Below are 115,343 nucleotides of genomic sequence, written 5' to 3' on the forward strand. Positions count from 1 at the left end.
ATAATTTTCGCCAGAGCCGATGGCTAGCACGCGCACATTGGAGTTCAGCGAGTGCTCGCCGCCATCGAGCATCAAGTCTTGGCCCAGTACAGCTTGTGCGCGTCCTTGACATGGCGGGGCTTTTCCGCTCAGCCCATCGAGTAAAAAACCATTTCCATACGGCTTATTCCCAAAAAAAACGCCAGGCGGGTTGCCCCGGCTGGCGCCTGACGCTGTGCGTGGCTGACGTATCAGGACACGCGCACCACCATCAACCCGGCGCGCAAGCCCACCCGCACATCCGGGTTCGGGAACACCACCAGCTCTTGCGCATGCTGCACCGTATAGACGTGCTCGCCATCGCTGGCGATCACGGCGTGCTGCGGCAAGGAAGTGAAATTTTGCGTGCTGCGATCAAAAGCCATGCGGAACTCATCACTGTGCTTGATAATTTCCTGTGCCACCTTGAACACGTGCGCTTGCGCCTTGATGGGCTGTGCCGGCAGACCGCGCAGCAAGCCGTCCAGCGCCCGCGACGCCTGGTCGAACTGGCTCAAATCGTTCTGCCCCAAAGTGCCCACACGGCCCAGCTCCACCGTGCTGGCAGCCGCACCGAAATGCTCGGCCGAATAATAACTATACGTGCCGGCCGATTGCGGGTTCATGATGATGGCGCCGATGGCCGCCTGCCCCAGCCAGTCGACCAGTTTCGCCTTGGCGTCGTCGGGCGCCAGGTCGGGCACGATGGCAAACGTGGGGTACACGGAAGGCCGGATGGCCGTGTGCAAATCCAGATGCCAGCGTACGGGACCGGCTGCGCTAAAAAACGCTGCCGTGGCGGCGATCATTTCATCGGCGCGCGCGCTTTCCGCAGCTTGCGCCAAGCTCCCCCGCACGGGGCGAAACATGCGATTCAGGTCGGCGTCGATGAAACGCTTGCCAGCCCGGATCGCATCGACATTGCCCACGCAAACGAGCAAGTCAACGGCCAACTGGGACGCATCGCGCGACAGCGCGTCGAGCAAATGCGCCAGCACTTCGATCGGCCCCGTTTCATCGCCATGCACACCGACGGAAATGGCCACACTGGCGCGGCCCGCGCCAGGCTTGAGCACTTGCAGCATGCCCGGCGCCGGCAAGGCCACCGTGAAGCCGGCATGGGCGAACAGCTGCGCCACAGCGCTGAAATCGGCTGACGCCAGCGCCTGCACCGCAGGCGGCAAGCCGCCTGCACCCGACACTGCCTGTATGACTGCTTGCGTCATTAGAGCGCCGCTTTCGCCGTGATTTTATTTACGGCCTCGGAGAGCGTCCAAACGTCCAGTATGGCTTGCTCCAGTTCCGTCGCCGCCACGTAGGCCGAAAGGCCCAACGCGCCCGACACCGCATCGACCGCCTGGCCGGCATTGCCTTGCTCGGCACGCGCCAGCACCTGCGTCAGCAAACGCTGTTGCGTGCGGCGCAGGGCTTGCTGCGCGTAGTTGCGCAACTGTTCCTGCGACTTGCCTTGCGCGGCCAGCTTCAGGCCACGCTCCAGCGTATCGATGCCTGCCTGGCTGCGCAAGGCCAGGCCCACTTGCAGGAACGCTGCCAGGTCCATCGAGGCAGGACGCGGCACCGACAAGGCCGGGAACAGGAAGCCGGCGACGACTTCCAGCGCTTCGACCGCATCCCAGGCCTGCACGAAGGCAGGTTTCAGGCCAGGCACCAGCGCGGCCTCGGACTTGATGCCAACGCCTTGCAGCAGCTCGCGCTTCGATTCCGCACCAAACAAACACGTGAGTTCGACCAGGCCGGCGCCACGCAATTGCTCGGCCGGCACGGACAGCACGCCAGCGATCATGGTTTGCTGCAGCACGCGTGTTTGCGCATCGACCTTGATCGAAACCTCACGCGGGACCGTAAGCGCATCGGCATCGAGCGCATCAAACACGGGCGCCAGGTTCAGCGCCACCCAGGCCTGAGCCCAGGCCAGGATCACGCTCGACTCGTCCACGCCGTGCTCCGCCGCCAGGTTGCGTATCATCAGCGGGCCGCAGCGGTTGATCACTTCATTGGCCAGCACGGTGGCCAGGATGGCGTTGGCCAGCGGATGATCAAGCGCCGAACGCGTTTCCACCAGCAAGGATGGGAAGTAAGGTTTCAGGACTGGCTCGGCCCATGTTTCGTCCGTCAACGGCAGGCTTGAGAGGATGCGCTTGAAGCGGTTCTTGACGTTGGCGATCACCACCGCAAGTTCCGGCGTGGTCAGGCCGCGACCGTCGGCCTTGCGACGTGCCAGTTCGGCTACCGACGGCAATTGTTCAAGTTCGCGCGACAGGGCGCCCTCTTCTTCCAGACTGGCGATCAGGGCGGCATAGCCATCCTGCACACCGCTCTCGCCTTGCGCCTGCAACTCGCGCACCAGCAAATGCGTCTGCTGCGTGTTGTCGCGCAAGACCAGACGCTCGACGTCGTCCGTCATCGCATACAGCTCGCGATTACGTTCTTCTTCTGTCAGCTTGCCGGCATTGACTTCCACGTCCAGCCAGATTTTCACGTTCACTTCATGGTCAGAGCAATCCACACCGGCCGAATTGTCGATCGCATCGGTAAAGATACGTCCACCAGCGAGCGCGAACTCGATGCGGCCAGCCTGCGTCGCACCCAGGTTGCCGCCTTCGGCGACGACCTTCACGCGCAACTCATTGCCGTTGACGCGGATAAGGTCGTTCGCACGGTCCTTCACCTGGGCATGCGTCTCGCTGGAAGCCTTGATGTAGGTACCGATGCCGCCGTTGTAGAACAGGTCCACCGGCGATTTCAGGATGCGATGCATCAATTCTTCCGGCGCCAACGCGGTTTCCGCGATATCGAGCACAGCACGGATCTGCGGCGACAGTTCGATCATGCGTGCGGAGCGCGGATACACGCCACCGCCATTCGATATCAAGTCTTTGTTGTAGTCGTCCCACGAGGAGCGCGGCAAGGCGAACAGGCGAGCGCGTTCGTCGAACGAGACGCCGACGTCCGGTGTCGGATCGAGGAAGATGTGGCGGTGGTCGAACGCGGCCACGAGTTTCAGCTGACGCGACAGCAGCACGCCATTGCCGAACACGTCTCCCGACATGTCACCCACGCCGACCATGGTGATCGGGGTGGTATTCAGATCGTGGTCCATTTCATAGAAGTGGCGCTTCACGGCTTCGAATGCACCCTTGGCGGTGATGCCCAGCTTCTTGTGATCGTAGCCATTCGAGCCGCCCGAGGCGAACGCGTCGCCCAGCCAGAAACCGCGCTGCACGGCGATGCCGTTGGCGATGTCGGAGAAGGTAGCCGTGCCCTTGTCGGCAGCCACTACCAGGTATGGATCGGCATCGTCAAAACACACGGTGTCGACTGGCGGCACGATATTGCCCAACGAACGGTTGTCCGTCACTTCCAGCAGGCTGGAAATGAACAGGCGGTACACGGCTTCGCCCTCGGCCGCGATGGTTTCACGCACCGCATCCTTCGGCATCATCTTGCAGACAAAACCGCCCTTTGCACCGGCCGGCACGATGACGGCATTCTTCACCATCTGGGCTTTGACCAGGCCCAGGACTTCGGTGCGGTAGTCTTCCATGCGGTCGGACCAGCGCAAGCCGCCACGGGCAACCGGGCCGCCGCGCAGGTGCACGCCTTCAAAACGGCGCGAGAAGACGAAAATCTCGCGATACGGACGCGGTTCCGGTACCAGCGCCAGGCTGCTGGTATCGAACTTGAAGATGATCTTGTCGCCAGCTTGATTGTTCTGGAAATAGCTGGTGCGCAGCGTGGCGGCCATCAGGTTGGCCAGCGCGCCGAGGATTTCCTCCGTGTCTGCGTGATTCACCGATGGCAAGCCAGCCTTGATGGTGGCAATCGCCTCCAGGGCGGCGGCGTGCTGCGCATCAGACAGCGACGGATCGAAGCGCTGCAGGAAGGCATCGACCAGTGCCTTCACATGGGCCGGCTGCTTGCGCAGGCTTTCGGCAATATAGCGCACCGAGAAGCGGCTGCCCGTCTGGCGCCAGTAGCTGGTATAGGCGCGCACCAACTGCACTTCGCGCGTCGACAGGCCACCTTCGATGACCAGGCCATTGAGGCGACCATCTTCCGCTTCATCGTTGAACAGTGCGGCAAACAATTCCTGCGCCACGGCGACAACGGATGGCTGCGCCAATTTCGCTGCGCTGTCGGCGTCGACCGTCAGGCTGGTAACGAAATAGCGCGTGCCATCGAGCGGCGAAATCGAAAAGGCCTGCTCGCGGTCGATCGCCACGCCGGCGTTATGCAATGCCGGCAGGATGGCCGACAGCGGCGGCACCTTGTTGGCCGAATACAGGCGGATGGTGGTAACGGCGCCCGTCTCGATGCGCACGGCCACGTGCGATGGATCGGTGTTGCGCAAGATGGTGTCGAGGTCACGGAAGGCGACGGCCGGCGCGGTAGCGGCGACATAGTCGAGCGGCAGGGTAGCGCAGAGTTTGCGCAGGCTGGTGCGCAAGGTCACGTCGGGCACGGCATCGGCCACGGCGGCAAAGCCGTTATGCCAGCCATCGAGCACGCTAAGGAGCGGCTGTTCGATGTCCATTTCCAGGTCCAGCGGGTAACGTGCAGCGTGGGCGATCAGGTAAACGCGCGCCAGCGGACCGTCAGCGACCAGGGTTTGCGTGCTCACATGCGTGGCGCCGGAACTCGCTTGCAGGGCTTTTGCCAGGCTCGATGCCACGCTGGCGCTGTAGCGCTCGCGCGGCAGGTACACCAGCACGTTCAGGTGGCGTGCATACACGTCGCGGCGCGCGAAGACTTTGGTGCGCGGCTGCTTGTACAGCGAAACGACGGCACCGCATACTTGCGCCAGCCAGTCGAGCTCTGCTTCCAGTGCTTCGGTGCGCGGCAAGGACTCAAGGATTTCGCGGAATTTTTCGGCGCGGAAGCCTTGCTGGCGCACGCCGGCCAGACTCAGTACCTTGGCCACGCGGCCGCGCGCAAACGGCAGTGCCGCCAGCGGGGTGGAATTACCGGCGCGGGTAAACAGGCCGACGAAGCAATGTTCGCCCAGGATGGCGCCTTGCGCATCCATGTCGCGCACGCCGATGAAGTCCAGCTGCTGGTCGCGGTGCAGGGTGCCCGCCACGTCGGCCTTGACGATGGAGAGCGCCGATTCGCGCTTGGCCAAGGTGTCGAAGTCGCCCGGAATATTCGCCAGGCAGGTGCCGTAGACGGGGTGCGCCGTATCTTGCAGTACGCCGACACGGCTAGGAATGTCGCGTTCGAGTTCACGCACGCCCGGCTTGACGCGGTAATAGGCGTAGCCGAACACTTCAAAACCACCGCTGCGGGCCCACTCCAGGAAGGCGGCGACTTCCGCGCCTTCTTCGCCATGCTGGGCAGCGGCAGTGGCACCGGTAGCCAGACGCTCGCTCATGGCGGCGGCGTCGCGACGCACAACAAAGGCGTCATGCGCGACCATTTCCAATGCGCCGACCAGTGCGGCCAGCGCTTCCGGCGCCAGTTCTTCGTCGAGCAGCACCAGCACATACGATTCGAGCGGGTCGCCCGGCTGGCGCACCGCTGCCACGCTGCCGTCAGCGGCGCGGCGCACCGGCAGCACGGTATTCATCACGCCGCGCACAGCCAGGTGCTGGCGGCGCATGGCCATGACGATGGAGTCGACCAGGTAAGGCATGTCTTCGTTCAGGATCAGCAAGGCGCTCGCCATGCCGCCACGGCCATCCGCATAACGCAGGGTAGCGATTTGGCAGCCGCTGCCGCTGCGCTTCGCCGCTTGCGTAAAACCATCGACCAGCACTGGTGCCAGGCTGTCGGGCGCGATATCGGCCAGGTCTTCGGCGTCGAGCGAGTCCAGCCATGCCTGTACCAGTTGTACGACAGGTGCTGCCGCCTCTTTCGCACTGCCAGCGGCGTTAATCAGCTGCAGCGTTTGTGTGCGCAAATCTTGTGGCGTGTGATTCATCTTGCATCTCCATTACGGTAATGTGAATGTCCAACGCTGTCGTTCGGGCTCGTGGCTGCGCGGCAGCGGTGTCAAGGGACGGGGCGCGCCCGTCCAATTCTGTGTTGCGGATAGTTTGTCTCGAATTTTTTCTGTGTTTTTCTATCGCCTACAAGTCGTACAACCCAGGTAAGTTGAGGATGATCGTCAATTCTTCAAGCGCCGCATGCACTTCCAGCGCCAGCTGCGGGTCAGCCAAGTCGCTCGGCTCCAGATGGTCGCGGTAGTGCTTCTCCACCCATTGCACCAGCCGATGGTACAGCGCTTCCGTCATGATCACTCCCTGATGCATGGCGCGCGCTTCGATCTCCGTCAGGGCGACACGCAAACGCAGACAGGCTGGCCCGCCACCGTTGCGCATGCTCTGGCGCAGATCGAAATGAATCAGCTCATCGACCGGGCCACCGCTGACCACCAGGTCTTCCAGGTAGCGCGACACAGCGCGGTTTTCCTGGCATTCCTGCGGAATCACCAACGCCATCTTGCCATCCTCTTTCGTCAGCAACTGGCTGTTGAACAGATAGCTGCTGACGGCGTCCGCAATCGGTACCTGTCCCGTGCCCACGCGCAGCGCCTGCAAATCGGCCCCCGTGGCGGCGACGGCACGGCGCAACTGCGACAGGCTCTCCTCTTCATCGACAAACGCCTGCTCGTGATAGAACAGCACATTACCATTGCCGACGGCGATGACGTCGTTATGGAACACACCCTGGTCGATCACGTCTGGATTTTGCTGCACGTAGACGGTGCTCTTGGCATCAAGGCCATGCAGGCGCGCCACGGCTTGTGACGCTTCCAGGGTTTGGCGCGCCGGATAGCGTTTCGGCGACGGTGCGGAAGAGTCGAACTCCATCCGACCATACACGAACAACTCAACCGACGGCGCGCCGTGGCTGGCGCCCAATCGCGTGTGGTTGGCCGCGCCCTCATCGCCAAAGGCGGGCGTCGATGGCAGCGCTTCATGCACGGCGAAGTGCTTGTCGTCGCTGAAAATGGCGCGCAGGCTGCGTGCGGACTGCGCATGCTCAAAGGCGCGATGCAGCTTGTTATTCAAATTGGCGGCCGTGAAATGCACGCGGCCGTCCTGGGTGTCCGCCGACGGGCTGACCGTGGCGGCATTTGCCGTCCACATGGGTGAGGCGGAATACGCGCAAGCCAGGATGACGGGCGACTCCTTGTAAGCGCGCGCCAGCACTTCAGCGTCCGTGCCAGTGAAACCGATGGAGCGCAGCAGGCGGAAATTGGGCCGATCCTGTGGCGGCAACAAGGCTTGCGCAAAGCCGCGCGCGGCCAGCGCCCGCATTTTGGCCAGGCCTTGCAAGGCCGCCTGCTTCGGATTCGAAGCGCTTTTCACATTGCTGAACGAGGCTACGTTGCCAAACGAGAGTCCGGCATAGTTATGCGATGGGCCAACCAGGCCGTCAAAATTGTATTCACGCGTGCTGTGCATGGCTAATCCTTAAAAGTTCAGGCCGGGCGACAGTTTGGCCGGCATTTCGAGTGTGCTGTTTTCGATCGAGGCGACAGGATAGGCGCAGTAATCGGCCGCGTAATAGGCGCTCGGACGGTGATTGCCCGACTTGCCTACGCCGCCGAACGGCGCCGTGCTGGCCGCGCCCGTGGTGGGACGGTTCCAGTTGATGATGCCGGCGCGCGCGCGTGCCTGGAAGCTTTGCCACAGGGCAGGATCGTCGGACAGCAAGGCCGCAGCCAAACCAAATTCGGTGGCGTTGGCAACCTTCAGGGCCGCGTCGAAATCGGCCACGCGGATCACCTGCAGCAGTGGACCGAACCATTCTTCGTCGGCAATGCCAACAGCGTTGCTGACATCGACGATGCCGGCCGTCACAAAGCCCGCTTCGGGGTTCAACTGGCGCATCTGCAGCAGGCTGGTGCCGCCCTTGGCCAGCATATCGGCTTGCGCCTGCACCAGGCGAGTGGCCACGGCGCTCGACACCACAGGGCCCATGAAGGGCTGCGGCTGGGCGTCGGATGCGCCGATGCCCAGCTTGGCCGCCACTTCCACCAGGCGCGCGACAAAAGCAGCACCGGCAGCATTGTCTTGCACCACCAGGCGGCGCGCGCAGGTGCAGCGCTGGCCGGCCGAGACAAAGGCGGAAAAGATCGCGTGGTGCACGGCGGCGTCGACATCCTTCACATCCCACACCACCAGGGCATTGTTGCCGCCCATTTCCAGCGCCAGCATCTTGCCCGGCTGGCCGCCAAACTGGCGGTGCAGGCTGATGCCGGTCTGGCACGAACCGGTGAACAGCACGCCATCGAGGTGCGCATTGGCACCCAGGGCCACGCCCGTGTCGCGTCCGCCATTGACGAGGTTAAGCACGCCGTTCGGCAAGCCGGCCTGCTGCCACAGCTGCACGGTTTTGATGGCCGTGCGCGGCGCGTATTCGCTGGGTTTGAAAACGATGGTGTTACCGGCAATCAGGGCTGGCACGATGTGGCCGTTGGGCAGGTGGCCGGGGAAGTTATACGGGCCGAACACGCCGAACACGCCATGCGGGCGGTGCCGCAGTACGGCGTCGCCGTCGGCGATCTTGCTTTGCGTGATGCCTGTGCGCGCGTTGTACGATTGCACCGAGATATCGATCTTGTTGGCCATGGTGGCCACTTCCGTGCGCGACTCCCACAAGGGCTTGCCCACTTCTTCCGAGATCAGCAGCGCCAGCGCTTCGGCATGCTCCTTCAACAGTTCGCGAAAGCGCACGCAGATGGCGATGCGTTCATCGACGGGGGTAGCGGCCCATGCCTCAAAGGCGGCGCGAGCGGCCTGGCAAGCTTGCTCGACTTCGCTCGGCGTCGCTTCCAGGCTGGCCCAGGTCTGCTTGCCATTCGATGGATCGATGGTCAACAGTTCCCTGCCGGTGCCAGGCAGCCAGGCGCCATGGATGAAGTTCGATGCTGCGATAGATGAATTAGACACGTTAAGGCTGGACGATTTAGACATGGGGATGCTTCCTCGGGTTGAGTGATAAGGTGCGCACGGTGTCGCCGTTATGGCAACGCAGCAGGTGCAATTCATCGTCATCGAGCGCAATCTTGCCGCTGTGCGGATTGACGTTGGCGACGATCATGCGGAAATCTTTCAGGTCGGTGTTCGACACCATATAAGGCTCAGCTTGCGCCAGCTCGCAGCTATCTGCGGCGGTTGCAGGCTCAGCGTCGAGCACGGCCGACATGCTGTCACGCATGGCGCGCAGCTCGGAGACGCGCGCCTGCAGCACGGGACCGGCATCGAAAATATCGACATAGCCTTCGAAGTGCAAGCCTTCCTGTTCCAGCAGGCGGCGCGCGGGCGCCGTGCTCAGATGCACCTTGCCGATCACTTCCTGCGCCTCATCGGGCAGGTAGGCCACGTACATGGGCTGGCGCGGCATCAGCTCGGCGATGAACGATTTCTTGCCCAGGCTGGTCAAATCGTCGACGTGATGGAAATCCATCTTGAAGAAGTGGCGACCGAGTCCCTCGTAGAACGGCGAGCTGCCGTCTGGCGCCTGGTAGCCGCGCATTTCGGCGATCAGCTTTTCCGTGAACAGGTGCGGGAACTGCGCGATAAAAAGAAAGCGGCTTTTCGACAGCAGTTTGCCGTTGTTGCCACTGCGGTAATCAGGGTGCAAAAACAGCGAACACAGTTCCGTGCTGCCCGTCAGGTCATTCGACAGGTACAGCGTTTCCATGCGCGTAAACACGTCGAGCTCTGCGCTCGAATGCACGAGGGTGCCGATGCGGTAGTTATAGAACGGCTCTTCCAGTCCCACGGCTCCCTTGATGGCGCACACGCCGGCCAGGCGGCCCGTGTCGGTATCCTCCATGACAAACATGTAGTCGCGTTTTTCGGGCGGGATGGTTTCGGCGAACGAGGCACAGGCAATGGCCAGGCGGTCGCCCAGCATTTTCATGTCCGGCTTGAGGGTGGTCATGCCTGTGCCGACCTGACTGGCCAAGCCGTAAAGGGCGTCCAGGTCAGAAGCGTTAATGGCGCGTACTACTAGCATAGTGTTCTCTCGGTTAGATGCGCACGCAGATGACGCTGTCGCCTTCGGCCACGGCCAGCGTTTCAAGCAACTCGGCCGGCAAGCCGACGCTGTCCTGCCCTTCGAGCGCATCACAGGTGAAGGTAACGGCGCGGAAGTTGCGCTCCGCGCCCGAAGCGACCGCGTAATGCACTTTCAGGCCGGTGCGGCTCGGCGTAACGCCGGCGGTGACACGGCGTGTGAGCGAGCCCGTAAACGAGCGCAGCGCATTCTTGTGCGCCTGCAAAATGGGGCCACCGTCGAAGATATCGATGTAGTCGTCCGCTTCGAAACCTTCTTCCGTCAGCAAATTGAAAGTCAGTTCGCCGCTCGGGTGAATCTGGCCCATGGCCGCCTGCGCGTCGCCTGGCAAGAGCGGCACATACACCGGGTAATGCGGCATCAGTTCGACGATCAGGGTGCGATTGCGCGCACCGCCGATGACTTTTTCTGCATCGAGAAAATCCATCTGGAAGAACTTGCGGCCCAGCGCATCCCAGAATGGCGACTGGCCGTTGGCGTCAGTGATGCCGGCCAGCGGCACGAAGAAACGGTCGCCGAAACGGTGCGGCGCCAGTACGGCGAACAACAGCCGCGCGCGCGACAGCAAGGCCGCTTCCAGGCCGGCCTGCTCTATATTGTGCACGTAGAAGCCGGACAACTGCGAATATGCCGTCAACTCCGAGCAAAGCGTCAGCGCATGCACGCTGTGGCTGATATTTAAGTCACGCGAGACTTGCTGGATGACGTCGTTGCGAAAGGAAAAATACGTCCCGTTCGAGCCGGCCGAGGCAAAGATGGCGGCCGTGCCGTAGATGCTCTTATCGAGCAGGGATTCAAGCACGAAGAGATACGACTCTTCGCTGGGGATGTCGACATGGGCGGCAAACGAGGCGATGGAGCGCTCGACGGAGGCGGCGATTTTTTCGCGCGTCTTCGGCAGGGTATGGACACCCGGCATGGTGACTGCGGCCAGCGCCTCGAGGGCGGCAATATCCGCAATTTCTACCGGACGGACAACATACATGGGTACTCCTTCAATCCAGACAATACCAGGGTAGATCCAAGCCGGCCCGCAGCAAAGCGGCAGGCCGGGGATAGTGGGCGGTAAGACTAGCCTCAGGCTTGCAGCAGGCTGTCGACGGCGGCGCGCAGCATGCGGCCAGCTTCGGCAATCTGCTCGTCCGAGACGATCAGGGCCGGCGCCAGGCGCAGCACGTCCATGCCGGCGATCAGCACCATCAAGCCTTGTGCTTCGGCCGCTTTCTGGATGTCTTTCGCGCGGCCTTTGTAGGCATCGCTAACTACCAGGCCCAGCAGCAAACCGCTGCCGCGCACTATAGAGAATACTTGCGGATAATCCGTCATCAAGCCTTGCAGCATGGCGATGGTGTTGACGCTCGCTTCCTTGACGCGCGCCAGGAAGGCTGGCGTATTGATGGTCTCGAGCACGCTCAAGGCAACGCTGGCAGCCAGCGGATTGCCGCCGTAAGTGGTGCCATGGGTGCCTACGGCCAGGGTTTTCGCCAATTCATTAGTCGTCAGCATGGCGCCGATCGGATAGCCGTTGCCCAAGGCCTTGGCCGACGTCAGAATGTCCGGCGTGACGCCATAGCCCATGTAGGCGAACAACGCGCCGGTACGGCCCATGCCGCACTGGACTTCGTCGAAAATAAGCAGGGCGCCGGTCTTGTCGCACAGGGCGCGCAGTTCCTTGAGGAACTCCGGATTACCCGGCACCACGCCGCCTTCGCCTTGTACCGGCTCGACGATCACAGCGCACACGTCATCGCCGATGGCGGCACGCGCCGCTTCGATATCGTTGAAGGCGATATGGTCGATCGATGGCGGCAACGGCTCGAAGCCTTCCGTGTACTTGGCCTGGCCGCCGACGGACACCGTAAACAAGGTGCGGCCGTGGAAAGAGCTGAAGCACGAAATGATGCGCGACTTATGCGCGCCAAACTTGGTGTGGGCGTACCTGCGCGCCAGTTTCAGGGCCGCTTCGTTAGCTTCCGCGCCCGAGTTGCAAAAGAAGGCGCGGTCGGCGAAAGTCGCTTCCGTCAGGGCCAGTGCCAGGCGCATCACCGGTTCATTGGTATAGCCATTGCCCAAATGCCACAAATTATTGATTTGCTTGGTCAGCACGTCGACCAGTACCGGATGACAGTGGCCCAGGCTGTTGACGGCGATGCCCGAGGTGAAATCGAGGTAATGCTTGCCCGACTGGTCCCACAGGTCCAGTCCCGCACCGCGCACGGGCACCATGGCTGCAGGGGCATAAGTAGGAACGAGAACCTGGTCAAAGGTTTCCCGTGTGACTGGACGAGCCGTTACGGTCGAATCAAGCTTGGCATTCATAGCATTTCCCCATCAATATGTTAGGTACTCCGCAGCTACGACAGCTACGTGTGTACTGCATTATAAAAAGCGGGATGCTAAAACTCTTTTGAATCTGCGACAAGGATTTTCACAATTCATCACAGCTGCCTTTACGCTAGCTGAGCTGGCCAGGCTGGCTAGGCTGGCGGCATAAGCTTTCTTTGCCGCTCTTCGCGCGGGGTATGGCCAAACAGGGTGCCAAACGCCGTGGAAAAGTGCGAACCGGAGGAAAAGCCGCACATCAGGCCAACTTGCACGATGGAATAATGCGTATCGAGCAATAACTGCCGTGAACGCTGCAGGCGCAGCTCCAGGTAGTAGCGCGACGGCAGGCTGCCCAGGTATTGTTTGAACAGCCGTTCCAGCTGGCGCCGCGACAATCCCGCCAGGCTGGCGATGTCGTCGGTCGACAGCGGCTCTTCAATATTGGCTTCCATCAAGGTGACGGCTTCGGACAGCTTTGGCTGCAACAGGCCAAAGCGCGCCTGCAAGGCCACGCGCTGGCGTTCTTCCTTGCCGCGCACCTTGTCCACGCACAACGCTTCCTTGACGAGCGCCTGCACATCGGCGCCAAACACGGTCTCGATCAGGGTCAGCGAAAAATCGATGCTGGCGGCGCCGCCGCAGCAAGTGAGGTGGGGGCCATCGATATCGAACAGATGCGGCGTCAGGATGGCCCGCTCGGCCTTGGCTTCCGCATCGGCGTACAGGGCCCATGGCAAGGCGATGCGCACGCCATCCATGACGCCCGCGTCGGCCAGCCACAGCACGGCCGCGCCCACGCCGCCCCAGAATGGCGCCGAACGGCAGCGCTCGATCACGGCACGGCACAGCTCGGCGCGCAGCGGCGCCTCCGTTTCATCGGCCACCAGCAGCGCGATATGCCAGTTGCCGCCTTGCTGGGCCACCTGCTCGGGCGTGCGCACCTCCAGTTGCAGGGCATCCGGCCCCAGCGCCCGCGCACACAGACGCAGCGGCTGCACCAGACCCGCCCAGGTAATCGACTCGGCATCGCCGGCATGGATCAGCAGCAGGCGCAGCGGTTTGTCGAGGCCGATACGGGAGAGGTTAGCGAAAGACATCGGCGGGCGGGCTAGGAGCAAGGGCTGAGTTGCATACATGATACCGGAGTTCAGCCCCATCAAGCCCCATACGCAACTGCAGGGCCTGACGCGGCGGAAAAAAGCGCGATGGAAGGATATAATCACACCCCATGGCTGAACGATATTTAAAGAGTCTCCGGCTGCTGGCCGAATGCATGCAAGGCTTCGATAAGTTTGCTAGCGACTTCGTGCGCCAGTATGGCTTGACGCATGCGCAGTTCGACATCATTGCCACGCTCGGCAACACCTGCGGCATGCCCTACAAGGAGCTGGGCCAGAAAACCCTGATTACCAAGGGCACCTTGACGGGCGTGGTGGAGCGCTTGGAGCAAAAGGGGCTGGTAGTACGCGAGCGTTGCAATAAAGATATGCGCTCCTACTCCGTGCGCTTGAGCTGCGAGGGTGAACAGGTGTTCCATGATGTGTTCCCCGAGCTGACAAAGCGCGGCCAGCACTTGTTTGACGGCTATACCGAAGACGATTTCATGCGTTTGGAAACCACCCTGGCGGAACTGAAACACGCCATTGCCAATGGCCACAATTGACAATTCACCAAGCACAGACATTCAAACAAGACAAAGGAAACTAACTTGAAAACCACACTGCTCGACGGCAAAAAAACCGCGCATTTCGATAAACACATCATCGGCAATCTGCTGCTCAACGCCAGCACGCCGGAACTGGTACGCCAGGAAAAACTGATCATCGGCGTGCGCAACGAAGATGGCGAAATCTACCGCCTGATCGGCGCCACCAAGCACAACAGCTTCATGAACGCCGTCGAGGAATTGTTCGACCTGGGACTGACGGATGAGCTGGAAGACAGCGACGAGCTCGTTGAAGGCTGCGATGCGATCTTCAGCGAAGCTGACTGATAACGCTGCCTAGCATCAAAAAAAAGCCTGCCGCTGACACAGTGGCAGGCCTTCCCCGTTGACCAGGCTTTACTTGCCTTTTACTCGCTTGTTTGCGAAAAGATCACGCTTAAAAAGTTCCGTACGGAAATATTGCGAGTATAATTTTTTCAATGAACAGACTCGACGCCTTTAAAAGCATCGCCGCACAAGCCGCTCGTGGCGAGCTGACCTTTCCCGCCAATGTGGACGCTTCGCTCAAGCTGCAACAGGCGCTGGCCGATCCCGACTGCCACATCGAGGCCGCTGCCAAGCTGGTGCAAGCGGACCCGCTGCTGGCCGCGCGCACCGTGGCCATCGCCAATTCGGCGGCATTCAACCGTTCCGGCAACGACATCACCAGTGTGCGCAATGCCGTGCAACGGCTCGGCGTGCGCACCTTGCAATCGGTGGTGGCGTCGCTGATCGTGCGCCAACTGGGCAGCACCATCACCGATCCCGTCGTGCAGGCGAAGGCCAACCAACTGTGGGAACATACGGCCCACGTGGCGGCCCTGTCGCAGGTATTGGCGCGCCGCGTCACCAGGGTAGACCCGGATACGGCCCTGTTTGCCGGCATCATGCATGAGGTGGGCGGCTTTTATCTGCTGTCGCGCGCGGCCGAATTCCCCGGCATCCTCGACGGCGAGCCGCAGGACTGGATCGAACATGGCGAACAAGCCATCGGTCATGGCGTATTGACCAAACTGAAGGTGCCGGACGCGGTGATGAGCGCCATCGGTGCGCTGTGGGAAGGCTTGCGCGCCATCCCGCCTGAATCGCTGGGCGACACGCTGCTGCTGGCCAATGACCTGGCGCCGGTGGCCTCGCCCCTCAACGAAAGCCCTGCCGCCATCGCCGTGCGGGCCGCCCGCACCACCGGCAGCATCGACTGCGTGATCGGCGCTAATGCGACCCTGTCGAGCATCATGGAAGAGTCGGACGAAGAAGTGCAGTCGCTGCTACAGGTGCTGGTGCACTAAACTGCAGGCTTCTTGATCACTGGCGGCGCTGGCGACGCTGGCGCCGGCTTGACCTCGTCCACGATCAACACATGCTTGTCCATGGCCTTGCTCGCCTGCTTTTGCTGGACAACTTGCGTGGCGACCGCCCGGGTGCTCAACAGAGGCTTTGGATGGCGAGGCATAAACATGGCGTACCTGCTGAAAGTGGGAGACGCCGCATATGTGCAGCGATGATCAATTTATCAAGCCACTTTTCAAACGCTGCACAAAAATCGCTCGAAACCAAAAAATCCGCTCCAAAGCGGAAAAAAACCCCGCTCGTAAGCGGAAAAAAAACCGCTCGTAAGCGGAAAAAAAGAACCCGCTCGTAAGCGGGTAAAGTCCAAAGCTAGGGATGTCCTGAAAGAGACAGTCCTATCTTATGCGCTGCGCTGCGCCGCTTCCGTGCGCTGGCACACTTAGCGCGCACATTTTCCTGACTCGCGCTCAATCGTGCGTCCAGAAACACCGAGGACGGCAAGACCCCATTGCAGTTGCCGCAGGTAGCGCCCCAGCAGCATGGCTGCCTGCGGATCACCACCGTCGCTATTGACGCGCAATACGTTGATCCCTGGCGTGACCAGCTGGCGCAGCTTGTCCACGTCGCCCTCGGCAATGGCACCACGCAGGGTGATGGCATCGCTAGCCACACGGCGCAACTGCGCGCCGCTGGCCAGCATACTGAGGCCTGCCATGATGGCCATCACTATCCAACGTTTCATCGCCATCGGTTAAAAAAAACGACCACCGCGGTGATCGTTTTTGAATTCGTCATGCAATCGACTGCGCTTAAACCACGGCGCCGTCGGTTTCGTCCTTTTCCTTGATCGGCTTGATCAAGTCTTCGCGCTTGACGCCCAGCCACATGGCGATCGAGGCGGCGACGAACACGGACGAGTAAATACCGAAGCAGATACCGATGGTCAGCGCCAGTGCAAAGTGGTGCAGGGTCTGGCCGCCGAAGACCAGCATCGACAGCACCATCAGCTGGGTCGAGCCGTGGGTGATGATGGTACGCGAAATGGTGCTGGTGATCGCGCTGTCGATCACTTCATGCACGGAAGCCTTGCGCTGCTTGCGGAAGTTTTCGCGGATACGGTCAAAGATCACCACCGATTCGTTGACCGAGTAACCGAGCACCGCCAGGATCGCCGCCAGCACCGTCAGCGAGAATTCCCACTCGAAGAAGGCGAAGAAGCCCAGGATGATCACCACGTCATGCAAGTTGGCGATAATGGCCGAGACCGCGTATTTCCACTCGAAACGGATGGCCAGATAGATCATCACACCGATAATCACCACCACCAGCGCGTTCAAGCCGTTCTGCGCCAGTTCCTCGCCCACTTGCGGACCAACGAATTCGACTTTCTGCAACACGACTGCCTCACTGCCAGCGGCGTCCATGCACGCGCTCTTGAGCACATGCTCACCCTTGGCCGTGACGGTGTCGATCGCCTTGCTCGTGCCTTGCTCGGCCTTGCACAGGGCGTCAAACACGCGCTGCGAGGTGTTGGCGGCGCTGACGCCCTTTTCCACCGGCAGGCGTATCATCACGTCACGCGCCGTATCGAAGCTGGTCACGCCAGGCTCTTCATAGCCCATGGCGATGAGGGTACCGCGTATGCCTTCAAGATTGGCCGCCTTCGGGTATTTCACCTCCATCAGGGTGCCGCCCTTGAATTCAACGGACAGGTGCAAGCCCTTGTGCACCAGGAAGAAGACGGCGGCAAGGAAGGTCACCGCCGAAATCACGTTGAAAATCAACGCATGGCGCATGAAGGGAATATCTTTTTTAATCCGGAAAAATTCCATGAAATCCTCTGAGTTCTATTCTGTGCGTCCGGCTGGCCATGCCACCGGACGCTATCGCTGTTGACGCTATTGGGTGAGTCTGGGCCGTGGCTTATTTGCTGATGCCCGGCACCCACACCGTGCCGATCGACAAGGTCGTCAGTTTTTTCTTGCGGCCATACCAGAGGTTGACCACGCCGCGCGAAACGAAGACGGAGGAGAACATCGAGGTCAGAATACCCAGGCAATGCACGACAGCGAAGCCGCGCACTGGACCGCTGCCGAAGGCCAGCAGCGCCAGGCCGACGATCAGGGTGGTCACGTTGGAGTCGAGAATCGTGGCCCAGGCGCGATCGAAACCGGCAGAGATCGCTGCTTGCGGCGTATTGCCGGCGCGCAGCTCTTCGCGGATACGCTCATTAATCAATACGTTGGCGTCAATCGCCATGCCCAGCGCCAGCGCGATAGCGGCGATACCTGGCAAGGTCAAGGTCATCTGTATCATCGACAGCAAGCCGACCAGCAGCAGCAGGTTGGTGGCCAGGGCCAGCACGCTGAAGGCGCCGAACAGCATGTAATAGGCGATCATGAAGACGGCGATAGCGATGAAGCCATACAAGGTCGAGTGGAAACCCTTGGCGATGTTTTCCGCGCCCAGTTGCGGTCCGATCGTGCGTTCTTCGATGACGGTCATCGGGGCCGACAAAGCGCCCGAGCGCAGCAGCAGCGCCAGTTCATTCGCGTTTTCCGCACCGCCCATGCCGGTGATCTGGAAGCGCGAACCGAGTTCTTGCTGGATGGTCGCCACCGACAGCACTTCCGGTTTGCCTTTTTCAAACAGCACGATAGCCATGCGCTTGCCCACGCGTTCGCGCGTCGCTTCGCGCATCTTGCGCCCGCCGTCGCCGTTCAAGTCGATCGACACGGCCGCCTGCTGGTTCTGGTCGAAGCTGGCCGTGGCGCTGGAAATATAGTCGCCTGTCAGGATCACGTCTTTCGCCAGCACGACAGGCACGCCCTTGCCAACCGTAAACAATTCCGAGTTGAACGGAATTGCGCTCGACAATTCCGTGCCAGGCACGATGCTTTCATCGACCAGGCGCACTTCCAGGGTGGCTGTGCGGCCGATGATGGCTTTCGCGCGGGCCACGTCCTGCACGCCAGGCAGTTGCACCACGATGCGGTCCGGACCTTGTTGCTGGATCAGCGGCTCAGCCACGCCCAGCTCATTGACGCGCTTGGACAAGGTAGAGATATTTTGTTTCACGCCTTCGTCGATGGTCGCCTTCAGGGCCGCCGGCTTGAGACTGACGTTCAGTTTCAAGTCGCTGCCTTCGCCGGCATCGGCGAATGCCAGTTCCGACATTTGGTCGGACAAGACATTTTTTGCCTTCCCGCGCGTTTCCGCATCGCGGAAGTTGATCTGCACGCTATCGCCCACGCGCTCGATGCCGGCGTGGCGGATATTTTTGTCGCGCAAGACGCTACGCGCGGCGGACTGGACGCCCTGGACTTTCTTGTTCAGTACGGCTTTCGCATCAACCTGCATCAGGAAGTGCACGCCACCACGCAAATCGAGGCCCAGGAACATGGGCAAGGCGTGCAATTTTTGCATCCACATTGGCGTATTGGCTTGCAGATTGACCGTCACGATGTAGGCCGGATCGGTGGCATCGGGATTCAGGTCTTTTTCCAGCACCAGTTTTGCCTTGAACTGGGTATCGGGATCGGCGAAGCGCGCGCGCACGGAGGCGAGGTTGCCGGCGCCATCCATGGTGACACCTTCCGACTTGACGTTTTCTTTCGTCAAAATTTGCTCGACTTGCGTCATCAGCTCGCCCGTCACTTTGACAGTCGACTTGCCGCTGGTTACTTGCAGCGCCGGTGACTCACCGAAATAATTGGGCGCCGTATAGAGTGCGCCAAGCAATAAGGCGACGACGATGATGATGTATTTCCAGGCAGGATAGCGATTCATAGTGATTCAGCGTTCAGTGTTGAGCGTCGGAGGCGTCGGAGGCGTCGCGATAGGCGGCGGGTAGCCGCCCGGTCAGTCGCTACATGCGTAGCGACGGCGAGCAATTACAGCGCCTTCAGGGTGCCTTTAGGCAACAGGGTGGTGATAGAGCTCTTTTGCACCGTGATTTCGGTGCTGGTCGCCACTTCGATGGTGACGTAGGCGTCCACTACCTTGACAACACGGCCCAGCATGCCGCCAGCGGTGACGACTTCGTCACCCTTGGCCAGCGCGTCCATCATCGCCCGTTGTTCTTTGGCACGCTTTTGCTGTGGACGTATCATCAGGAAATACATCACCACGAACATCAGTACCAGCGGCAGGAAGCTGGTCAGGTTGCCGCCGAAACCGAGAGCGTCGGCAGGGGCTTGCGCATAAGCGTTGGAAATGAAAAACACGTTGACTCCAGTTCTAATCAGTTTGAAAAAACAGCGCTGTATTCTAGCATTGACAAAAGACCATCCCGCGAATTGCAGGCATGGCAACTTCAAATGGGGCTAAAAAAGCATTATGCAATGCTTTATCGCCCCAGTCCAAGCACCAATCTCGAAAACATCAGCTCAGGGCCTCGCGGCTCTTGAACCTAAGCATTTCTTAAGTTCCGCGTGCGCGCTCGGCATGGAATTGCAGCGTGAACGCGTGGAAACGGTCTTCGTCGAGCGCCTCGCGCATCTGGCGCATCAAGTCCAGGTAGTAATGCAGGTTGTGGATGGTATTCAAACGCGCGCCGAGAATTTCCTTGGAGCGGTGCAAATGGTGCAGGTAGGCGCGCGAAAAGTTGCGGCAGGCGTAGCAGCTGCAGGTGTCGTCGAGCGGCGCCTGGTCTTCCTTATACTTGGCATTCTTGATCTTGATGTCGCCGAAACGGGTAAACAGCCAGCCGTTGCGAGCGTTACGCGTCGGCATGACGCAATCGAACATATCGATGCCGTTCGACACGCCGGCCACCAGATCTTCGGGCGTGCCCACGCCCATCAGATAATGCGGCTTGTTGGCAGGCAGGCGCGGGCCCACGTGGGCCAGCATGCGCATCATGTCTTCCTTCGGCTCGCCGACGGACAGGCCACCGATGGCGATGCCGGGGAAATCGATCTCTTCGAGCTTGGCCAGCGACTCGTCGCGCAGCATTTCGAACATGCCGCCCTGCACGATGCCGAACAGCGCGTTCGGGTTTTCACCACGGTGGAACTCGTCCTTCGAGCGCTGCGCCCAGCGCAAAGACATGCGCATGGACTTGGCCGCTTCCTCGATGGTGGCCGGGCGGCCGGCGATTTCGTATGGCGTGCACTCGTCGAACTGCATGACGATATCGGAATTCAAGACGCGCTGCACTTGCATCGACACTTCCGGCGAGAGGAACAATTTATCGCCATTGATGGGCGAATTGAAATGCACTCCCTCTTCCGTGATCTTGCGCATGGCGCCCAGCGAAAACACTTGGAAGCCGCCCGAATCGGTCAAAATCGGCTTGTTCCAGCCCATGAAACCGTGCAAGCCGCCGAATTTCTCCATGACGGTGTTACCCGGACGCAACCACAAATGGAAAGTGTTACCCAAGATGATTTGCGCATCGATCTCATTGAGTTCCAGCGGCGACATGGCTTTTACGGTGCCGTAAGTACCCACTGGCATGAAGATTGGCGTCTGCACGACGCCATGGTTGAGTTTCAAGGTGCCGCGGCGTGCCTTGGTCAGGCCGCTCGTGTCGGTCTTGAGTAGTGTAAATTCCAGCATGGTCAGTCTTTCACGGGAGTGTCAAGGTTCAGCGCAAGCGGAGCACGCGACTGCGTAGTGAGCAGCATCGCATCGCCATAGCTGAAGAATCGGTAGTTCTGCGCGATCGCATGCGCGTAAGCACTGCGGATCGGCGCATAGCCGGCAAAGGCCGACACCAGCATCAGCAGGGTCGACTTGGGCAAATGGAAATTGGTAATCAAACGCGTCACCGTCTTGAAGGCATAGCCGGGCGTGATGAACAGGGCCGTATCGGCACTGCCCGCCACCAGCTGGCCGCTTTGCGAAGCCGATTCCAGCGCCCGCAGGCTGGTCGTGCCGACGGCCACCACGTCGCGCCCGGCCCGTTGCGCGGCGCGCACGGCATCGACGGTGTCCTGCGACAGGGTGTACCACTCGGTATGCATCTTGTGTTCGGCCAGTACTTCGGTGCGCACGGGCTGGAAGGTGCCGGCGCCCACGTGCAGGGTCACATAGGCAAAGTTGACGCCCTTGGCCTTCAATTGATCGAGCAGGGCCTGATCGAAATGCAGGCCGGCCGTCGGCGCGGCGACAGCGCCGGGCACCTTGTTGAAGACAGTCTGGTAGCGCGTTTCGTCAAATTCATCCGCATCGTGCTCGATGTAGGGTGGCAGCGGCAAGCGGCCATGCGCCTCGATCAGCTCGAACACGTCGGCCTCGAAATGCAGCGTGAAGAATTCACCGGTGCGCTGGCCAACCGTCACGTCGAAGGCGTCGGCCAGGCGGATGCGGCAACCGGGCGGCGGCGACTTCGACGCGCGCACCTGGGCCAGCACGGTGCGCTCATCGAGTACGCGCTCGACCAGCGCCTCGATCTTGCCGCCGCTTTCCTTGACGCCAAAGAAGCGCGCCTTGAGTACGCGCGTATCGTTCATCACCAGCAGGTCGCCCGCGGCTAGCTGTCCGACGATGTCGGCGAACTGGCGGTCGATCAGGGCGTCGCCATCCAGATGCAACAGGCGCGAGGCGCTGCGCTCGGCCAAGGGAGTTTGCGCAATGTTTTCTTGCGGCAAATTAAAATCGAAATCGGATAGCGAATACATGCGTTTTGCTTCAAAAGTACGTCAAAAATGATTAGGAGTGCGCAATGGAACATCTGGCACTATACTGTGCGCCTATACAGGCATTACAATAATCCGCCGCAACAACGACGACTGCGGTACGCACAGGGTGTGCCGGACAACCCTCTATTTTACGCTAGCGGCATAAAAACCTGCGCTATTGGCACCAAAACCTTGCATATGCCCGATCCAAAGCCCGCTCCTCCTCCCACGGCCAAGCCCGCCGCGAAGCCGAAAGCTGCCAAAAAAGCGGTCAGCACGGAAAGCCGGCTGGCCAAACTGGGCTTGCGCACGGACATGGACCTGGTGCTGCACTTGCCGATGCGCTACGAGGACGAGACCAAGATCTACACCATCCGCGATGCCTGCCTGCGCGGCGGCGAGTCGTGGCAAGTGGAAGGTGTCGTCACCAAGTGCGAAGTCAATTTCAAGCCGCGCAAGCAGTTGCTGGTGACGATCGCCGACGAAACGGGCAACCTGCTGCTGCGCTTCATGAATTTCTACGGCAGCCAGGTCAAGCAACTGGCCGAAGGCACGCGGGTGCGCGCGCGCGCCGAACTCAAACACGGTTTTTTCGGCGCCGAGATGGTGCACCCGAACTACAAGGTGGTCAACCAGGGCGCGCCGCTGCCCACGGCGCTGACCCCCGTCTACCCGTCCGGCGAAGGCCTGTCGCAGAACGTCCTGCGGCGCGAGATCGCCGCCGCCATGCACCGCATCGACTGGCACGATACCCTGCCTGACGACTTGTTGCGCCAGATGCAGCTGTCGCCTTTCCAGGCTGCCGTGCGCCTGCTGCACTACCCGCCGCAGAACATCGATGAAAGCGCGCTGATGGACCGCTCGCACCCGGCCTGGGTGCGCATGAAATTCGATGAACTGCTGGCGCAGCAGCTGTCGCTGAAACGCGCCCAGCGCACGCGCCGCTCGAAAGGCGCCGCACAGCTACCCATCGTCGGCACCCTGTCGCATGCCTTTGGCGCAGCCCTGCCGTTCAAGCTGACGGGCGCGCAGGCCCGCGTGCTGGAAGAAATCCGCGCCGACTTGCACCAGCCGTATCCGATGCAGCGGCTGCTGCAAGGCGATGTCGGCAGCGGCAAGACGGTGGTGGCGGCGTTGTCCGCCACGCAGGCTATCGACAGCGGCTACCAGGCCGCGCTGATGGCGCCCACAGAGATTCTGGCAGAGCAGCACTTCCGCAAGATCGCCGCCTGGATGGAGCCGCTGGGCGTGAAGGTCGCCTGGCTGACGGGTAGTCTGAAGAAAAAGGAAAAGACGGCGGCGCTGGCCTTGATCGAATCGGGCGAAGCGCAACTGGTGATCGGCACGCATGCGCTGATCCAGGACAATGTGCTGTTTGCCAAACTGGGCCTGGTGATCGTCGACGAGCAGCACCGCTTCGGCGTGGGCCAGCGCCTGACCCTGCGCAACAAGGGCGACAGCGCGGCCGTGCCGCACCAGTTGATGATGTCGGCCACGCCGATCCCGCGCACCCTGGCCATGACCTACTACGCCGACCTGGAAGTGTCGGTGATCGACGAACTGCCGCCCGGACGCAGCCCCATCGTCACGCGCTCCATCGACCAGAACCGGCGCGACGAGGTCATCGCCCGCGTGTATGCGGCCGCGCTGGAAGGCCGGCAGGTGTACTGGGTCTGCCCGCTGATCGAGGAATCGGAAGCGCTGCAGCTGCAAACGGCCACCGATACCTACATGATGCTGGCCGAAGCCTTGCCCGAGCTGCAGGTAGGCCTCGTGCATGGCCGCTTGAAAGCGGCGGAAAAGCAGGAAGTGATGGATGCCTTCATCGCCGGCCATATCCATGTGCTGGTGGCCACTACCGTCATTGAGGTGGGCGTCGATGTGCCGAACGCTTCGCTGATGGTGATCGAACACGCCGAGCGTTTCGGCCTGTCGCAGCTGCACCAGCTACGCGGCCGCGTGGGGCGCGGCACGGCGGCCAGCGTGTGCCTGCTGCTGTACCAGGGCCCCTTGGGCGGCGTGGCGCGCCAGCGTTTGATGACCATGCGCGAGACGACCGATGGCTTCGAGATCGCGCGGCGCGACCTGGAAATACGCGGCCCCGGCGAATTCCTCGGTGCGCGCCAGTCCGGTCAGGCCATGCTGCGCTTTGCCGACCTGGAAACGGATCAATGGCTGGTAGATCAGGCGCGCGACGTGGCGCACGATTTGCTGCACGCCACCACGGCCGCCGCCGCGACTACCGTCGAGGCACACTTGGCACGCTGGCTGGGTGGGAAAGAAGAGTTTTTGAAAGTGTAAATCTGGTATTGCATGCTTCAGGGTGTTGTCGGATTACGCGCTGTGCGCTAATCCGACTTACCCTGAACTGACCCCGTAAAGTTGGACGGTTAAGTTTGTTAGGCGGCCAAGGGCTGGGTTCTGTATTGCACGGGACTCAGCCCTTTTAGTTTCATCTTAATACGGTCGTGATTATAGTAGTGAATGTATTTCTTGATGCCGGTTTGTAGCTCTTCGACGCTGCTGAATTTGTTCAGGTAAAAGAACTCCGATTTCAGCACTGCGAAGAAGCTCTCCATTGCCGCGTTATCGAGGCAGTTGCCCTTACGCGACATGCTTTGCACAACGTGCTTGTTCCGCAACGCCCGCTGATACGCAGGCATTCGGTATTGCCATCCCTGGTCCGAATGAAGAATGGGGTTCTCGCCCGCTTTAAGCTTCGCCAGCGCCTTCTTGAGCATGACACCCACCAGTTCGAACGCTGGCCGCCTGGCGGTCTCAAATGCAACGATTTCGCCGTTGTACAAGTCCATCACCGGAGATAGATACAGCTTCTCGCCAGAGACATTGAATTCCGTCACGTCGGTGACCCATTTCTGATTGGCGCATGGTGCATCAAATTGCCGCTTCAGAACGTTAGGGGCAGCGTGGCCTACTTCGCCTTTGTACGAACGGTATTTCTTTGGCCGCACCAGTGACTTGAGACCGAGCTTGCCCATCATGCTTTGAACGGTCTTGTGGTTGACCTTTTCGCCCAGCTGCCGAATCGCCGCTGTGACCCTCCGATAGCCGTAGCGCCCCTTATGGAAGGCAAAGATGATGCCAATCTGCTTTTTCAGTTCCTGATGCTTGTCGCAGACCTGCGCCGCCTTCTGTTGATAGTAAAAAGTGCTGCGCGCCAAGCCGGCCAGCTTGAGCAGGCCAGCCAGGGGAAAGTGCTGCCTTAGTTCAATAATTACTTGCGCTTTTTGCGTGCTGTCGCCTGCGGTAGCTGCTGTGATTGAACTAAGGCCCGCAACTTTTTTAGGTAGGCCACCTCCATGCGCAACTGATTCACCTCTGCGACCAACTCCTCGTGGGTACGCTCTGAATCATTAACGGGCAAAGATGGCTTTGTGTCTGGAGGGCTGGGCATTTTCGTGGGTCTGCCACGGCGACGTGGCATGAGGGCGTCTATACCGCCCGTATGATAGCAGCGCTCCCATACGCCCACGGCGGCATGATGCCGAATATTGAAAACTGCAGCAGTCTTGCCATAAGACAAGTCATTGGCCCACATATGTTGCAATACCGAAAGCTTGAAGTCTGCATCATAGTGGCTGAACTTCTTTCGCAAGCCGTCCTCACCATGCTGGCGAAATAGTCCCACCCACTTGCGAACCATGGAGTAAGGAACACCATGCTGGTTCGCCAAGAATTGGAAACCACTCGCGCCGGCAAGGTATTGCTTGACCACTGCCAGCTTGAACTGTTCTGCGTACTTCGACATGAAAAACCCCAATAGGTTGGTGTCCAACTTATTGGGGTCAGTTCAACCCGACTTGGCGTTTTCGTCGTCGCATAGGTCGGATTAGGCTGCAGGCCGTAATCCGACAACATTGTTAGCACTCCTCACTCCCGCCCAACACACTCAATCGCCACAGCGTCCCCGCCCCAATCCTCTGCATACAAGCCGTGCTTTACATACCGGTGAAAACTGGAACACGGCCAATCGATAACTTTGCCCACTAAACCATGTTTGACAGGGTTGTAATGGATGTAATCGACATGGTTGGCGAAGTCGCGCTCGTCGCGCAAGACATGCTCCCAATACCGTTGCTGCCAGATATTTTCAAGATCGCTATGCTTGCTGAACCACGTCTTGATCAAGCGCCAGCGCAACATGAAATCGGCATCGCCTTCAGGCAAGGTCCAGATGCAGTGCAGATGGTCAGGCAGGATGACGATAGCGTCGATAGCGAATGGCCTTTTATGGCGCACGGCGCTGAACGAGCCACGCAGCAAGTCCACGGCTGTTGCCGACGAAAAAATGGGTCGGCGATGAGCCGTCACCACCGTGAAGAAAAAGCTTCCACCTGGCTGGAATGCGCGTCGGTATCGCATGGTTTCAGGGTGATGTCGGATTACGGCCTGCGGCCTAGACGCTATCGGTATTGTTTGTTTTCGGGTGATGTCGGATTACGGCCTGCGGCCTAATCCGACCTACGCAAATACGCTGACGGCAGGTCAGGTAGGTCGGATTAGCGTAGCGTAATCCGACTTTTCGCAAACTACCTTGCGCCCGCGCAGTCTACATGCACATCCAGAAGCGGTTCGCCAGGTCGAGCATGAAGTCGGGGCGCAAATACGCCATGAAGACGATGGCCAGCAGCGCGGCGCCAGCCAGGCGCCACAGCCAGTTGCGCCAGCTGCCCATTACGCCGCCACCGCCACACGCTTGACGGCGCGCTCGTCGATAGGCAGGTTGATCAGCGCGGCCAGCAAGCCAAGGCCGATGGTAATCATCCACACGACGTGGTAACTGCCCTGGTGCTCGTACAGATAGCCGCCCAGCCACGCACCGAGAAAGCTGCCGACCTGGTGCGAGAAGAACACCATCCCGGCCAGCATCGACAGGTGCTTGACGCCGAAGATGCCGGCGATGATGCCATTCGTCAGCGGCACGGTCGACAGCCACAGCACGCCCATGCCGACGGCAAACAGGTACACCGACCACGCCGACAAGGGCGCCAGCAGGAACAGCGTGATGACCACGGCGCGCGTCACGTAGATGGCCGACAGCAGATAGCGCTTGGCGATTTTTCCACCGAGTTTGCCCGCGTAGTAAGAGCCGACGATGTTGAACAGGCCGATCAGCGCCAGCGCCGTGACGGCGATGTTCGGATTCATCAAGCCCTGATCCTTCAGGTAGGCCGGCAGGTGCACGCCGATGAAGACCAGCTGGAAGCCACAGACAAAATAACCCGCCAACAGTAGCCAGAACGAGCGGCTGGCGATGGCTTCATGGAAGGCTGCACCGATGCTTTGCTGCGCACCACTGGCGTGCGAGACGGGGGGCTCGCGCAAATAGAAGGCCATCGGAATCATCGCCAGCAGCACCAGCGCGGCCAGCACATAAAAGGCGTTTTGCCAGCCCACGGCAGAAATCAGTTGCTGCTCCACCGGCATCATCAGGAACTGGCCGAAGGAACCTGCTGCCGACGAGATGCCGAAGGCCCACGAGCGCTGCTCGGGCGGCGCGCTGCGCCCGATGATGCCGCTGATGGCACCAAAGGCCGTGCAGGCCAGCGCCAGACCGATGAAGACGCCGGAACCGGCGATAAACAGGATGGGTTGCGTCATCAGGGCCATCCACACTAGGCCCAGCATATAGCTGATGGCACCGACGATGACAACGCGCATGGTGCCGAAGCGGTCGGCCGCCATGCCGGCGAACGGACCGAAGACGCCCCACATCAGGTTTTGCATGGCCAGCGCCAGCGAATACGTTTCACGCGTCCAGCCATTGGCTTGCGAGATCGGCTGCATCCAGAAGCCCAGGCCGTGGCGCACGCCCATCGCCAGGGTCAGGACGACGCCGCTGGCGATCAGGACAGTTTTCAGGCTGGGACGCGATGAGTGCAGTGTCATACTACTCCTTAGGCCTTATCGGCGCTGTATATCAGCCCAATCTGGCCGCGTATGGTGTCAAGGTTGCGCATCAGCGCCACGCTGTCCGCGTGCGGCATGACGGGGCTCTCCAGCAAGCCGGCGCGGATGCAGCGCATCGCTTCGATCGCCTCATGCGTGTAGCCATTGCCAAGATAAGGCGCGGCGACGACGCGGTACCCGCCATCCATCGCTTCAACGATCAGATGATCTGGTTTGTAAAAACGGTTAGGCAGGCGGATGCGTCCCAGGCTGCCGGAAATGCGCATTTCTGTCGGCGTTTGCGCGCGCAGGCTGCAGGCGCAGGATGAAGTGCCGCCGTCCGCGTGACGCAATGAAAACACGACCTGCTCATCGACGCCAGTGGAGCCCATTTCAGCGAGTGCCTGAACCTGCGATACCGGGCCGAGGAAAAACGCCGCCATCGACAGCGGATAAATGCCCACGTCGAGCAGCGCACCGCCTCCCAGTTCAGGATTGAATATACGGTGCTCGGGCGGGAAGTTGGCGACAAAACCGATATCGGCCTGCACCTGCTGCAGGGCGCCGATTTCGCCACTGGCAATGATGCGCTGCGCTTCCTGCACGGCAGGCAGGAAACGGCTCCACATGGCTTCCATCAAAAACAATTTCTTGTCGCGTGCCAGGTCAACCACGGCCTGCGCTTGGCGCGCGTTCATGGTGAACGGTTTCTCGCACACGACATGCTTGCCGGCAGCCAGGCACATTAAGGCATTTTCCGCATGCAAGGTGTGCGGCGTGGCGATGTAGATCACGCCCACGTCGGGATCATCGGCCAGTGCCTGGTAAGACCCGTGGCAACGCTCGATGCCGAATTGCGCGCCGAAGGCCTGCGCCCCGGCAGCGCTGCGCGAAGCGGCTGCCAGCAGCTGCGCGCCGGGCGCATCGCGCAAGCCATGCGCCATCGCATGGGCGATCTTGCCGGTGCCGAGGATGCCCCAGCGGACGGTGTTTTCCATGCTATCGATCTCTTTCTGGGTCAGCTGCCTTGCGCTTCGGGCGGAACACCGCCGCGTCATTGTAAAAATCGTCGTCCTGGCCCTCGCACCAGCCGGGCAAGCCAAGCACGGGCAGCGGCGTGAAGTCGGCTGTCGTCAAGCCATCACTGGCCAGGTCTTGCGCCACGCGTTCGTCAAGCCAGGCGCGCCGTGCCGCGGCATCAAGCGCAAAGTAAGCGTCGCCGGCAAAAATCACGCGCGTGTGCGCCGTGATGGCCTTGCGCGGCACCACCAGTTTTTCCATCAGCGCGTGGCCGAACAGCCATACTTCGGCGTCGCCGCCGGCGCCAAACTTGTCGCGCTGCATAATGAAAGCGCTGCGCCAGTCGTGGCCGCGCAAGGCCGCTTCCAGCGCGCGTCCGGCATCGCTGTCGCGCAGTACCAGCAAGGCGCAATTTTCATCAAAGATGGTGGCGCCGTCGCGTGCCGGCCCGCGCGATTTGCCGACGCCGGACAGGGCGATCTGCGCCGCCTGCAGCGCATTCAACTGTCGCTTGATGCGCGGGAAGGTCAGCCACACGAGCGCATTGAAAAAATCGTGCAGATTATCGCGCGTGGGCACGCCGCCCGTCGCGCCGATGAACTCCTCGTAAGCCATGCCTTCGGGCAGGTCGGCTTGCGGCACGAAGCACAGCGGCAGGCCGGAGGGATTGCGCAAGTCCAGCACCCGCGCCTGCCCGTTCAGCGCGGCAATTACCGTGTCGCGTTGCAGGTCCAGCTGCCGCCGCGCCGGCAGCACCGTGGCAAACCAGGGGCGGCTCCAGTCTATCGATGGCAACATGAACGCTTAGACCATTTTCCAATTGATCTGCTCGCCCGCGTTGAGCGGAATGACGTGGCTGTCACCGAGCGGCAGCGAGTCTGGCAAAGTCCAACTTTCGCGCTTCAAGGTGATGCTGTCCGTGTTGCGCGGCACGCCGTAGAAGGCAGGGCCGTGGAAGCTGGCGAACGCTTCCAGTTTATCCAGTGCGCCGGCCCGTTCGAACGCCTCGGCATACATTTCCATCGCATGCAGGGCTGTATAGCAGCCGGCGCAGCCGCAGGCCATTTCCTTGGCGCCTTGCGCGTGCGGCGCCGAGTCGGTGCCGAGAAAGAAGCGCTCGTCGCCGCTGGCGGCGGCCGTCATCAGCGCCAAGCGATGCTCTTCGCGCTTGAGGATGGGCAAGCAGTAGTAATGCGGACGGATGCCGCCCTTGAAAATCTCGTTGCGGTTGTACAGCAAATGATGCGCCGTAATGGTGGCGGCGATCGGACCTTCCGCTTCGGCCACATACTGCGCCGCATCCTTGGTAGTGATGTGTTCGAACACCACGGACAGGGCCGGGAAGGCGCTGCGCAGCGGGCGCATTACGCGCTCGATAAAGACGGCTTCGCGGTCAAAAATGTCGATCTCCGGGTCCGTCACTTCGCCGTGTACGAGGAAGGGCATGCCCACTTCCTGCATCACTTCAAGCACCTTGTAGCAATTCTTTAAATCCGTCACGCCCAGGTCGGAATTGGTGGTGGCGCCGGCCGGATACAACTTGACGGCTTGCACGATGCCGCTATCTTGCGCGCGACGGATTTCGTCGGGCGAAGTGTTGTTCGTCAGGTACAGCACCATCAGCGGATCGAAGTTCACGCCTTCAGGCACGGCGGCCAGGATGCGCTCGCGGTAGGCGCTAGCGTCCGCCGTGGTAGTGACGGGCGGTTTCAAGTTCGGCATGACGATGGCGCGGCCAAACTGGCGCGCGCTGTGTGGCAGCACGCTGGCCATGACGGCGCCGTCGCGCAGGTGCAAATGCCAGTCGTCAGGACGGGTGATGGTGATGGAAGTCGGGGTGTGATCGAGTGTGGACATGGCGGCAGCTCTCAGGCGGTCGTTGCGGATGACACCATTTTACCAGCCGCACGAGCGTCGCGCCGGTCGTGCGGGTGCGTGCACGCTTGCGGCCGGACGACAAAACGGCCAGTGTGCACTGGCCGTTTTCACTATCAGGAGTACGCGCGAATCAGGATGCAGCCAGTTGGCCGTCAGCTTCTGCTCGCGCGCCACTAGTTAATGAATGATCTTGGCAAGGAAATCGCGCGCGCGATCCGAACGTGTGGTGTTGAAGAAGTCATCCTTGCTGCAATCCTCGATGATCTTGCCCTGGTCCATGAACACGATGCGGTTGGCGACACGCTTGGCAAAGCCCATTTCATGCGTGACGACCATCATCGTCATGCCTTCCTGCGCCAGGCCCACCATCACGTCGAGCACCTCGTTGATCATTTCAGGATCGAGCGCCGAAGTGGGCTCGTCGAACAGCATGGCGATCGGGTCCATCGACAGCGCGCGGGCGATGGCCACGCGCTGCTGCTGGCCGCCCGACAGCTGGCCCGGGAATTTATCCTGCTGCGACAGCAGGCCTACGCGGTCCAGGTATTTCAAGCCCTTGGCATTGGCTTCATCGGCGCTGCGGCCGAGCACCTTGATCTGGCCGATGGTCAGGTTTTCGCGGATCGACAAGTGCGGAAACAGCTCGAAGTTCTGGAACACCATGCCGATGCGCGCGCGCAGTTTCGACAAGTTCGTCTTCGGGTCGTTGACGGTGATGCCGTCGACGATGATCTGTCCCTGCTGTATCGGTTCAAGGCCGTTAACGGTCTTGATCAGGGTCGACTTGCCGGAGCCGGACGGACCACAAATGACCATCACGTCACCCTTGGCGACCTTGGTGCTGCAGTCGGTCAGTACCTGGAACTGGCCATACCATTTGCTGACGTTATTGAGTTCAATCATCTTGTTCTTTCTTTTTCGGTTAGCGAATGATGGCGACGCGTTTCTGCAGGCGTTTTACCAGGAACGACAAGGCATAGCACAGCACGAAATACACGACGGCGACAAACACATACATTTCCACCAGGCGGCCGTCGCGCTGCGCGATTTTCGAGGCGGCGCCGACAAAATCGGGGATCGACAACACGTACACGAGCGACACGTCCTGGAACAGCACGATGGTCTGCGTCAGCAGCACGGGGATCATGTTGCGGAAGGCTTGCGGCAGCACGATGCTGGCCATGGTCTGCCCGTAATTCATGCCCAGCGCCTGGCCGGCCCATACCTGGCCGCGGGGAATCGACTGTATGCCACTGCGCATGATCTCGCAATAGTAGGCCGCCTCGAACAGGATGAAGGTGATCAGCGCGGAAGAAAATGCGCCCACTTTCACGGGTTCGTTGGCGCCGATGACCCAGGCGGCAATGTACGGCACCAGGAAATAGAACCAGAAGATCACCAGCACCAACGGGATCGAGCGTATCAGATTGACGTAGCTCGACGCCACGCCCGAGATGAGGCGGTTGCTGGACAGGCGCATCAGCGCCAGCATTGTGCCCAGCACGATGCCGCCGACCATGGCCAGCGCCGTCAGTTTCAAGGTGAAGACCATGCCGGTCTGGAACAGGTAAACCCACGAGCGGGAGATGACATCGAAGTCGAAATTACCGAACATATCAGTGTCCTCCTGTCTTGGCGCCAGCGACGATGAAGCCGGGAATCGCGATTTTTTTCTCGATCAAGTGCATCAGCACCACCACCAGCAGATTGACGACGACGTAAATGATGGTGGCGGCCGAAAACGCCTCGAACACCTGGAAGGAAAACTCCTGGATGGCGCGCGCGCTGGCCGTCAGTTCGATCAGGCCGATGGTCAATGCCACGGAGCTGTTCTTGATGATGTTCAAAAATTCGCTGGTCAGCGGCGGCATGATGACGCGCGCGGCCATCGGCAGCAAGATGAAACGGTAGGTTTGCGGCAGGGTCAGGCCGAGCGCGGTGCCAGCCAGTTTCTGCCCGCGCGGCAGCGCTTCGATGCCGGTCGTCACCTGCACCGCTACGCGCGATGAGGTAAAGAAGCCCAGGCACACAACGGCCGTAACGAATGGCGCGTTCGGCAGCGACTTGACCCAGGCGCCCAGGTCCGGCGGCAGCAATTCCGGCATCACGAAATACCAGAGGAACATCTGCACCAGCAATGGCACATTGCGGAATAATTCAACGTAGGCATTGGCCACGCCCACCAGCCATTTGTTCGGCAAAGTGCGCACGGTGCCGATCACCAGGCCCAGGATCAAGGCCATGATCCAGGCCACGCCAGCCGTGGCCAAGGTCCATACCAGGCCGGACCACAAAGTGTCCATATACGTGCCCACGCCATCGGGGGAGATCTCCCAGAAGATGCGCCAATTCCAGTTGTAATTCATGTTCACCCTTCCCATGCAGCTAAAGCAAAGCGGCCAACCAGCCGCCGTCCCGCAAATAAAACCGGGAGGCTCGCGCCCCCCGGTTTGTTACGCACTCTTGTTACTTTTTCCGTTTGTCCGATGTCTTTTGCGCTTCGGGTACAGCCGCATACGCAGCCGGGTCGCCCGAGTCGGTCGGATTCGTGAACACGGCCTTCAATTGCGGCGGCATGGGGAAATTGAGGTTGATGTTTTTCGGTGGGATCGGCGAGGTGAACCATTTCGCATAAATGCGATTGATGTCGTCGCTCTTGTACAAGCGGGTCAGGGCATCGTCGACCACTTTCTTGAAGGCCGGGTCACCCTTGCGCAGCATGATGCCGTACGGCTCGACCGACAGCGCTTCTTTGGTGATTTCGTAGTCATTCGGGTTCTTCGAATTGGCCACTTGCGACGCCAGCAGGATGTCGTCGTTGGCTTCAGCCACCGCGCGCCCCGTTTCCAGCATCAGGAACGACTCAGGATGATCCTTGCCGACGGCGATGGTCATGCCCAGGTTCTTTTCCTTGTTCAAAATCGTCATCTGCTTGATGGTCGAGGTGCCGGCCGTGGCGACCAGGGTCTTGCCGCGCAAGTCATCCAGGGTCTTGATGTTCGAGGTTTTCTTCGACAGGATGCGGTTGCCGATGACGAACATGGTCGGCGCGAACGCCACCTGCTGCTGGCGCTCCAGGTTGTTCGTGGTCGAGCCGCATTCGAGGTCGATGGTGCCGTTGGCCATCAGCGGAATGCGGTTGGCCGACGTGACGGGGCTCATCACCACTTTCAGTTCGCTCATGCCCAACTGCTTTTGCAGGGCCGTCACGACTTTCATGCACAGGTCGATCGAATAGCCTTGGTATTGCTGCTTGTCATCGAGGTAGGAGAAGGGAACGGAGCCGTCGCGCACACCGAGGGTGACGGAACCGGACTTCTTGATCTTGGCCAAGGTACCGGTCAATTCCTGAGCCTGGACTGGCGACATGCTGCTGATGACACCGACGCTGAGCAGCGTGGCGAAGAGGTTGGTCAATTTCATAAATTCTCCTGGACGGACAAACCGGACGAAAAGCCGGACGAAACAACTGTGGTGCTAACGCCACCAAGGGGACCAATTTTATTTCATTTTCAGCACTGGACCAGCCGTTTTCTGCGATTGTCCGCAAATAGGGGCTGCGCGCGCGCCTGAATCAGCGCGCCTGTAGCATTTTTCCTACTGATTTCTTCCCTCCGATTTATTTTTCCGGCACCAAGCCCGCCAGCGCGTCATCCACTTGCGCCTCATCGTCCGTATTCGCCTGCTGGCGTTGCCACATCTGCGCGTACAAGCCCTGCAATGCCAGCAATTGCGGATGCGTGCCTCGCTCGACGATGCGACCATGGTCGAGCACCAGGATTTGCTGGGCGTCGGCCACCGTTGACAGCCGATGCGCGATCACCAGCGTAGTGCGGTTTTTCGCAATATCCTTCAATTGCGCCTGGATCGCCTGTTCGGCCTTGGAGTCGAGCGCCGACGTCGCTTCGTCGAAGATCAGAATGGCCGGGTCTTTCAACAAGGTGCGGGCAATGGCCACGCGCTGCTTTTCGCCGCCCGACAGCTTCAAGCCCCGCTCGCCCACCATGGAGTTGTAACCATCTGGCAAGCTTTCAATAAAATCATGGATAGCCGCCGCTTTTGCCGCCGCCACGATGGCGTCCTTGCTGGCGCCCGGCTTGCCGTAGGCGATGTTGTATTCGATGGTGTCGTTGAACAGCACCGTATCCTGCGGCACGATGCCGATGGCGGTGCGCAAGCTATCCTGCCTGATGCTGCGCAAATCCTGGCCATCGATGGTGATGCTGCCGCCATCGACTTCATAGAAACGGAACAGCAAGCGCGACAGGGTCGACTTGCCCGAGCCGCTATGCCCGACCACCGCCGTGGTGGTGCCGGCCGGGATCTGGAAATCCACGTCGAACAAGATTTGCCGCTTGGCTTCATAGCTGAAGTCCACATGCGCGAAGCACACGGCCGCGCCCCGCGTAACGAGCGCTTTGGCATCCAGCGTATCGGCGATTTCGCGGTTTTCGTTCAACAGGGAAAACAGCCGCTCCATGTCAGCCAGGCTTTGCTTGATTTCGCGGTAAATGACGCCCAGGAAATTGAGGGGGATGTACAGCTGGATCATGAAGGCGTTCACCAGCACCAGGTCGCCCAGGGTCATGCTGCCGTTGATCACGCCCACCGTGGCGCGCCACAGTATCAAGGTGACGGCCGTGGCAATGATCAGCGACTGGCCCGTATTGAGCAGCGACAGGGATGTTTGCGATTTCACGGCGGCCGATTCATAGCGCTGCAAGCCTTCATCGTAGCGCTTCGCCTCGTAATCTTCGTTGCCAAAATATTTTACGGTTTCATAGTTGATCAGCGAATCGATGGCCTTGGTATTGGCCTTCGAGTCCAGCTCATTCATGGTGCGGCGGAAATGCGTGCGCCAGTTCGTCACCAGCACGGTAAACGTGATGTACGACACCAGGGCCACTGTCGTGATCACGGTGAACCAGATGTCGTAATGCAAGACCAGATAGCCGAGCACCAGGGTAATTTCTACCAGCGTCGGCAAGATGTTGAACAAGGTATAGGAAATGAGCGAGCCGACACTGCGCGTGCCGCGTTCGATATCGCGCGTCATGCCGCCCGTCTGCCGGTTCAGGTGAAAGCGCAACGACAAGGCATGCAGGTGGCGGAACACTTGCAGGGCGATGGTACGCACGGCCCGCTGCGTGACCCGGGCGAACAGGAATTCGCGCAACTCCGTAAACAAGGTCGTCGACAGGCGCAGCAAGCCATACGCTACCAGCAAGCCGACGGGCAACACCAGCAGTGCTTGCGGATGCGCCGCCGTAATCGTCATGGCGTCGACGAGTTTTTTCAGGATCAGGGGCACGCCGACGTTGGCCAGCTTGGCGCCCACCAGGCATAGCAGCGCCAGCAGGACCCGCCATTTGTAGACCCATAAATACGGCAGCAAGGTCTTGATGGTGGCGAAATCGCTGTGGCTGGCGGAGGCTGGCGAGCGGGGCGGAGGGGAAGTCTGGGAGGGGCGCATGGCGAAGGTCGGCTTTTTATGGTTCAATCAGGGCAATTGTAGCCTTTCATGAGAATAAAAGATGAGTACTTCCCCCGAGCGTCCCGACAACTGCCTCGCTTCCGGCCTGCCGGCCGGAAAAATGCCAGAACTGCGCATGATGCCCGCGCCCTCCGATGCCAATGTGTATGGCGACGTGTTCGGCGGCTGGATCATGGCGCAGGTCGATATCGCCGGCTCGCTGCCGGCCACGCGGCGCGCCAACGGTCGCGTCGCGACCATCGCCGTCAATTCCTTCGTCTTCAAAAACCCCGTTTTCGTCGGCGATCTGCTGTCCTTCTACGCTGAAATCGTCAAGGTCGGCAATACCTCGATCACCGTCAATGTCGAGGTGTATGCCGAGCGCAACCGCCTGCAGGCGTGCATCGTGAAAGTCACGGAAGCCACCCTGATCTATGTGGCGACCGATTCCGACCGCAAGCCGCGCAAGGTGCCGCCGATCGAGACCTTATTGTCGTCTTGATTGTCGCCTTGCTTGTCACATTAGTTGCCGCCTTAGTTGCCACCTTAGTTGCCACCTTACTCCGACGTTTCATTTTCAGACGATATGGATAGCCAGCGCCGCATCTTCCTGCAGAGGGCTGCGCGCATCGGCGCAGTCGCTGCCGCCGGCGGCGTGCTGTCCGGCTCCAGCGCGCGTGCCGCCACGCGCCTCAACAGCACGGGCTACCCGTTTGCGCTCGGCGTCGCTTCCGGCTCTCCCCTGCCGCACGCCATCGTGCTGTGGACGCGCATTTGCTACGATCCGCTGCTAGCAGCCGCCACGCCCGCCATCGCCCTGAACGTGCGCTGGGAAGTGGCCGACGATGAAGGTTTCAGACGCGTCGCCGCCAAGGGGCAAGCCACGGCTACGCCCGCCCTCGCGCATAGCGTGCACGTGGACGTGGATGGCCTGGCGCCCGGCCGCTGGTACTGGTACCGCTTTATGTTTGGCGACGCAGTCAGTCCCGTGGGCCGCACGCGCACGGCACCCGCCGCAGATGCCCTGCCCGCATCGCTGAAACTGGCCGTGGCCTCGTGCCAGCATTGGGAATTCGGCGCCTACGCGGCGCACCGGCACATCGCCGCAGCTGCGCCCGACCTGGTGGCCTTCCTCGGTGACTACATCTATGAATGGGGACCGTACCAGCTGCAGCACCCGAGCCGTGCCATGCGCACGCACGAAAGTTTCACTCTGGACGACTACCGCGCCCGCTACGCGCAATACAAGAGCGACCCGGATTTGCAGGGCGCGCATCTGGCCGCGCCATGGATCGTCACCTGGGATGATCATGAAGTGGCCAACGATTATGGCAATGACCGCGACGAATTACTCACGCCCACCTTTTTACAGCGCCGCGCGGCCGCCTACCAGGCATTTTATGAACACATGCCGCTGCGCCTGCTGCCGCTGGGGCGACGCGGCTTTGTCGACATGCGCATCTACCAGCGCTATGACTGGGGCCGCCTGGCGCGCTTCCACGTGCTCGACGACCGCCAATACCGCGCTCATCACGCGTGCGCCAGGCCGGGCCGCGGCGGTTCCAATTCCGTCATCACGCGCAACTGTCACGACTTGCTGAAACCACAGCGCAGCATGCTGGGCGAAGAGCAGCAGCGCTGGCTGCAGGACGGTCTGGCTACCTCTCCGGCGCGCTGGAACATACTGGTCCAGCAAACGCTGATGGCGCAAGCGAGCCAGGTGCCCATCGCGCGCCCCGGCGACGAGCGCATCTGGACCGATGGCTGGGACGGTTACCCGCTGGCGCGCCAGCACCTGCTCGACGCCCTGCGCAGCAGCAAGGCCAGCAACCCACTGGTACTGTCGGGCGACGTGCACACCTTTTATGCGACCGAACTGAGGCGCAACGTCATGCGCCCCGCGAGCAACGATAATCGCGTGCTGGCCACCGAGTTTTGCGGCACGTCCATCACCTCGAGTTCCCGCCCCCAGGCGCGCACCGAGCAGTACGTGGCGATGAACCCACACATCCGCTACGGCCGCAGCGACAAGCGCGGCTACATGCTGCTGGAAATCACGCCTGAGAAAACCACGACCCTGTTCCAGGGTTTGGACAATGTGCGCGACAGCACATCGGGCATCGCCACATTGGCCAGTTTCACCGTGCAGGATGGCAAAGCGGGCCTGCAGCCGACTTAGCAGGTACTTTTCAAGGCATCGCGATAGCGCCGGCTGACGGGCACCTCGCCACCTGTGCTCAAACTGGCGCGGGCATCGCCCGATTCCAGCGGCACGATGCTCTGTACAAAATCGAGGTTGACGATGTAGCTGCGGTGCACGCGCACAAAGCGCTTGCCGTCCAGGCGGTGCTCGATGGCGGCCATGGTCGAGCGCAGCGGATAATCGTGCCCGCGCACATGCAGGTTCACGTAGTTGCCCCAGGCCTGTATCCATTCGATCTCCAGCGCGGGCAGCAAAAAATCCTTGCCCAGCTTGCGCACCAGGAAGCGCTCCGGCTGCTGCACCGGTTCCACGGGTGGCCCTTCATCGGGTTCGCCCAGCAGGGTCGCCTCGCCCTGCCAGCGCATCAGCAGCAAGCGATAGAACCCCACCGCCAGCAAGACCAGGAAGTAAGCACGTACATCTTTCATGTATTCATATGGCAGCTCGCGCCACCATACGCCGAAATCGTAGTCGCTGTCCTGGCTCCAATAAGCAATTTTGCGCAAGGCGACCATGGCCGCCACATGCACCAGGCTGTAGACGACCGACGCGGCCAGGTGCCAGCGCAAGTTTTGGCGCTGGAACACCAGGTGTAGCGGCCGGTACCGCTCCGCCAGGACAAGCACCGGCACCAGCGCCAGCAACACCAGATTGCTGCTCCATTCCCACACGGCCACTTCCCAGAAGGCCGTATCAATCCCGGCGCGCTGCAAGTCGAGCCAAGCCAGCGAGCTGTTCACGCTAGCCTGCATCAGGGTCAGCGCGATCCAAAATCCGGGCTCAGCCACGCGGCGCCAGCGTTGATAACGTTGCAACAGGTCGGTGGAAGAGACGCGCATGGCTTCGACAGGTAAATTAGTTGCACGATTGTAACGTCCTACCCCCGTCCCTGGCGATCCATTCGTCCCAGCGAGCTGTCCGCTGGTCCCATTTTGCTCGCTGGCGGTCTCGCCGATGCCTATGCTGGGACTTCCTTCACCACTCGCCCTCCGATCATGCACCACGACTCCCGCCGTCACGATATCGACGCCTTGCGCTGCCTCGTCTTCAGCCTGCTGATTCTCTATCACACTGCCCTGATGTACCTGGAAGGGTCGAGCTTTCATCTGCGCAGCAGCTATGCCACCGATGCCCTGAACATGCCGCTAGTGTTCATCAACCGCTGGCGCATGGAAATCGTCTTCCTCATTTCCGGCGTTTCCTGCGCCATGATGACGCCCACCTCGCGCGGCGCCTTCCTGGGGCGCAGGATCAAGCGCCTGCTGCTGCCGCTGCTGTTTGGCATGGCCATCATCATTCCCATTCAGCCCTATTGCGAAGGCGTCAGCCATGGTCTGGTGGAGCCCGGCTTTGGCCGCTTCCTGCTGCATTACTTTGGCGGCCACGCCTGGCCCGCCGGCGCATTCGCCGGCTGGCAATATGGTTTTACGTGGAATCATCTGTGGTACCTGGTGTACCTGCTGCTGTATATCATCGTGCTGGTGACGCTGCAGCCGCTGCTGCAGCGGATCACGCCATACTTCCGGCGCCTGCGCGGCTGGCGCCTGCTGGTCTTGCCGGCGCTACCGACGCTGGCGGCCATGGCGCTGCTGAAGATGCGCTACCCGGAAAACCACGCGCTGGTGGGCGACTGGTATGCGCACGCCATCTATTTCACGCTGTTCATGTATGGCTGGTGGCTAGGCAATGACAAGGGCTTGTGGCAGGAACTGGCGCGCTTGCGCTGGCATTCGCTGTGGCTGGCCTTGTCCGCGTTTTTTCTATATCAATATTTTGACAAGATTCACTCGGAAAATTTACTGACCTGGGCCTCGTTCGGCTCCTGGCCCATGCGTAATATGTACATGTGGCTGGCCATCTGCGCCATCCTGGGCTGGTCGCACACCCTGCTGAACCGCCCCTTCGCCTGGCTGTCATGGGCGCGCCAGGCGGTCTTTCCCTGGTACATACTGCACCAGAGTGCCATCGTGCTGCTGGCCTACTGGCTGGTGCCCTTGCAGCTTGGACCGGTGCTGGAACCGCTGCTGGTCCTGACCGGCACGGTGGCGATCTGCTGGCTGGGGACTTCGCTGCTGATCAGCAAGGTCAACTGGCTGCGGCCCTGCTTCGGCCTGCCCGCCCGACCACGGCAAGCCGTGGCGGCGGACACAAGCCTGGCGGCGAACTAAGCGGACTTTTTTTCGTCGCGCAATTGACGGCGCAAGATCTTGCCGACATTGGTCTTCGGCAATTCATCGCGGAACTCGATGTATTTTGGTTTCTTGTAGGCGGTCAATTCATGCTTGCAATGCTCGCGGATCTGTTCCACCGTCAGGTTCGGATCCTTGCGTACCACAAACACTTTCACGGCTTCGCCCGCGTTGGCGTCCGGCACGCCGATGCATGCGCATTCGAGCACGCCCGGGCACGACGAAACAACGTCTTCCACTTCATTCGGATACACGTTGAAGCCGGACACGATGATCATGTCTTTCTTGCGATCCACGATCTTCACATAACCGCGCTCGTCCATGACACCCACGTCGCCCGTCTTGAAGTAGCCGTCCGCCGTCATCGACTTGGCCGTCTCTTCCGGACGCTGCCAGTAGCCGGCCATCACTTGCGGGCCGCGTACGGCAATCTCGCCCGGCTCGCCCAGCGGCACTTGCACGCCATCGTCGTTCAAAATGGCCACTTCCGTCGACGGGAAAGGCAAGCCGATCGTGCCCGTAAATTCCGTGATATCGACACGATTGCCCGTCACCACGGGTGACGTTTCCGACATGCCATAACCTTCGATCAGTGGACAGCCCGTCAGTTTCAGCCAGCGTTCTGCCACATTGCGCTGCAAGGCCATGCCGCCGCCATTGCACACCTTGTAGCTAGAGAAGTCGAGCTTGGCAAACTCAGCATTGTTCAGCAGCGCGTTATACAAGGTATTGACGGCCGGGAAGACGACGATCTTGTGCTTGGCCAATTCCTTGACGAAGCCGGGGATGTCGCGCGGATTCGGGATCAGTACATTCAAGCCGCCCAAGCGCATGCCCATCAGGGCGCTGACCGTCAGCGAATAGATGTGATACAGGGGCAAGGCACACATGAAACCCATCGAGGTGGCGCGCATTTCAGCCGTCATCACGGGCGACATCCACGCTTCGTTTTGCAACACGTTGGCGATCACGTTACGGTGCAACAACATCGCGCCTTTCGATACGCCCGTCGTGCCACCCGTGTATTGCAGGAAGACGATATCGTCATGCCCCTGCTGCACCGGCTTCAAAGTCAGGCGCGCGCCTTCGGCCAGCATCTTGTTGAAACTGATGGCGCCTGGCAAGGAAAACGCAGGCACCATTTTCTTGATCTTGCGCACGACGAAATTGACGATGGTGCCCTTCAAGCCCCCCAGCAAATCGCCCATGCTGGCCACGATCACATGCTTGACCTCGGTGTGCGGCAGCACCTGTTCCACCGTGGTGGCGAAGTTTTCCAGCACGATGATCGCTGTGCTACCCGAATCGATCAACTGGTGCTGCAATTCACGCGGCGTGTACAGCGGGTTGACGTTCACCACCGTATAACCGGCGCGCAAAATCGCCGCCATGGCCACCGGATATTGGAGCACGTTCGGCAACATGATCGCCACGCGCGCACCGGCTTGCAAGCCTTTGCTTTGCAGCCAGGCGGCCATGTGCTGCGACATTTGATCGAGTTCGCGGTAGGTAATAAATTTATCCATGCACACGAAGGCATTGCGGTCCGCATATTTCTGGAACGACTCCTCCAGCAAATGGGTTACGGAACGGTATTGCGTGCAATCAATCTCTGCGGGAACGCTGTCCGGGTACGACTTCAACCAAATCTTGTCCATCTCGCCTCATCTTTATCTGTAAAAGAGATGCGCCTCTTGGCGCATCTCACACTGTTTATGCTGCTATCTTCGTTTCGTCACGCAGGGCGCGACGCAAAATCTTGCCGACATTGGTCTTCGGCAGTTCATCGCGGAACTCGATGTATTTCGGCCGCTTGTAGCCCGTGAATTGTTCCTTGCAATATGCGGACAGCGCTGCCTGGGTCAGGTTCGGGTCCTTGCGCACCACAAACACTTTCACGGCCTCGCCCGAATGCTCATCGGGCACGCCCACGCAAGCGCACTCAAGCACGCCCGGATGCGCCGCAATAACGGCCTCGACTTCGTTCGGATACACATTGAAGCCGGAGACGAGTATCATATCTTTCTTGCGGTCCACAATCTTCACGTAGCCACGCTCGTCCATGATGCCCACGTCGCCCGACTTGAAGTAGCCGTCAGGCGTCATGACCTTCGCCGTTTCATCGGGACGGTTCCAGTAGCCGCTCATCACTTGCGGACCACGGATGGCGATCTCGCCCGTCTGCCCCAGCGGTACTTGCTTGCCGTCATCGTCGAGAATCGCGATCTCGGTTGACGGAATCGGCAAGCCGATAGTGCCGGAAAACGCCGTACTATCGGCGCGGTTGCAGGTCGCAACGGGCGACGTTTCCGACAGGCCATAGCCTTCGATGATGGACACGCCCGTCGCTTTGAGCCACTTGTCATTCACCGCTTGCTGCACTGCCATGCCGCCGCCATTGGCGATCTTCAAGCCCGAGAAATCGAGCTTGGCAAAATCGGCGTGGTTGACCAGCGCGTTATACAGCGTATTGACCGCTGGCAACATGTTGAACTTGTACTTGCCCAGTTCCTTGATCAAGCCCGGGATATCGCGCGGATTCGGGATCAGGATATTCAGGGCGCCCACGCGCGTGCCCCACATCGCGCATGCCGTCAGCGCAAAGATATGGTACAGCGGCAAGGCACAGACAATGATCAGTGGCTCCTGGCTATTTTGATCAAGCGCCGCACCCGACCACGCTTCGCTTTGCAGCACGTTGGCGATCACATTGCGATGGCTCAAGGTAGCGCCTTTCGACACGCCCGTGGTGCCGCCCGTATATTGCAAGAAGGCGGCATCGTTGATACTGAGCTCGACCGGCGTAAGTTTCATGCGGCTGCCCAGCACCAGCGCCTGCTTGAAACGCATGGCGTTCGGCAAGGAATACGCGGGCACCATCTTCTTGACGTTGCGCACGACAAAATTGACGAGCATGCCTTTCAAGCCGCCCAGCATTTCGCCCATGCTGGCGACGATGATGTGCTTGACGGCCGTCTTGCTCAGCACTTGTTCGAGTGTGTGGGCAAAGTTTTCCAGCACGATGATGGCTTCGCTGCCCGAGTCGTTGAGCTGGTGTTCCAGTTCGCGTGGCGTGTATAGCGGATTGACGTTGACCACCGTGTAGCCAGCGCGCAGCACGGCGGCGATCGCCACCGGATACTGCAGCACGTTCGGCATCATCAGGGCGACTCTGGCGCCTTTTTTCAAGCCACGGCTTTGCAGCCAGGCACCCAGCTGGCGCGAATAGGTATCGAGTTCGGCATAGGTGAGAAATTTGTCCATGCAGACATAGGCATTGCGGTCTGCATATTTTTGAAACGCTTCTTCCAGCAAGTGCACCAGCGAACGATATTGATCTGGATCGATGTCGGCAGGGACGCCGGGAGGGTACGACTTCAGCCAAATTTTTTCCATCTTGTGCCTCTTGTCTCGAATCATCGTGGGGGAGCCGGCCCAGCTTGCCGACGCGGATCATTGCTGCGGATTCTATCGTCCTGCAGTCTATTTGAGCATTCTGACGAGCAGATGCTCTATGCTACTACTGCGATGCTATCGGGCGCAGCGCTTCCATGCAAGCGCTTTCAACAGTATTCGAGCGGCAACTTTAGGAGCTTTTTGTGCTGCATTGCAGCATAACAAATACACCATTGCAAGATCGTTCGTCCTGATGAACGAGACAATCTTTACGGGTCAGGGGCTGGACAATTGTTCTAGCGCATGCCTGCGCTCAGGCTTCTTGAATTGGGCTATTGTGTGCACTGCAGCATAAAAAGCACGAAAGTTCTTTTTTTCTTCCAGCAATTTTTTGAAGGCAGGCAAGAATTCATTGTAGGTCGACACGGAAGCCAGGTGTGCATTGCTCAATGGCTGCTCGAACCAGCGGTCGTAAGCGGCAAAACCACCCCAACGTTGCTTGAGTAATGGATACGCCTCTTGCAGCGCAGCAAACACCTGCGCCTTGTGCATGCGCTTGTCTGCATCGCTGGCGTTACTCGCATACACGGCCTCCAATTTCCTCCGGTATGTCAGTAGCAAGGTCAGGAAATCCTGGCGCCGCGCCGCGTACTGGACGTATGACGCGCGCATGGCGTCATTGCCCTCGCGTGCCAGCCAGCGCTGGACGCCCGCCTCTTCCACGGCGCTGGCAAACGACTCATTAAAGGCCGAATCGCCTGGTACGTACACCACTTGGTGCGCCAGTTCATGGAAAATCAGGCGCGCCAGTTCCGCATCGTTGTAATTAATAAAAGTCGACAGCAATGGGTCATCGAACCAGCCCAAGGTGGAATAGGCGGGCACGCCGCCCACCTGCACGTCGTAACGCTGGGCGCGCAACTCGTCGGCATACGCAAGCGCCTCTTCCTGGCTGTAATAGCCGCGATAATTCACGCAGCCGGCGATGGGAAAACACCATTGCAGCGGCTGCAGCGACAGTTCCGGCGCGGCCACCACGTTCCACAGGACAAACGGGCGCGGCAGGGCGGCGTAGTTCTTGTAACTGCCATTGTCGGGCAAGTCCAGCTCGCTGACGGCAAAGCGGCGGATCTGCTGCGCCCTGGCCAAGCGCGCTTTCAGCTTCGGCTCGGCGGCCGGATCGGCTAGCCAATCACCGATGGGGCGCGCGCCGGACCACACGGCATATTGCCCTTGCGCCGCCTGCGTGTAGTAGCGCAACTGCGTGCAGCCACCCAGCAGCAGGCATAAGGTAGCGACTAGCAAGCGGGCCGGCCAGCGCGCCAGGGCCATGGTCAGGCAACCTTTTCCACTTCGACCAGCGTATCGTAAAAGGTCGGCGCGCGGCCCATGTCCGTCAGGCGCTGGCTCGTCACCTCATTGGCGTTCTTGCCATCGCTGGCGAGTTTCTTCCACCACACGGACAAGCCCACCACCAGGCCCCGCCTTGCCTTGTCCGTGATCCTGGCCTTGGCGACAAAACTGCCGCGGTCATTGAAGATACGTGCCATGTCGCCGGCCGCCAGGCCGCGCGCGGCAGCATCGTCGGGATGCATATCGAGGTGCGGCTCGCCTTCGGCCGAGCGCAGGCTGGTGACGTTGACGAACGTGGAATTGAGGAAATTGCGCGCCGGCGGCGAAATCATGGCCAGCGGGAAACGCGCCGCCAGCGCAGGATTGCTGGCCAGCGATTCGTGCGGCGCAATATACGTCGGCAAGGGGTCGAGTCCCGCCTGCGCCATGGCGCTGGAATAAAACTCGCACTTGCCCGATGGCGTGGGGAACCCACCCTCGGCAAATGGTGCCTCAGGCATGGCCAGCTTTTGCCAGCCCGTGCGTTTCAGCGATTCCCAGTCGAAATGCACGGCGCGCGCATCCGTCGCATCGAAGGCCTTGGCCGCCAGCGCATCATCGCTTTCCTGGAAACACGGGTCATCAAAGCCCATGGCTTGGGCCAGCAGGCGGAAAATTTCCGTATTTGCCTTCGCTTCGCCCAGCGGCGCCACGGCCGCGTTGTTCGCCATCATGTACAGATGGCCGTAGGTGGAGTGCGCATCGACGTGTTCCAGCTGCGTGGTGGCGGGCAGCACGATGTCGGCGTAATCGACGGTATCGGTCTGGAAGTGTTCAAGCACGACCGTAAACAAATCTTCGCGGGCAAAGCCCTGCGCCACCTTGGAGGAATCGGGCGCTACCGCCAGGGGATTCGAGTTGTACACGATCACGGCTTCCACTTGCGGGCCGAACTCGGGCGAGCTTTCTTTCAATAAATCGTCGCCGATGGTGCTCATGTTGATGGTGCGCGGCGTGCCTTTGAGCAAATCGGGGCGCTGCAGAGCCTTGCGATTGACGGGGAAGGAACCCGAGCTCGACAGTTGCATGCCGCCGGCCGGATGGCGCCACGCACCCGTCAGGGCCGGCAGGCAGGCGATGTTGCGCACGGCCATGCCACCGCCATGCACGCGCTGCACGCCGTAATTGGTACGGATGGCGGCGCCCTCGCCAGAACGGCAGGCCTGGCCGTACAGGCGCGCAAGTTCCACTACCTCGGCCGTCGTGATGCCGCACACCTCGGCCACGCGCTCGGGCGGCCATTCCAGCGCCCGCTGTTGCAAGGCAGCGTAGCCTACGGTATAGCGTTCAATGTAGTCATGATCGAGCATATCTTCCGCTATCAAGACATGCATCAAGCCCAGCGCCAGGGCCGCATCGGTCCCCGGCAGCAAGGCGATGTGCTGATGGCACTTTTCGGCCGTCAGCGAGCGATACGGGTCGATGGCGATCAGGGTGGCGCCATTGCGCTTGGCCTCCTGCGCGCGCATCCAGAAGTGCAAGTTCGAGGCGATCGGGTTACCACCCCAGATGATGATCAATTTTGCATTCTGAAATTGCTCCAGGTCCGTGCCGATGCTGGCGCCCACCGTATAGCGGTAGCCCGTGGTGCCAGCCGAGGCGCAGATGGTGCGGTCGAGCAGGGATGCGCCGAGCTGGTTGAAAAAGCGCGACGACATCGACTCCCCCTGCACCAGGCCCATGGTGCCGCAATAGCTGTACGGCAAGATCGCCTGCGGATCGCGCGCGGCGATCGGTTTCAAGCGCGCCACGATGGCCTGCAATGCTTCGTCCCAGCTGATGCGCTCGAACTTGCCTTCCCCCTTCTTGCCCACGCGGCGCAGCGGATGCAGCAGCCGGTCCGCATGGTAGGTGCGTTCCGTGAAGCGCGACACCTTGGTGCACAGCACCCCAGCCGTGGTCGGGTGGTCAGGATCGCCCTTGACGTTTGTTGCCACGCCATCGGTCACGGTGACGAGCAAGGCGCAGGTATCAGGGCAGTCGAGCGGGCAGGCGGCGCGCACTTGGGTGGTGGTCATGGTGCAATCCAAAAACGTTGGTGGAAGGCGTTACTGTAAACCATTGCGCACACTTGCTGTTGGCGCTTTAGCAAGCTGAGCCGTCCGCTGGATTTACCCATCAAACAAGGGCTACAATGCATCATTAGCCGAGCCTGTTTTTGATCAAGCAGCTGCGGCCCGGTGCGCCACAGATGCCGCGCGCCAGCATCCACAGGAGAGTCCGATGAAATTAGTTGATCCCATCTTGGCGTTTCAATCCGAGCTGCAAAGTATCCGCCGCGATCTGCACGCGCATCCTGAACTATGCTACGAAGAACAGCGCACCTCGGACGTGGTCGCCGCCAAATTGACGCAATGGGGCATCCCCGTGGTGCGCGGCCTGGGCCGCACTGGCGTGGTCGGCATCATCCAGAATGGCAGCTCCAAGCGTGCCATCGGTCTGCGCGCCGATATGGATGCCTTGCCCATGCAAGAAATGAATACCTTCGAGCATGCCTCACGCCACCCGGGCAAGATGCACGCCTGCGGTCATGACGGTCACACGGCCATGCTGCTGGGTGCCGCCCATTACCTGGCGCAGCGCCGGCATTTCGACGGCACCGTATATCTGGTCTTCCAGCCGGCAGAAGAAGGCGGCGCCGGCGCGCGCGCAATGATTGCAGACGGCTTGTTTAGCCACTTTCCCATGGACGCCATCTACGGCATGCACAACTGGCCAGGCGCGGAAACAGGCACCCTGAGCGTGGTGGAAGGGCCGATGATGGCCTCCAGCAATGAATTCCACGTCACCGTCAAAGGCAAGGGCGCCCACGCAGCCCAACCGCACAAGGGCATCGATCCCGTGATGGTGGCGGTGCAAATCGCGCAAAGCTGGCAAACCGTCATCACGCGCAACAAGAGCCCGCTCGACACGGCTGTACTGTCAATCACGCAAATCCATGCGGGCAGCGCGACGAATGTGATCCCCGATGATGCCAGCCTGGTCGGCACCGTGCGCACCTTCACCACGCCCGTACTGGACCTCATCGAAGAGCGCATGCGCGAGATTGCCGTACACACGGCCGCCGCCTTTGGCGCGGAGGTCGATTTTCACTTCAAGCGCAACTATCCGCCACTGGTCAACCACGCCAAGGAAACGGCGTTTGCCGTCGAAGTGATGAAAAGCGTGGTGGGGGCCGACAAGGTTAATGCGAATGTCGAACCGACCATGGGCGCGGAAGATTTCGCCTTTTTCCTGCAAGAAAAGGCCGGCTGCTACATCTTCATCGGCAATGGCGATGGCGAGCACCGCGATGGCGGCCACGGCCTGGGTCCGTGCGTCTTACACAATGGCAGCTACGACTTCAACGACCATCTACTGCCCATCGGTGCCAGTTTTTGGGTCAAGCTGGCCGAAGCGAGCTTGCCCGTCGCCTGATTCAGCTCAGCTTATCCGGGCCGTCACCGAGGCGCTGGCCCGGATTCAACGCTTCCAGGGCCAGCAAGGCAGCCGCATGGTCCGCCGTCGAATACCTTTCGGCGATGGTTTCATAACGCTGCGTCACCAGTTGCGTCACCGGCAAGGTGATGCGGGCCGCTGCGGCCGCTGCAAGGATGTTGTGCATATCCTTGACCTGGCTTTTCACTTGCCCACCAGCAACAAAATTTCGCTCCAGCATGCGCTGGCCATGAACGTCCAAAATCTTGCTTTCGGCAAAACCGCCACGGATGGCTGCCCGCACGGCCGCCGCATCGGCGCCGGCCGCCTGCGCCAGCAACAGCGCTTCGGCCACGATGGTCAAGGTGGCGCCGACGATCAGCTGATTGCACAGCTTGGCAACTTGCCCGCTACCGGCCGGCCCCACCAGCGTCGGGCGCCCCATGGCCGACAGGATAGTTTCGACACGTGCATAATCGACGCTGCTGGCACCAGCCATGATGGCCAGGGTGGTAGCCTGCGCGCCGCCGACGCCGCCCGACACGGGCGCATCCATGAAGGCATGGCCTGCAGCGTGCAAACTGGCATGAAATTGCTGGGCTTCGGATTGCTTGGTGGAACTCATATCGATCCACATCGTACCAGCGGGCAAGGCCGGCAACGCCTCTTGCAACACCTGCGCCACGATGGGGCCGGCTTCCAGCATCGAGATAACCACATCCGCGTCGCTGACCGCTTCAGCAATCGAAATGACGGCTTGCGCACCCGCCGCACACAGGACTTGGGCCTTGCTGTGCGTGCGATTCCAAACTGTGACATTATATCCAGCGCATAGCAGGCACCGGACCATAGGATCACCCATCAGACCGATACCAAGAAATGCGATTTTTGTAGAGAAGGTCAATTGAAATCCTGATATCAAAAAGTGACGAAAGCAGTATGCAAAACAAGGTGCCTGTACAACAATAGCCTATCGGCCAATTTTACGATGAAAGCCTCTATGTTCTTCAAAAAGAATCTCCTCAAATCCATTGCCGCCATTGCCGCGCTGATGGCCGCCAACGCCGGCTTTGCCGCCGACGACAAACTGATTGACTCCGTTTACGGCGAATATGCCAAGGGAGTCAAAGTGCAGATGCTGCGCGCTGGCGTAACGTCGAACTGGGATAAGGCCTGGTTTGTATCGAATGGCACACAACTGAGCGGTTATTGGGATGCCAGCATTGGCGGCTGGGATGGCAAAAGCTATCGCAACGTCCCTGGGCAGCATCAAAAATTGTGGGATCTGGGCTTCACTCCGGTGTTCCGCTTCGAAAACACGAATAAGCTGGGATTTTATGCAGAAGGCGGTATTGGTGTACACATGCTGTCCAAGCTGTACAACAACGACGATAACCGCCTGTCGACCCACTTTCAGTTCGGCGACCATATCGGCGTCGGCTATGTGTTCAATAACAAATGGGAAGTCGCTGCGAAAATCCAGCATTTCTCGAATGGCGGCTACAAAAAGCCTAACAGTGGCGTTAATTACATGAACGTCAAAGTCGCGTATCACTTTTAATCGATTGGATACCTGACAAAGGCAGCGCATAGCGCTGCTTTTTTTCGTCTGCTGAATAGCTAGGCTAACATTAAAACCAACAGACGAAAAAAAACCCCACCATTGCTGGCGGGGTTTTTCTCTAGGTGCAACAGCCGGGGGCTGTTGCACCAAATAACAAGCCTGACGATAACCTACTTTCACACTGGTTGCAGCACTATCATCGGCGCAAAGTTGTTTCACGGTCCTGTTCGGGATGGGAAGGGGTGGGACCAACTTGCTATGGTCATCAGGCATAACTTGTACTGGCGCTTGTTCTCGGTAGAGCAACAAGGCCTGAATCTGGAAGAAGCAAAGATTTTTGGGTAATGAATGGTATCAACAAACTCACAACGTTGTACCGTCTTATCCTCTGTACCTGCTAAGGTTATAGGGACAAGCCGTACGGGCAATTAGTACTGGTTAGCTTAATGCATTACTGCACTTCCACACCCAGCCTATCAACGTCCTGGTCTCGAACGACCCTTCAAAGAGCTCAAGGCTCTGGGAAATCTCATCTCAAGGCAAGTTTCCCGCTTAGATGCTTTCAGCGGTTATCTCTTCCGAACTTAGCTACCCGGCAATGCCACTGGCGTGACAACCGGTACACCAGAGGTTCGTCCACTCCGGTCCTCTCGTACTAGGAGCAGCCCCCTTCAAATTTCCAACGCCCACGGCAGATAGGGACCAAACTGTCTCACGACGTTTTAAACCCAGCTCACGTACCACTTTAAATGGCGAACAGCCATACCCTTGGGACCGGCTACAGCCCCAGGATGTGATGAGCCGACATCGAGGTGCCAAACTCCCCCGTCGATATGAACTCTTGGGAGGAATCAGCCTGTTATCCCCAGAGTACCTTTTATCCGTTGAGCGATGGCCCTTCCATACAGAACCACCGGATCACTATGTCCTACTTTCGTACCTGCTCGACTTGTCAGTCTCGCAGTTAAGCACGCTTATGCCATTGCACTATCAACACGATGTCCGACCGTATCTAGCGTACCTTCGAACTCCTCCGTTACACTTTAGGAGGAGACCGCCCCAGTCAAACTGCCTACCATGCACTGTCCCCGATCCGGATAACGGACCAAGGTTAGAACCTCAAACAAACCAGGGTGGTATTTCAAGGTTGGCTCCACGAGAACTAGCGTCCCCGCTTCAAAGCCTCCCACCTATCCTACACAGATTGGTTCAAAGTCCAATGCAAAGCTACAGTAAAGGTTCATGGGGTCTTTCCGTCTAGCCGCGGGTAGATTGCATCATCACAAACATTTCAACTTCGCTGAGTCTCGGGAGGAGACAGTGTGGCCATCGTTACGCCATTCGTGCAGGTCGGAACTTACCCGACAAGGAATTTCGCTACCTTAGGACCGTTATAGTTACGGCCGCCGTTTACTGGGACTTCAATCAAGAGCTTGCACCCCATCATTTAATCTTCCAGCACCGGGCAGGCGTCACACCCTATACGTCCACTTTCGTGTTTGCAGAGTGCTGTGTTTTTATTAAACAGTCGCAGCCACCAGTTTATTGCAACCCTTTCACCCTCATGGAGTAAACCAATCAAGCTACCGGGGCGTACCTTTTCCCGAAGTTACGGTACCAATTTGCCGAGTTCCTTCTCCCGAGTTCTCTCAAGCGCCTTAGAATACTCATCTCGCCCACCTGTGTCGGTTTGCGGTACGGTCTCGTATGACTGAAGCTTAGAGGCTTTTCTTGGAACCACTTCCGATTGCTTCGTGAACAAGTTCACTCGTCTCAACCCCTTGAATTGCGCGCCCGGATTTGCCTAAGCGCCTTCTATGAGCCAAAAACCAACTATTCCAACAGTTGGACAACCTTCCGCGATCCGTCCCCCCATCGCATCATACGACGGTGCAGGAATATTAACCTGCTTCCCATCAGCTACGCATCTCTGCCTCGCCTTAGGGGCCGACTCACCCTGCTCCGATGAACGTTGAACAGGAAACCTTGGGCTTACGGCGTGGAGGCTTTTCACCCCCATTATCGCTACTCATGTCAGCATTCGCACTTCTGATACCTCCAGCATCCTTTACAAGACACCTTCGCAGGCTTACAGAACGCTCTCCTACCATATGTGCGCTCCTTTAAATACACTCGATGTTCGCAAGAGCTTTGGTCTCTACTAACTTGCTTCGCAAGTAAGTATTGCCCAGCTCTGCTCTATCAATGCGCTTAAAGGAGCGCACATATCCGCAGCTTCGGTGACTGGCTTAGCCCCGTTACATCTTCCGCGCAGGACGACTCGATCAGTGAGCTATTACGCTTTCTTTAAATGATGGCTGCTTCTAAGCCAACATCCTGACTGTTTTAGCCTTCCCACTTCGTTTTCCACTTAGCCAATCTTTGGGACCTTAGCTGGCGGTCTGGGTTGTTTCCCTCTTGACGCCGGACGTTAGCACCCGACGTCTGTCTCCCAAGCTCGCACTCATCGGTATTCGGAGTTTGCAATGGTTTGGTAAGTCGCAATGACCCCCTAGCCATAACAGTGCTCTACCCCCGATGGTGATACTTGAGGCACTACCTAAATAGTTTTCGGAGAGAACCAGCTATTTCCAAGTTTGTTTAGCCTTTCACCCCTACCCACAGCTCATCCCCTAATTTTTCAACATTAGTGGGTTCGGACCTCCAGGGCGTGTTACCGCACCTTCATCCTGGCCATGAGTAGATCACTTGGTTTCGGGTCTACACCCAGCGACTGATCGCCCTATTCGGACTCGATTTCTCTACGGCTTCCCTATGCGGTTAACCTTGCCACTGAATGTAAGTCGCTGACCCATTATACAAAAGGTACGCAGTCACGGAACAAGTCCGCTCCTACTGTTTGTATGCACACGGTTTCAGGATCTATTTCACTCCCCTTCCGGGGTTCTTTTCGCCTTTCCCTCACGGTACTGGTTCACTATCGGTCGATTACGAGTATTTAGCCTTGGAGGATGGTCCCCCCATATTCAGACAGGATGTCACGTGTCCCGCCCTACTTGTCGTACGCTTAGTATCACCAGTCTGATTTCGAATACGGGACTATCACCCGCTACGGTTCCTATTTCCAGAGGATTCTTCTATCAGTCCGACTATCACGTACAGGCTCTTCCCATTTCGCTCGCCGCTACTTTGGGAATCTCGGTTGATTTCTTTTCCTGCAGCTACTTAGATGTTTCAGTTCGCCGCGTTCGCCTTGCATACCTATGTATTCAGTATGCAATACCCTAAAAGGGTGGGTTGCCCCATTCGGAAATCTGCGGATCAAAGTGTGTTTGCTCACTCCCCGCAGCTTATCGCAAGCTACTACGTCCTTCATCGCCTGTAATCGCCAAGGCATCCACCATGTGCACTTATTCGCTTGTCCCTATAACGTTAGCCTCTCATCATTTGCATGATGAAAGAGCGCTACAGGGATAAGAAAGTACAACGTTGTTGCTTGTTTGTTGATACATACAATCATTACCCATCAAGTCGCCTCATGCATTGCTGCACGCATAGACTTGATCAATAAATAATCTTTACTTCTTCCAGATTGTTAAAGAACGAAACAGCTTTGATCGCTAAAAGATCAAACCTAAACCACAGTCTTGTTGACTGGCTTACGTTTGCACTTTCAAAGTATTGGTGGAGGATGACGGGATCGAACCGACGACCCCCTGCTTGCAAAGCAGGTGCTCTCCCAGCTGAGCTAATCCCCCGGGAATTATGTACTAATTAGCTGGTAAGGCTTGTTTTTTCTGGTAGGGCTGGTTGGACTCGAACCAACGACCCCCGCGTTATCAACACGGTGCTCTAACCAGCTGAGCTACAGCCCCAACGCGGAACTACTACGACTACTGTTTCTTCTTAATTAAACAGCCGATAAGTGTGAACATTTGATGCGTGAATCATTACTGATTCGTGCAAACTCTAGAAAGGAGGTGATCCAGCCGCACCTTCCGATACGGCTACCTTGTTACGACTTCACCCCAGTCACGAATCCTACCGTGGTAAGCGCCCTCCTTACGGTTAAGCTACCTACTTCTGGTAAAACCCGCTCCCATGGTGTGACGGGCGGTGTGTACAAGACCCGGGAACGTATTCACCGCGACATGCTGATCCGCGATTACTAGCGATTCCAACTTCATGCAGTCGAGTTGCAGACTACAATCCGGACTACGATACACTTTCTGCGATTAGCTCCCCCTCGCGGGTTGGCGGCGCTCTGTATGTACCATTGTATGACGTGTGAAGCCCTACCCATAAGGGCCATGAGGACTTGACGTCATCCCCACCTTCCTCCGGTTTGTCACCGGCAGTCTCATTAGAGTGCCCTTTCGTAGCAACTAATGACAAGGGTTGCGCTCGTTGCGGGACTTAACCCAACATCTCACGACACGAGCTGACGACAGCCATGCAGCACCTGTGTACTGGTTCTCTTTCGAGCACTCCCAAATCTCTTCAGGATTCCAGCCATGTCAAGGGTAGGTAAGGTTTTTCGCGTTGCATCGAATTAATCCACATCATCCACCGCTTGTGCGGGTCCCCGTCAATTCCTTTGAGTTTTAATCTTGCGACCGTACTCCCCAGGCGGTCTACTTCACGCGTTAGCTGCGTTACCAAGTCAATTAAGACCCGACAACTAGTAGACATCGTTTAGGGCGTGGACTACCAGGGTATCTAATCCTGTTTGCTCCCCACGCTTTCGTGCATGAGCGTCAATCTTGACCCAGGGGGCTGCCTTCGCCATCGGTGTTCCTCCACATATCTACGCATTTCACTGCTACACGTGGAATTCTACCCCCCTCTGCCAGATTCTAGCCTTGCAGTCTCCAATGCAATTCCCAGGTTGAGCCCGGGGATTTCACATCAGACTTACAAAACCGCCTGCGCACGCTTTACGCCCAGTAATTCCGATTAACGCTTGCACCCTACGTATTACCGCGGCTGCTGGCACGTAGTTAGCCGGTGCTTATTCTTCAGGTACCGTCATTAGCAAGAGATATTAGCTCTCACCGTTTCTTCCCTGACAAAAGAGCTTTACAACCCGAAGGCCTTCTTCACTCACGCGGCATTGCTGGATCAGGCTTTCGCCCATTGTCCAAAATTCCCCACTGCTGCCTCCCGTAGGAGTCTGGACCGTGTCTCAGTTCCAGTGTGGCTGGTCGTCCTCTCAGACCAGCTACTGATCGATGCCTTGGTAGGCTTTTACCCTACCAACTAGCTAATCAGATATCGGCCGCTCCACGAGCATGAGGTCTTGCGATCCCCCACTTTCATCCTTAGATCGTATGCGGTATTAGCGTAACTTTCGCTACGTTATCCCCCACTCTAGGGTACGTTCCGATATATTACTCACCCGTTCGCCACTCGCCACCAGAGCAAGCTCCGTGCTGCCGTTCGACTTGCATGTGTAAGGCATGCCGCCAGCGTTCAATCTGAGCCAGGATCAAACTCTTCAGTTTAATCTCTGTTACTTTGCCGTTTTACCGGCACCATCATTGCTGATGGGTCGCTCACTCAAAAAACTGACAGGCCACTACTTTCGTAGCGCCTATTTCATTATTTCTTGTGAACATTTGATATTTTAAGTTTTACAACGATCCGAAGATCGCTGCTGCACTTACATCAAATGCCCACACTTATCGACTGTTAATTGTTAAAGAACTGTATCCGTTACTACTTTCGCGCTATCGACAAAGCGTTGTGTTTGTCAGCTGCGAAGAAGAAGGAGTATGAAGCATTTCGCTAAATCCGTCAATCTTCTTTTTTACCCTGCTTTACTCTGCATTTACATGCGTCGTTCCGCGAGGGGGCGAATTATAGCCCTAGCCCGCTCGCCCTGCAAGGGGTATTTTTCCACTCCATAAAGGAGCCCTTATACCGCACTCGCTTGGCATGCCCATGCACTGCCCAATAAGGGGAGCAGTTATGGGACTGACAGCAACAATGGATATAGCCCAGTTCACTTTGCTTTGCTCGCGTCTGTGACCGGTGCTACATTGTGTAACACTCTCGATATTCAAAAGAGCGCCGCAGTACAGGGCCCAACGGAGGCAAGGAGATCATGTATCAACCGTCAACTACTTACCGTAGCGCGCCGTTTTCATCCATAGCGGATGGGAACGCCATGCCAGCAGGACTGGACAGGGTCCCCGTCATCATCGAAACTTCCCATCAACGCTCAGTCGCCTTTGGCTTGTCGCCCACGGCCACACCCGACTTTACGCCGGCAGGCAAATCCGATCTGTCGTTGTTGATCGAGCAAAATCGCATGCTGCACACGCACGCGTTGCCCGCGATGGAAACCCTGTACCAGCAAATCGTCAACACGCACAACATGGTGATTTTGACGGATGCCCATGGCGTGATCGTGCATTCGCTAGGCGACGATGATTTTCTGGAGAAAGCCAACCGGGTGGCCCTGCAACCCGGCGTAGCGTGGTCTGAACAAAGCCGCGGTACGAATGCCATCGGCACGGCCATCACGGAAAAAGTCCCCACCCTGGTCCATGCGGACCAGCATTATCTGGCCGCCAATCATTTCTTGACCTGCTCTGCAGCGCCGATCACCGATCACCGCGGCAAGGTCATCGGCGTGCTGGACGTGTCGAGCGACCAGCGCAGCTTTCACAAGCATACGATGGCCCTCGTGCGCATGTCGGCGCTGATGATCGAAAATCAGCTGTTTTCCGCCACCTTTGAAGATGCCATCACCGTGCACTTTCATGCCCGCCCCGAATTCATCGGTACCTTGATGGAAGGCATCGCCTCATTTACGCCGGGTGGACGGTTTTTATCCGCCAATAAGAACGGTTTGTTTCAGTTGGGCCTGTCATTTGCCGCGCTGAAATCACATACCTTCAGTTCCTTGTTCGGCTTACCCGTGTCTGCCCTGTACGACCATTACCGAACGGCCGCACCAGGTCTATTGAACCTGTGCATGCACAGCGGCGTGCGCGTCTACGGTCGCGCACAATTGCGCCTGGCCAATACTGTCTTCCAACGCGGTTTCAATATCAGCACCGAGCATGGCGATATTCGCGCCGTGCCGGCCCAGGTTCTCGCACCGGCCAGCCATGCTGCCAACGCGGCGCGCCGCCTGTCCGGCTTGCGCTACCTGCGCACGGGCGATCCGCAACTAGAGTTGGTGATCGACAAGGTCAGCAAGGTATTGGGGCGCGATATTCCCATCCTCGTCATGGGTGAAACGGGGACCGGCAAGGAATTGCTGGCACAAGCCATTCACAACGACTCGCCACGCGCCTTGGGACCGTTTATCGCTGTCAATTGCGCATCGATACCGGAAACTCTGATCGAGTCCGAGCTGTTCGGCTATGAAGACGGGGCGTTTACGGGGGCGCGCAAGAAAGGTGCTATCGGCAAGATTTTACAAGCCAATGGCGGCACTCTATTTCTCGATGAAATCGGCGATATGCCCTTTGGTTTACAGGCGCGCCTGTTGCGCGTGCTGCAAGAACGCATAGTCACGCCGCTAGGTAGCAGCAAGTCGATTACCGTGAATGTGGAACTCATTTGCGCTACGAATCATAACTTGCGAGAACGCATGGCCAAGGGCTTGTTTCGCGAAGACTTGTATTACCGCCTGAACGGCTTGGTGGTCAAACTGCCGCCGCTACGCGAGCGCACAGACCTGGACACGGTCGTAAAAAAGATACTCGCAACGGTAGCGCCCGACACGCGCTATACGCTGACACCGGACATCCTGCGCATGTTCCACCTGCATAAGTGGCCTGGCAACTTCCGCCAGTTGACCAATCTGTTGCGCACGGCCATCGTCATGGCTGGCGACGAGCATGAAATCTGTTTGCGCCACATGCCAGATGATTTCCTCGACGATATTGAGATGACGCAAGCCCATGCCGCCAGCCCAGGCGCGGATTGCATGATCGCCGCCGGCGCCAACCTGGAAGAGATGGAACAAAATGTGATCCGCAAGTCGCTCGATGCGCATGGAGGCAACGTCTCGGCCACGGCCAGGGCCCTGGGCGTATCGCGCAACACGATCTATCGCAAGCTTCCACATCTGAAATAGTTTATAGCAGATGCGGAAAGAAGTGCGACGTCTTGCGCTGCCCATACTGATGAGCATAGGTGTATCAGGTCTTGCTGTGCTCTAGCGGCTGGGCATGCAACAACGCGCACTCTTCATCGGTGAACAGGCGTGAGCGCGTCAAGAAGCGCTTGCCCGTGCCGTTATCGAGTGAAAACATGCCGCCATTGCCATCGACCACATCGATAATCAACTGGGTATGCTCCCAGTAAGCGAACTGCTCGATTCCCATGTAAAACGGTGTGCCATTCAAATGACCGAGATAGATATCGGTATCGCTGACATCGAACTCGCCCAGCGCATAGCACATGGGCGCACTGCCATCACAACAACCGCCCGACTGGAAAAACATCAATGGGCCGTGACGCTCGCGCAACTTGTCCATCATTTCAAGCGCCGCTTCGGTGGCGACTACCCGGGCAATTATTGCATTCATGGCATCCCTTTCTGCACGCCGCGCCTGGCTAAGAGCGCGGCGCGTGTGCCAGTTTAGAAGAAACCCAGGGCTTTCGGGCTATAGCTCACCAGCAAGTTCTTCGTTTGCTGGTAGTGATCGAGCATCATCTTATGGTTTTCACGTCCTATACCTGATTGCTTATAGCCACCGAATGCGGCATGGGCTGGATACAGGTGGTAGCAATTGGTCCATACGCGGCCGGCCTGGATGGCGCGTCCCATGCGGAAGGCGCGCGAACCGTCACGCGTCCACAAGCCGGCGCCCAGGCCATACAAGGTATCGTTGGCGATAGCCAGCGCTTCGGCCTCATCCTTGAAGGTGGTCACGGAGACGACAGGCCCGAAAATCTCTTCCTGGAAGATACGCATCTTGTTGTTGCCCTTGAAGACGGTCGGACGCACGTAATAACCGCCCTCCAGGTCGCCTGCCTGTGTATTGCGCTCGCCGCCAGCCAGCACTTCGGCGCCTTCCTGGCGGCCGATATCGAGGTAGGACAGGATTTTTTCCAACTGCTCCTGCGAAGCCTGGGCGCCGATCATGGTGCTGGCATCGAGCGGATTGCCCTGCTTGATGGCAGCCACGCGTTTCAATGCACGTTCGATGAATTTTTCGTAGATTGATTCCTGGATCAGCACGCGCGATGGGCAGGTACACACTTCTCCCTGATTCAGCGCAAACATGGTGAAGCCTTCCAGGCACTTATCGAAATAATCATCGTCGGCATCCATCACGTCTTCAAAGAAGATGTTCGGCGACTTGCCGCCCAGTTCCAGGGTGACGGGAATCAGGTTTTGCGCCGCGTAACCCATGATCAAACGGCCCGTGCCCGTTTCGCCCGTAAACGCGATTTTGGCGATGCGCTTGCTCGACGCCAGCGGCTTGCCCGCTTCCAGGCCAAAACCATTGATGATGTTCAACACACCAGGCGGCAGCAAGTCGCCTATCAGTTCGATCAATACCATGATAGAGGCGGGAGTTTGCTCGGCCGGCTTCAAGACGACGCAATTGCCGGCGGCCAGGGCTGGCGCCAGTTTCCACACGGCCATCAGAATCGGGAAATTCCAAGGGATGATCTGGCCCACGACACCCAGCGGCTCATGGTAATGATAAGCATAGGTCTCCGCATCGATTTGTGCGACGGAACCTTCTTGCGCGCGGATACATCCGGCGAAGTAACGGAAATGGTCGATGGCCAGCGGAATGTCGGCATTCATCGTTTCACGGATCGGCTTGCCGTTATCGATGGTTTCCGCCGTGGCGATCAGGCTCAAATTCTGTTCGATGCGATCGGCGATGCGGTTCAAGATGTTAGCGCGTTCGGCAGGCGAAGTCTTGCCCCAGGCATCTTTGGCGGCATGGGCGGCGTCCAGCGCCAGTTCCACGTCTTCCGCCGTGGAACGGGCGATCTCGCAAAATGGCAAGCCGGTGATGGGCGTAATATTGGGAAAATATTCACCTTTTACTGGTGCAATGAATTTTCCGCCTATGTAATTGTCATAACGTTGCTTGAAAGGGTTGGCGACGCCCAGTTTGCTGATGTCTGCAAAATTCATGTCATCCTCTATCGGCTTAATTAGAATGGAATTACTGAAATAAATATCAAACGTCTTGGTACAGATGGGGTGAGTACAAGAAGTCTTGTGCAAATGCCGTGCCAGCTCACCGCCGCACGCCGGTGATTCTTCCCGGGGGACTGTGCGCGCGTCTTGAACAAGGCAGGTGTATCCTGCGCCAATCCACGCCAGCCCTGCTGCGTCGCCCCTTTGTTGCTGCACAATGGAACAGGTGTACCAAACTGCAACACCTGCTCCTGTGCCACGAAGGAATCACCATGCCCCATGGCAATTTGCGCACGGCAATACGCACACGCGACTAAGCACGCTTTTATTCAGATTGGAGAACCCGCATGCAGCATCGTTTCCGCTTGAACGCCATTGCCAGCCTGTTTGTCGCTGGCAGCGCCACCCTCGCCCCCCACGTTTTCGCCGCCGAGTCCGCTGACCTGGCCGCCGGACAAGTCATGGATACGGTGGTCGTCAGCGGTAGCCGCATCGCCCGCCCCAGCAAGGAAGTGCCAGCCTCGATCGATGTAGTCGACAGCGCCCGCATCCAGGAGGGCCAAATCCGCGTCAACGCTTCGGAAGCATTGGCTGGCGTGCCGGGCCTGGTGGTGCAAAACCGCCAGAACTACGCGCAAGACTTGCAAATCTCCTCACGCGGCTTCGGCGCCCGCTCGGCCTTCGGCGTGCGCGGCATCAAACTGATCAGCGATGGCATTCCCGCCAGCATGCCCGATGGCCAGGGCCAGATCGCCACTTTCAACCTCGATACGGCCGAGCGCATCGAAGTGCTGCGCGGCCCCTTCTCTGCCATCTACGGCAACCACTCGGGTGGCGTGATCCAGCTGTTTTCCAAGGTTGGGAAAAATCCCCCGTCCGTGGAGCTGAACGTTACGGGCGGCAGCTACGGCACCAGCAAGCTGGACCTTTCGGCGCAGGGACAGGCCGACGGCATCGGCTACGTGCTGGACGGTTCGCGCTTCCGCACGCAGGGTTTCCGCGCCCACAGTGCTGCCACGCGCGAACAGGCGTTCGGCAAGATCACGCTCAAGCCGAATGTGGACAGCAAGCTGACCATCGTCGCCAACAGCCTGCACCAAGGCAATACACAAGATCCCCTGGGCGTCACCTGGGCCACGTTTGCCACAAACCCGCGCGCAGGCGAAACCGACACCACCGATACGCAAAACCCGAAGCGCACCTTTGCCGAACGCTACAACACGCGCAAGAGCATTGACCACCAGCAAATCGGCGCTACCTATGAACAGTCATTCGGCGACGACCGCCTGCATGTGACGATGTATGGCGGCAACCGCGATGTGATCCAGTACCAAGCTTTTAGTAGAGTGTTTCAGGCGCCAGCTAGTCATTCGGGCGGCGTGGTCGACTTTCAGCGCCACTTCTATGGCATCGATAGCAACTGGCTACACGTGAACCAGTTGGCCGGCGGCACGCTGAGCACTACCATCGGCATCGATTACGGCCACTCCAGCGACAAGCGCACCGGCCATGAAAATTACATGGGCAATAGCTTGGGCGTAAAAGGCAAGCTACGCCGCGACGAGCACGATGTCGTCTCCAGCCTCGCTCCGTATATTCAGGCGCAATGGCAAGGCGGGCCATGGCTGCTCAGTGCAGGTGTGCGCTACAGCAAGATGAAAGTCGCAGTCAACGACCACTTTCTCAGCAATGGCGACGACAGCGGCAAGCTCGAGTTCAGCCACACTACACCGGTGCTGGGCCTGCTGTATAAGCTGACGCCGAACGTCAACGTGTACGCCAGCGCCGCGCGGGACTTCGAAGCACCGACCCTGAACGAACTGTTTTACTCGGGCATGGGCGGCGGCTTCAATTACCAGCTAAAACCTGCCACCAGCAGCAACCTGGAAGCGGGCGTCAAGACCAGGCTCAACAACAACACGCATGTAAACGCGGCCGTATTCCAGATCAAGACCAGCGATGAACTGGTGGTCGACAACAAGAATTCAGGCAATGGTCGCACCAGCTATATCAACGCCAGCAAGACCTTGCGCCAGGGCATGGAAGTATCTCTGGACGCCAGCCTAGGATATGGCTTCACGACAAAAGTGGCGCTGACCAGCCTATACGCCGTATATGACCAGGCCTTCGGCAGCGCGCGCAAAGGCAGCCGTTTGCCAGGTGTACCCAGCGCCAACCTGTTTGCGGAACTGGCGTGGAAAGATACGCTTGATCGCTTCGGCGCGGCGCTGGAAAGCGTGGCCAGCAAGCAAGTGTACGCGGAAGACAGCAACAGCGAAAAACCGGCACCCGGCTACACGGTGTTCAACGTACGCATGAATGCCAAACAAAGCACGGGCAACTGGCACTTCAAGCAATTTGTCCGCCTGAACAATCTTTTCGACAAGACCTACGTAGCTTCCCTCATCATCGGCGACAGCAACAAGCGCTACTACGAAGCGGCACCAGGCCGTAATTGCTTGCTAGGTTTCAGCGCCCAATACAGTTTCTAAAAAAAGCCCGCGCCTCTTGCGATGCGCGGGCTTTTTATCTTGCTGCTGAATAGCTGGGGCTAACACTAAAACCAACAGACGAAAAAAAACCCCACCATTGCTGGCGGGGTTTTTCTCTAGGTGCAACAGCCGAGAGCTGTTGCACCAAATAACAAGCCTGACGATAACCTACTTTCACACTGGTTGCAGCACTATCATCGGCGCAAAGTTGTTTCACGGTCCTGTTCGGGATGGGAAGGGGTGGGACCAACTTGCTATGGTCATCAGGCATAACTTGTACTGGCGCTTGTTCTCGGTAGAGCAACAAGGCCTGAATCTGGAAGAAGCAAAGATTTTTGGGTAATGAATGGTATCAACAAACTCACAACGTTGTACCGTCTTATCCTCTGTACCTGCTAAGGTTATAGGGACAAGCCGTACGGGCAATTAGTACTGGTTAGCTTAATGCATTACTGCACTTCCACACCCAGCCTATCAACGTCCTGGTCTCGAACGACCCTTCAAAGAGCTCAAGGCTCTGGGAAATCTCATCTCAAGGCAAGTTTCCCGCTTAGATGCTTTCAGCGGTTATCTCTTCCGAACTTAGCTACCCGGCAATGCCACTGGCGTGACAACCGGTACACCAGAGGTTCGTCCACTCCGGTCCTCTCGTACTAGGAGCAGCCCCCTTCAAATTTCCAACGCCCACGGCAGATAGGGACCAAACTGTCTCACGACGTTTTAAACCCAGCTCACGTACCACTTTAAATGGCGAACAGCCATACCCTTGGGACCGGCTACAGCCCCAGGATGTGATGAGCCGACATCGAGGTGCCAAACTCCCCCGTCGATATGAACTCTTGGGAGGAATCAGCCTGTTATCCCCAGAGTACCTTTTATCCGTTGAGCGATGGCCCTTCCATACAGAACCACCGGATCACTATGTCCTACTTTCGTACCTGCTCGACTTGTCAGTCTCGCAGTTAAGCACGCTTATGCCATTGCACTATCAACACGATGTCCGACCGTATCTAGCGTACCTTCGAACTCCTCCGTTACACTTTAGGAGGAGACCGCCCCAGTCAAACTGCCTACCATGCACTGTCCCCGATCCGGATAACGGACCAAGGTTAGAACCTCAAACAAACCAGGGTGGTATTTCAAGGTTGGCTCCACGAGAACTAGCGTCCCCGCTTCAAAGCCTCCCACCTATCCTACACAGATTGGTTCAAAGTCCAATGCAAAGCTACAGTAAAGGTTCATGGGGTCTTTCCGTCTAGCCGCGGGTAGATTGCATCATCACAAACATTTCAACTTCGCTGAGTCTCGGGAGGAGACAGTGTGGCCATCGTTACGCCATTCGTGCAGGTCGGAACTTACCCGACAAGGAATTTCGCTACCTTAGGACCGTTATAGTTACGGCCGCCGTTTACTGGGACTTCAATCAAGAGCTTGCACCCCATCATTTAATCTTCCAGCACCGGGCAGGCGTCACACCCTATACGTCCACTTTCGTGTTTGCAGAGTGCTGTGTTTTTATTAAACAGTCGCAGCCACCAGTTTATTGCAACCCTTTCACCCTCATGGAGTAAACCAATCAAGCTACCGGGGCGTACCTTTTCCCGAAGTTACGGTACCAATTTGCCGAGTTCCTTCTCCCGAGTTCTCTCAAGCGCCTTAGAATACTCATCTCGCCCACCTGTGTCGGTTTGCGGTACGGTCTCGTATGACTGAAGCTTAGAGGCTTTTCTTGGAACCACTTCCGATTGCTTCGTGAACAAGTTCACTCGTCTCAACCCCTTGAATTGCGCGCCCGGATTTGCCTAAGCGCCTTCTATGAGCCAAAAACCAACTATTCCAACAGTTGGACAACCTTCCGCGATCCGTCCCCCCATCGCATCATACGACGGTGCAGGAATATTAACCTGCTTCCCATCAGCTACGCATCTCTGCCTCGCCTTAGGGGCCGACTCACCCTGCTCCGATGAACGTTGAACAGGAAACCTTGGGCTTACGGCGTGGAGGCTTTTCACCCCCATTATCGCTACTCATGTCAGCATTCGCACTTCTGATACCTCCAGCATCCTTTACAAGACACCTTCGCAGGCTTACAGAACGCTCTCCTACCATATGTGCGCTCCTTTAAATACACTCGATGTTCGCAAGAGCTTTGGTCTCTACTAACTTGCTTCGCAAGTAAGTATTGCCCAGCTCTGCTCTATCAATGCGCTTAAAGGAGCGCACATATCCGCAGCTTCGGTGACTGGCTTAGCCCCGTTACATCTTCCGCGCAGGACGACTCGATCAGTGAGCTATTACGCTTTCTTTAAATGATGGCTGCTTCTAAGCCAACATCCTGACTGTTTTAGCCTTCCCACTTCGTTTTCCACTTAGCCAATCTTTGGGACCTTAGCTGGCGGTCTGGGTTGTTTCCCTCTTGACGCCGGACGTTAGCACCCGACGTCTGTCTCCCAAGCTCGCACTCATCGGTATTCGGAGTTTGCAATGGTTTGGTAAGTCGCAATGACCCCCTAGCCATAACAGTGCTCTACCCCCGATGGTGATACTTGAGGCACTACCTAAATAGTTTTCGGAGAGAACCAGCTATTTCCAAGTTTGTTTAGCCTTTCACCCCTACCCACAGCTCATCCCCTAATTTTTCAACATTAGTGGGTTCGGACCTCCAGGGCGTGTTACCGCACCTTCATCCTGGCCATGAGTAGATCACTTGGTTTCGGGTCTACACCCAGCGACTGATCGCCCTATTCGGACTCGATTTCTCTACGGCTTCCCTATGCGGTTAACCTTGCCACTGAATGTAAGTCGCTGACCCATTATACAAAAGGTACGCAGTCACGGAACAAGTCCGCTCCTACTGTTTGTATGCACACGGTTTCAGGATCTATTTCACTCCCCTTCCGGGGTTCTTTTCGCCTTTCCCTCACGGTACTGGTTCACTATCGGTCGATTACGAGTATTTAGCCTTGGAGGATGGTCCCCCCATATTCAGACAGGATGTCACGTGTCCCGCCCTACTTGTCGTACGCTTAGTATCACCGGTCTGATTTCGAATACGGGACTATCACCCGCTACGGTTCCTATTTCCAGAGGATTCTTCTATCAGTCCGACTATCACGTACAGGCTCTTCCCATTTCGCTCGCCGCTACTTTGGGAATCTCGGTTGATTTCTTTTCCTGCAGCTACTTAGATGTTTCAGTTCGCCGCGTTCGCCTTGCATACCTATGTATTCAGTATGCAATACCCTAAAAGGGTGGGTTGCCCCATTCGGAAATCTGCGGATCAAAGTGTGTTTGCTCACTCCCCGCAGCTTATCGCAAGCTACTACGTCCTTCATCGCCTGTAATCGCCAAGGCATCCACCATGTGCACTTATTCGCTTGTCCCTATAACGTTAGCCTCTCATCATTTGCATAATGAAAGAGCGCTACAGGGATAAGAAAGTACAACGTTGTTGCTTGTTTGTTGATACATACAATCATTACCCATCGATTTGCTTTTTACAGCAAACCGATCAATAAATAATCTTTACTTCTTCCAGATTGTTAAAGAACGAAACAGCTTTGATCGCTAAAAGATCAAACCTAAACCACAGTCTTGTTGACTGGCTTACGTTTGTACTTTCGAGTAAAACTTGGTGGAGGATGACGGGATCGAACCGACGACCCCCTGCTTGCAAAGCAGGTGCTCTCCCAGCTGAGCTAATCCCCCGGGAATTATGTACTAATTAGCTGGTAAGGCTTGTTTTTTCTGGTAGGGCTGGTTGGACTCGAACCAACGACCCCCGCGTTATCAACACGGTGCTCTAACCAGCTGAGCTACAGCCCCAACGCGGTGCTACTACGACTACTGTTTCTTCTTAATTAAACAGCCGATAAGTGTGAACATTTGATGCGTGAATCATTGCTGATTCGTGCAAACTCTAGAAAGGAGGTGATCCAGCCGCACCTTCCGATACGGCTACCTTGTTACGACTTCACCCCAGTCACGAATCCTACCGTGGTAAGCGCCCTCCTTACGGTTAAGCTACCTACTTCTGGTAAAACCCGCTCCCATGGTGTGACGGGCGGTGTGTACAAGACCCGGGAACGTATTCACCGCGACATGCTGATCCGCGATTACTAGCGATTCCAACTTCATGCAGTCGAGTTGCAGACTACAATCCGGACTACGATACACTTTCTGCGATTAGCTCCCCCTCGCGGGTTGGCGGCGCTCTGTATGTACCATTGTATGACGTGTGAAGCCCTACCCATAAGGGCCATGAGGACTTGACGTCATCCCCACCTTCCTCCGGTTTGTCACCGGCAGTCTCATTAGAGTGCCCTTTCGTAGCAACTAATGACAAGGGTTGCGCTCGTTGCGGGACTTAACCCAACATCTCACGACACGAGCTGACGACAGCCATGCAGCACCTGTGTACTGGTTCTCTTTCGAGCACTCCCAAATCTCTTCAGGATTCCAGCCATGTCAAGGGTAGGTAAGGTTTTTCGCGTTGCATCGAATTAATCCACATCATCCACCGCTTGTGCGGGTCCCCGTCAATTCCTTTGAGTTTTAATCTTGCGACCGTACTCCCCAGGCGGTCTACTTCACGCGTTAGCTGCGTTACCAAGTCAATTAAGACCCGACAACTAGTAGACATCGTTTAGGGCGTGGACTACCAGGGTATCTAATCCTGTTTGCTCCCCACGCTTTCGTGCATGAGCGTCAATCTTGACCCAGGGGGCTGCCTTCGCCATCGGTGTTCCTCCACATATCTACGCATTTCACTGCTACACGTGGAATTCTACCCCCCTCTGCCAGATTCTAGCCTTGCAGTCTCCAATGCAATTCCCAGGTTGAGCCCGGGGATTTCACATCAGACTTACAAAACCGCCTGCGCACGCTTTACGCCCAGTAATTCCGATTAACGCTTGCACCCTACGTATTACCGCGGCTGCTGGCACGTAGTTAGCCGGTGCTTATTCTTCAGGTACCGTCATTAGCAAAAGATATTAGCTCTCACCGTTTCTTCCCTGACAAAAGAGCTTTACAACCCGAAGGCCTTCTTCACTCACGCGGCATTGCTGGATCAGGCTTTCGCCCATTGTCCAAAATTCCCCACTGCTGCCTCCCGTAGGAGTCTGGACCGTGTCTCAGTTCCAGTGTGGCTGGTCGTCCTCTCAGACCAGCTACTGATCGATGCCTTGGTAGGCTTTTACCCTACCAACTAGCTAATCAGATATCGGCCGCTCCACGAGCATGAGGTCTTGCGATCCCCCACTTTCATCCTTAGATCGTATGCGGTATTAGCGTAACTTTCGCTACGTTATCCCCCACTCTAGGGTACGTTCCGATATATTACTCACCCGTTCGCCACTCGCCACCAGAGCAAGCTCCGTGCTGCCGTTCGACTTGCATGTGTAAGGCATGCCGCCAGCGTTCAATCTGAGCCAGGATCAAACTCTTCAGTTTAATCTCTGTTACTTTGCCGTTTTACCGGCACCATCATTGCTGATGGGTCGCTCACTCAAAAAACTGACAGGCCACTACTTTCGTAGCGCCTATTTCATTATTTCTTGTGAACATTTGATATTTTAAGTTTTACAGCGATCCGAAGATCGCTGCTGCACTTACATCAAATGCCCACACTTATCGACTGTTAATTGTTAAAGAACGTATTCGGTACTACTTATTTACCACTCTCGCGCTACCGACAAAGCGTTGTGTTTGTCAGCTGCGAAGAAGAAAGAGTATGAAGCGTTTCGGCCATTTCGTCAACCTTCTTTTTTTACTACCCAGCCCCTGGAGGCCGTCCCTTTTGTGCCGCAAACTAGTGCGTCTCATCGGGGAGGCGAACTATAGCTAACTCCAAGCCGGGAAGCAAGCTTTATCCGGATAAATCATCGTTGCAGCGTAAAATGGCTGTTTTCCCCGAATCGCACCCGTCATGACCATCCTGCTCTCCACCTTGAACGCCCGCTACACCCACGCTTCGCTGGGCTTGCGCTATCTGCTGGCTAATATGGGGCCATTGCAGGCGCAAACGCGGCTGCAGGAATTCGTCATCGGCAGCAAGACAACGGAGCTGGTCGAACGCATCCTGACGAACAAGCCGCGCATCATCGGTTTTGGCGTATATATATGGAATGTCGAGGAGACGACGAAACTGGTGGCCATGCTCAAGCGCGTCGCGCCCGAGCTCATCATCGTGCTGGGTGGGCCAGAAGTGTCGCACGAGGCGGGCGAGCAGGAAATCGTCAAGCTGGCCGATTACCTGATCACGGGCTGGGGCGACGTCACCTTCCCCAAGCTATGCGGCGAGATCCTCAATGGCCCCAAGCCGCTGATGAAGATCCATGCTGGCGTACAAGCCCCTCTGGCGGAACTGCAACTGCCCTACTCTTTATATACGGACGACGATATACGGCACCGCACGATTTACGTGGAAGCGTCACGCGGCTGCCCGTTCAAATGCGAATTCTGTCTGTCGGCGCTGGATAAGACGGCCTGGCCCTTTGCCCTGGAGAACTTCCTGGCCGAGATGGAGTCCTTGCATGCGCGCGGTGCCCGCCTGTTTAAGTTCGTCGACCGCACCTTCAACCTGAATATCAAGACCAGCCTGAAGATCATGCAGTTCTTTCTGGACAAGATCGAGGCCAATCCGGACGACCCGATCTACGCCCACTTCGAACTGGTGCCCGACCATTTGCCCGATGCCTTAAAAGAAGGCATCAGCAAGTTCCCGCCCGGTGCGCTGCAGTTCGAAATTGGCATCCAGAGTTTTAATCCCGACGTGCAATCGCTGGTCAGCCGCAAGCAAGATAATCAAAAGGCCGCCGATAACATTCGCTGGCTTTGCGAAGAATCAAACGCCCACTTGCACGTGGACTTGATCGCCGGCTTGCCGGGCGAGGATGAAGCGAGCTTTGCGGCGGGCTTCAACAAGCTGGTCGCCTTGAAACCACATGAAATCCAGTTCGGTATATTGAAGCGGCTGCGCGGCACGCCCATCATCCGCCATACGGAAAACTTTGGCATGGTGTTCGATCCGCACCCGCCCTACACCATCCTGGCAAATACACAGCTCGATTTCATGAGCATGCAGCGCTTGGTGCGCTTCTCGCGCTACTGGGACCTGGTCGCCAATTCGGGCCGCTTCGCCAATACGGTGCAATGGATGCTCGGCGATGCACCGTTTGAAAACTTCATGGACTTTTCGAACTGGCTGTACGCCCACACGGATGCCACCCACCGCATCGCCATGGAGCGCCTGGCCAAGCTGGTAGCGCAATGGCTGCAAACGCGCGGCATGAGCGCGCTTGAGGCCCACGCCCTGGTGGCAAGCGACTATGCCGGTGGCGCGCAAGCGGCCACGCAGACCAAAACAAACGAAGTGAACACTAGCGGTGCCAAGGTGCGCCCGGACAGCGCCCTGCCACAGCGACAGGCGCGCCACCTGGCGTCCTGAGATGATGGCGATTGAACAGCGGTGGCGGTCTGCGCCATTCTCCCTTAAACTGGTGCGATGCCGACTGTACAATCGCCGAAACTGACCCTCTCCCAGACCAGCTCCCAACAGGGATCCCTTGTCACTGCCAGCGGCACTTGGCAAGTGCACGCGCTGGCGCATGACAATGCCATCAAGACCATCGACGCCCAGCTCAAGCCCTTGCAGGGCGATGCCAAGGTGCAATGGGACCTGTCGCAGATCGACAGCATTGACCATATCGGCGCCCAGCTGTTCTGGAACGCCTGGGGCAAGCAGCGCCCAGCGCAGCTGACCCTGGCGCCTTCGCTGGAAGAGTTTTTCCGGCGCATAGAAGAAACGGGCCCCCTGGAAACGCCGTCCTCGCGCGCCAACCGCCTCACGCCCGTGATGAAGCTGGGCATGACCATGCTGCTGTTTTTCGAACATTTGAAGGGTTTTATTGCCCTGGTGGGCCAGGTGACGCAAGATATCGGCCGCTTTGCGCGCCATCCCATGCGCGGACCATGGCGTGAAATTTCCGCCAATATATTCCATGCGGGCTTCCAGGCGCTGGGCATCACGGCGCTCGTGGGTTTTCTGATCGGCGTGGTGCTGTCCTATCTATCGGCACAGCAGCTGCGCGCCTTTGGCGGCGATATTTATCTGGTCAACCTGCTAGGCATGAGCGTCATCCGCGAACTGGGGCCGTTATTGGCGGCCATTCTCGTCGCTGGCCGCTCGGGTTCGTCGATCACCGCGCAACTGGGCGTCATGCGCGTCACGGAAGAGCTCGACGCCATGCTGGTGATGGGCATTTCGCACGGTTTCCGCCTGATCATGCCGAAAGTACTGGCCCTGGCCATTTCCATGCCCCTGCTTGTCATCTGGACGGATACGGCCGCGCTGATCGGCGGCATGGTAGCGGCCAAGGTGGAATTGAACTTGTCGGCGCGCTACTTCATCCAGAAGCTGCCTGATGCCGTACCGCTGGCCAACTACATGATCGGCCTGGGCAAAGGCGTTATCTTCGGCATGCTGATCGCTCTCGTCTCTTGCCACTTCGGCCTGCGCATCAAGGCCAATACGGAAAGCCTGGGGCACGGCACCACCACCGCCGTCGTCACGGCTATTACCGTGGTGATCCTGGCCGATGCCGTGTTTGCCATCGTCTTCAATGGAGTAGGATATTGATGACTCACAACGATATCGCTGGCAAGGTGCGCGAGGGCAACGAGGGCCGCTTCAACCTGCATGGCAGCGCACCCGTGGTGGAAATCACCAACTTGTGGACCAAGTTCGGCCGCACCGTCGTGCACCAGGACTTGAACCTGGAAATCGAACGGGGCGAAATCCTCTCCATCGTGGGCGGCTCCGGCACGGGCAAGACGGTACTGCTGCGCCAGATGCTGGGCCTGGAACATCCGGCGCGGGGCTGCGTCAAAGTATTTGGCGAAGATATTAACAAGGCCAGCTCGGACCAGTTGCAGCAATTGCGTAACCACTGGGGCATGCTGTTCCAGCAAGGCGCGCTGTATTCGGCCCTGACCGTGTTCGACAATGTGGCACAGCCGATGCGCGAACTGCGCGTGCTGCCTGAAGCACTCATACGCGACGCGGTGCTGTTAAAGATGAACATGGTGGGACTGGGTCCGGAGCATGCGCTGAAAATGCCGTCTGACTTGTCGGGCGGCATGATCAAGCGCGTGGCGCTGGCGCGCGCCCTGGCGCTGGAGCCAAAACTGCTGTTCCTGGACGAACCGACGGCCGGCCTGGACCCGGACTTGTCGGAAAGCTTTGTCTCTTTGATCCAGTCGCTGCACCGCGAACTGGGCTTGACGGTGGTGATGGTCACGCATGACCTCGACACCTTGTTCGCCCTGTCCACGCGTATCGCCGTGCTGGCTGAAAAACACGTGATCGCCCTCGGCCCCACGCGCGAAGTGATCGAAGTGGACCACCGCTTCATCAAGCAATTTTTCCTCGGCGACCGCGGCAAGCGCGCGCTGGCCGTCCTGGACGAAAAACAGGCGGCAGCCAAGGCCGCACAGCCAGGCGACGACGCCGGTACAGACAAGAAAGCGGAGGAGTAATGGAAAACAGATCACATGCCCTGATGACGGGATTTTTTACCCTCACCCTGCTGGTGGCCGCCGTTTTGTTCGGCGTCTGGTTCAACCGCGACCGCGTGGAACGGGTCCCGTACTTGCTGGCCACCACCCTGTCCGTACCGGGCCTCAATCCACAGGCCACCGTGCGCTACCGGGGCCTGGAAGTGGGCAAGGTCGACGGCATCGATTTCGACGCGCAAAAAGCGGGGCAAATCCTCGTGCACATCAGCGTCGCGCCCGACACGCCCATCACCAACACCACCTTTGCCACCCTGGGCTACCAGGGCGTAACGGGCATTGCCTATATCCAGCTCGACGATGAACATGTGGGCTCGACACTGCTGGGCACCAGCAAGGACAAGCCGACACTGATTCCCCTGCGTGCCGGCTTGCTCGACCAGCTGGAAAAGCGCGGCAAGCGCATCCTCGACCAGGCCGAGCAGATCACCAACAAGGTCAACAATCTGCTCAGTTCCGACAACCAGGCGGCCATGCTGGGCGCCTTCAATGAAGTGGGTAAGGCGGCCAAGGCCTTTGGCGCCATTCCGCAGCAACTGGCGCCAACCTTGACGCAATTGCCGCAACTGACGGAACAAACGCGACAAACCTTGACAGCCGTCAGTACGGCCAGCAAGAACGTATCGGACTTGACGGCCACCTGGAAAAAACTCGGTAACGACATCCAAGCGCCAGGCGGCGTGCTGGAGAAGGTGAATGGCACGGTCGAACGGGTCGGCCATTCGGTGGAAACGGTGGCCAATGGCGTATCGCTGGAAGTGCTGCCGCAGGTCATCGAACTGAGTGGCGAGGCGCGCTCCTCGATGCGCGCACTGAAAACGACCATGAGCACGCTCAATGAACAGCCGCAGAGCATCTTGTTCGGCGCCCCAGACATCCCGCCCGGCCCGGGCGAGCCCGGTTTTTCGGCGCCGGGCAAATAAGGAGAACGCACCATGCAACTTTCACGCAACGTCACCGTGCTGGCCCTGGCCGGCACTTTCCTGCTGGGCGGCTGCGCCAGCCGCGGCCCCGTTCCCACGTTTTATGATTTCGGCCCTGCCGCGCCGCAAGCAGCGGCGGCACAAGCGGCCGCACCAGGCGTGCCCGTGCTGGTCATGGCCGACGCCACCGGCCCTTCCTGGCTGGACAGCCAGCGCATGTATTACCGATTGCTGTACGCCGATGCACAGCAATCGCGTCCGTACGCCTACAACCGCTGGAACACGCCGCCGCTGCAACTATTAAGCCAGCGCCTGAAAACCCGCTTAGCGCAGAGCGGCGTGAAAGTGCTGTCGACCACGGACGCGGCCGCCGGCATGCCCCTGCTGCGCATCGACGTCGACGATTTTTCGCAAAACTTCGATACGCAAACGCGCAGCAGCGGCCACGTCTCGCTGCGCATCTCGCTGTTCCGCGGGCACCGCCTGATCAACCAGAAAACCTTCAGCCGCAGCAGCCCGGCCAACAGCGCCGATGCGCAAGGCGGCGCGCAGGCACTGGCGGCGGCCTCGGACGCCATCGCCGCCGACCTGCTGTCCTGGCTGGGCACGCTGACCATCGCGAAAGAATGACCGCTACAGAATGAGCGCATCCGCAGCCCCTGCCAGCTCGCCAGCGCCACTGCCGCCCGCACGCTCGTCGCCCGTATCGCGCGCGACCCTGCTCGCCTACGTCTTTCTGATCGTGTACGCCAGTTGGTTCCCGTTCACGGGCTGGCACAGCAATGGCTTGTCGCCGCTGACTTTCCTGGAAAACACGCACATGCCCCGCTACTGGACCGGCTTTGACGTGGGCATCAACATCGTCGGCTACGTCCCGCTGGGCGCGCTGATCGTGTATTCACTGTTTCCAAGAATGACTGGTTTCTTTGCCATCGTGATCGCCAGCCTGTGCGGCGTCCTTATTTCCGGCGGCATGGAAGCGGTACAAACCTACCTGCCCAGCCGCGTCTCATCGAATCTCGACTTTTATACCAATTCGGCTGGCTGCTTCATCGGCGCCATCGTCGGTGCCTTGACGGCGCGCAAGCTGCTCGACCATAGCCATCTGTACCGCTTGCGCCAGCGCTGGTTTGCCCAGCACGCCAGCCAGGGCCTGGTACTCGTGGCTCTGTGGCCGCTGGCGCAAATTTATCCGCAAGGCTATCTGTTCGGCCTGGGCCAGCTGCTGCCCATCCTGTCGGACTGGCTTTCCAGCCTGATGGACATGGACATCGACCTGGCGTCCTACCTGCGCCCCGATGCAATATTGACTGTAGAGCAATATTGGCTATCGGAAACCATCATCACGGCTTGCGGCATGACGGGCGCCGTGCTCACCTTGCTGTGCCTGCTACGCCGCGCCGCGCCGCGCGCCGTGCTGATGCTCAGCCTGATCGTCGCCGCATTGATCGTGCGTTCGATGGCCAGCGCGCTGCTGTTTTCGCCGGAAAACGCTTTCGTCTGGATCACGCCGGGCGCCCAGGGCGGCTTTTTGATCGGCCTGATCATGCTCGGCGGCCTGGCATTCGCACCCCACGTGGCACAGCGCCGTATTGCGGCCGCCACCTTGCTGCTGAGCCTAGTGATGGTGAATACAACGCCGATCAACCCGTATTTCATGTCTACCTTGCAAGGCTGGGTACAAGGTAAGTTTCTCAACTTCAATGGCGCGGCGCAATTCCTGGCCTTGCTATGGCCTTTCATGGCCCTGTGGTTCCTGTGCCTGCCCTCGCACCGCTTGAACCGGCAGGACGATGCGCAACGCCAGCGTCGCGAAGACCCCCTATAAGCGCTATCATGGCGCATTCATGAATCAGCAGGAGCATAGTATGAGCGACGCACCGTATTTTGAACGCCACGTTTTTTTCTGCATGAATAAACGTGAAGACGGCCGCAACAGTTGCGGCGACCATGGCGCGGAAGCGGCGCAAAAGCATTGCAAGCGCCGCATCAAGGAACTCGACATGAATGGCGCAGGCAAGATCCGCATCAACCAGGCCGGCTGCCTGGACCGCTGCGAAGAAGGCCCGCTGCTGGTCATCTATCCGGAAGCAACCTGGTACACCTATGTCGACACCAGCGATATCGATGAAATCATCGATACGCACCTGGTGGGTGGCAAGGTCGTCGAACGCCTGAAGATTTAATGCCAATTTAAGACAATGCCACCAGTATGAGCATCATGAACAGAAACTCGGAAAAATTTACCCTGGCCGGCCATGCGGGCAGCATGCAAGGTTTGCTTGATTTCCCTGCAGACACCCCGCGCGGCATCGCCCTCGTTGCCCACCCGCATCCGCTGTATGGCGGCACAATGGATAACAAGGTCACGCAAACCCTGGCGCGCGCCTTTGTCGCCCTCGGTTACGTCGTGGCGCGCATCAATTTCCGCGGTGTCGGTGCTTCCGAAGGCGTACACGACCATGGCGCGGGCGAAACGGACGACATGCAATTGCTGTACGAACACATGCGCAGCCTGTATCCAGGCTTGCCCGTGGCCTTGTCCGGTTTCTCGTTCGGCACCTTCGTGCAATCGAAACTGCAGGAACGCCTGGCCGCCGCCGGCACGCCCGTCGAGCGCCTGGCGCTGATCGGCAGTGCGGCTGGCAAGTGGGCCATGGCGGAGATTCCGGCCGACACGATTTTGATCCATGGCGAACTGGACGACACGATTCCCCTGTCTGCCGTCTTCGACTGGGCCCGTCCACAGGACATTCCCGTGATCGTGATCCCCGGCGCCGACCACTTTTTCCACCGCAAGCTCAATCACATCAAGAACCTCGTGATTGCCCTGTGGCATGGTGACAAACCCGCCATCGCAGCAGATGATCATTGAAGTGTGGGCTTACTACCGTCTCCACGGCTATAATTGATCCGTTTTTTCCACGTGGCCATGTTAATAACAACATGGCCCCCAGCCTTCATCTTTTTCGCAGACCAGCCTCCATGAAAAAACTTTTAGCGGCACTGGCCTCCAGTGTACTTTTCCTATCCGCCGCCTACGCCCAGAGCGTTCCAGCTCCGACCATCGCCGCCAAGTCCTGGTTGCTGCTCGACGCCACCAGTGGCCAGATCATTGCTTCGCAAGATCCGGGCGCGCGCATCGAGCCAGCATCGTTGACCAAGATCATGACCGCTTACCTGACCTTCGCCGCCATCCGCGAAAAGAAACTGGCGCTGGACCAAAAAGTGAATGTTTCCGTGCGCGCTTGGAAAGTCGACTCGAGCAGCTCAAAGATGTTCATCGACCCGGCCACTCCTGTGTCGATCGACGACTTGCTGCATGGCCTGATGATTCAATCGGGTAACGATGCCGCCGTGGCACTGGCTGAAGCTGTTGCCGGCGATGAAAGCACCTTCGTCGTGCTGATGAACCGCGAAGCCCAGCGCATGGGCCTGAAAAATACGCGTTTTGCCAATCCGCATGGCTTGCCTAGCCCCGATAACTATTCCACGGCGCAAGACTTGTCCGTCCTGGCCCAGCGCGTGATCGCCGACTATCCGGAATTCTACAAGATCGATTCGGTTAAAAGTTTCACGTATAACAAGATCACCCAGCCTAACCGCAACCGCCTGCTGTGGCTGGACCCGACCGTGGACGGCATGAAAACCGGTCACACGGAAGCGGCGGGCTATTGCATGATCGCTTCGGCCCGCCGTCCAGGTGGCACCGGCGAGCGCCGTCTGATCTCCGTCGTGCTGGGCACTTCGTCGGACCAGGCGCGTACGCAGGAGAGCCAGAAGCTGCTGAACTGGGGCTTCCAGAACTTCGATACGGTCAAGCTGTACTCGAAAGGCCAGGCAGTGGCCACGCCGGAAGTATGGAAAGGCTCGAAAGGCACCGTGAAAATCGGTTTTGCGCGCGATGTGCTCGTCACCGTGCCAAAAGGCATGGCTGCCAAAATGAAGCCGGTGCTGGAACGCAAGGACCCGCTGGTCGCGCCACTGGCTGAAAACGCCTCGGTCGGCAAACTGAAAATGATGGTGGACGACAAGGTTCTGCTGGAACTGCCTGTCGTAGCGTTGGAAACCATCAACCAGGCCACCATTTTTGGTCGCGCCTGGGATTCGATGCGCCTGTGGATGAAATAAGCACTGAGAAGCACTGAGCATCCCCCTAAAAAATGCCCGCAGACACTGCGGGCATTTTTTTCGTCTTGCGCCGCGTCCAATGACTTCAGCGCAGCATGCTATAGATTAGCTGGCTATAATCGTGGCAAGTCCCTCCACGCCACCATCAGAAAGCCAGCCCATGAGCCATGTGTTTCCCGCCAGCCTGCAAGCACCGCGCAGCCGTTTAAGCCACAACGGTCCCGAACTGTCGCGCATCGTCGCCGGCATGTGGCGCATCGGCGAATGGAATATGTCGGCGCAGCAGCGCCTGGCCTTCATCGAGCAATGCCTGGCGTTGGGCGTATCGAGTTTCGACCATGCCGATATCTATGGCGACTACAGCGCCGAAGGCTTGTTTGGGGAAGCGCTGGCCCTGCAGCCAGGCTTGCGCGACAAGATGGAACTGGTCAGCAAGTGCGGCATCAAGCTGCTCTCACCGCACCGTCCCGGTCATGCCATCCAGCATTACGACACGAGCGCGGCACACATCACCAGTTCCGTGGAACACACCTTGCGCCAACTGCACACGGACCGTCTGGATTTGCTGCTGATCCACCGCCCCGATCCGTTGATGGATTTCGACGCGATCGCCGCGACGTTTACCCAGCTACAACAAGCGGGCAAGGTCCTGCACTTTGGCGTGTCGAACTTTAGCCGCCACCAGTTCGAGTGCCTGCACCGACGTTTCCCGCTCGTGACGAACCAGGTAGAGTTTTCGCCGTTGCACGTGGCGCCCCTGTTCGACGAAACTTTCGACGGCCTGCAGGATGTGGGGGTGGCGCCGATGATCTGGTCGCCGCTGGCCGGTGGCCGGCTGTTCCAGGGTGGCGATGCGAATGTGGAAAACTTGCGCAATGTCATCAAGCAGATCGCCGACCAACTGCAGCGCCCGTTTGCCAGCGTGGTGTTTGCCTGGATCATGCAACTACCATGCCGCCCCCTGCCGTTGACGGGCTCGGGCCGCATCGAGGCCTTGGGCGTAGCCGTGGAAGGCACGCAATTTTCGCTCAGCCGCAGCGACTGGTTCGCCATCCTGCGCGCCGCGCGCGGGCACGAGGTGGCTTGAGATTAATCGATTTCATCAGCGTCATTAAAGACTTGCGGCAACGCAATGCCGCGCCAGCCCAGATACCAAGCCAGGTTCAGCGCCAGGGTGGCGGCGATATAGACGGCAAAGAATAGCGCAAAGAAGCTGGTCTTGAGCCACACCAGCAGCGCGATGGCCACGATGAGCAGCAGCAGCGCTGCCAGGCTTTTCTTTTGCTTGGAGCTGGGGAAGCGCAAGGTCGACACCATCAGGCTACCCACGCCCACCAGCAGCAGCATCAGCAGGTAGCTATGCAGCATGGAATCAATCGGTGCCGGCCAGGCCACTACCACGGCCGCCACGCAGGCGGCACCGGCAGTGATCGGCATGCCGACAAAATACAGGGGATCGGTACGCCCGACATTCACATTGAAGCGCGCCAGGCGCATGGCGCCGCAGGCGACAAAGAAGAAGCTGGCCATGCCGCCAAAACGCAGCAGCAGCGGGTCGTGCACCCCCATTTGCACAAAGCCATAGCAGTATAACAACACGGCTGGGGCGCAGCCGAAATTCATCACGTCGGCGATGGAATCGAGCTGCACGCCGAACTGCGAACTGGTGTTCGTCAGGCGCGCCACATAGCCGTCGAGCGCATCGAACACCCCGGCGAGCACCAGCAGCGCCGCGGCCAGGCGATAGGCATCCGCGTCGCCCACTGCGGCGTTATCGACGGAAATGACGATGCTGGCAAAACCGCAGGCTATCGACAGCAAAGTTACCAGGCTGGGCAAGGCGTATTTGGCGCGCTGCAGGCGCGACTTGGGCAATGTGTTCAAATTATGGGCAATCTAAGTAGCGGATATAAGGCAATGCAGCGGCAAAAGCTGCGCTGAGCGCATTCTACCCTGCGCATACGCAGCAATATCTGCGCACGAGCACACGACATATCTTTTCATGGATGCTCTACGCCAGATCAAAATGCCTTAGAATCGTTTCACAGAGTAGCACGCTGGTCCCCATTGCAGTCCGCTGATCCATACAGGAGTCAACTTGATTGTCTCGTCACTACCTTGTAAATACTGGCTGACCGCCCTGCTGAGCGCGGCCCTGTTGAGTGCCTGCGGCGGCGGCGATAGCGGCGGGAATACCTCGCCGAGCACAGCGACCCCGGCTGGACAGCTGCTACAGGAGCCGGGCGCTCCCGTGTCCAGCAACAATATTGCCACCGATGGCTTCAACTGGTTCAACTTCCGGCGCAGCCAGATCGGCCTGTCGCCACTGGTGCGCAATGGCTTGATCGACAGCGCGGCCCTGGGCCATTCGAATTATCTCAATATCAACAGCACGGTGGCGCACGAACAGTTACTGGACAAACCTGGCTTTACTGGCGTCAAACTGGGCAACCGCCTGGCCAAGGCCGGCTATGCCCTGGCGTCGCTGCAGGGCGAAGTCATCGCTGGCGCGAGCAACACCTCCGGCTTCTACCTGGCCGAAGAGCTGGTCACCGCCATCTATCACCGCTTCGTCATTTTCGAGCCGCTCTTCAAAGAGGGTGGCGCGGGTGCGGCCGTCAATGCCGCCGGCTACGCGTATTTCACCAGCGACCTGGCAAGCAACCGCAGCTATGGCCCCGGGCTGGCAGCCGCGCAAATCGTTACCTATCCATTTGGCGGACAGCAAAGGGTAGCCGTCAGCTTCTCCAGCGATAGCGAGGCGCCCGATCCCGTGCCGAACCAGGATGTCGTCGGCTACCCGATCAGCGTGCATGCCAACTACGGCAGCAGCGTCGACGTGACGGCGTTCAGCGTGCGCCAGCGCGGCGCCGGCACGGACCTGGCGGTGCGCCTGCTCGCCAGCGGCAGCGATGCGCACACGCCGATCTCGGCCGCAGCCATCGTTCCACTGGCGCCGCTGAGCGCGAACACCAGCTATGACGTGCGTTTCATCGGCAAGATCAATGGCGCGGACATCGCGACCAACTGGTCATTCAGCACGCGCTAGCCTGGCATCGCATGGCTGGCGGGCGCGCTGTTGAGGACGCCAGGATGTAAAATGGCGCTTCGTGCTTTACTGACATTGACAAGTTTTTGGGCTCTCTGCACACCAGGCATGCTGAAACCACACACCACTTGCGATGATGATGCCGCCTTAGCGGCATCCGACATGGTCCGTATTCTCGACGTCGAGAACGGACTAGAGCGCATCATGGGCGACCGCATCCTGTACCTGAAAATCCTGCGCCGCTTCCTGCATGACCACGGCACCACGCCGTGCCAAATCCGCGTCGAATTCGACGCCGGCAACTATGCCAGCGCGCGCCTGAAAGCGCATACCCTGAAAGGCGCCGCCGGCATGATCGGTGCGCACCACGTGCACAGCCTGTCGGCAACCCTGGAATCGGCGCTGCGTGCTCAGGCGCCCGACCTGGCCCGACAGATGCTGCAACTGGAACTGGCGCAGGATCAATTGCTCGGTGCGGTGAGCAGCATGTTGGGCACGCCGGAAGCGAGCCATACGGCGGCGCAAGACGTCGCGCCCGATCCTGCCGCGCCAGCCATCCAGCTGCTACTGGCGCGCCTTGCCAGCCATCTGCGCGAAGGCGATGGCGCGGCTATCGACATCCTGGAAAACTCAGCCAGCCTGCTGGCCGCCAGCCTGGGCGTGCAGGCGTACCAGGAGGTGGCGAGCGCTGCATATGAGTTCAACTTCGACGGTGCTCTCGCGGCGCTGCTGCGGCGCCGCTAAATAGCAAAATCAACGATGGTATTGCGCCTCTTCCGCGTAAGCCAGACCGCAACTCTTGCCGCAAAAGCGGCGCACGGCGTCGAGCGGCTTGTCGCAATACCAGCACGCGCCTTTTGGCGGCAAGCTGGCGATCAATTCCGGCATGGCGGGCAATGGCCGCGCCAGCACCCCATATTCGCCCTGCACGACGTCCGGCTGTTTGCTGTCCATGGCGCTTCCTTTCCTGGCGGCACTTTAAGGCCGCTCAGCAAGGTTATGTCAGCGCAGTTTGAGGCCCATGACATTTCTCAAAGGCGTAGATGCTAAGCTGGCTTTCGCTAGCTGCGCACCGCATCCTTAGCCTGTTCATCGATGATTTTCTGCGGCCATGGCTATCGGGCATACTTGCTCGACAAGCACTGCCATCGCCGCCGTGCCTGGGGCAAAGAGCTTGGCACGCCGGCGAGCGAGATGTTCATCGACATGACGCTTCTTCTATTTGCCGATGCAAAAGCGGCTGAAGATCACGCCCAGCAAATCGTCAGGCGAAAACTCGCCCGTGATGCTCGACAATTGCACCTGTGCCAGGCGCAATTCTTCGGCAAACAGGTCCAGCGACTGGTCATCCTGCGCCGCGTGCGCGGCAGCGATGTTCAAGTGTTTGCCAGCCGATTTGAGCGCGATCAAATGGCGTTCGCGCGCCAGGTACAGCGATTCACCCGTCTGCTGCCAGCCAGCGATGCGTAGCAGCTCGGCGCGCAGCAAGTCGATGCCGATGTGTTCATGCGCAGACAGATACACATGCGTGGCATCGGCCAAGGTGTCCACGCTGGGCTTGTGGCCGGACAAGTCAATCTTGTTCCACACGCGCACCACCGGCACGCCTTCAGGGAAAGCGGCGACGATGGTTTCATCTGCCTGCGTGGGACCATGATCTGCGTCCAGCAGGTGCAAGATGACATCGGCCTTGCCGATCTCGCCCCAGGTGCGTTCGATGCCGATGCGCTCGACGGCGTCGATGGTGTCGCCGGCGCTACGGATACCGGCCGTGTCGATGATGTTGAGCGGAATACCTTCGATCTGGATGGTTTCGCTGACCTTGTCGCGCGTGGTGCCGGCAATCGGCGTCACGATCGCCACGTCGGCGCCGGCCAGCGCGTTCAACAGCGACGACTTGCCCACGTTGGGCTGGCCGGCCAGCACGACATTGAGACCTTCACGCAGCAGCGCGCCCTGCGCCGCCTGCGCAAACACTTTATTGAGCGCTTCGATGACGGCTTTCAATTGACCGCGCGCATTCGATTTTTCCAGGAAGTCGATCTCTTCTTCCGGGAAGTCCAGGGTCGCCTCGACCAGCATGCGCAAACCCGTCACCTGCTCCACCAGCGCGTGGATAGTGTTGGAAAACGCGCCCGACAGCGATTGCGAGGCAGACTTGGCGGCCGCCTCCGTGGAAGCATCGATCAGGTCGGCCACGGCTTCGGCTTGCGCCAGATCAAGCTTGTCATTCAAAAAGGCGCGGCGCGTGAATTCGCCCGGTTCGGCCAGGCGCAAGCCGCTGTCCTTGCCCGCCTCCAGCACGCGCGCCAGCAGCAGTTGCAACACGATAGGGCCGCCATGGCCCTGCAATTCCAGCACGTCTTCGCCCGTGTACGAATGCGGGCCTTTGAAGTGGATGGCGATGCCCTGATCGATGATGCTGCCATCAGTTTCCGTAAATGGCAGATAGGTGGCATGGCGCGCTTTCAACTGCTGCGCGCCGAACAGGGCCGTCATTAAGGGAGCGAGGTTTTTGCCGGAGGCGCGTACCACGCCGATGCCGCCGCGTCCGGGGGCGGTGGCGATGGCGGCGATAGGGGAAGAGTCGAGTTTCATGGGGATATTGTAATAGCTACGGCAAGGGAAGGTGCAGCAACGTAGGTCGGCTTAGCGCGCAGCGCGTAAGCCGACGCAGCACACGCTGGCGATAGTGTCGGATTACGCGTGGCCTTGCCACGCTAAACCGACCTACAAGAATTAAAAAGCCCGCACTAGGCGGGCTTTCTGTTCGCGGGCCGGAATTACTTGGCGGCGACCGCGTATTTCTTGGTGATCACCCATTGCTGGCCGATCGACAGAACGTTGTTGACGACCCAGTAGAGTACCAAGCCCGACGGAAAGAAGAAGAACATCACCGAGAATGCCAGTGGCATGAACAGCATCATCTTCGCTTGCATCGGATCGGCCGGGGCCGGGTTCAGCTTGGTCGTGATGTACATCGAGATCGCGTACAGCACGGGCAAGATGCACCATGGGTCATGCTGGGCCAGGTCGGTGATCCAGCCCATCCATGGCGCGCCGCGAATTTCCACGGACGCGTTCAGCACCCAGTACAGGGCGATAAAGACCGGCATCTGGATCAGGATGGGCAGGCAGCCGCCCAGCGGATTGATCTTTTCGGTCTTGTACAGCTCCATCGTGGCCTGGTTCATCTTTTGCGGATCGCCTTTGAAGCGCTCGCGGATCGCCTGCATCTTCGGCGTGACCAGTTTCATCTTCGCCATGCTGCGGTAGCCGGCAGCCGACAAGGGGAAAAACGCCAGTTTGATCAAGATGGTGAAGGCGATGATGGTCCAGCCCCAGTTACCCAGCACGCTGTGAATCTGTTCCATGACCCAGAACATGGGCTTGGCGATGATGGTCAGCCAGCCGTAATCCTTGACCAGTTCCAGGCCAGGCGATACCGATTCCAGCAAATGCGCGATTTGCGGACCCGAGTACAGCTTGCTGTCCATGCTGGCCGTGGCGCCTGGCGCCAGGGTAGGCAATGGCAGCACGTTGCCGATGGCGTACAAGTTGGTGCCGACCTTCTTGGTGAAGATGTCGCGCTTGGCGTTCTCAGGCGGAACAAAGGCGGAAACGAAGAAGTGTTGCGAAATCGCGAACCAGCCGCCATTCGCCGAGGCCGGATGCAGGCCCTTCATGGCGTTGTCGTTGCCCTTCTTCTCGTCTTCCAGGGCCGATTTCTCGATTTTCTCGAACGTCAGCTTCTGGTATTTGTCTTGCGGCGTGTACAGGGTCGGACCCGTGAAGCTGCTGTTGAAGAACGAGTCGCCGACCGGCTTGTTGCCGTCATGCGTCAGTTGCAGATACAGCTGCGGCGTGACAGGCGCTGCGCCCACGTTGGCCACGTCGTGGCGCACGTCGATGACGTAGTCGCCACGTTTGAAGATGAACGTCTTGCTCAGCTTGACGCCGCCTTCGACCGCTTCCATCACCAGTTGCACCTGCTTGCCGTCACCGAGGGTGCGCACGCCAGGCTGCACGGTAAAACCGCTCGCATGGGTGGGGAATGGACCGCCGACCAGGCCCGATTGCGCCAAGTAAGTATGGTTCGCGCCTTCGTCGAACAGCACTTCGTTTTGCTTGCCGTCGTCAGGCTGGCATACCTTGAACAGGCCGAAGCAACCGCCAAACCAGCCCGGATTGCCTGCGCCTTTGAATTTCAGCAATTCCAGACGCTTGACCTGGCCACCCAGGGTGTCGATATCGACCTTGATGACGTCGGTGGTGATGGTAATCACTTCGCGCTTGAACGCGGCGGGATCGACAGCCTCACCCGGCAGGGCAGGCACGCCTGCTGCAGCCGAGGCAGCCAGGGCATCCGTCTTGGCAGGGGTCGCAGGCGCCTTGGCGGTTTGTTCCGTGTTCGCGGAGAACATCGACGGCTTGCCGTTCGAGATCATCCATTCGTTCCAGAGAATTACCAGCGAGACGGAAAACACGATCCACAGGATGGTACGTTTATTGATATCCATTAGGGTATTTGTCAGGAGTGGTTGCAACCGCAAGCGGTCGTTGAAGATTGTTTGCAATCGGCCGGCGGCACCGGGTCGACGCCCCCTTCATTCCAGGGGTGGCAACGGCACAGCCGCTTGGCAGCCAGCAGGCTGCCCTTGGCAGTACCATGCACGCGCAGCGCTTCCATCGCGTAATGCGAACAACTCGGATAGAAACGGCAATTCTGTCCCAGCATGGGGCTAATCAGCAACTGATAAGCGCGCAGCAGGAACAGCAGCAGGGTTTTCATGGCGCGGACGGTGGTGGCGCAGCAACAGAACGGGCTTGGGCGGCGATTTGCGCCGCGAACAGGCGGCTCAATTCTTCACGCAGCTCGGCTTTGAGCCGGCTCGTGGTGGCCGGACCATCCTTGCTGTTGACAGCGCGCGACAAACGCACCACGCAGTCGACCGGCGGCATCGCGCTAATGCGAAACAGCTCGCGCGTGACGCGCTTGATCGTGTTGCGGGTCGCCGCGCGCGGCGCGAAACGCTTTGCCACAACGACGCCCAGCCGCGCATGCGGCAGTTGATTATGTCGGGTGTACAGCACAAAATGCGCTGTTTTTTGCGAAGGGCGCAAACGAAAAACGGATGAAAATTCATCCGTTTTAACGATACGCCGAAAGCGCGCGAAGTCGTGTGAACCTTCGCGTTGATTGCCGACTGGAGTACAGCTAGCCACGCGATCAGCTGTCAACGACAAGCCTAGACGGCCAGACGTTTGCGGCCCTTTGCGCGACGTGCGTTGAGCACATCACGGCCACCACGGGTAGCCATACGAGCGCGGAAGCCGTGCGTACGCTTGCGACGAACGACGGAAGGTTGGTAAGTACGTTTCATGTTGGTCTCGCTAAAAACAAAAAAAATGCAAAATCGGGTCTGACGTCCCGTCAGTTTTTGGTGCCAATGACAATCGCGCACTTATGCCAAGGCACAAGCTGGCCAATCTCATCGCCCGCTGGAACGCGCACCAAATCTACTACGCGCAGCGATTTGCGGCCTCCGGTGCTCACTGTGCCTTCGCACAGTTGCGCGCCTCAGCCACAACTCATCACCGCTCGCTACGATTTGGTACTGCGTCGTTAATCCACGCTTAGTCCATATTGTCGTTCCAAATGAATAAACACGGAATACGGGCGGGGAACCCTGAATTATTCAGCATATCCCCCCCTCTTGTCAAGGATTGCCGCGATTGCCAGGAAATTTTTGCGCCAGGCTGTGTCTGCCGTCAAGGCCACGCCACAAGCCGCGCCAGCACTGCCGGCGACGGGATAACCGGGGGATAAGTCGCCTCTTATACACACGGCGCCCCACCTCGCCACAGAAAAATAAGCGTCGTGCCTGTGGATAACTTTGGCAGTCGGGAGTAGAATAGCGCGTTACGTGTGGCGAGCCCTCGCGCGACGCCGGCCTTGCAACACGGTGACCGCAGGGCAGAATCGATACGCCCTCCCACACCTTTTCACATAGACATACATGGATAATTTCTGGCAGGCCTGTTCCGCGCAGTTGGAACTGGAGCTGACACCGCAACAATTCAGTGCGTGGATCAAACCGCTTATCCCTCTCGATTACGCAGAGGGCAAGCTGCGCATTGCTGCGCCCAATCGCTTCAAGCTCGATTGGGTCAAGACCCAGTTCGCCAGCCGCATCACTGCCCTGGCCATACAGTACTTCGAAGCGCCCACGGAAGTGCAATTCGTGCTCGATCCGCGCCTGGCCCTGCCGAAGAAGCCCGTCACCGCCAGCACCCCGGCCAGCGATCCGAATGGCGGCGCGCCCAGCGCGCGCGCCGCGGAACCGCAGCCCAGCGTGCCGGAACTGAGCATTGGCGCGGCACCGCGCCGTGAACAGAGCCGCATCAACACCGACCTGACCTTCGACAGCTTCGTCACCGGCAAGGCCAACCAGTTGGCGCGCGCTGCCGCCATCCAGGTGGCGAACAATCCTGGCGTGTCGTATAACCCGCTGTTCTTCTATGGCGGCGTCGGGCTGGGCAAGACCCACTTGATCCACGCCATCGGCAACCAGGTGATGGCCGACAATCCAGGCGCGAAGATACGCTACATCCACGCAGAACAGTATGTTCGCGACGTAGTGACCGCTTACCAGCGCAAGGGTTTCGACGATTTCAAGCATTATTATCACTCGCTCGACATGCTGCTGATCGATGATATTCAATTCTTTGGCGGCAAGAGCCGCACGCAGGAAGAGTTTTTCTATGCATTCGAGGCATTGATTGCCGCAAAGAAACAGATCATCATCACCTCGGATACGTATCCGAAGGAAATCACGGGCATGGACGACCGCCTGATCTCGCGCTTCGACTCGGGCCTGACAGTGGCCATCGAACCGCCGGAACTGGAAATGCGCGTGGCGATTTTGCTGAAAAAAGCCAAGCAGGAAGGCGTGACCTTCTCCGACGACGTGGCTTTCTTTGTCGCCAAGCACTTGCGCTCGAATGTGCGCGAGCTCGAGGGCGCGCTGCGCAAAATTCTGGCGTACTCGCGTTTCCATGGCAAAGACATCACGATCGATATCGTCAAGGAAGCCCTGAAGGACTTGCTGTCGGTGCAGAACCGCCAGATTTCCGTGGAAAACATCCAGAAAACAGTGGCCGACTTCTTCAATATCAAGGTGGCCGACATGTATTCCAAGCGTCGCCCCGCGAATATCGCCCGGCCGCGCCAGATCGCCATGTACCTGGCCAAGGAATTGACACAGAAGAGCCTGCCGGAAATCGGCGAGCTATTCGGCGGCCGCGACCACACCACGGTACTGCATGCCGTGCGCAAGATCGCGCTGGACCGCACCAAGAACCCGGAATGCAACCATGAATTGCATGTGCTGGAGCAAACCTTAAAGGGCTAACAACACCTGACAAAACCTGCTGCGCGACGCGCTTTGCGGCCTGCGATGCTCACCGTGCTCAAGCACGATTGCGCTTCTTTGCCAAAAATCACTGCCGCCCGCTACGGTTTTGTTCGGCGTGAAGCACGACTGGGCAAGACTGGCTCAAAACGTGCTTTACCCTTATCATCTGGGAGGGCACCGCAGCCGGTCTGTCGGGGCTCCCCATGAAAAAATTATTAAATTAATACGTTAAACGTCGTACTGTTCAACCTATACATTGAGGATAAATATGCAATTGGTCAAAACCACCCGAGATACCCTTCTCCGGCCACTGCAGATCGTGAGCGGTATTGTCGAGCGTCGGCACACTATGCCGATTCTGGCCAATATCCTCATCCGCAAAGACGGTGAAAATGTCTCCTTCCTGTCGACCGACACCGAAGTGCAGATCACCACGCACGCACAAATCGGTTCCGGCGCGGACGTCACCGGCACCACCGTGGCCGCACGCAAGCTGCTGGACATTTTGCGCGCCCTGCCCGAATCGGGCGACGTCACGATGACCCTGCTGAACAAGCGCCTGACCGTGCAAACGGGCAAGTCGCGCTTCGCCCTGCAAACCCTGGCGGCGGAAGAGTTTCCGACCGTGCAACAGGCAGAAAGCTACAACGCGTCCGTCACCCTGCCGCAAAAAACCCTGAAGCACCTGTTCAACATGGTGCATTTCTCGATGGCGCAGCAAGACATCCGCTATTACCTGAACGGCTTGCTGCTGGTTTTGGATGGCAATCATGTCATCGCCGTGGCCACCGACGGCCACCGCCTGGCGTTTTGCCAGGTAGCCACCGAGCAGACGTTTGCGCGCCAGGAAGTGATTATCCCGCGCAAGACCATCATCGAACTGCAGCGCCTGCTGGAAGAGAACGATGAGCCGGTCCAACTGGACATCGCCGCCAACCAGGTGAAACTGACCTTTGCCGACATCGAGCTGATCTCGAAGCTGGTGGAAGGCAAGTTCCCCGACTACACGCGCGTGATTCCAAAAGGCTACAAAAACGACTTCACCATCAGCCGCGATGAACTGCTGCGCTCGCTGCAACGCGCCGCCATCATGACGAGCGACAAGTTCAAGGGCGTGCGCTGCATCATCACCCCGGGCAGCATGAAAATCAGCTCGACCAATGCCGACCAGGAAGAAGCCGTCGAAGAGCTGGAAATCGACTATGGCGGCGACGCCGTCGACATCGGCTTCAACGTCACGTATCTGCTGGACGTGCTGAACAACCTGAAGTGCGAATACGTCAACATCGCACTCGGCGACTCGAACTCGTCCGCCCTCATCTCCATCCCGGACAACGCGGACTTCAAGTACGTCGTCATGCCGATGCGGATCTAAAAACCACAGCCGTGACGTAGGTCGGATTAGCGCAGCGTAATCCGACATGCTGAATCGCCGTCTGTCGGGTTACGCCGTTCCGGCTAACCCGACCTACGGTCATCAGCGAGCAGCCCCGAATCAATCAGCAATCGTTATTTGAGAAAGCAGTCCATGTCCGAGAATCCACAAGACACCCCGATCCAGGCCAAAACGGAAGAATACGGCGCCTCCTCCATCCAGATCCTGGAAGGCCTGGAAGCCGTGCGCAAACGCCCGGGCATGTACATTGGCGACACCTCGGACGGCACCGGCTTGCACCATCTGGTATTCGAAGTGCTGGACAACTCGATCGATGAATCGCTGGCCGGCCACTGCACGGACATCCACGTCACCATCCACAGCGACAATTCGATCTCGATCACCGACAATGGCCGCGGCGTGCCGACCGGCCTGAAAATGGACGACAAGCACGATCCGAAGCGTTCGGCGGCGGAAATCGTCATGACCGAGCTGCACGCGGGCGGCAAGTTCGACCAGAACTCGTATAAAGTCTCGGGCGGCCTGCATGGCGTGGGTGTGTCTTGCGTGAATGGCCTGTCGAAATTGCTGAAATTGACCATCCGCCGCGATGGCAAAGTGCATCACATGGAATTCGTGCGCGGCGTGCCGCAAGACCGCCAGATCGTCATGGTCGGCGACATCGCCACCTCGCCGATCAAGGTCATCGGCGAAACCGACAAGCGTGGTACCGACGTGCATTTCTGGGCCGATGAAGAGATTTTCACGCACGTCGAATTCCACTACGAAATCCTGGCCAAGCGCATCCGCGAACTGTCCTTCCTGAACAATGGCGTGAAGATCAAATTATCCGACCAGCGCACGGGCAAGGAAGAAATCTTTGCCTTCGAAGGCGGTACGCGCGGTTTCGTCGAATACATCAACAAAGCCAAGTCGGTCTTGCACCCAACCATTTTCCAGGCCACGGGCGAGCGTTTGTCGGATCAGGGCACGAACATCTCGGTCGACGTGTCGATGCAGTGGAACGATGCCTACAATGAACAGGTGCTGTGCTTTACGAATAACATCCCGCAACGCGACGGCGGCACCCACCTGACCGGCTTGCGCGCAGCCATGACGCGCGTGATCAACAAATACATCGATGAACACGAGTTCGCCAAAAAGGCGAAAGTGGAAATCAGCGGCGACGACATGCGCGAAGGCCTGACCTGCGTGCTGTCCGTGAAAGTGCCGGAACCGAAATTCTCGTCGCAGACGAAAGACAAGCTGGTATCGAGCGAAGTGCGCGGCCCGGTCGAAGAGATCGTCGCCAAGACCCTCGCCGATTACCTGCAAGAAAGACCGAACGATGCCAAGATCATTTGCGGCAAGATCGTCGAAGCGGCACGCGCCCGTGAAGCGGCCCGCAAGGCCCGCGACTTGACGCGCCGCAAAGGTATCATGGATGGCCTGGGCCTGTCGGCCAAGCTGGCCGACTGCCAGGAAAAAGACCCCGCCCTGTGCGAACTGTACATCGTCGAGGGTGACTCGGCAGGTGGCTCGGCAAAACAAGGGCGCGACCGCAAGTTCCAGGCCATCTTGCCGCTGCGCGGTAAAGTACTGAACGTGGAAAAAGCCCGTTTCGAGAAAATGCTGTCGTCGGAGCAGATCACTACCCTGATCGCCACCCTCGGCACCTCGATCGGACCGGACGAATTCAACGTCGAAAAACTGCGCTACCACCGCATCATCATCATGACCGATGCGGACGTCGACGGCGCCCACATCCGTACCCTGCTGCTGACCCTGTTCTATCGCCAGATGCCGCAACTGGTCGAGCGCGGCCACATCTACATCGCGCAACCGCCGCTGTACAAGGTGAAGTCGGGCCGCGACGAGCGCTATCTGAAAGACGATGCCGAAGAAGCGAGCTATATGATGACGGTGGCGCTGAACACGGCCGTGCTGGTGCCGCGCACAGGCGCAGAAGGCATTTCGGGCGAGACGCTGACGGAACTGGTGCGCAAATTCAACCTGTCGAACAGCATCATGACGCGTCTGACGCGCGTCATCGACCGCGCCGCCCTGACGGCCATCATGACGGGCGTGCAACTGGACCTGTCGACCCTGGACCTGGCGCAAACCTCCGCCCTGGCCCTGCAGACGGCCATCAACGACAGCGCCGTGTGCGTGCATGTGCGTTCCGATGATTTGTCGGAAAAACACAAGCTGCACATCGAGCGCATGCATCACGGCAACATCAAAGTGACAGCCATCGACGCCGACTTCGTGCAAGGCCCGGACTACGCCGTGCTGAGCAGCGGCGCCGCCACCTTCGAAGGCTTGATGGGCGAAGGTGCATTCGTGCGCCGCGGCGAAGGCGAGCGCGTCAAGGAAATCGCCGTGGTCGACTTCCATCAAGCCATGCAATGGCTGCGCGACGAAGCCGAACGCACCGTCTCGAAACAGCGCTACAAAGGTCTGGGCGAGATGAACCCGGATCAGCTGTGGGAAACCACGATGGACCCGACCGTACGCCGCTTATTGAAAGTGCAGATCGAAGACGCCATTGCGGCGGACCAGATCTTCACGACGCTGATGGGCGACGACGTGGAACCACGCCGCGCCTTCATCGAAAACAATGCGCTGCGCGCGGGCAATATCGACGTTTAATTCATCGTGGCATACGTAGGGCGCCAAAGTATTTGCTACTGGCGCCACAATTCTGCGACTAAAAACCGCTAGTTTGTGCGACTGACCTATTATTTTCGCTGACGTGGGGCATGAAAATTGTGTCAAGTTAGTGAGCAACTGACGACATGAGGATGGAAAATCCTTGTGTCGGTGGTTCGATTCCGCCCCGGGCCACCAAGAATTCTTTCACGCAACGCCCACTCATGCTGAACTGACCCCAATAAGTTGGACACCAACCTATTGGGGTTTTTCATGTCGAAGTACGCAGAACAGTTCAAGCTGGCAGTGGTCAAGCAATACCTTGCCGGCGCGAGTGGTTTCCAATTCTTGGCGAACCAGCATGGTGTTCCTTACTCCATGGTTCGCAAGTGGGTGGGACTATTTCGCCAGCATGGTGAGGACGGCTTGCGAAAGAAGTTCAGCCACTATGATGCAGACTTCAAGCTTTCGGTATTGCAACATATGTGGGCCAATGACTTGTCTTATGGCAAGACTGCTGCAGTTTTCAATATTCGGCATCATGCCGCCGTGGGCGTATGGGAGCGCTGCTATCATACGGGCGGTATAGACGCCCTCATGCCACGTCGCCGTGGCAGACCCACGAAAATGCCCAGCCCTCCAGACACAAAGCCATCTTTGCCCGTTAATGATTCAGAGCGTACCCACGAGGAGTTGGTCGCAGAGGTGAATCAGTTGCGCATGGAGGTGGCCTACCTAAAAAAGTTGCGGGCCTTAGTTCAATCACAGCAGCTACCGCAGGCGACAGCACGCAAAAAGCGCAAGTAATTATTGAACTAAGGCAGCACTTTCCCCTGGCTGGCCTGCTCAAGCTGGCCGGCTTGGCGCGCAGCACTTTTTACTATCAACAGAAGGCGGCGCAGGTCTGCGACAAGCATCAGGAACTGAAAAAGCAGATTGGCATCATCTTTGCCCTCCATAAGGGGCGCTACGGCTATCGGAGGGTCACAGCGGCGATTCGGCAGCTGGGCGAAAAGGTCAACCACAAGACCGTTCAAAGCATGATGGGCAAGCTCGGTCTCAAGTCACTGGTGCGGCCAAAGAAATACCGTTCGTACAAAGGCGAAGTAGGCCACGCTGCCCCTAACGTTCTGAAGCGGCAATTTGATGCACCATGCGCCAATCAGAAATGGGTCACCGACGTGACGGAATTCAATGTCTCTGGCGAGAAGCTGTATCTATCTCCGGTGATGGACTTGTACAACGGCGAAATCGTTGCATTTGAGACCGCCAGGCGGCCAGCGTTCGAACTGGTGGGTGTCATGCTCAAGAAGGCGCTGGCGAAGCTTAAAGCGGGCGAGAACCCCATTCTTCATTCGGACCAGGGATGGCAAGGCCGAATGCCTGCGTATCAGCGGGCGTTGCGGAACAAGCACGTTGTGCAAAGCATGTCGCGTAAGGGCAACTGCCTCGATAACGCGGCAATGGAGAGCTTCTTCGCAGTGCTGAAATCGGAGTTCTTTTACCTGAACAAATTCAGCAGCGTCGAAGAGCTACAAACCGGCATCAAGAAATACATTCACTACTATAATCACGACCGTATTAAGATGAAACTAAAAGGGCTGAGTCCCGTGCAATACAGAACCCAGCCCTTGGCCGCCTAACAAACTTAACCGTCCAACTTTACGGGGTCAGTTCAGTCAGTTCAATGCTGGTTGGCGTTTTTGTTTGTGCGGCGCAAAGTCCTTGTGTCGGTCCATTTCCAGTACGGCCAGAGGAAGCGCTCACTACCCAATCCCGTCAACACCCATCTCCGAATTTTCTATTAACGACGCACGAACGCGGTAGTTGTCAACAAAGATGTCGCGTCAAGTCATGCAGCTTTTCTTAATTCCTCTGGTGGTTTCCGTTCTGGATTCAGCCAGACTTCATCGTTCAATTCCCAATCCCGCGTAGTCCCGGCCCAGCGCTCAGGATGGCGTTGTTTGGCGGCCTCGTAGACTTGCTTGCGGTATTTTAGGATCGCTCCGTCCCGACCATCATGGCGCTGCGCAGGCGTCACGAATTTCAGGCCGCTGTGCTTGTGCTGATGGTTGTACCACTGCACAAATGACAGCGTCCATTGTCGCGCCTTTTCGATACTTTCAAACGGTTTGCTCGGATAGTTTGGCCGGTATTTGCAAGTCCGGAACAGCGACTCGGCGTAGGCGTTATCGTTGCTCACACGGGGTCTGCTGAACGACGGCATGATCCCAAGCTTTTCCAGCGTCGCCAACATTGTGGAGCCTTTCATTGAGCTGCCATTATCCGAGTGGAGCACCACCTCACGCCCGGCCAGCCCCTCGGCCAAGCTGGCCTTGCGCATCAGCAGCGACGCCATTTCCGCAGACTCGGCGACGTTCACTTCGTGCGCGACGATCTTGCGGCTGTAGACGTCAAGAACCATGTACCAGTAAAGATACAAGCCTCGCACGCTGGTCGGCAGCCAAGTGATGTCCCACGCCCACAAGCGGTTCGGCTCGGTTGCGCAGTGGCTTGTGACGACCCTTGTGCTGGGCTTCTTGGCTCGGCCGCGGTGATGCTGCTGCTTCTCGTCTTTCAATATCCGGTAGACGGTCGATTCTGATGCTAGATACTCGCCCCGATCAGCCAAGGTCGGCACGATCTGGCTAGGTGGACTACTGGCAAATTCAGGGCTGTTGGCAACCTTCACAATCTGCTGGCGTTCCTCTTCGCTCAATTTGTTGGCCGGTGCCACGCGCCGACTGCCTTTGCGCCCGTCCGCCTGACTGCCATCACTGCCCTGCATCCAGCGCTGGTAGGTTCGAAGGCTGATCTCCAGCGCACCACACGCCTGCGCACGGCGACATCCGCCGTCAACAGCTTCTTCAACTAGCGTAATCACTTGCTGGCGATCTGGGGCGCAGATCAATCGTCCTCTGGCTCCCCCCAGATCGCCTGGGCTTTTTTTCTGAGAATGATCAGCGCCGCCGCCTCCGCCAGTGCCTTCTCTTTACGCTGCAAATCCTTCTTCAATTGCTTGATTTCCTTGCGGTCGCTTTTGCCTTGCGCGCGCAGTTCGCGGTGACGCTCGGCCGGCGCTTCATTGGCCTGCTGGCAGGCCTCGCGCCAATCGGCAACCTGCTCGACGAACAAGCCTTTGCTCCTGCAGTATTGAGCCAGTTCGGCCTCGTTCATGCGTGCTGTCTCCAGCACCACCCCAAATTTATCCGCCGACGACCACACCACGGCATTCTTTCCATTTCCCGGCACCGCCACTCCCTGAGATTGTAGATTTCGTCGCCAAGTATAAAGTGTCTGTTCCGAGATACCATTCTCCTTTGCCAAGGCCGATACCGGCCTGTTCTCCGGCGGCATCATTTGCCGAAGGATGGCTTCCTTGCGCTCTGCTGGATACTGATTCACTATACGTCTTTGCTCCGCCCCCGGATGGATTAAAGTGATTCAAGTGACGCGACATCTATCCTGACATAGGGGGAACGCCAGCCTTCCTGAAGAGCGGGATATGCGTGACAGCCATAGTGCAGCAACGGCCAATCTGGCCGTCCCCCAGCACGACGATATTGCCGCACGGATATTCTTGTAATAACATGATTGCTCCGTTATCCACCTACTAAGAATGATCGGTCATATGCCTACCATCGCTGGCTCTCATGTTCCTCCGCCAAAGTCGTGGGATGAATTCGAAGACATTTCTTTATCTGCTGCCAAGCTACGCTGGCAGGGAGCACATTTTTTCCGTAACGATCGTGCGGGTCAGAAGCAAGACGGAGTCGACATTTTCGGGCAGGTCAATAAGGCAACAATTGGTATCCAATGTAAAAATACCATCGGCGGAATTTCCGAAAATACGGTATTGGCTGAAATAAGGAACGCAGAGTCGTTCAGTCCTCCACTCTCGGCTTTATACATCGCTACCACATCTAGCCGCGATAGCCTGCTTCAAGAAAAGGTACGCATTCTTTCTTTAGACCGAGCCGCAACAGGCAAATTTTCAGTGGATTTGCTATTCTGGAATGATGTAGTTTTTGACCTAGCCAAAGACGAGGAGGAATTCTTCAAGCATTACCCTCAGTTCAGGCACATACAGCCAGCCGCGCCCATGCAAAGTGCTAATGGCCAACCAACTTTTAGCGCGGATGACATGGGAATAGAACGGCACCCTGCTTTGGGGGGAAGAACTATCCCGAGAACTACACTTGCACGTGTTGGCGGATGGGTCACATTTGCCGGTGTCATTGCCCTTCTGTTCACGCTGCTGCCTTCGTTTTTTGGGAGACCTTCAAACTGGACTCCTGCGGCGATGTTGCTCTTCGGGCTGGGTATGACTTTCTTCGCCATTTCTTCTGTGCTCAAGACACGTAGATTCGAGCACATACTGTTGCGTAGGTACTACCTTGAATTAAGCAATAGCGATAACCTACACATCAACCGACTTACAGCAACTTGCCCCTGGTGTTCGTCAAGAATGCAACTCCGCAATCTGGGCCCCAAAAATGGCCCTAAAGACGACATCTTTATTTGCGAGCGAAATTTCAAACAACACACCATCCTTTTAGATCGCACGATGTTACCAGCACTGGATCAGTAGAGTCATAGGCGCCTCAATGTCAGAGGGTCGCCGCCTCCAGAGGGATGTATTCACCGCACACCGGCCTTTGCCTGGCTGCCGCTTTATTTGTCATCACCCTCCATCCGAGCGGCTCTACACGCCACAATTGTCCCGCTTGCGCGTGGCGGACGTTCGTAAGCCGTCTCGTTTCTACGCGCCTACCTGTAGTGGTTCAATTGTAAGCGGCCAGCCGCCCCACCTGTACAGCGTGTTCAGCGTTGGGTAGAGTCCGGGAATGGCAACAGCGAGTCGATCTGGCTGTTGGGGCACGTCGGGAGACGTTCCAATACGCTGGCCAGCCAGCGCGCCGGGTCAAGGCCGTTGAGCTTGGCGGTGGCGAACAGGCTCTGGATCGCTGCGGCGCGGCGGCCGGCGCGCTCCGAGCCGGTGAACAGCCAGTTCTTCTTGCCGATGGCGATCGGACGAATGGCGTTCTCGACCGGATTGTTGTCGATCGGTAGCGTACCCGAGCTGGAATAGCGCTCTAGCGCCGGCCAGCGTTTGAGCGCATGTTCGACGGCCTTGGCCGTGCCGCTGCCGACGGCGACGGCACGCTGCGTCGCCAGCAGCCAGGCATGCAGTTCGACCAGCGCCGGCATCGCCAATTGCTGGCGTAGCGCCAGGCGTTGTGGCGGATCGAGTCCCGCGCCTTGTTGCTCGATCGCGTACAGCGCCGCGATGCGGCGCAGTGCTTCTTCGGCGACCGGGCTGCCGCTGGCGGCATGCACGTCGAAGAACTTGCGCCGGATATGCGCCAGGCAAGCCAGTTCGGTGGGGCCGCCAGCGAACAGGGCTTTGTAACCCGCGTAGTCGTCCACCATCAGATAGCCGCGCCAGCCCTGCAGGAAGGCGCGCGCATGGGCGCCAGCGCGGCTGGTCTGGTAGTCAAACACGATGATGGGCGGACCACCGTCATGCACGCCGGAGCGGTAAGCCCACAGGTAAGCGTGACGGGTCTTGCCGCTACCGGGGTCGAGCTGGCGCACCGGGGTTTCGTCGGCATGCAGGCAGGCCTGTTGCAGCAACAGCTCAGCCAGCCGGTCGGCCAGCGGCTGCAGGGCCACGCCGATGCGCCCGATCCACTCTGCCAGCGTCGAGCGGGCCAGCGGCACGCCCTGGCGGGCGGCGATCTGTTCGATCCGGTACAGCGGCAGATGATCCAGGTATTTGCAGGCCGCGATCCACGCCAGCAGGCCAACGGCGGCCATGCCGCCATCGATCACGGCCGGCGGAATCAACGCGGCCGTCACCGTTTGGCACGGACGGCACGCGTACTGTGGGCGAATGTGGCGATGCACGAAGAAACGCGCTGGCTCCACGTCCAGCTGTTCGCTGACGTCTTCGCCGATCTTGACCAGATCGGCACCGCATTGGCCGCACTGGCACGACTCGGGTTCATGGCGGTGCTCGATACGCGGCAATTCTGGCGGCAGCGGCTGGCGCCCGGCGCGCTTGCGACGCGGCTTGGCCGGCGCCTGGCCTTCGAGCTCCTCTTCGATGGCGGCCAGGTCCATGTCGACCGTTTCCTCGAACAGCAGGCGTTGTTCGCCGACCAGCGCCTCGCTGGCCTTGCCGAAACGCACTCGCCGGTAGTAGGCCAGTTCGTGCGTCAGTGCCGTGATCTTGAAGTCCTTCTCGGCCAGCTTGGCCTGCTGTTGCGCGAACAGCGCCTGCACCTGCGCCAGCAAGGCTGGATCGATGTCGGTGCGGGCAAGTTCGTTGAGCAGGTCCATGCCCTGTAGTTTACAGGGCGGGCGTGACGTTTACAAGTAAAACAGATGACGTCGTCACAGTCGCCACTGCGCCTGCGCTGGCGCCGACAGACGCTGCCAGTCCACCCCGGCGACCAGCCAGCGCCATTGCTCGGCGCTGATCTGCCAGCTCGCTGCGTCGGCCTGCGGCCAGATGAACTGTCCACGGTGCAGGCGGCGCAGGCACATCCACACGCCGGTGCCGTCCCAGCACACCAACTTGAGGCGGGTGCGGCGGCGGTTGGCGAACACGTAGGCCGTGCCGTCGCACGGTGGGCGCCCCAGCGCCTGCTGCACGTGCAGCGACAGGCCATCGATTCCGGTGCGCATGTCGACCGCTGCCGTTGCCAGCCAGATCGCCTCGGCGGACAGCTGCATCACAGCGCCCGCATCAGTTCGGCCAGCCAGCTGGCCGGTACATCGCGTGGCAGCGTCAATGTCCAGCCTTGCTCGCTGCGCAGGCTGAGGGGTGCTGCGGGGGCCGGCGCCGGCACAACCCGCACAGGCATCAGTGCCGGCGCCAGCGCCATTTGCCCACCTGATAGCCGCCGAGCCCAGTAACCGACCTGCCGAAACGGGATGTCGTGTTTGAGTGCGAACGCGCGCTGCGACAAGCCACTCGCTCGCCATTGCGCCAGACGTTCTTGCCAGATCTTTACTCGTTCTGAATTGACCACAATCTGCCCTCTCGAAATAACCGAAAGCGCCAGTGTGACGAGGCCGATTACAAATTCATAGGTGGGGCGGCTGGCCGCTTACGTTCAATTACCGGAATAGTCGCTAAGAGTTGGCAGCGACCGTCGAGCGGTCGTTAGAGGGGTTTGTCATCCCGCTGCTCATTGACCACTGCGACTTCGGGTTGTTTGTTTACCCACGCTCCGGCCGCTCGTCCTAGTATTAGCGCAGCACGTCGCATATACCAATAAGCCAAGTTGTTATTCAACTTCTTTTTTGGTGTGAACATGCTCGAAAAGTATAGTCTAGACCGTATCAAAATGACCCGTATGCTATTATTGCAACTCTTGGCGCGATGTTTGCTTTCACGCTAGAGGCGAAAAGCATAGGGGAGATTATTGAAGGTCGCGGACATCGGGTTGTCGCAAACTAAGCGAGAGCGGTTGGCTTTCCTGGAGTTGCAGGCCTTTTTCACGGGTGAACTCCAACGCGGTGACATAGAATCGCGCTTTGGCATCAAACCTGCGGCGGCTTCGCGCGACCTGAGCATCTACCGCGAGATCGCACCAGCCAATCTCGATTATGACCAAGTAAGTAGGCGCTATCGCCCTGCCGATGGTTTCACGCCGATATTTGAGTTCCGCTCCGAACGCGTGCTCAGTTGGCTGCAGCTGGGTTTCGGCGATGGCTTAGAGTTGGGGCTAAAACAGTCAGCTCTTTGCGAGGAACCAGGCCGGCTTCCGCGTCCAGACATGGATATCCGAGCTGCCACCACCCGAGCTTTGTTCGCCAGAAGTCCGATCCGCGTCAACTATTTGTCTCTTTCCTCTGGGCCGAAGCTCCGCGATATCGTCCCTGCCGCTTTGGCGGACAATGGCCAGCGTTGGCACGTTCGATCGTTTGACCGCGAGCGCCAGCGGTTCGGAGACTTTGTGTTGACTCGTATTACCAAGGTCCAAGAGCTAGATTGCGAACCCGAGGCGCGCGAACTTCTCAGTACCGATGAACAATGGGCGCGGATGGTGGATTTGAAAATCGTTCCTCATCCAGGCATCAAGCAGCCCAAGGCGATTGAGGCCGGCTACGCCATGACTGCCGACGTGTTGAAGATAAAGACTCGAGCGGCCCTCGCTGGCTACGTCTTGCGGCGTTGCTCCATCGACGCCAGTCCGGACCATCGGCGCGATCCAGATTCCCACCACCTTTCGCTTCGCAACACGCCAATTCTATATGGTATCGAAAGCGCGATGCTAGCGCCTGGTATTGAGCCATTGGAGCCTTCACGGGACGCGGCAATATCGAAACCCAGCCAACGATGGCCAACCATGACAAGACAGCCAACCATTCATACGGGAGTTAGCAATTGACAGAGCAAACTACGATTGCCAATGAGCCGGGCGCACCTCCATCAAGTGCGTGGGTGCGTTTCCTGCGTACTTATGGACCGACCCCGAACAATCTGACAATGTTCGACGAATATGTGGCCGGGGCCGTGGGCCGGGCCAAGGTGCAGCCTATAGCTCTCAGCACGCCGATGCTCGAACCCATGAAGGCTCATGTCGCCTCGGGCAAGCCGGGTTCCATGCTGATCGCCGGAACGGCCGGCGATGGAAAAACTTACCACTGCCGCGCGCTGTGGGCATCAATGGGCGGCGACCCGCGCGCGTGGGCCGCAAAGGGAAACATCAAGGAGCACCGCCTAGCCGATGGCCGTTTGGCTGTATTCATCAAAGACCTCAGCGAGTTCAACGGAGAAGAAAGCGATGCCCCGTTAGCCCGTCTTGAAAAGTCGGTGCTTGGTGGCGACAACACCGAGATCGTTATCTTAGCCGCCAATCACGGCCAAGTGCTAGACAGGCTTCGCGACTTAGGACGCAGACAAGAGCGCAAACATCCCTTGCGCAAACCATTGCAGGAGTTTTTTTTGCAGGCGGGCCAAGAGCCCGAGCGTCTCGCCGTGTTCGATCTAAGCCGTAGCGTGGGCCGGATGGCCTTGGAGGAAGTAGTCGCGGCGGTCGCTAAGCACGTCGAATGGGATAGCTGCGCTAGATGCTTATTGAAATCTGACGGCAAAGTCTGTCCGATCTATGAGAATCGGGAGCGCCTGCTCGGCAGGAGCGATGCCGCTCAACTGGGGCGCCGCTTGGGCGATTTGGTGGAGATTGCCAGGCTCAATGGTCAGCATTTGCCAGTCCGCGACCTACTCGCGCTATGCGCCAACATGATCTTGGGACACCGCGACGCCAAAGACGGCTTAATGTCATGCGCCGAGGTCGCAAGGATTCAAGAGCAAGGAGCGGTGGATCGCGCGAGCGTTTATGGCAATGCGTTCGGAGCGAACCTGCCCAAGCGGCGGCTTGCCGACCGGCCTGTATTTAAGGCGATGGCGTCCTTTGGCGTTGGCGACGAGACTACGAATGGTGCCGATGGCCTGCTGGTCTACGGCAAGGACGACGTAAAGCTCGCACCGACGTTCGCCCGCTTAGTCGGTAGCGATCCCGTCTACGGCGCCACGCCTAGGCTATTAAGCGCCCAGAATAAATATCTCGAAGGTGAAGAGGCCGCCCGGATTGACGGAGGAGCCGCAGGCTTCATGGAGCTACTGCAGGAGCAGCGCCGAAGGCTCTTTTTCACCTTGCCGCCCGGTGAGGAAAGCTATCCCTTCTGGGCGATGACGGTGTTCCGTTTCGCGGGTGAGTATTTAGAGATGCGCGCCGCAGTCCAAGAAAAGAAGGCGGTTGCCGAGGTTGTGCGTGGTCGACTTGTGCGCGGCCTTAATCGAGTGATGACAGGCCTGTTGATCGACAATGTCGATCGAATTTTCGTCGCTAGCTCAGGAGGCTTTACCCAATCGCGTGTCAGCGTCCTTTGCGATACCGAGGCCCCATCGCGGCGCGTCAACGGAGTGGGCATGGCTATCAAGCTCGATGCGAAGACTGGTCGGCCTTTGCTAGACGTATCGCTGGCCCAAGGCCCAGGCAATTCCGTGGCCTTCGATCTCACGCCTACACGGTTTGAGTTCCTTTCGCGCGTTGCAGAAGGCGCATTGCCGGGAAGTTTTTCCAACGAATGCTTAGAGGACATGCTGGCGTTCAAAGCCAAGTTGCTGCGCAAGGCAGAACTCATTAGAGGCAGGAGCCATCTGGACGACGATGAAGAGGTCGGCGCTGACAACGGCTCGCTGACGCTCAACTTTATCGACATTGAACAAGGTGGCCATGGGTTCTCTCGGCCTATAACCGTGAGGATTTCGGAATGAGACAGCGCGTTGACATTGATCGGGTCGACTTCGCCGTCGATGAGCATATTTGGGGCCATCGTCTCTATGATGAGCAGTTGCCGCATTTGACGGTGCTGGAATTCCTGGGCGTGCTGGGATCGAATCTTGATAGCCCGTTGATCGCCACTCCGGATGACAAGGTGCGATACCGTCCCCAGCATCAAATTCGCCTTCGTGGCCTGCTGTTCAACAATCCCTTCGTCGAGGCGATCCGCGAACGGTCCATCACTGACGAGGAGAAGTGGCGCGAGTGGGGTGTCATGTTTGCCCAAGATGCGACCAAGCATGGCGACGAGGATATGGCTTATCTACGCAAAGCATTTTCCAGCTTTGACGATTTTGCCAAGGCCATCGAATTGCTGCGGTCGTCGGCGTTTGAAGCTCGCAGCAACAAGCGTTGGAGCTCGAAGTTCGTCTTTCCCTTTGGCCCCGACGCGATGTTCGAAGATTTGCGGATCGACTCGAGTGGGGCGAGCAATGACCGTCGGTTTTTCGCGCGGACCGGCGAACTGCTCTATTTGATGCTTAGTCGCGCGACTCATGGGCCGGAGCTCGGAGCGCAACTCTCTGAGCGGCTCTTCAACCGCTCGGCCCCGATGAACCGGCTTGTCCGGGCATTGCAGGGCGAGCCGCAGTTGGCATCCAACTCGCGCGATGTGGGGTATCTACCTCATGCATCCAACCCACGCTTTGATCAACTCTGTGACGACTGGTTGGCGATTCTTGCCAAGGACATGCCGATCTACGACGCTTTGGAGCACTTGATCACCTCGGCTGGACTGAACCTACTGCTCTATTTCCTTGAACAGGCCAAGGTCCCAGCGGGCGATGCCGAGCCTGTGGAATTTGTTTGCGAAATCGTCTCCAAGGAACGAACCAAGGTTCGGGCTCTATCCGGCGACAGCTACCAACTCAACCAGGGTCTTTCGCCCAAAGCTGTCCGGGCGTCCATTGAGCAAACCCGCATGCTGTCGGAGTGGGAGGCTGCGTCCAATTCGGACTACCCCGATGCGGAGCGGGCTAGCATCATGCGCGAGCTCTTCCAGTGGCCGTCGAGCGATTCGGACGACGAGGCAGACTACACGCGCATGTCCGGAGACAAGCTTATTGAGACCCTAGTGGATATGGCGCTCTCCCGTCATGAGCAGCATGTTGGAAAAATTCACGCTTCGTGGTCAAGGGCCATTGGGCTTAGCTCGCGGCGCCTTGCCCGGCGCACGCGATACGCACCCAACGACCGACTCATCAAGACGTTGGTGGTGGCAATCGTCAATGACCGCATGCAGTTCGACGAGTTTTTATCCGAGGCCAAGAGGCGCTACGGAATCGTCATTGGCGATGCGGAAGGCTCGCGCCTTGTAGCAGATAAGAAGGTGGACCAGGAAGTGCTCAGCGAGAACCGCGCCAATCTGGAAGCGCGGCTGGTTGGGCTAGGGTTGGTGCGTCGGCTATCCGACTCATGCTCGTTCGTGGAAAACCCATTTGGATTTAAGGGAGAAGAAAATTGCTGACCGATCGGATCATTGGGCGCGTCGGCGCTGACATACTGGTGAAGCGTATTAGTGACGCTCGCCAGGCCGATGGCTCGGCGCAGGATTCGGCGGCGCTGTTCCGTCTCGACAAACTGTCGGCGTCGCAAGTCGCCTCAGTCGTTCGCGCGGTGATGGCCAACCACGATCTTACCGCGCGTGTTGACCTCATGATTCCCGAGTCCTTGGTCGAAGGGCAAGGACTGCCGCCCGAATCGCTGATTCAGCATAACGCTGGCTTTGTGCGCAACAATGCGCAAACGGACAAAGAGGCGATCCTCACCGCCAACGGCAATGAACACAACCTGGCCGATACGCTTGGCCACGTTACCGCCTTGGGCGCCAAAGAGCTGCGCGCTGACGTGTGCGCCTGGGTCGATGCAACATGCCATGTCGCAGGCATCGCGCCGGTTCCAGACGACCGTCAGGTGTTCCGCTCGGCCCTTAAAGGTTTGATCTCTGCCAGCGATCTTTCGCTGGTTCAGCTCGGCGATTTCTGCGCCCATATTACTGAGGCGATGTCTCCAGCTCGTGGCTTGCCGATTCGTGACGCCATCGGCTGGTCCTTGCCTAAGGTGGGCCTGCCAAGAGACACGTCGTTCTTCGCTAACGCGAGAACCTATGGGACTTCTGATAAACCGTGGAAGAAGGCTTTTGATAAGCTATTCACGCATCGCGCACCGCTTATGTTGCGGCTGCGGCCAAATGGCCAGCCACTTGACCAGGATGAAATGCGCCAACGTTTGGAAGACAACGCGGCCGATATTTCCGATGCTGCACGCGTGGCCTTGGAAGCATTCATTAATGCTCCGGCAGGTGACAGCCAGGTAGCCGCCGAAGTAGCAGAACTCGAATGGGAAACTGATGGCGTCTGCCATATTTTCGACAAGCCCAAGGAGAAGCTGCAGGGGTTGGCAGAGCATACGTTGAAGTTTTTCGAGCACGATTGTGAGGATGCCGAGGCCCTCGACGAAAAATGGAAACGCCACCTTGAAGATCTCAAGGCCCGCGAGAAGCGCTCCGAATGGAATGATGACGACAAGATTTTCTTCGAGCTGCACCGGCGCCACATCGAGCAGTCCCGGCAGCTCCATGCGCGCTGGGAGAAAGCTATCTTTGGCAAGGCCATCGAATGCACCGATTTTCTTGATGGCTTTATTAGCGTAGCTCACCATCTTTTAGCCGGAGCTGGCGACACGGCGGGGGAGCGATTCCTCCGCTTCACCGTTAACAAGGGACGCAAGGAGTGGCGTGAGCGCTTCAACTACGACGTGGGCTCCTACTTCTCGGCGATGTATCGCGGGTTGAACCAGCTGATGGGCTCGAAGGTGGATTGGAGGGTTGAGCGCATGGGCGCCGGTAACCTGCCTGACCCGCTCTTTGATTACGAGAAGTTCTTCGCCAGGGAGAAGGAGCTTCGGGGGACGCTCAAAGCTGTTTCATCGCTGGCCCGGAACGCAGTCCAGATCAAATTCGACGTGGCGCTCGTTCAGCGAGTGGGTGATCGCGAAACGGTCATCGACAAGACGCAACTCGTGTGGAGTTATCGCCCCGAATCCATCGGCCTGGCGATGGTGTCCGACATGCGCCGCCTGTTGGAAAAGGGCGCAGTCGGTTGCACCGAAGTTCCGCGTCGTCTGGTCAGCAAGAAGGGCGGCGTGCAGAGCGTCTCGCTGCTCGACACTGGAACGCTTGAAGCCACTTTCTCGCGCGATGCCGGCTCGCTGGTTCCGCCTGCCAATAAGCTGCGCAGTTTCAGGGCCGAAATCAAAGATCGCATCAAGGATCTTGCGGCCGAGGGGCGGTTGACCAAAGAACAGCGTGACGAGTTGCGCGCGGCTTGGGACGCATTCGAGGCTGACTACCTTTTGGCCATGAAGGATTTCGTCGATACCGGCCTGCAAGGCGAGGCTGTCATGCGCCAAGCGGAGTCGTTTGCCGCGTTGCTCAATGCGTTGATGATCCATGCCCGAGGGGATGTGTGTCGCGCGAAACTGGTGGCCGAGGTGCTCTCGATCGGCACAGCCCGCGTGTCAGGGGAACAGCCGTCGCTCATCATTCCACCTTGGCACCCGGAGCGCATGAAGGCGCTTGCGGTGAAGACCCGACGCGTGGCAGGCCTGGCGACCCATTTGCTCACCAGTGACAGCGTGTTGTTTGGGCACCGCGACATTTTCTTCCGAGAGTTTTCCGAAGAGCTATCTCATCCGTTCTATCCCGAGGTCGCGGTTTTGCAGCGTGGCAGCGAGCCGTTGCTTATGTCCGAGTGCAGCACCGTCAATGGATATAGTCTCTTTGAGCGGCCCGTCCGTGGCGACGAGGATTCGATGACGGACGTCGACCCGACGGCGGCGGCCAAGCAAGCGCGTGAACTTTTGGAGCGCTACATTGGCCTCCAGCCTCACGAGGCGGCCAATCTGAGCGTCTTGCTTTACAACGCCGATGCGGCTGAGCTTCCATTGGCCACCGTGCGCGAGCTCGCCGGCCTGCAAACGGAGGATGAATTCCAGTGCAACGTATCTGTCAGGCACAGCGATCCGGCTAAGCTGCGCCGAGTCTATGCGGAACTGGTCAACAAGGCGGGGGATGATTCTGACATGCCGGTGGTCAGCGAGACATCGGATAACTTCATTTCCAAGCTGCGCATTGCCGTCACCCCGGCCTCCGCGACGCCAGGTCAAAACGAGGGCGGCTTCAAGCCGTTCGATGTGGCGTTCTTGCATGATGTGGTGTCGCGCACAGCTGTCGAAGAGTGGCTCCCTATGGACTGGACCAATGATCGGCCTAGCTTGGAGCATGCTCCATCGCGTTGGTCATATCGTAGCGTTTCGGGTGAGAACGAGCTTAAATCGACCACTTTCCTGACCTGCCCCTGGCAGACCGCCTCGGGTTGGGCTTATGTCAGCGCTGTCGCCGCAGTGCATCGCCAGACTGACGCTCCGGTGGGGGCCCGCTATCTGCCTGCGCGTCGCATCTCTTTGCAGCATGAGGCTTTGGCCTCGACTATGAACGATGCCCACGCGTTGGCCGAGTGGGTTGCCACTTATGACGAGTTGCTTGATAAGCGGCAGTTGCAGCACAACGGCATCACGGTAGTGCGATACCGCCGAGCTTCCACGAACGGTCGCAACATGATCGTGAGCTCAACCTCCGAGTTGCGCCTGCTTGGCGTACTAATTCGTCGGCGCCTGGGCGAGCTCAGTCTTTCGCTTGGCGGCGACGAACTTGATGCAGTCGCTGCGCGGATGAAGAAGGACGCCCTATCGGTATCAGGCGACATCGTCCTGCGAGCTGCTAAGCGCGGCGTCTCCGCTGGCGAAATGCTCGGCCTGGTCCTCAGCCGCCATTTGGTCTCCGAAGAATTCGCCGCTCAAGCCGCTGTCGGCCAGTCGTTCAGCGTGTTTTTCTTGCTCGATGACTATGCCGACTGGCTCGCGCAGCGCGAAAGCCGGATCGCCGACATCCTGGCTCTATGTGTTGAGGAAGTCGATGACAAGATTCGGCTGCGCATCACAGTAGTCGAGTCCAAATATGTTAATGCTGATGGGGCTGCCGAGGCCAGACGATCATCCAAAGCGCAGCTCATGGCGACGTTGACCACGTTCCGCGCTGCATTGTTTGGCGACCCAGGTCGGCTGGACCGCGATGTGTGGCTGTCGCGCTTGGCCGACTTGTTGATCGATGCGGAGATCCCGCCGGGTCTCTCGGGACTGTTGGAACGGGCTCGGGCGAAGCTGCGCGAAGGGGACGTGGACATCGCGTTACGTGGCTACTCGCATGTATTCATGCATTCCGTGCAGGCGGAGCAGTCTCAATCGGTATCCGAGCAAATCGAGATCGACGACACCGACGACGTTCAAGCCTGGCAGGAGGTCTTTGATCGGCCGGAGTTGCGCAAGCTCGTGGAAGCCTACGCGGCCGGAGTCGGCGCCACTGATGATGCCAGGGCTTTGCTCGGGGGAGCCGAGCCGTGGAAGTCGGTCGAGTTCAAGCGGCCCGCAGCGCGCGTCGCTTGGCATGCGATGATGGAGCAGCTTGGCCAGAAAACGGATCCAGCGCAAGAAATGAAGGTCATCGTTGAGCCCCTTCAACCGGCTCAGCCAAGCCCGTCCACGGCCGCTCCCGTGGACGCGACACCCGCAACGCTACTCGCGCAAGACGAGGCGGTTGCTTCGGTTAATGCGGCGGCCTTAGTAGGGCCACATTTGTCGGCTCTGATCGTTGCCAAGCAGGCTGGGTTGGCCGTGGCGGATGATGAGCGCGAGGCATGGGCGCAGGAGACCACCAAGAAGCTCAAAACGGCCTTGAACGGCTACGGTTTGCAGGCTGCTGTATTGGGCACGCGCATGACACCCAATGGCTGCCTGGTACGCTTGGCTGGCTCGGATCGCCTAAGGGTCGAAGACGTTGAGGCGAAACGCACGCAACTGCTGACCACTCACGCCATCAGTTTGGTGACCGTGCAGCCCAAGCCTGGCGAGATTGTGGTGACAATTGCGGGTATTAAACGTCAGGCTGTGTCGCTATGGGACTTGTGGGCCAAGCGGCAGCTCAATCGGAATGTGGCCGGCATCAATACTTCATTCGTCTTGGGGCTTCAAGAGATCAATGGCTCATTGCTCTATTTAAACCTTGGCGGAGAGTTTGGCGGATTGTCGTCGCACGAGCCGCATTCTCTTGTAGCAGGAGCCACTGGCAGCGGGAAGTCGGTTCTGATCCAGGCGATTCTTCTCGACATCGCTGCGACCAATCCGAAGGAGCTCGCTCAGATTGTCCTGATCGATCCAAAAATGGGCGTCGACTATGCCGCCTTGGAAGACTTGCCGCACATGCGTGAGGCGATCATCACAACCAAAGAGCGTTCGACAGAAGTGTTAGAGGCGCTTGTCGAAGAAATGGAGAACCGATATAGGGCATTCGCTCAGGCCCGGGCGCGCGACTTGGCCACGTTTAACGCCAAAGCTGCGCCAGATGCGCGTCTGCCCATGGTTTTCCTGATCCATGACGAGTTCGCCGATTGGATGCTGGATGACGCCTATAAGGGCGCGGTGGGAGCTGCCGTGCAAAGGCTCGGTGTGAAGGCTCGCGCCGCTGGCATTCACCTAATCTTTGCGGCGCAGCGGCCTGACAAGGACGTGATGCCCATGCAGTTACGCGAGAACTTGGGCAACCGTTTAATTCTCAAGGTCGCCAGCGAGGCCACCTCTAAGATCGCGCTTGATCGGCCCGGAGCTGAATTGCTGCTGGGTAGAGGGCACATGGCTGCCAAGCTCAATGGTGAGCAAGGACTTGTATTCGCACAAGCTCCGTTTCTCTCGGACGATGACATTGTTTTGGCAGTCAGCGCCATTCGATCAGATTGCAAAAATAAATAAGCAAAAAAGGAGCTGTATGAGTCAATCTTTCACGCATAGCGCAGATAGTCTGCAAAGCTTTTTCTCGCAACCTGGGCGTGGGTTTTATATCCCCTACTATCAGCGGAATTACTCGTGGGACGAGGAAAATGCGGAGAAGCTGGTTACAGACATTTTCTCAGGTATCAAGCGGACGCTCACGAAGCCGAATAACAGTATTTTCCTCGGCACGGTAATCTTGCATGACGAGAAGAATGTGATGGTTGGGACGCACACGGACACGCCTAATCTGTTGACCAAGGTCTCCAACGTGGTCGATGGACAGCAGCGCATCACATCAATCGCAATGTTAGCTTGTGTGTTGAGTCACAATATTTCGAATTCGGTCACAAAGCTTAGATCTTTTGCGCCGTTAGCCGCTGAGTTTGGGATGCTAGCTAGCGAGCTTGACAACGAGCAGCCCGAGATTCGCGAATTTTATTCTGTTGAAATTAAGAAAAATGGAGCCCAGCCTCGCCTCAAACCTTTGATTATTCGGGCGGGGGACGTGACGTCGAATCCGGTGTCGGATCAGTGGACTCTGGCCGGCGTTGGTATGAATTTTTATCGCTCCAATACTTCCAGTTTTTTGTCTCAGTTCATTGATGGTATTCCATTGCAGAATATTCATAACGACGAGCGAGTTAGAAGTGTCCTTGAAGTTTTTCAGTCCCAGATTGAGAGTGAGGTCAATGATGCCGATTTCACACTAGCCAATGGCTTATTTATTGCCAACGGCGTAACGGATGGAAGTCTTTTGAACTTCATGGCATATCCTCCCAACCTCTTGAACATTCAAGCCCTGTCGTCCGATGCGCAATCGGCGTTTTATGGCGGCATGTTACTTTTGGCGGCCTGTTCTTTCTTGAAGAATTCTTGTCATCTCGTCGTTATTGAATGTCTGGATTTAGGGCTGGCGTTTGACATGTTCCAGTCTCTGAATGCGACGGGGACGCCACTAACAGCTTTTGAGGTCTTCAAGCCCATGATCGTCAGAGATTGGGCCGCGAACTACTCAACAGTCATCAAACCAGTAGTGGATAGAATTGAACGTGTGTTTGAGACTGAAAGCACTGCGAGTGGAAAACCCCCTATGTCAGGATAGATGTCGCGTCACTTGAATCACTTTAATCCATCCGGGGGCGGAGCAAAGACGTATAGTGAATCAGTATCCAGCAGAGCGCAAGGAAGCCATCCTTCGGCAAATGATGCCGCAGGAGAACAGGCCGGTATCGGCCTTGGCGAAGGAGAATGGTATCTCGGAACAGACACTTTATACTTGGCGACGAAATCTACAATCTCAGGGAGTGGCGGTGCCGGGAAATGGAAAGAATGCCGTGGTGTGGTCGTCGGCGGATAAATTTGGGGTGGTGCTGGAGACAGCACGCATGAACGAGGCCGAACTGGCTCAATACTGCAGGAGCAAAGGCTTGTTCGTCGAGCAGGTTGCCGATTGGCGCGAGGCCTGCCAGCAGGCCAATGAAGCGCCGGCCGAGCGTCACCGCGAACTGCGCGCGCAAGGCAAAAGCGACCGCAAGGAAATCAAGCAATTGAAGAAGGATTTGCAGCGTAAAGAGAAGGCACTGGCGGAGGCGGCGGCGCTGATCATTCTCAGAAAAAAAGCCCAGGCGATCTGGGGGGAGCCAGAGGACGATTGATCTGCGCCCCAGATCGCCAGCAAGTGATTACGCTAGTTGAAGAAGCTGTTGACGGCGGATGTCGCCGTGCGCAGGCGTGTGGTGCGCTGGAGATCAGCCTTCGAACCTACCAGCGCTGGATGCAGGGCAGTGATGGCAGTCAGGCGGACGGGCGCAAAGGCAGTCGGCGCGTGGCACCGGCCAACAAATTGAGCGAAGAGGAACGCCAGCAGATTGTGAAGGTTGCCAACAGCCCTGAATTTGCCAGTAGTCCACCTAGCCAGATCGTGCCGACCTTGGCTGATCGGGGCGAGTATCTAGCATCAGAATCGACCGTCTACCGGATATTGAAAGACGAGAAGCAGCAGCATCACCGCGGCCGAGCCAAGAAGCCCAGCACAAGGGTCGTCACAAGCCACTGCGCAACCGAGCCGAACCGCTTGTGGGCGTGGGACATCACTTGGCTGCCGACCAGCGTGCGAGGCTTGTATCTTTACTGGTACATGGTTCTTGACGTCTACAGCCGCAAGATCGTCGCGCACGAAGTGAACGTCGCCGAGTCTGCGGAAATGGCGTCGCTGCTGATGCGCAAGGCCAGCTTGGCCGAGGGGCTGGCCGGGCGTGAGGTGGTGCTCCACTCGGATAATGGCAGCTCAATGAAAGGCTCCACAATGTTGGCGACGCTGGAAAAGCTTGGGATCATGCCGTCGTTCAGCAGACCCCGTGTGAGCAACGATAACGCCTACGCCGAGTCGCTGTTCCGGACTTGCAAATACCGGCCAAACTATCCGAGCAAACCGTTTGAAAGTATCGAAAAGGCGCGACAATGGACGCTGTCATTTGTGCAGTGGTACAACCATCAGCACAAGCACAGCGGCCTGAAATTCGTGACGCCTGCGCAGCGCCATGATGGTCGGGACGGAGCGATCCTAAAATACCGCAAGCAAGTCTACGAGGCCGCCAAACAACGCCATCCTGAGCGCTGGGCCGGGACTACGCGGGATTGGGAATTGAACGATGAAGTCTGGCTGAATCCAGAACGGAAACCACCAGAGGAATTAAGAAAAGCTGCATGACTTGACGCGACATCTTTGTTGACAACTACCGAAAAGAGGAATTGACGGACAGGGTTATTGTCTCCTCTGCGCTGATCTATAACGGTGAGGTTATCAGCAAGAAATTTAGTGATGAGCGCGATTGGCTCTTCGATACCCTGCCCAAGCCGCCCAACACACTTGCCAAGGATTTCGTGGCTTGTATCGCAGATCAAGCGGAATATTGTTCGCATTTCATCCTTCCCAGGAAATCTCCGAAGAATGCTCAATCTTTTGGTTTGGTCAATTATTTGCAAGGTCTTGGACTGAATGCCCAACAAGCCGATATGTCCGCACTGTGCATTTTCTTCTTACGTGATGCGGGGCATCAATTCGCTCATAGTGTCCTAAGCGTTTTCTATGCCAAGCTCCTTCGAGCTCAAGGAAATACTGCAGCTGTTGCCTTTGCTGCGGCCGAGTTTCAATCGATGTGCAAGGCTACGGCAGCTTTCTTTACACTTTGGATGGGAGCTTTGCAAGGACGTTTCCCTGATTCAGACTATCGTCAACTGTTCCAGTCCACGACGGCAAATATGTCCGTCGCATCCGGAGCGGGAAATCAAAACGAAGCGTTTGTGAAGAATGCGTTCAGGAATGCATTAGCGGCTCACGGAATTTACGACGCTGCTAACGCCGTTGCGGCACGTCAGTTGTGGGTGGGGCAGGCCAAAGAAACAGCGTGGTATTCACGGAAATCAGTTTGCCGATTCGCTCTCTTTGTCGCTTCTCATGATGCCGCCCCAGATTTGACAGCTGGTAATGAAGGGCTTTTCACTAATGGCATGCCAAACTCGACCAACCTGCTTAACTGCCGCTCATGGCACGCTAGCGAATACGAAGTAATAGAGCACGTCGCTACGCGCGATCAGCCATCCACCATTAAATTCCCTGCGCATTTTGATGCATCCATCTATCCCGGTAACTTTTCGGTCGTTGACAAGATCGGTAACCTCACGCTGCTTTCTGTGCAGGTAAATTCGTCCGTCTATTCGGAGTGGCCCGACAAGGTCTATTATTACTGGAGCCTCACCACGCCTAGCAGCACTGCAACTGGACCATCGGGATCGGCATTGATGGCTGCGCTCGGATTGGCAAGCATTCCGCCAGGCTTGAGTGCGCTAACGGCTGCCTCCAATTATTTATCTCATCTTGCTCCTCTGGCGTATAGGGGAGAACAAGGGTTTAAATGGGGAGCTAGTTTTATCGATCGACGATCCGAACACATTTGCGGCCGAGTTTTTGATAAAATCGATCTGTGGCTGCGTTGATCCGTCATTGCGATAATATTCGTTTATGGAAAATTAGTATCAATCAAAATTTTAGTGAATACGAGACATTACGAATGTCTTCCGGGATAGGGCTTAGTGCACCTCGTTATACACAACTTTTTACCACTTTAAAATCAAAGGGTTACAGCAATTTCTTCAGCGCGTACCCCACAGTGGTGGCGCCAGAAAAATGCTATTTTTCTTAGCTTTCAGCCGTAAATTGCTCGAATTTTAGGCAATTTTTGACATGGACGGTGATTCCGAGATTTTCTTGGATACTTGTGTATAACGATATGATCTTAGAGCCGACACGGACATGGTGATAGTTATTTGTGGCAGACTACACAAGCGCCATTGCCCTCGTCGTCGCCATAGATGTCATCGATGTCCTCAAGCGTTTCAACCGGACGCAGAGGATTAATCGGGCGGTTCGCTAGATCTCTTTGCTTGCGGCGTTCGAAGTCGGTGACGATCTGGATGATGCGGGTAGGCTTCTCCAACTCGTCGAGCGGTTCGCCTTGGGTCCAAGTAAATGGCGAGCCATGTTCCAATGCGTTCTTCTCGTATTGTTTGGCCTCCTCGAAGGCATCAGGGTGGCGTTCTTTGAGCCGCACCCACTCAATTTTCTGCTGGAAGAAGCAAAAAGTGCATCCGCTACGCGAGCGCCAGTCATAATATTTCGGGACGCCGACGCCTGACGATTCTAAGATATCCATCACGCCCTTTTTATCGATCCCGCTCTCGCGGAAAGGAAGACGGACTTTCAAGTTTTCATGTTTAGACGTATAGCCTTCGCGATATTCTTCGTCGGCGCGGATCGCTACGTAACTTGTGACCGTGTCCCCTGCGGCAAGCATTGGCCTAATCCATTGTTCGAATGGCGCAAGCTTCAACTGCCTGGTGCACCAGCGCGTTTGAGCCGACGGCAGGAAATGCTTGTATTCGCGCAGCCAGAAATCGAAATCGCGACGCGGATTTAACCTGGCGATTGGCTTGCCCAGAAAACCTTCGAGGCGGCCCAGGAATTCATAGACTTCGGGCAGCTCTTTGCCGGTGTCGGTGAAGAAGTATTCGACGTCGAGCTCAGGGTGGTGCTGGCGGACGAAAACAGCCAGGGCGGCGCTGTCCTTGCCGCCAGATATTCCAAGAACATGTTTTTCAGCCATGAGACTTCTCCATTTTTGCGTCCTCTTCAAGAGTCAGGCGCATTCCAGCTTTCGCCAGCGCGGCGAGCAAAATTTCAGTACTGTGTCCACTTGCCAGCAGAGTGGTCGCTAATTTTTCAGCCATTGATTCAACCGCATCGCGATGTCGATCGGGAATGGAGAATGAGCGCGACACAGTGCGCGTTTGAGCGCCAGCGCCAATGACCACGGCGAAGGCTTCGGTAGTCGGCTTGCGACCTTTAACAGATGCAAAGGCTTCTGCTTGCCGGAATCGAAGGGCAGCTTGCGCGATATCTAAAAGAGCATGATCGATATCGCGATCGTTCCAATCACGTGGAGGTTTGTTGGCGGCCAAGCTCAAAATGCCTTCGATGCTTTCCTTGCTTCCATCATGTTTAGCAAGTCGCGCGGCAAAAGCGTCCTGACGCAGGTCTCCCGTCACGCCATTCAACACTTCCGCTCGCGCGCGTAGCCGGTCTAATTTGTCGGCAGGCGCGTCGAGAGCTTCGAGCATCGAAGTCTCAATGCACGCAAGCAAATTGTCATAAGCGTGGGCGATCTCAGCAATAGGACCGCGAAGCGCATCGACGTAGGATCGATCCCTGTTCTTCTCAAGAAGCGCGGCTAGATCAATGAATAGAACTTTGTGAGGGTCGCTGGCTTTTAGCAGCGTGTCGCGCACAGCCCGAGCGATGTCGCTGATGGTATGAGTGCGTTGACTCCATGCAGGCAAGCCGAAGACCATCCCGACAAGACCGCGCGCCGCTTCCAGA

General features: G+C 58.2%; 81 protein-coding genes, 4 tRNA genes, 6 rRNA genes and 2 pseudogenes (1 of these 93 only partly in view). 35 read left to right on the forward strand and 58 right to left on the reverse strand.

Annotated elements, in window-relative coordinates; translation table 11 throughout:
• Positions 1 to 230: 230 nt before the first annotated feature.
• The 8 genes from H4V96_RS20150 to H4V96_RS20185 form a co-directional block, all read right to left on the reverse strand.
• Positions 231 to 1,244, reverse strand: a complete 1,014-nt coding sequence (locus H4V96_RS20150; RefSeq protein ID WP_010401866.1) for a succinylglutamate desuccinylase — start codon at positions 1,242 to 1,244, stop codon at positions 231 to 233.
• Complete coding sequence (locus H4V96_RS20155) at positions 1,244 to 5,959, reverse strand: NAD-glutamate dehydrogenase domain-containing protein (RefSeq protein WP_196855680.1); 4,716 nt, start codon at positions 5,957 to 5,959, stop codon at positions 1,244 to 1,246. The genes H4V96_RS20150 and H4V96_RS20155 overlap by 1 nt, the downstream gene beginning before the upstream one ends.
• A gap of 148 nt (positions 5,960 to 6,107) precedes the next feature.
• The gene (astB, locus tag H4V96_RS20160; RefSeq protein ID WP_196855681.1) at positions 6,108 to 7,448 is read right to left on the reverse strand and encodes an N-succinylarginine dihydrolase; all 1,341 of its coding nucleotides are present in this window, start codon (positions 7,446 to 7,448) and stop codon (positions 6,108 to 6,110) included.
• 9 nt (positions 7,449 to 7,457) lie between these two features.
• The gene (gene astD / locus H4V96_RS20165) at positions 7,458 to 8,963 is read right to left on the reverse strand and encodes a succinylglutamate-semialdehyde dehydrogenase (RefSeq protein WP_010401870.1); all 1,506 of its coding nucleotides are present in this window, start codon (positions 8,961 to 8,963) and stop codon (positions 7,458 to 7,460) included.
• Positions 8,956 to 10,011: an arginine N-succinyltransferase gene (astA, locus tag H4V96_RS20170; RefSeq protein ID WP_010401871.1), complete on the reverse strand. Its 1,056-nt coding sequence runs from the start codon at positions 10,009 to 10,011 to the stop codon at positions 8,956 to 8,958. The genes astD and astA overlap by 8 nt, the downstream gene beginning before the upstream one ends.
• Positions 10,012 to 10,024: 13 nt before the next feature.
• Positions 10,025 to 11,056, reverse strand: a complete 1,032-nt coding sequence (locus H4V96_RS20175) for an arginine N-succinyltransferase (RefSeq protein ID WP_010401872.1) — start codon at positions 11,054 to 11,056, stop codon at positions 10,025 to 10,027.
• Between the two features lie 92 nt (positions 11,057 to 11,148).
• Positions 11,149 to 12,390, reverse strand: a complete 1,242-nt coding sequence (gene astC / locus H4V96_RS20180) for an acetylornithine/succinylornithine family transaminase (RefSeq protein ID WP_029496723.1) — start codon at positions 12,388 to 12,390, stop codon at positions 11,149 to 11,151.
• A 158-nt stretch (positions 12,391 to 12,548) separates the two neighbouring features.
• Positions 12,549 to 13,493, reverse strand: a complete 945-nt coding sequence (locus tag H4V96_RS20185) for a helix-turn-helix domain-containing protein (protein ID WP_010401875.1) — start codon at positions 13,491 to 13,493, stop codon at positions 12,549 to 12,551.
• Between the two features lie 131 nt (positions 13,494 to 13,624).
• On the opposite strand from H4V96_RS20185, the gene H4V96_RS20190 reads away from it, so the two are divergent.
• The 3 genes from H4V96_RS20190 to H4V96_RS20200 all read left to right on the forward strand — a co-directional run bounded on the left by H4V96_RS20190 (position 13,625) and on the right by H4V96_RS20200 (position 15,390).
• The gene (locus tag H4V96_RS20190) at positions 13,625 to 14,059 is read left to right on the forward strand and encodes a MarR family transcriptional regulator (RefSeq protein ID WP_029496724.1); all 435 of its coding nucleotides are present in this window, start codon (positions 13,625 to 13,627) and stop codon (positions 14,057 to 14,059) included.
• 45 nt (positions 14,060 to 14,104) lie between these two features.
• On the forward strand, positions 14,105 to 14,389 hold the full coding sequence (locus H4V96_RS20195; RefSeq protein WP_010401880.1) for a hypothetical protein: 285 nt from the start codon (positions 14,105 to 14,107) through the stop codon (positions 14,387 to 14,389).
• Between the two features lie 152 nt (positions 14,390 to 14,541).
• On the forward strand, positions 14,542 to 15,390 hold the full coding sequence (locus H4V96_RS20200; RefSeq protein ID WP_010401881.1) for an HDOD domain-containing protein: 849 nt from the start codon (positions 14,542 to 14,544) through the stop codon (positions 15,388 to 15,390).
• Here the strand turns inward: H4V96_RS20200 and H4V96_RS20205 are convergent.
• The 7 genes from H4V96_RS20205 to queA all read right to left on the reverse strand — a co-directional run bounded on the left by H4V96_RS20205 (position 15,387) and on the right by queA (position 22,017).
• On the reverse strand, positions 15,387 to 15,530 hold the full coding sequence (locus H4V96_RS20205; protein ID WP_280721129.1) for a hypothetical protein: 144 nt from the start codon (positions 15,528 to 15,530) through the stop codon (positions 15,387 to 15,389). The two genes, H4V96_RS20200 and H4V96_RS20205, sit on opposite strands and share 4 nt — an antisense overlap.
• Before the next feature lie 300 nt (positions 15,531 to 15,830).
• A complete protein-coding gene (locus H4V96_RS20210) occupies positions 15,831 to 16,133 on the reverse strand; it encodes a hypothetical protein (protein ID WP_196855683.1) in 303 nt (100 codons plus the stop codon).
• A gap of 67 nt (positions 16,134 to 16,200) precedes the next feature.
• Positions 16,201 to 17,223, reverse strand: coding sequence for a protein translocase subunit SecF (secF, locus tag H4V96_RS20215; protein ID WP_010401883.1), 1,023 nt, complete (start codon positions 17,221 to 17,223; stop codon positions 16,201 to 16,203).
• Positions 17,224 to 17,314: 91 nt separating this feature from the next.
• The gene (gene secD / locus H4V96_RS20220) at positions 17,315 to 19,180 is read right to left on the reverse strand and encodes a protein translocase subunit SecD (RefSeq protein WP_196855684.1); all 1,866 of its coding nucleotides are present in this window, start codon (positions 19,178 to 19,180) and stop codon (positions 17,315 to 17,317) included.
• Between the two features lie 104 nt (positions 19,181 to 19,284).
• A complete protein-coding gene (gene yajC / locus H4V96_RS20225) occupies positions 19,285 to 19,617 on the reverse strand; it encodes a preprotein translocase subunit YajC (protein ID WP_010401895.1) in 333 nt (110 codons plus the stop codon).
• Between the two features lie 196 nt (positions 19,618 to 19,813).
• Positions 19,814 to 20,953 (reverse strand): tRNA guanosine(34) transglycosylase Tgt, encoded by a 1,140-nt coding sequence (tgt, locus tag H4V96_RS20230; RefSeq protein WP_010401896.1) that lies wholly within the window; start codon positions 20,951 to 20,953, stop codon positions 19,814 to 19,816.
• A gap of 2 nt (positions 20,954 to 20,955) precedes the next feature.
• Positions 20,956 to 22,017, reverse strand: a complete 1,062-nt coding sequence (gene queA, locus H4V96_RS20235) for a tRNA preQ1(34) S-adenosylmethionine ribosyltransferase-isomerase QueA (RefSeq protein ID WP_196855685.1) — start codon at positions 22,015 to 22,017, stop codon at positions 20,956 to 20,958.
• 198 nt (positions 22,018 to 22,215) lie between these two features.
• Between queA and recG the strand changes: the two genes are divergently transcribed.
• Positions 22,216 to 24,318 carry an ATP-dependent DNA helicase RecG gene (recG, locus tag H4V96_RS20240; RefSeq protein ID WP_196855686.1) on the forward strand — a complete coding sequence of 701 codons (2,103 nt, stop codon included), beginning with the start codon at positions 22,216 to 22,218 and terminating at the stop codon, positions 24,316 to 24,318.
• A gap of 98 nt (positions 24,319 to 24,416) precedes the next feature.
• On the opposite strand, the pseudogene H4V96_RS20245 reads toward recG, so the two are convergent.
• The 12 genes and pseudogenes from H4V96_RS20245 to H4V96_RS20300 all read right to left on the reverse strand — a co-directional run bounded on the left by H4V96_RS20245 (position 24,417) and on the right by H4V96_RS20300 (position 36,298).
• A pseudogene (locus tag H4V96_RS20245) lies at positions 24,417 to 25,786 on the reverse strand (IS3 family transposase).
• A gap of 122 nt (positions 25,787 to 25,908) precedes the next feature.
• On the reverse strand, positions 25,909 to 26,400 hold the full coding sequence (locus H4V96_RS20250; protein WP_196855687.1) for a transposase: 492 nt from the start codon (positions 26,398 to 26,400) through the stop codon (positions 25,909 to 25,911).
• Between the two features lie 187 nt (positions 26,401 to 26,587).
• On the reverse strand, positions 26,588 to 26,713 hold the full coding sequence (locus tag H4V96_RS20255) for a hypothetical protein (RefSeq protein WP_261980839.1): 126 nt from the start codon (positions 26,711 to 26,713) through the stop codon (positions 26,588 to 26,590).
• Positions 26,713 to 27,927 carry an MFS transporter gene (locus H4V96_RS20260; RefSeq protein ID WP_196855688.1) on the reverse strand — a complete coding sequence of 405 codons (1,215 nt, stop codon included), beginning with the start codon at positions 27,925 to 27,927 and terminating at the stop codon, positions 26,713 to 26,715. The genes H4V96_RS20255 and H4V96_RS20260 overlap by 1 nt, the downstream gene beginning before the upstream one ends.
• Before the next feature lie 8 nt (positions 27,928 to 27,935).
• Positions 27,936 to 28,925 carry a Gfo/Idh/MocA family oxidoreductase gene (locus tag H4V96_RS20265; RefSeq protein WP_196855689.1) on the reverse strand — a complete coding sequence of 330 codons (990 nt, stop codon included), beginning with the start codon at positions 28,923 to 28,925 and terminating at the stop codon, positions 27,936 to 27,938.
• A gap of 1 nt (position 28,926) precedes the next feature.
• Positions 28,927 to 29,745 carry a DUF3025 domain-containing protein gene (locus H4V96_RS20270; RefSeq protein ID WP_196855690.1) on the reverse strand — a complete coding sequence of 273 codons (819 nt, stop codon included), beginning with the start codon at positions 29,743 to 29,745 and terminating at the stop codon, positions 28,927 to 28,929.
• 6 nt (positions 29,746 to 29,751) lie between these two features.
• Complete coding sequence (gene pyrC, locus H4V96_RS20275) at positions 29,752 to 30,804, reverse strand: dihydroorotase (protein WP_010401919.1); 1,053 nt, start codon at positions 30,802 to 30,804, stop codon at positions 29,752 to 29,754.
• 198 nt (positions 30,805 to 31,002) lie between these two features.
• The gene (locus tag H4V96_RS20280) at positions 31,003 to 31,728 is read right to left on the reverse strand and encodes an amino acid ABC transporter ATP-binding protein (RefSeq protein WP_010401921.1); all 726 of its coding nucleotides are present in this window, start codon (positions 31,726 to 31,728) and stop codon (positions 31,003 to 31,005) included.
• Positions 31,729 to 31,747: 19 nt separating this feature from the next.
• Complete coding sequence (locus tag H4V96_RS20285) at positions 31,748 to 32,440, reverse strand: ABC transporter permease subunit (RefSeq protein WP_070346077.1); 693 nt, start codon at positions 32,438 to 32,440, stop codon at positions 31,748 to 31,750.
• A gap of 1 nt (position 32,441) precedes the next feature.
• Positions 32,442 to 33,191 carry an amino acid ABC transporter permease gene (locus tag H4V96_RS20290; RefSeq protein WP_010401924.1) on the reverse strand — a complete coding sequence of 250 codons (750 nt, stop codon included), beginning with the start codon at positions 33,189 to 33,191 and terminating at the stop codon, positions 32,442 to 32,444.
• A gap of 100 nt (positions 33,192 to 33,291) precedes the next feature.
• Complete coding sequence (locus H4V96_RS20295; RefSeq protein WP_010401926.1) at positions 33,292 to 34,248, reverse strand: amino acid ABC transporter substrate-binding protein; 957 nt, start codon at positions 34,246 to 34,248, stop codon at positions 33,292 to 33,294.
• 196 nt (positions 34,249 to 34,444) lie between these two features.
• Positions 34,445 to 36,298 (reverse strand): ABC transporter ATP-binding protein/permease, encoded by a 1,854-nt coding sequence (locus H4V96_RS20300; protein ID WP_043463006.1) that lies wholly within the window; start codon positions 36,296 to 36,298, stop codon positions 34,445 to 34,447.
• Between the two features lie 61 nt (positions 36,299 to 36,359).
• Here H4V96_RS20300 and H4V96_RS20305 point away from each other — a divergent pair, with 61 nt between their 5' ends.
• On the forward strand, positions 36,360 to 36,800 hold the full coding sequence (locus H4V96_RS20305) for an acyl-CoA thioesterase (RefSeq protein WP_050855976.1): 441 nt from the start codon (positions 36,360 to 36,362) through the stop codon (positions 36,798 to 36,800).
• Positions 36,801 to 36,884: 84 nt separating this feature from the next.
• Positions 36,885 to 38,477 carry an alkaline phosphatase D family protein gene (locus tag H4V96_RS20310; protein ID WP_196855691.1) on the forward strand — a complete coding sequence of 531 codons (1,593 nt, stop codon included), beginning with the start codon at positions 36,885 to 36,887 and terminating at the stop codon, positions 38,475 to 38,477.
• On the opposite strand, the gene H4V96_RS20315 is transcribed toward H4V96_RS20310, so the two are convergent.
• On the reverse strand, positions 38,474 to 39,340 hold the full coding sequence (locus H4V96_RS20315) for a LytTR family DNA-binding domain-containing protein (RefSeq protein WP_010401934.1): 867 nt from the start codon (positions 39,338 to 39,340) through the stop codon (positions 38,474 to 38,476). The genes H4V96_RS20310 and H4V96_RS20315 overlap by 4 nt on opposite strands.
• A 156-nt stretch (positions 39,341 to 39,496) precedes the next feature.
• Between H4V96_RS20315 and H4V96_RS20320 the strand changes: the two genes are divergently transcribed.
• Positions 39,497 to 40,669 carry an acyltransferase family protein gene (locus H4V96_RS20320; RefSeq protein WP_196855692.1) on the forward strand — a complete coding sequence of 391 codons (1,173 nt, stop codon included), beginning with the start codon at positions 39,497 to 39,499 and terminating at the stop codon, positions 40,667 to 40,669.
• On the opposite strand, the gene H4V96_RS20325 is transcribed toward H4V96_RS20320, so the two are convergent.
• The 4 genes from H4V96_RS20325 to H4V96_RS20340 all read right to left on the reverse strand — a co-directional run bounded on the left by H4V96_RS20325 (position 40,666) and on the right by H4V96_RS20340 (position 47,496).
• Positions 40,666 to 42,348, reverse strand: coding sequence for a long-chain-fatty-acid--CoA ligase (locus H4V96_RS20325; protein ID WP_196855693.1), 1,683 nt, complete (start codon positions 42,346 to 42,348; stop codon positions 40,666 to 40,668). The genes H4V96_RS20320 and H4V96_RS20325 overlap by 4 nt on opposite strands.
• A gap of 55 nt (positions 42,349 to 42,403) precedes the next feature.
• Positions 42,404 to 44,086, reverse strand: a complete 1,683-nt coding sequence (locus H4V96_RS20330) for a long-chain fatty acid--CoA ligase (protein ID WP_196855694.1) — start codon at positions 44,084 to 44,086, stop codon at positions 42,404 to 42,406.
• Between the two features lie 276 nt (positions 44,087 to 44,362).
• Entirely contained in the window at positions 44,363 to 45,418 is a 1,056-nt protein-coding gene (locus H4V96_RS20335; protein ID WP_196855695.1) for an aminopeptidase, read from the reverse strand.
• A gap of 2 nt (positions 45,419 to 45,420) precedes the next feature.
• Positions 45,421 to 47,496 (reverse strand): molybdopterin oxidoreductase family protein, encoded by a 2,076-nt coding sequence (locus tag H4V96_RS20340; protein ID WP_070346074.1) that lies wholly within the window; start codon positions 47,494 to 47,496, stop codon positions 45,421 to 45,423.
• Positions 47,497 to 47,701: 205 nt separating this feature from the next.
• Between H4V96_RS20340 and H4V96_RS20345 the strand changes: the two genes are divergently transcribed.
• Positions 47,702 to 48,895 (forward strand): M20 aminoacylase family protein, encoded by a 1,194-nt coding sequence (locus tag H4V96_RS20345; protein WP_196855697.1) that lies wholly within the window; start codon positions 47,702 to 47,704, stop codon positions 48,893 to 48,895.
• Between the two features lies 1 nt (position 48,896).
• On the opposite strand, the gene H4V96_RS20350 is transcribed toward H4V96_RS20345, so the two are convergent.
• Positions 48,897 to 49,781 (reverse strand): NAD(P)-dependent oxidoreductase, encoded by an 885-nt coding sequence (locus H4V96_RS20350; protein ID WP_280721201.1) that lies wholly within the window; start codon positions 49,779 to 49,781, stop codon positions 48,897 to 48,899.
• A gap of 102 nt (positions 49,782 to 49,883) precedes the next feature.
• Here H4V96_RS20350 and H4V96_RS20355 point away from each other — a divergent pair, with 102 nt between their 5' ends.
• Positions 49,884 to 50,456 (forward strand): acyloxyacyl hydrolase, encoded by a 573-nt coding sequence (locus H4V96_RS20355; protein WP_280721130.1) that lies wholly within the window; start codon positions 49,884 to 49,886, stop codon positions 50,454 to 50,456.
• Positions 50,457 to 50,616: 160 nt separating this feature from the next.
• Here H4V96_RS20355 and rrf (H4V96_RS20360) read toward each other — a convergent pair.
• The 5 genes from rrf (H4V96_RS20360) to H4V96_RS20380 all read right to left on the reverse strand — a co-directional run bounded on the left by rrf (H4V96_RS20360) (position 50,617) and on the right by H4V96_RS20380 (position 55,924).
• Positions 50,617 to 50,729 (reverse strand): 5S ribosomal RNA (gene rrf, locus H4V96_RS20360).
• 137 nt (positions 50,730 to 50,866) lie between these two features.
• Positions 50,867 to 53,844, reverse strand: a 23S ribosomal RNA gene (locus tag H4V96_RS20365).
• Between the two features lie 258 nt (positions 53,845 to 54,102).
• Positions 54,103 to 54,178 (reverse strand) — tRNA-Ala (locus tag H4V96_RS20370).
• Between the two features lie 40 nt (positions 54,179 to 54,218).
• Positions 54,219 to 54,295: transfer RNA gene (locus tag H4V96_RS20375), tRNA-Ile, on the reverse strand.
• A 98-nt stretch (positions 54,296 to 54,393) separates the two neighbouring features.
• Positions 54,394 to 55,924 (reverse strand): 16S ribosomal RNA (locus H4V96_RS20380).
• Together the 16S, 23S and 5S rRNA genes with 2 tRNA genes alongside form the textbook arrangement of a ribosomal RNA operon.
• 665 nt (positions 55,925 to 56,589) lie before the next feature.
• Here H4V96_RS20380 and H4V96_RS20385 point away from each other — a divergent pair.
• A complete protein-coding gene (locus tag H4V96_RS20385; protein WP_196857147.1) occupies positions 56,590 to 58,515 on the forward strand; it encodes a sigma-54-dependent Fis family transcriptional regulator in 1,926 nt (641 codons plus the stop codon).
• 64 nt (positions 58,516 to 58,579) lie between these two features.
• Here the strand turns inward: H4V96_RS20385 and H4V96_RS20390 are convergent, their stop codons facing one another.
• Together H4V96_RS20390 and adh are read right to left on the reverse strand one after the other, a co-directional pair.
• Positions 58,580 to 58,969: a DUF779 domain-containing protein gene (locus H4V96_RS20390; protein ID WP_196857146.1), complete on the reverse strand. Its 390-nt coding sequence runs from the start codon at positions 58,967 to 58,969 to the stop codon at positions 58,580 to 58,582.
• Positions 58,970 to 59,022: 53 nt separating this feature from the next.
• Positions 59,023 to 60,543 carry an aldehyde dehydrogenase gene (gene adh / locus H4V96_RS20395; RefSeq protein WP_196857145.1) on the reverse strand — a complete coding sequence of 507 codons (1,521 nt, stop codon included), beginning with the start codon at positions 60,541 to 60,543 and terminating at the stop codon, positions 59,023 to 59,025.
• Between the two features lie 353 nt (positions 60,544 to 60,896).
• On the opposite strand from adh, the gene H4V96_RS20400 reads away from it, so the two are divergent.
• On the forward strand, positions 60,897 to 63,041 hold the full coding sequence (locus tag H4V96_RS20400; protein ID WP_280721131.1) for a TonB-dependent receptor: 2,145 nt from the start codon (positions 60,897 to 60,899) through the stop codon (positions 63,039 to 63,041).
• Between the two features lie 155 nt (positions 63,042 to 63,196).
• Here H4V96_RS20400 and rrf (H4V96_RS20405) read toward each other — a convergent pair.
• The 5 genes from rrf (H4V96_RS20405) to H4V96_RS20425 all read right to left on the reverse strand — a co-directional run bounded on the left by rrf (H4V96_RS20405) (position 63,197) and on the right by H4V96_RS20425 (position 68,495).
• Positions 63,197 to 63,309, reverse strand: a 5S ribosomal RNA gene (gene rrf, locus H4V96_RS20405).
• Positions 63,310 to 63,446: 137 nt separating this feature from the next.
• Positions 63,447 to 66,424 (reverse strand): 23S ribosomal RNA (locus tag H4V96_RS20410).
• A gap of 249 nt (positions 66,425 to 66,673) precedes the next feature.
• Positions 66,674 to 66,749 (reverse strand) — tRNA-Ala (locus H4V96_RS20415).
• Positions 66,750 to 66,789: 40 nt separating this feature from the next.
• A tRNA-Ile gene (locus tag H4V96_RS20420) sits at positions 66,790 to 66,866 on the reverse strand.
• Positions 66,867 to 66,964: 98 nt separating this feature from the next.
• Positions 66,965 to 68,495, reverse strand: a 16S ribosomal RNA gene (locus H4V96_RS20425).
• A 475-nt stretch (positions 68,496 to 68,970) separates the two neighbouring features.
• On the opposite strand from H4V96_RS20425, the gene H4V96_RS20430 reads away from it, so the two are divergent.
• The 10 genes from H4V96_RS20430 (at position 68,971) to H4V96_RS20475 (ending at position 78,758) form a co-directional block, all read left to right on the forward strand.
• Positions 68,971 to 70,491, forward strand: a complete 1,521-nt coding sequence (locus tag H4V96_RS20430) for a radical SAM protein (protein ID WP_196857083.1) — start codon at positions 68,971 to 68,973, stop codon at positions 70,489 to 70,491.
• A gap of 57 nt (positions 70,492 to 70,548) precedes the next feature.
• Positions 70,549 to 71,682 carry an ABC transporter permease gene (locus H4V96_RS20435; RefSeq protein ID WP_196857082.1) on the forward strand — a complete coding sequence of 378 codons (1,134 nt, stop codon included), beginning with the start codon at positions 70,549 to 70,551 and terminating at the stop codon, positions 71,680 to 71,682.
• Positions 71,682 to 72,581, forward strand: coding sequence for an ATP-binding cassette domain-containing protein (locus H4V96_RS20440; protein ID WP_196857081.1), 900 nt, complete (start codon positions 71,682 to 71,684; stop codon positions 72,579 to 72,581). The genes H4V96_RS20435 and H4V96_RS20440 overlap by 1 nt, the downstream gene beginning before the upstream one ends.
• Positions 72,581 to 73,540: an MlaD family protein gene (locus H4V96_RS20445; protein WP_196857080.1), complete on the forward strand. Its 960-nt coding sequence runs from the start codon at positions 72,581 to 72,583 to the stop codon at positions 73,538 to 73,540. Before H4V96_RS20440 ends, H4V96_RS20445 begins: the two co-directional genes overlap by 1 nt.
• A gap of 12 nt (positions 73,541 to 73,552) precedes the next feature.
• Entirely contained in the window at positions 73,553 to 74,170 is a 618-nt protein-coding gene (locus tag H4V96_RS20450) for an ABC-type transport auxiliary lipoprotein family protein (protein WP_196857079.1), read from the forward strand.
• 10 nt (positions 74,171 to 74,180) lie between these two features.
• Positions 74,181 to 75,368: a VanZ family protein gene (locus tag H4V96_RS20455; RefSeq protein WP_196857078.1), complete on the forward strand. Its 1,188-nt coding sequence runs from the start codon at positions 74,181 to 74,183 to the stop codon at positions 75,366 to 75,368.
• 40 nt (positions 75,369 to 75,408) lie between these two features.
• Entirely contained in the window at positions 75,409 to 75,726 is a 318-nt protein-coding gene (locus H4V96_RS20460; protein WP_029496727.1) for a ferredoxin, read from the forward strand.
• Between the two features lie 35 nt (positions 75,727 to 75,761).
• Entirely contained in the window at positions 75,762 to 76,415 is a 654-nt protein-coding gene (locus H4V96_RS20465) for an alpha/beta hydrolase (protein ID WP_196857077.1), read from the forward strand.
• A 110-nt stretch (positions 76,416 to 76,525) separates the two neighbouring features.
• Positions 76,526 to 77,671: a D-alanyl-D-alanine carboxypeptidase family protein gene (locus H4V96_RS20470; RefSeq protein WP_010401984.1), complete on the forward strand. Its 1,146-nt coding sequence runs from the start codon at positions 76,526 to 76,528 to the stop codon at positions 77,669 to 77,671.
• A gap of 160 nt (positions 77,672 to 77,831) precedes the next feature.
• On the forward strand, positions 77,832 to 78,758 hold the full coding sequence (locus H4V96_RS20475) for an aldo/keto reductase (RefSeq protein ID WP_196857085.1): 927 nt from the start codon (positions 77,832 to 77,834) through the stop codon (positions 78,756 to 78,758).
• Positions 78,759 to 78,760: 2 nt separating this feature from the next.
• On the opposite strand, the gene pssA is transcribed toward H4V96_RS20475, so the two are convergent.
• Positions 78,761 to 79,555 carry a CDP-diacylglycerol--serine O-phosphatidyltransferase gene (gene pssA / locus H4V96_RS20480; protein ID WP_261980836.1) on the reverse strand — a complete coding sequence of 265 codons (795 nt, stop codon included), beginning with the start codon at positions 79,553 to 79,555 and terminating at the stop codon, positions 78,761 to 78,763.
• A 214-nt stretch (positions 79,556 to 79,769) separates the two neighbouring features.
• Here pssA and H4V96_RS20485 point away from each other — a divergent pair, with 214 nt between their 5' ends.
• Positions 79,770 to 80,720: a CAP domain-containing protein gene (locus H4V96_RS20485; RefSeq protein WP_280721132.1), complete on the forward strand. Its 951-nt coding sequence runs from the start codon at positions 79,770 to 79,772 to the stop codon at positions 80,718 to 80,720.
• A 108-nt stretch (positions 80,721 to 80,828) separates the two neighbouring features.
• Complete coding sequence (locus H4V96_RS20490; RefSeq protein ID WP_196857076.1) at positions 80,829 to 81,464, forward strand: Hpt domain-containing protein; 636 nt, start codon at positions 80,829 to 80,831, stop codon at positions 81,462 to 81,464.
• A gap of 9 nt (positions 81,465 to 81,473) precedes the next feature.
• On the opposite strand, the gene H4V96_RS20495 is transcribed toward H4V96_RS20490, so the two are convergent.
• The 6 genes from H4V96_RS20495 to rpmH form a co-directional block, all read right to left on the reverse strand.
• The gene (locus tag H4V96_RS20495) at positions 81,474 to 81,674 is read right to left on the reverse strand and encodes a hypothetical protein (protein WP_010401990.1); all 201 of its coding nucleotides are present in this window, start codon (positions 81,672 to 81,674) and stop codon (positions 81,474 to 81,476) included.
• Between the two features lie 264 nt (positions 81,675 to 81,938).
• Positions 81,939 to 83,318, reverse strand: a complete 1,380-nt coding sequence (gene mnmE, locus H4V96_RS20500) for a tRNA uridine-5-carboxymethylaminomethyl(34) synthesis GTPase MnmE (protein WP_010401991.1) — start codon at positions 83,316 to 83,318, stop codon at positions 81,939 to 81,941.
• A 185-nt stretch (positions 83,319 to 83,503) separates the two neighbouring features.
• Positions 83,504 to 85,240: a membrane protein insertase YidC gene (gene yidC / locus H4V96_RS20505; RefSeq protein ID WP_196857075.1), complete on the reverse strand. Its 1,737-nt coding sequence runs from the start codon at positions 85,238 to 85,240 to the stop codon at positions 83,504 to 83,506.
• Positions 85,241 to 85,251: 11 nt separating this feature from the next.
• A complete protein-coding gene (yidD, locus tag H4V96_RS20510; protein WP_010401993.1) occupies positions 85,252 to 85,512 on the reverse strand; it encodes a membrane protein insertion efficiency factor YidD in 261 nt (86 codons plus the stop codon).
• Positions 85,509 to 85,946, reverse strand: coding sequence for a ribonuclease P protein component (gene rnpA / locus H4V96_RS20515; protein WP_085940411.1), 438 nt, complete (start codon positions 85,944 to 85,946; stop codon positions 85,509 to 85,511). Before rnpA ends, yidD begins: the two co-directional genes overlap by 4 nt.
• Positions 85,947 to 85,969: 23 nt before the next feature.
• Positions 85,970 to 86,104 carry a 50S ribosomal protein L34 gene (rpmH, locus tag H4V96_RS20520; protein WP_010401996.1) on the reverse strand — a complete coding sequence of 45 codons (135 nt, stop codon included), beginning with the start codon at positions 86,102 to 86,104 and terminating at the stop codon, positions 85,970 to 85,972.
• A 636-nt stretch (positions 86,105 to 86,740) separates the two neighbouring features.
• On the opposite strand from rpmH, the gene dnaA reads away from it, so the two are divergent.
• From dnaA to H4V96_RS20540, 4 genes and pseudogenes are all read left to right on the forward strand, one after another.
• Positions 86,741 to 88,135: a chromosomal replication initiator protein DnaA gene (gene dnaA / locus H4V96_RS20525; RefSeq protein WP_010401997.1), complete on the forward strand. Its 1,395-nt coding sequence runs from the start codon at positions 86,741 to 86,743 to the stop codon at positions 88,133 to 88,135.
• 271 nt (positions 88,136 to 88,406) lie between these two features.
• On the forward strand, positions 88,407 to 89,513 hold the full coding sequence (dnaN, locus tag H4V96_RS20530; RefSeq protein WP_010401998.1) for a DNA polymerase III subunit beta: 1,107 nt from the start codon (positions 88,407 to 88,409) through the stop codon (positions 89,511 to 89,513).
• Positions 89,514 to 89,666: 153 nt separating this feature from the next.
• Positions 89,667 to 92,165, forward strand: coding sequence for a DNA topoisomerase (ATP-hydrolyzing) subunit B (gyrB, locus tag H4V96_RS20535; protein WP_196857074.1), 2,499 nt, complete (start codon positions 89,667 to 89,669; stop codon positions 92,163 to 92,165).
• A gap of 273 nt (positions 92,166 to 92,438) precedes the next feature.
• A pseudogene (locus H4V96_RS20540) lies at positions 92,439 to 93,808 on the forward strand (IS3 family transposase).
• 209 nt (positions 93,809 to 94,017) lie between these two features.
• On the opposite strand, the gene H4V96_RS20545 reads toward H4V96_RS20540, so the two are convergent.
• Positions 94,018 to 95,525 (reverse strand): IS3 family transposase gene (locus H4V96_RS20545; RefSeq protein WP_280721166.1). Its coding sequence is split into 2 segments (ribosomal slippage): positions 94,018 to 95,108 and positions 95,108 to 95,525, totalling 1,509 coding nucleotides; the frame shifts between segments, so codons are not numbered across the junction.
• A gap of 271 nt (positions 95,526 to 95,796) precedes the next feature.
• Between H4V96_RS20545 and H4V96_RS20550 the strand changes: the two genes are divergently transcribed.
• Positions 95,797 to 96,756 (forward strand): hypothetical protein, encoded by a 960-nt coding sequence (locus H4V96_RS20550; RefSeq protein ID WP_196857120.1) that lies wholly within the window; start codon positions 95,797 to 95,799, stop codon positions 96,754 to 96,756.
• 233 nt (positions 96,757 to 96,989) lie between these two features.
• Here the strand turns inward: H4V96_RS20550 and H4V96_RS20555 are convergent, their stop codons facing one another.
• From H4V96_RS20555 to H4V96_RS20565, 3 genes are read right to left on the reverse strand one after another with little or no spacing between them, the layout of a single operon-like run.
• Positions 96,990 to 98,510 (reverse strand): IS66 family transposase, encoded by a 1,521-nt coding sequence (locus H4V96_RS20555; protein ID WP_196857119.1) that lies wholly within the window; start codon positions 98,508 to 98,510, stop codon positions 96,990 to 96,992.
• Positions 98,511 to 98,564: 54 nt separating this feature from the next.
• A complete protein-coding gene (tnpB, locus tag H4V96_RS20560; protein WP_280721202.1) occupies positions 98,565 to 98,906 on the reverse strand; it encodes an IS66 family insertion sequence element accessory protein TnpB in 342 nt (113 codons plus the stop codon).
• Entirely contained in the window at positions 98,906 to 99,058 is a 153-nt protein-coding gene (locus H4V96_RS20565; RefSeq protein WP_196857117.1) for a hypothetical protein, read from the reverse strand. Before H4V96_RS20565 ends, tnpB begins: the two co-directional genes overlap by 1 nt.
• A 543-nt stretch (positions 99,059 to 99,601) precedes the next feature.
• On the opposite strand from H4V96_RS20565, the gene H4V96_RS20570 reads away from it, so the two are divergent.
• The 7 genes from H4V96_RS20570 (at position 99,602) to H4V96_RS20600 (ending at position 113,404) form a co-directional block, all read left to right on the forward strand.
• A complete protein-coding gene (locus H4V96_RS20570; protein ID WP_280721133.1) occupies positions 99,602 to 100,570 on the forward strand; it encodes a WYL domain-containing protein in 969 nt (322 codons plus the stop codon).
• Entirely contained in the window at positions 100,567 to 102,462 is a 1,896-nt protein-coding gene (locus H4V96_RS20575; RefSeq protein WP_196857116.1) for a hypothetical protein, read from the forward strand. Before H4V96_RS20570 ends, H4V96_RS20575 begins: the two co-directional genes overlap by 4 nt.
• A complete protein-coding gene (locus H4V96_RS20580; protein ID WP_196857115.1) occupies positions 102,459 to 103,994 on the forward strand; it encodes a hypothetical protein in 1,536 nt (511 codons plus the stop codon). The genes H4V96_RS20575 and H4V96_RS20580 overlap by 4 nt, the downstream gene beginning before the upstream one ends.
• A complete protein-coding gene (locus H4V96_RS20585; RefSeq protein ID WP_280721134.1) occupies positions 103,988 to 109,387 on the forward strand; it encodes an FtsK/SpoIIIE domain-containing protein in 5,400 nt (1,799 codons plus the stop codon). The genes H4V96_RS20580 and H4V96_RS20585 overlap by 7 nt, the downstream gene beginning before the upstream one ends.
• Before the next feature lie 16 nt (positions 109,388 to 109,403).
• On the forward strand, positions 109,404 to 110,510 hold the full coding sequence (locus tag H4V96_RS20590) for a DUF262 domain-containing protein (protein ID WP_196857113.1): 1,107 nt from the start codon (positions 109,404 to 109,406) through the stop codon (positions 110,508 to 110,510).
• 100 nt (positions 110,511 to 110,610) lie between these two features.
• A protein-coding gene (locus tag H4V96_RS20595; RefSeq protein WP_280721203.1) for an IS3 family transposase occupies positions 110,611 to 112,118 on the forward strand; the annotation gives its coding sequence in 2 pieces (ribosomal slippage) (positions 110,611 to 111,028 and positions 111,028 to 112,118; 1,509 coding nt in all).
• Positions 112,119 to 112,159: 41 nt separating this feature from the next.
• Positions 112,160 to 113,404 carry a hypothetical protein gene (locus H4V96_RS20600; RefSeq protein ID WP_280721135.1) on the forward strand — a complete coding sequence of 415 codons (1,245 nt, stop codon included), beginning with the start codon at positions 112,160 to 112,162 and terminating at the stop codon, positions 113,402 to 113,404.
• Positions 113,405 to 113,730: 326 nt separating this feature from the next.
• Here H4V96_RS20600 and H4V96_RS20605 read toward each other — a convergent pair whose 3' ends face one another.
• Both H4V96_RS20605 and H4V96_RS20610 read right to left on the reverse strand, forming a co-directional pair.
• Complete coding sequence (locus H4V96_RS20605) at positions 113,731 to 114,570, reverse strand: phosphoadenosine phosphosulfate reductase family protein (RefSeq protein ID WP_196856600.1); 840 nt, start codon at positions 114,568 to 114,570, stop codon at positions 113,731 to 113,733.
• Positions 114,563 to 115,343 carry the 3' portion of an ATP-binding protein gene (locus tag H4V96_RS20610; protein ID WP_196856599.1) on the reverse strand. 2,558 nt of this gene lie beyond the right edge of the window, so 781 of the gene's 3,339 nt are visible here — the last part of the coding sequence; the start codon falls outside the window, past its right edge; its stop codon occupies positions 114,563 to 114,565. The genes H4V96_RS20605 and H4V96_RS20610 overlap by 8 nt, the downstream gene beginning before the upstream one ends.

This window comes from Janthinobacterium sp. CG_23.4, assembly GCF_029892305.1.
GTDB classification, from domain to species: Bacteria; Pseudomonadota; Gammaproteobacteria; order Burkholderiales; family Burkholderiaceae_D; genus Janthinobacterium; species Janthinobacterium lividum_D.

Coding starts and splice junctions, on each gene's coding strand:
- H4V96_RS20150 (WP_010401866.1), bottom strand. CDS start 1,244: ATGACGCAAGCAGTCATACAGGCAGTGTCGGGTGCAGGCGGCTTGCCG.
- H4V96_RS20155 (WP_196855680.1), bottom strand. CDS start 5,959: ATGAATCACACGCCACAAGATTTGCGCACACAAACGCTGCAGCTGATT.
- astB (WP_196855681.1), bottom strand. CDS start 7,448: ATGCACAGCACGCGTGAATACAATTTTGACGGCCTGGTTGGCCCATCG.
- astD (WP_010401870.1), bottom strand. CDS start 8,963: ATGTCTAAATCGTCCAGCCTTAACGTGTCTAATTCATCTATCGCAGCA.
- astA (WP_010401871.1), bottom strand. CDS start 10,011: ATGCTAGTAGTACGCGCCATTAACGCTTCTGACCTGGACGCCCTTTAC.
- H4V96_RS20175 (WP_010401872.1), bottom strand. CDS start 11,056: ATGTATGTTGTCCGTCCGGTAGAAATTGCGGATATTGCCGCCCTCGAG.
- astC (WP_029496723.1), bottom strand. CDS start 12,390: ATGAATGCCAAGCTTGATTCGACCGTAACGGCTCGTCCAGTCACACGG.
- H4V96_RS20185 (WP_010401875.1), bottom strand. CDS start 13,493: ATGTCTTTCGCTAACCTCTCCCGTATCGGCCTCGACAAACCGCTGCGC.
- H4V96_RS20190 (WP_029496724.1), top strand. CDS start 13,625: ATGGCTGAACGATATTTAAAGAGTCTCCGGCTGCTGGCCGAATGCATG.
- H4V96_RS20200 (WP_010401881.1), top strand. CDS start 14,542: ATGAACAGACTCGACGCCTTTAAAAGCATCGCCGCACAAGCCGCTCGT.
- H4V96_RS20210 (WP_196855683.1), bottom strand. CDS start 16,133: ATGAAACGTTGGATAGTGATGGCCATCATGGCAGGCCTCAGTATGCTG.
- secF (WP_010401883.1), bottom strand. CDS start 17,223: ATGGAATTTTTCCGGATTAAAAAAGATATTCCCTTCATGCGCCATGCG.
- secD (WP_196855684.1), bottom strand. CDS start 19,180: ATGAATCGCTATCCTGCCTGGAAATACATCATCATCGTCGTCGCCTTA.
- tgt (WP_010401896.1), bottom strand. CDS start 20,953: ATGCTGGAATTTACACTACTCAAGACCGACACGAGCGGCCTGACCAAG.
- queA (WP_196855685.1), bottom strand. CDS start 22,017: ATGTATTCGCTATCCGATTTCGATTTTAATTTGCCGCAAGAAAACATT.
- recG (WP_196855686.1), top strand. CDS start 22,216: ATGCCCGATCCAAAGCCCGCTCCTCCTCCCACGGCCAAGCCCGCCGCG.
- H4V96_RS20250 (WP_196855687.1), bottom strand. CDS start 26,400: ATGCGATACCGACGCGCATTCCAGCCAGGTGGAAGCTTTTTCTTCACG.
- H4V96_RS20255 (WP_261980839.1), bottom strand. CDS start 26,713: ATGGGCAGCTGGCGCAACTGGCTGTGGCGCCTGGCTGGCGCCGCGCTG.
- H4V96_RS20260 (WP_196855688.1), bottom strand. CDS start 27,927: ATGACACTGCACTCATCGCGTCCCAGCCTGAAAACTGTCCTGATCGCC.
- H4V96_RS20265 (WP_196855689.1), bottom strand. CDS start 28,925: ATGGAAAACACCGTCCGCTGGGGCATCCTCGGCACCGGCAAGATCGCC.
- H4V96_RS20270 (WP_196855690.1), bottom strand. CDS start 29,745: ATGTTGCCATCGATAGACTGGAGCCGCCCCTGGTTTGCCACGGTGCTG.
- pyrC (WP_010401919.1), bottom strand. CDS start 30,804: ATGTCCACACTCGATCACACCCCGACTTCCATCACCATCACCCGTCCT.
- H4V96_RS20280 (WP_010401921.1), bottom strand. CDS start 31,728: ATGATTGAACTCAATAACGTCAGCAAATGGTATGGCCAGTTCCAGGTA.
- H4V96_RS20285 (WP_070346077.1), bottom strand. CDS start 32,440: ATGTTCGGTAATTTCGACTTCGATGTCATCTCCCGCTCGTGGGTTTAC.
- H4V96_RS20290 (WP_010401924.1), bottom strand. CDS start 33,191: ATGAATTACAACTGGAATTGGCGCATCTTCTGGGAGATCTCCCCCGAT.
- H4V96_RS20295 (WP_010401926.1), bottom strand. CDS start 34,248: ATGAAATTGACCAACCTCTTCGCCACGCTGCTCAGCGTCGGTGTCATC.
- H4V96_RS20300 (WP_043463006.1), bottom strand. CDS start 36,298: ATGCGCCCCTCCCAGACTTCCCCTCCGCCCCGCTCGCCAGCCTCCGCC.
- H4V96_RS20305 (WP_050855976.1), top strand. CDS start 36,360: ATGAGTACTTCCCCCGAGCGTCCCGACAACTGCCTCGCTTCCGGCCTG.
- H4V96_RS20310 (WP_196855691.1), top strand. CDS start 36,885: ATGGATAGCCAGCGCCGCATCTTCCTGCAGAGGGCTGCGCGCATCGGC.
- H4V96_RS20315 (WP_010401934.1), bottom strand. CDS start 39,340: ATGCGCGTCTCTTCCACCGACCTGTTGCAACGTTATCAACGCTGGCGC.
- H4V96_RS20320 (WP_196855692.1), top strand. CDS start 39,497: ATGCACCACGACTCCCGCCGTCACGATATCGACGCCTTGCGCTGCCTC.
- H4V96_RS20325 (WP_196855693.1), bottom strand. CDS start 42,348: ATGGACAAGATTTGGTTGAAGTCGTACCCGGACAGCGTTCCCGCAGAG.
- H4V96_RS20330 (WP_196855694.1), bottom strand. CDS start 44,086: ATGGAAAAAATTTGGCTGAAGTCGTACCCTCCCGGCGTCCCTGCCGAC.
- H4V96_RS20335 (WP_196855695.1), bottom strand. CDS start 45,418: ATGGCCCTGGCGCGCTGGCCGGCCCGCTTGCTAGTCGCTACCTTATGC.
- H4V96_RS20340 (WP_070346074.1), bottom strand. CDS start 47,496: ATGACCACCACCCAAGTGCGCGCCGCCTGCCCGCTCGACTGCCCTGAT.
- H4V96_RS20345 (WP_196855697.1), top strand. CDS start 47,702: ATGAAATTAGTTGATCCCATCTTGGCGTTTCAATCCGAGCTGCAAAGT.
- H4V96_RS20355 (WP_280721130.1), top strand. CDS start 49,884: ATGAAAGCCTCTATGTTCTTCAAAAAGAATCTCCTCAAATCCATTGCC.
- H4V96_RS20385 (WP_196857147.1), top strand. CDS start 56,590: ATGCCAGCAGGACTGGACAGGGTCCCCGTCATCATCGAAACTTCCCAT.
- H4V96_RS20390 (WP_196857146.1), bottom strand. CDS start 58,969: ATGAATGCAATAATTGCCCGGGTAGTCGCCACCGAAGCGGCGCTTGAA.
- adh (WP_196857145.1), bottom strand. CDS start 60,543: ATGAATTTTGCAGACATCAGCAAACTGGGCGTCGCCAACCCTTTCAAG.
- H4V96_RS20400 (WP_280721131.1), top strand. CDS start 60,897: ATGCAGCATCGTTTCCGCTTGAACGCCATTGCCAGCCTGTTTGTCGCT.
- H4V96_RS20430 (WP_196857083.1), top strand. CDS start 68,971: ATGACCATCCTGCTCTCCACCTTGAACGCCCGCTACACCCACGCTTCG.
- H4V96_RS20435 (WP_196857082.1), top strand. CDS start 70,549: ATGCCGACTGTACAATCGCCGAAACTGACCCTCTCCCAGACCAGCTCC.
- H4V96_RS20440 (WP_196857081.1), top strand. CDS start 71,682: ATGACTCACAACGATATCGCTGGCAAGGTGCGCGAGGGCAACGAGGGC.
- H4V96_RS20445 (WP_196857080.1), top strand. CDS start 72,581: ATGGAAAACAGATCACATGCCCTGATGACGGGATTTTTTACCCTCACC.
- H4V96_RS20450 (WP_196857079.1), top strand. CDS start 73,553: ATGCAACTTTCACGCAACGTCACCGTGCTGGCCCTGGCCGGCACTTTC.
- H4V96_RS20455 (WP_196857078.1), top strand. CDS start 74,181: ATGAGCGCATCCGCAGCCCCTGCCAGCTCGCCAGCGCCACTGCCGCCC.
- H4V96_RS20460 (WP_029496727.1), top strand. CDS start 75,409: ATGAGCGACGCACCGTATTTTGAACGCCACGTTTTTTTCTGCATGAAT.
- H4V96_RS20465 (WP_196857077.1), top strand. CDS start 75,762: ATGAACAGAAACTCGGAAAAATTTACCCTGGCCGGCCATGCGGGCAGC.
- H4V96_RS20470 (WP_010401984.1), top strand. CDS start 76,526: ATGAAAAAACTTTTAGCGGCACTGGCCTCCAGTGTACTTTTCCTATCC.
- H4V96_RS20475 (WP_196857085.1), top strand. CDS start 77,832: ATGAGCCATGTGTTTCCCGCCAGCCTGCAAGCACCGCGCAGCCGTTTA.
- H4V96_RS20490 (WP_196857076.1), top strand. CDS start 80,829: ATGCTGAAACCACACACCACTTGCGATGATGATGCCGCCTTAGCGGCA.
- H4V96_RS20495 (WP_010401990.1), bottom strand. CDS start 81,674: ATGGACAGCAAACAGCCGGACGTCGTGCAGGGCGAATATGGGGTGCTG.
- mnmE (WP_010401991.1), bottom strand. CDS start 83,318: ATGAAACTCGACTCTTCCCCTATCGCCGCCATCGCCACCGCCCCCGGA.
- yidC (WP_196857075.1), bottom strand. CDS start 85,240: ATGGATATCAATAAACGTACCATCCTGTGGATCGTGTTTTCCGTCTCG.
- yidD (WP_010401993.1), bottom strand. CDS start 85,512: ATGAAAACCCTGCTGCTGTTCCTGCTGCGCGCTTATCAGTTGCTGATT.
- rpmH (WP_010401996.1), bottom strand. CDS start 86,104: ATGAAACGTACTTACCAACCTTCCGTCGTTCGTCGCAAGCGTACGCAC.
- dnaA (WP_010401997.1), top strand. CDS start 86,741: ATGGATAATTTCTGGCAGGCCTGTTCCGCGCAGTTGGAACTGGAGCTG.
- dnaN (WP_010401998.1), top strand. CDS start 88,407: ATGCAATTGGTCAAAACCACCCGAGATACCCTTCTCCGGCCACTGCAG.
- gyrB (WP_196857074.1), top strand. CDS start 89,667: ATGTCCGAGAATCCACAAGACACCCCGATCCAGGCCAAAACGGAAGAA.
- H4V96_RS20550 (WP_196857120.1), top strand. CDS start 95,797: ATGCCTACCATCGCTGGCTCTCATGTTCCTCCGCCAAAGTCGTGGGAT.
- H4V96_RS20555 (WP_196857119.1), bottom strand. CDS start 98,510: ATGGACCTGCTCAACGAACTTGCCCGCACCGACATCGATCCAGCCTTG.
- tnpB (WP_280721202.1), bottom strand. CDS start 98,906: ATGCAGCTGTCCGCCGAGGCGATCTGGCTGGCAACGGCAGCGGTCGAC.
- H4V96_RS20565 (WP_196857117.1), bottom strand. CDS start 99,058: ATGGCGCTGGCGCCGGCACTGATGCCTGTGCGGGTTGTGCCGGCGCCG.
- H4V96_RS20580 (WP_196857115.1), top strand. CDS start 102,459: ATGAGACAGCGCGTTGACATTGATCGGGTCGACTTCGCCGTCGATGAG.
- H4V96_RS20590 (WP_196857113.1), top strand. CDS start 109,404: ATGAGTCAATCTTTCACGCATAGCGCAGATAGTCTGCAAAGCTTTTTC.
- H4V96_RS20605 (WP_196856600.1), bottom strand. CDS start 114,570: ATGGCTGAAAAACATGTTCTTGGAATATCTGGCGGCAAGGACAGCGCC.